We start from the raw sequence: 108,013 nt of genomic DNA on the forward strand, positions 1-108,013 counted from the left end.
GGAAATCAACGGCATCGAAGAAAAAGAGAGTACAGGAACGAATATTCGTTCCTGTACTCTCTCACTTGTGCCTGAGGGACTTTTTCAGTGCCCTCTACAAATAGTGAAGGCTTTTTCTTTTGTATTATAATAGAATCACCGTTTTTTAAGTTGCTATAAAACAGCTTAAACCCCTTGCTATTACTGACTTTATCTATCCTCTTACTAAAAAACGAACAAAATGAACAATAAAAACATTACGGTCATAAAAACCATTGTCGGAAAATTTCAGCTATGATTACTTCATTGAAAGCGTTCACACTAGTGATAGGAGGAAAAGAGATGCGAATAAATTTTAAAAACTTAACAGTACAAGTGATTATCGCTATTATACTCGGTATTATTGTTGGGGCTGTCTTCCCAGAGTTTGGCGCAAAATTAAAAATATTAGCAGATATTTTTATTAAGCTTATCAAAATGTTAATTGCACCAATCATCTTCTTAACAGTTGTTATCGGGATTGGCAGCATGGGTGATGTGAAAAAGGTTGGGAAAATTGGTGGAAAGGCATTAATTTATTTTGAAGTTGTTTCTACATTTGCGCTGGCAATTGGCTTAATCGTTGTCAACCTTGTTCAGCCAGGTAAAGGCTTTAATACAGATGCAGCTAGCAAAGCAGATATTTCTCAATATACAAATGCAGCGGCTGAGGATCATGGCTTTGGAGCATTTATTTTACAAATTATTCCTGAAAATGTAGTAGGAGCTCTAGCAAATGGTGAGTTATTGCCTGTTTTATTCTCTGCTGTTTTATTTGGACTAGCTGCTGCTGCTATTGGCGAACCAGCAAAGCCTGTTATTAAATTTTTCGAACAGGTAGCGGATATTTTCTTTAAAATTGTTAATATGGTAATGAAAATCTCGCCAATTGGGGCATTTGGGGCAATGAGTTATACAATTGGTAATTTTGGTCTAAAATCGCTGCAAAATTTAGGATTTTTAATGTTATCAGTCTATATGACAATGTTTATTTTTATCGTTGTTGTTATCGGTATTATTGCATACTACTTTAAATTTAATATTTTTAAATTTATTAAATATATTAAAGATGAAATATTTATTGTTGTTGGAACATCCTCATCAGAGTCAGCATTGCCTTCAATGATGCGTAAGCTAGAAAATTACGGCTGTTCAAAGCAAGTAGTTGGACTAGTATTACCAACAGGCTATTCCTTTAACCTTGATGGAACATCTATTTATCTATCGATGGCAGCGCTGTTTATTGCCCAAGCCTATGGTATCGATTTAGATATTTGGCAACAGCTTACATTGCTTGCAATTTTAATGCTTACATCTAAAGGGGCTGCGGGTGTAACAGGCTCTGGCTTTATTACACTTGCTGCCACACTTGCTGCATTCCCAATGATACCAGTAGAGGGAATTGCCCTATTAATCGGTGTAGACCGCTTTATGTCAGAGGCACGTGCTGTGACCAACCTGATTGGTAATGGTGTAGCAACAGTTGTTGTATCAAAAGTAGAAAAAGAATTCGATTTTGAGCAGGAGAAACGTGCGCTTGCAGGACAAGTGACAACGGCTCCATAAGTAATAAAAACTGCTGAAAGAGCATGGCTATCGCCTTCAGCAGTTTTTTTATGGCTAATTAATTTTTTCTCGTTGTGCATTTAAAATATGAATAACGTATGCAGCCTGCTGTGGTGCATTTGTTTGGACAATTTTATTAATGGTATCTTCCATTTTAGCAACTAGTGTCAGTGCTTCATGATTGGCATCTTTTATCGTTGTGTGAATCGTAATGGTCGTTTGATTTTCAAGCGTTAAATATTCATAGACATCGAAAGCTTGGAGACCTTCCAGTAAAGCCTCTATTAAAAAATTCGTGCTATCATCCATTTTTTGATAATCCAGCAATGATGTTAGCTCCCATCTTTCAAAAACAATTGTATAATCCTTCAACACAGAGTTTTGGATCGTATTTTTAGCAATGGACATTAGATCATCTTTTATGGCAAGAAAGTACTCCTCTCCTCCAACAACCTGTATAACCAATTCTTTGTCTGCCGTTCTTTTTACATCAATCCCTACATATGTTTCAAGCAGCTTTTCTTTTAATGTAGCCTGCGTGAATGCTTCCTGCGTGATGAGCCGCTGCTCCTCTTGCACAATTTTGGGCTCTCTACCCTCTGCAAACAATATGACGACAGCTATAGTCGCTAACAGTAACCCTATAATTATTCGTAGCCTTCTATGCATATCACCCCTCCTGATAGGAAGGTATGACTAGCAGAAATGCAATATTCACTACCTAAAAAGATGACCGCTTCCATGCGAGAAAACGGTCATCCTATTATTTTCTATTGATTGGTCGTTCTAATGCCATTAGCTCTTCTTCAATAGAAGCATATTGTCTTTCTACCACATACTTTGCATCGGATAATGCCGCATTGTAAATGTATGGCGCAATATGTTCTTTCATAAAGTCCAATAAACGCTCTGCCTCAAATTCGCTTAGCTCTTCATCTCGCTGATTATAGAAAAAACGTTGAATATCCTCAATCATCATTTCTTGTTGTGCCTTTGTAAAACGAATAAACATAGCCATCTCCCTTTCTGCAAGTATATTAATAAGCGTATTTTTTAGCCGAATACTAATTTACCTAGTATTCGGCTTGTTGATTACTTTTGACATTCAAAGCCATATTTCGTAGATAGAAAGCTTTTTTCCTTTGTTACAATGGCTTGTCCACCTTCACTTTCACATTGCTGTGTCATTGCATCGATTTTTTTATCATTCATCATATTGGTCATCATTGTCATACCAATGCCAAATACGGCGATAAATAGACCAATAATAATCCATAGCTTACCAGCAGATTGTTTAGTTGCCATATGTGCTCTCCTCACTTATACAAATAAAAATGGTTCTGTATGGATGGCTGATTGGACAAATTCAACATGATATTTTTTCTCTGCGCATAGTGTCGCCATTTTCTTGGCAACGCCTGCAATCATCACCTTTTCCACATGATGACCAGGGTCAACAATTTGTAAGCCAATCGCCTGTGCATCCTGCGCTGTATGGAAATACATATCTCCTGTTAAAAAGACATCTGCTCCTGCACGTTTTGCTGCATAAATATATTTATTGCCATCACCACCAACGAGTGCAACTTTCTGAACCTTTGACTGTAAATCGCCTACTACACGCACTGCTGGTACATCTAGCTGCTGCTTTACATAGCTTGCAAATTGCTGTAAGGTCATTTCCTCTGGTAGATAGCCTACACGCCCTAAGCCCATTTGATTTGTACGCTGTTCAAGACGGATAATATCATAGGCAGGCTCCTCATATGGATGGCTGTTTAGCATCGCTTTTATGACGCGATTTTTAATGGATTCTGGAAAGACAACCTCTACCTTTACCTCTTCCTCCATATGTAATTCGCCAACAGTCCCTACGAATGGATTTGCACCTGCTGCTGCACGAAAGCGCCCTTCACCAATAGATGTATAGCTACATGCCTCATAATCACCAAGTCGTCCTGCACCTGCCGTTGCTAGTGCCTCACGCAAATGTTCAGCATTCGCTGTTGGGATAAAGACAGCAAGCTTTAAAAGGCTTTCTGAATAAGTTTCTTCTAAAATGGTACGCTGCTCAAGCTGTAAAGCATCTGCCAATAAATCATTAACACCACCTGCAGCTACATCTAAGTTCGTATGAGCTGCATACACAGCAATATCATGCTTAATTAGCTTTTCATATAAGCGTCCTGCTGGATTGTCTGTGCGAATATTAGCAAGACGTCTAAAAATTGGAGGATGGTGTGCAATAATTAGCTCACAGCCTTTGTCAATCGCCTCACTCGCTACAGCTTCATTGACATCCAATGTAACTAACACTTTATGAACAGGTTTATTTAATGTACCAATGGCAAGTCCAATTGGATCATTATCCATACAAGCTAGCTTTTTCGGTGACCATGATTCAAACACTTGAATGATTTCTTGACCATTTACTGCTTTCATCTTACAAAACCCCTTCCACTAAATGAATCAGAGCCGTTAACTCTGCACGTTTTGCTTCAATTTCAGGTGTTTGTTCTGCATCTGCAATGGATCGCAATACTCGTTGCCAATTTTCCTTTTCACGCAGCCACTTTTTAATAAATGCCGGTGAGCGACGTTGGCTTAATCGAGGACCAACTAAAATTTCTGCCTCTGAAAGCTCCATTTGTCCTCGTTGTAATACGAGAATTTCATAGATTTTATCATCTTCTTCTAAAATTTCTTCATCAACAATTGCCCATTGATGTGCTAAAGCCCATTCGCGAATTACTTTGGCATGAATATTCGGCTGTAAAATAAGACGTGTTACACCTTGCAGCTTTTCTGGATGCTTCTCTAAAATAGAAACAATTAAAGGTCCGCCCATGCCAGCAATTGTTATTGTGTCTACATGGTCAGCCGCTTCAATCGCTGCCAGCCCATCAGCAAGACGTACTGTAATTTTTTCTGTTAGCCCTTCCTTTTGTACCTGCCCGACTGCTGATTCATAAGGTCCTTTAACAACCTCTCCTGCAATGGCATACGAGGCAATCCCCCTATGAACGGAATAGCATGGTAAATAAGCATGATCACTCCCAATATCAGCAACAATAGCTCCTGAAGGAATAAATTTTGCGACTGTTTCTAATCGCTTTGATAGTTTTTGTGCGTTCATTTTATACCGCCTACCTTAAAATAGAGTCCACTCTTAGTATGGATGATGTAAAGAAAAAAAACAAATGGCGTCGCCCAAAGTTTATCATCTAAAGAAACAACCCCATATGCATGATTTTTTGCATTAAAAAGTAGCTGCACCATTTCAGTACAGCTACTTGTCATTCATCCTATTCTAATGTAGAGATGTATTCAGCAATTGCTTTTGCTTCATCTTCTGTTTTCATGTTTGGTTGCATTGGTGTACCTTCAATACCGTTTACTAAAACGTCTACGATATGCTCTTCATCTAAACCATGTAGATTTGGACCCATACCGCCTGTTAAGTCACCGCCATGACAACCGATACAAGATTGTACTAATGCAGAGCCATCATCATTCGCCTCTGTTGTTTCTGTAGATTCGCCACCTTCATGTTCAGCAGCAATTTCTTTCTTGTTATCTGCACCTTGTAAAGACATGAAGAAAATAAGACCAATACCAAATGCGAGAATTAAGATGTAAGGAACGACTGGATTGTTTTTCATAAGTTTCCCCTCCTCATTTTAAGTCTACTTCTATCTATAATATAGAATCAGTCAACATCTAATATTGTACTTCATTCCTAGAGAAACGAAAAGCCCTATTCGCTAAGTTTTCCTTTGTTTGTAACAAATTCGACATTTCTGTATCTATTGGCTAAAATATGTCTTGCCATTCCAAAAATGGATACTAATCAGTTGCTATTTATATGCGCTACTAAAAATCAAAGTTTCCTTTTGCTACTAATGATAACTACTAAAGCTCACACTAAATTTATGATATAATACCCAATCAGCGCTAGTAATCCTAGTACACCTGAAACAGTGAAATAGAGTAGCTTCATTTTGATGCCTGACCAAAGCCAAATCACACAATTGGCAGCAATTAAGCAAAATAACACGAGATTATCACCACTAAAATAAGTAGTGCAAATGCGAATAGACATGCTAAATAGTAAAATGGCAGCAAGTAAATGAAAAATAGGGGCTAATAGATGTTTTTTTCGCGCCATATTCCATGCAATGATAAATAAGATACACGCACTAATCCCCACTACAATGGTTAAAATCAATGTCAAGGAAGTGATTGTAAAATAGATGGCTAGCATCGCAATAATCACGATACATAGCCCTACGATTAACAAAATCATTTTGCGTTTTTCTGTTGGCAAAACAGCTTGTTTTGGGTGTTGTACAGGCTCTAATTCTTCTGGGTCTGCTCCTTCTGTATAAAGAGCTGCTAAAAAATCACAATAGTGTTCTGGTAAAAGTTTATTTTGTTTCCAAAACAAAATCTCATTCAGAATTATCTTTTTTCGAGGATTTGTCATAGTGTTAGCTCCAAACATTGCTTAATAATGGTTGTTGTTACAATTTTATCTCACACTATAAAAAAACACATCTGTATAAAGTAGCAAATCTATTATTTTGTTCCTTCTAATTATCTATTATTACCCATCATGCTATAGGCGAATAGCTTTTGTTTTGCAGCTTTAAGCTATTAAAAAGGAGCTATCCTCATGAGCTTGTTGCTCATTATACGGACAGCTCCATCTATATTCAATTTATTCTAAGAAATCTTTTAGACGTTTACTGCGAGAAGGGTGGCGTAATTTTCTTAGCGCTTTCGCTTCAATTTGACGAATACGCTCACGTGTCACACCAAATACTTTCCCTACTTCTTCTAATGTACGTGTGCGACCATCATCCAAACCAAAACGTAAACGAAGCACGTTTTCTTCACGGTCTGTTAATGTATCTAGCACATCTTCTAATTGCTCTTTTAACAATTCATAAGCTGCATGGTCAGATGGAGATTGAGCTTCAGAGTCCTCGATAAAATCTCCTAAATGGGAGTCGTCTTCTTCCCCAATTGGTGTTTCAAGAGATACAGGTTCTTGGGCAATTTTTAAAATTTCGCGTACTTTCTCAGGTGTTAAATCCATTTCTTCGCCAATTTCTTCTGGAGAAGGCTCACGACCTAAATCCTGTAATAATTGACGTTGTACACGGATTAATTTATTAATCGTTTCGACCATATGAACAGGAATACGAATTGTACGTGCTTGGTCAGCAATTGCACGTGTAATTGCCTGACGAATCCACCATGTTGCATACGTAGAAAATTTAAAACCTTTACGGTAATCGAATTTTTCAACGGCCTTAATAAGCCCCATGTTCCCCTCTTGAATTAAATCAAGGAATAGCATACCACGACCAACGTAGCGCTTCGCAATCGATACAACAAGACGTAAATTCGCTTCTGCCAGACGTTTACGCGCTTCCTCATCACCTTGCTCAATACGCTCTGCTAATGCTATTTCTTGCTCTGCAGATAATAAGTCCACACGACCAATTTCCTTTAAATACATACGTACAGGATCGTTAATTTTAACACCTGGTGGTACACTTAAATCATTTAAGTCAAAAGTTTCCTCATTTGCTTCTTCTTTCATTAAGCTTTCTTCTTCAAATTCTTCTTTACCGATAATTTGAATATCTTTATGCTTTTCAAGGTCTTCAGCAAAATGGAAAATTTCTTCGTTTTCCAATTCATAAGGAGCAAGTTTCTCTGAAATTTCTTTCATTGAAATTTCACCTTCTGTTTTTGCCTTTTCTTGTAGGATTTTTTTTGCATCATCTAATGTAACTTCTACTTCTATCTCTTTTGAACGTTCTGACTTGTCCGCCATAAACCTTCCTCCTTCTAAACAACCGAATCGGGTTAAATCGCCGATAACGATTTTCTTAAATGAATAATCTGTTGGGCGATTTCAAGTGCACGTGCATACTCATGCATCTTCTCCGCTTCCTTTGACTCATGCATCTTTTGTTCAATTTCTTGCTCAATTCTATATTTTTGAAGCTGGCGTATAGAGTCTAGTACCTCTGCCTCTGCTTGATCAGGATCTCGCTCCACTAAAGCCGCTTCCATCACAATTTTTCGCAATTCAGCATCATCCAAAATTTCCATAAAGCGTTGATAATCAGGATGACCATATTCCTCATAAAACCCTACTAAGCGAACAAACACTGCCATATAAGCATCTCGTACAAATGGTTCTTTTTGCTCACTTCGTAATACCCTGTCTACTACATCTATATTATGAAGCATATGTGCAAGTAATAAACGTTCGGCACGTTCGGCTGCATCCATAGGCTTATGTTGTTGCGTGACTGGCATCGAAGGCTGATATATCGGTAATTCTGCTTTTGTAGAACGTACCTGATTTGCCTCTAGCTTTCGGAATTGAGCATAAATGGCTTCCTCTGAGATATTCGTTTCATTTGATAGCTGCCGTATATACAAATCTCGCTCGACTGGTGAGGACCTACCTATTAGCTGCTCTAGTACTTCTTGAATATATTGAAGCGTATCATTTTCAAATTGAAAATTCTTATTGCGTCTAGCATGCATCATCATAAAAGCAATATACGCGTGAGGATTTTCCAAAATTTTCTCTTTAAAGGCTTGTCCTCCAAAAGTACGAATATATTCATCTGGGTCTAATTTTTCTGGTAGCACCGCAATATTCACTTTCATGCGCTCCGTATGCAGTAGTTGCGCCGCTCTTTTCGCTGCATCAAAACCAGCATTATCACCATCATAGCAAATTGTAACTTGCTCTACTAAGCGCTTCAGCTTTGTGATATGCTGATTTGTTAGCGAAGTCCCCATTGTTGCAACGGCATTGCTAACGCCTGCTGAGCTAGCTGCCAACACATCCATAAAACCTTCCATCAATATTACTTGACGATTTTTCCTGATAGAAGTTCGTGCTTGATCTAGGTTATAAAGCACTTCACTTTTTTGAAATATTGGTGATTCTGGACTATTTAAATATTTTGCCTCTTCACCAGTAGCTGAAAGTATCCGTCCTGAGAAAGCAATGATTTTGCCGTTCTCATCACGAATCGGAAACATAATGCGCCCTCTAAAACGATCAAAATAACGCTCTTCCCCTTCTCGCTTAATGATTAAACCACTTTCTGCAATCTCTTGTAAGTTATAACCTTTTCTTTCAAGCAATATTGTTAATGCATCAAAGCTTGGGAGAGACCAACCGATGTTATTAGATTCGATAAGTTCCCTTGTAAATCCTCTTTCTAGCAAATAATTTAAAGGTTCCTCACCATCTTCGGTGTTCAACAGTAAATGATGAAAAAAATCTGCCGCAAAAGCATGTGCCTCTTTCATCCGCTCTTCTGCTTTTGAAACCTTTTTCGTAACGCCTGGGAAACTTGGCTCAATATCTAAATGTATGCCAGCACGCTCCCCAAGTTTCACAACTGCATCAGGAAAAGAAATGCCCTCTATATCCATTACAAAAGTAATGGCATTACCACCTGCACCACAGCCAAAGCAATGAAAAATTTGCTTGTCCGTTGATACAGAAAAAGACGGTGTTTGCTCTCCGTGAAATGGACAGAGCCCAAACCAATTTCGCCCACGTTTTGTAAGCTGCATATATTCACTAATCACATCAACAATATCTGACTGTGTGCGAATTTGCTCAATTACTTCTTCTGGAATCTTCCCTGCCAAATCCATCACCATCTTAAATATTTACGTTCTAAAAACACAATTCGCTATCCATTTTAAAATTCCTTTATTTCTCGACAAAAAATAGGATTTTTCTCTTTTCAATATTTTTACCACAATTTTATTATTATAAAACAAAAATTAGTATTTATCTATACCATTTTCAAAATCCACTCAAAAAAACCGCCTCTATGAACCGAGGTGGCTTATGGAAGTCCCATCTTTATTTACAAGTTAAAATATATTCAATAATCGTATTTGCTGTTTCTTCAACAGCCTTATTTGTGACATCAATGACTCGGCAGCCTATTTTATCGACAATTTTCTCAAAATGTTGAATTTCTTCTAATATACGATGATGTTGCGCATAGATGGCATCATCATTTAAGCCAAGCGATAGCAATCTTTCTTTTCTGATAGAATTTAACTTTTCAGGCGAGATAATTAACCCAAAGCATTTTTTCGGATCTATCTGTAAAAGCTCTTCGGGTGGCTCTACCTCTGGAACTAAAGGTACATTCGCCACCTTATATTTTTTATGGGCCAAATACTGTGATAGTGGTGTTTTCGATGTTCTTGACACACCGACAAGTACAATATCAGCTTGCAATAATCCACGTGGGTCTCTACCATCATCATATTTTACGGCAAATTCAATCGCTTCGATTTTTTTAAAATAGTCATCATCTAGCATATGAACAATACCTGGTGCTTCCAATGGTATTTCTTCCATAAAGGTTGCCATGGACTGTAAAGCTGGCCCTAAAATATCAACAGCCTGTACATTTTCTTGTGCACATAGCTCATGTAATAATGAGCGCATCTCTTGCCGCACAAGCGTATAAACAATAAATGCTCGTTGCTGTGCTGCAAGACGAACAATTTTACGGATAAGGTCCTCAGATTGAATATGAGGGAATCGACGAATCATCGTATTTTCTAAGCCTGGTCGGAACTGGCTAATAACAGCTTTCGCTACTTGATCACCAGTTTCACCGACAGAATCTGATACAACAAATACGCGTAATCTTTTCATACAGCTCTCCTTCAAATCTCGATGTTTTGTGCAAGTGATAAGAAAGCTCTTGTAATCGTTGTTTTTGTTAAACGACCTACAATGTTTAAGCCACCTTCTTTTGGCTCAACAACTGGTAGCGAATCGACTTCCCTTTCAATTAGCTTATTCGCTGCCACAACTAAAGAATCTGATCTTTCACAATACGAAATATTTGGCATACGCGTCATAATAATGTGTACAGGAATTTTGTTTAAATCCTGTGAACCGATACTTGTACGTAATAAATCCTTACGTGATAGGACGCCTGTCAAAAACTCATTCTTATCTACGACAAAGAGTGTACCAACATCTTCTGAAAACATAAAGCAAATTGCATCATAAACTGTCATCGTTTCTGGTACAACGACAGGACCAGAGTGAAAATCTTTCACTTTCAATGAATGAATACTATCTAGCAATGTAACAGATGCCTTTTTACCTGAATAAAAATAACCGACTCTCGGCCTTGCATCTAAAAATCCTGCCATTGTTAAAATTGCTAAATCTGGTCTTAACGTTGCCCTTGTCAGATTGAGACGCTCTGCAATATGCTCACCCGTAATAGGGCCATTTTCTTTCACAATCTGTAAAATGTCTTCCTGACGTTTATTGAGTTCGATTGGACTCACCGCCTCAAATCTAATAGTGTTATACTTATGCTCGATTATTATATACTATTTTAATAATTATTGCGAATTAAAGAACTACATGCTACAATATCAACACATACGCTTCTGTTCGATACATGTTCGAGCAAGATTGTGTTATACAGGCGATGAGGGGAAAAAAGTATCTGTTCCATATACAAGCGAGTAGAGATGGTGAAAGTCTACACAGTAACAGAGAAAAGGCACTCCCTGAGCTAACTTTTTGAAAAGAGGTTTTAAACATAACGTTTAAAACAATCAGGGTGGAACCGCGGGTATTAGCACTCGTCCCTGGGCATACATTGTGCCCGGCGACGGGTGCTATTTTCATGTAGTGTAATTTAAAGGAGGCTATTTTCATGACAAACAAATCAATGGAAACAATCGTATCATTAGCAAAGCATCGTGGCTTTGTCTTCCCAGGTTCTGAAATTTACGGAGGTCTTGCAAACACTTGGGATTACGGTCCACTTGGTGTGGAATTAAAAAATAATATTAAAAAAGCTTGGTGGCAAAAATTTGTCCAAGAATCTGAGTACAATGTAGGTCTTGATGCTGCTATTCTGATGAATCCTAAAGCTTGGGTGGCATCAGGTCATGTTGGTAACTTTAATGACCCAATGATTGACTGTAAAGCTTGTAAGGCTCGCCATCGTGCAGATAAAATTATTGAGGATGCTGCACTGGCACAGGGCGATGAAATTATTGTAGACGGTATGACGTTTGACCAAATGAAAGAAACAATGGTGAAATACAATGTTGTTTGCCCTGATTGTGGAAAGGCTGATTTCACAGATATTCGCCAATTTAACCTAATGTTTAAAACATTCCAGGGTGTAACAGAGTCTTCTACAAATGAAATTTACTTACGCCCAGAAACAGCTCAAGGTATTTTTGTCAACTTTAAAAATGTCCAACGCTCAATGCGCAAACGTACACCATTTGGTATAGCACAAATCGGTAAATCATTCCGTAATGAAATCACACCAGGTAACTTCACATTCCGTACACGTGAATTTGAACAAATGGAGCTTGAGTTCTTCTGTAAACCTGGCGAAGACCTTGAGTGGCATGCATATTGGAAAGAATTCTGTAAAAATTGGTTACTAAATTTAGGGATGAAAGAAGAATCTATGCGTCTTCGTGACCATGAGGATGATGAGCTATCTCACTACTCTAACGCTACAACAGATATCGAATTCAAATTCCCATTTGGCTGGGGAGAGCTGTGGGGTGTAGCGGATCGTACAGATTACGACTTAAAGCAACATATGGAGCATTCAGGTGAAGATTTCACATATATCGACCCTGTATCAAATGAGCGCTATGTTCCTTATTGTATCGAGCCATCATTAGGGGCTGACCGTGTAACATTAGCATTCCTATGTGATGCGTATGATGAGGAGGAGCTTGAAGGTGACGATAAACGTACTGTTTTACGTTTCCATCCTGCACTAGCACCATTTAAAGCGGCTGTACTACCGCTTTCTAAAAAATTATCTGATGAAGCGGCTGATGTTTGGGCTGAGCTTCGCAAAGCATTCCCTGTTGACTTTGATGAATCACAATCAATCGGTAAACGCTACCGCCGTCAAGATGAAATTGGTACTCCATTCTGTATCACATATGATTTCGACTCCAAAGAGGATGGTCAAGTAACAGTGCGTCATCGTGATTCTATGACACAGGTTCGTATGCCAATTGCCGAAGTAAAAGCATATATCGAAAAACACCTTCAATTCTAATGCACAAAAAGAGAGAGTTCGCCATCTGTTAGGCAACTCTCTCTTTATGCTTTATAGGTTGAAAATAAACGCTCCTGCATTTTTTCCTCAAATGAAAACTTTTTCATGCTCATACCGATTAAGCTTACAAGGATTTCCTCAATATCTGCTAGCGAGTAATAAAGAAATGCTCCTTCTCGCATAGGGCGAACTCGCTTTTCCACAGTCGGTTCATCCTCAATAAAATAGGCAACATTTACATTACAATGCTCCATTAACTGTGTAATCTGTTGGTCATCACCAGGGTTTATAAAGAACGGAACAATTTTATCAATATATAAAATGCTTTGCACAAGTTTAATAAAGAAGTTTTCACGAAGAGGCGTTTCCACCACTAAAATGGTTGTATGTTCATGCTGGTAATCCATATATAAAACAGCTAATTGCTCCTCCAGTAACTTCTTTAATATATAAATAGAATTTTGATATTTTGTTTGATCTGTTTGTATTTCTCTTGTTAATAGGCGCAAGATACGAAAGGCTGGTAAGAAAATTTTTAATACAATCTCTTTTGGATGTAGATGATCAATTAATTTACTATAGTGCATTCTTAAATTATTTTCATCACAGCGGATTAATTGCTCCACAAATAAATTAAAAATCTCCTCAAAACTATCTGCACGGTAATCAATCATTTTGACAATTTTCACACTATAATTCAACGGCAGATTCATGGATGTTTGCTCATCTAGCAATCTTACCTTTGGCAATGTTGGAAATAAATCATAGACAAGCTCCACTCGTGCACTACGGTTATCGGATAATAAAACAACCGAGTTCACAGGATAAATACCTAAACATTCCACAAATTTATGCATAAAGCCTTCATTATATAAATGTCGATCCCTATATAAGACAGCTAAAGCATCTGTAGCGCCATAGCCAGTATGATACACACGCTTCGATGTCATCGCTGAATAGCCATCAATAATTTGCAGCAATTGTACACCTTCACTCATTTCATCTGCACATAGCTGATTCGGATAGCCTTTGCCTGCAAATCGTTCATGATGATCGCGTGCTAAATAAGCAATATCTTCCTCACCATTTTCCACCAACAGCTCATAGCCCCTTGTTGTATGTGTTTTAACAATATCAAATTCATCCTCAGATAGCTTTCGTTTTAAATTTAATATTTCTTGTGGAATAAATACTTTTCCAATATCATGAAATAAATAGCCTCTTGCCAATGTTTCAATATCTGTTAAGCCAAGGTAACGAGCAAAAATAGTACCTAAGACAAACACATCAAATGAATGGACAAATGAATATTCGTCCCATTCCTTTAAGCGCATTAGTAAATCATAGCGATGCTTCTCTTCCAAAATCTTTTCAAAAACACCTCGTACATAGGCTGTATCCTGTATGCTTTTCAATATTTGCCCATAGCGTAATTCATGCACAACATTCTCGAGCGTTGTCATAAAAAGCTGGCTTACCTTTTCTTTATAGTCATCTACTGGTTCTTTTTCATCAAGGAATGGCTCAAATAAATCTTCATATTCTCTTGCTCGCTGCACACTTAAATCATGGACAACACGAACCGAATCAGCAGGTATATAAACAGACAATTCATCTACTTTTCGAAGCTTCAGTAATGCAATAATGCGTTCCGTTAAAACTAAATCTTTTTTAGCTAATAAACGATATTCCGAAAAAATATCTTCGGCTAATATATCATTTGCTTCAACTTCATTAATGCTTAAGGTTACTTTTCGCAGCATATTTTATGCCACATTATACATAAAGGATGCATAATGTGACTCCCTCCTTTTTCCATAGGAATGCATTATTCTGATAAACGTATCCATAACACCTCCGCTAACTCTCGTCTAAACCACAGAAAAATCTGTGACATTGGTTAGAGGCTTTATCATAGTTCAACGAATGGTTGTATAGCATTATTTTTTACTATAAAAACAGTTGTAAAACTAAGATAAAAGGACGTTTTGCTGATAGAGGCATGTTAAAGCTATATAAAGTTTATTTTAATCATTCACAATCATTAAATTTCAAAACAATTAGTTCCATTCTATCGCAGATAAAAGAGCTTTCTATAGGCTTGGCTTTCTCCTCTTTCATGTTCAACGCTTCGCACTGCCGCCACAAGCTCTAGCTTATTACATGGAAATATCCGTCATCATTTTCACTCATTTAGAGCTCATAATCAAAAAGAAATATCAACAGGATGATCTATATTTATTACAATATCATAGGTTAAAATGCCTTTTCAACTAGTATATGGTGTTCATATGATTAGTTTATACTATTAAAATGATGCAAACTATGTAAAAATAAGATTACTTTAGACTATTTTATATCTAAAAAATAATTAATTTCAAATATAACTATTTCTAAGGTACTATTAAATTCTTTTTATAAGCAAATGTATTATTATATATATTAATTTTATATAATACTCCCTCTTTTTAAAAATTTGAAATTTTATTTATTTACACTACTTATGATTTATATAAAGCAGCCTTTCAATGACCAAATAAATAGGTCTTTTCACTTAATTCATTTGATTGTTATAATAGGGGGGAAATTGCCTAGAGGCTATGAAAATATAAAATGCCAGAAGCATTTTAATCGTCTTCTGGCATTTCATCTTTTGTAGTAGTGGAGCGAATTTGTAATTCGGGCGTACGCTCTAGCTGGTCAATAAATTTCCTTGTTTTAAAGCGTATCCCTGTTTGCTCCTCATAGATGGTGGTAATAATCTTCTTAATAAAATATTTTGTTTCTTTTTTCAATTCTATTTTGCCAATTTGCTCAATTGGTACAGTATAAAACATGCGAATTAGCTTAAGCTGTGTTGGTGTTAGACGAATAATATAAGGATCATGCTGGTAGCAGCGGTGGCATAAAAATCCCCCTTGTGCAAAGGAAAAAGCAAATTCACCATCAACAGCCCCACATGAGGCACAAGCATGTAAAATAGGCTGCACACCTGTATAAGGGAGCATTTTCCATTCTACAAATAATGTAATCGCTTCAGGATCATACCCTTCCTCTATTGCTTGTAATGCTTGAAGTAGCACCTCAAATGCAAAAGGCTCAGGCTTTCCTTCCTCTACAACGCGCTCCACTAGCTCCATAATATAGCTAGCATAGGCTGTCGCTACAATATCCTCACGAATATGGCGCATTGAATGAAGGTGCTCCCCTTGTTGCAATGTTCCCATGCCTGTATGGTGCTGTACCATAAACATGCCATATGTAAAGGGCTGTGTCACAGATGCCAATCTACTAGAAGGCTTCTTGGCTCCTCTAGCCATCGTCGCCACCTTACCAGCCTCTCGCGTTAATAATGTAACGATTTTATTGGATTCTCCGTAGGCGCGTGCTTTTATGACAATCCCCTCCCATTTATGAAGCATCATACCGCCTCCTTTCTTCAAAAAATAGAGCTCTCCAAAATTTTTGGACAGCTCCACATACACCTATAACAGCACCTTAATATTCATCATCACGGAATCCAAAGTCACGTAAATGTGTTGATTTATTGCGCCAATCTTTTTGCACCTTCACCCATAGCTCTAAATATACTTTAGAGCCTAGCAGCATTTCAATATCTTTACGTGCACGTATCCCCACTTCTTTTAATAGTGCACCACGTTTCCCAATAACAATCCCCTTTTGAGAGTCACGTTCTACAATAATCGTTGCCGCCACATGAATTTTACCTTCATTTTCCTCGTCACGGCGAATTTTATCAATGACTACTGCTATGGAATGGGGAATCTCCTCACGTGTTAAATGCAATACCTTTTCACGAATAAGTTCAGAAATAATAAATCGCTCAGGATGATCAGTCACTTGATCTGCTGGATAATATTGTGGACCCTCTGGTAAATATTTTGATAGTGTTGCTAATAGGTTTTCAACATTATTACCTTGCAGGGCAGAAATCGGCACAATCTCCGCAAATTCATAGCGCTCTTTATAGCTCTCAATAATACCGATTAATTCATCTGGATGAATTTGATCAATTTTATTAATCACAAGGAACACAGGCGTTGAATTTCCTGCTAGCATATCGAGAATAAATTCATCACCTTTACCAAGCTTTTGCTCTGCATTGACCATAAACATAATAATATCGACTTCACGCAATGTATTTTTTGCAACTTTTAACATAAAGTCACCTAGTTTATGTTTAGGCTTATGAATACCTGGTGTATCAATAAAAACCATTTGGCTATCATTTGTTGTTAGTACGCCCTGTACTTTATTTCGTGTTGTTTGCGGCTTATCACTCATAATGGCAATTTTTTGACCAATCACACGATTTAAAAATGTTGATTTCCCTACGTTGGGACGGCCGATAATGGAGATAAAGCCTGATTTATAGCCCTCTTTAGTTTCCAGCATTCTCTAAATCCTCCGTTGTAAATGCAAACGGTAATAATTCGCCCACTGAGGTTACCGTCACATCACCTTTTAAATTCGTTAAATAAACAGGCATTGTTGGCGCACAAAACTCCATCATTACCTGACGACACGCTCCACAAGGGGCACATGGACCATCTGTATCCGCCACAATTGCAATCGCCTCAAAGTCATAAATCCCCTCTGATACAGCTTTAAAAAACGCTGTACGCTCGGCACAATTTGTCATACTATAGCCTGCATTTTCAATATTACAGCCGTGAATAACCTCTCCATCCTTCGTTAAAAGCGCTGCACCTACCTTAAATTTAGAATACGGTACATAGGCTTTTTCTCGTGCTTTTTTTGATTCCTCTAACAATGCTTGCATATCGATTGTCATCTATATAAATTCTCCCTTATGTCATTATTCAAGGCACTCTTTTTGCTTAAAACCATTTTGGTAGAAAGATGAGTAACCCGATGATAGCACTGAATAGCGCAAATACTAACACTGCACCTGCCGCAATATCTTTTGCCTGCTTTGCGAGCGGATGGATGTCTGGTGACGCTAAATCAACGACCCGCTCGATGGCTGTATTGATCATTTCGAGTGCCAGCATTAGTGCTATTAATAGTAGCACAATATACCATTCTATACGAGATAAACCTGTAAAATAACCAGCCAGTATAACAATGATTGCACTTAGTACATGCGATTTCATATTTTGCTCTTTACTTGCTGCAATAATGCCCTCAAATGCATAGCCAAAAGACCGCAAGTATTTACGCATATTCATTTAGTTTCTTCCTAAGCCAAATGTTTGTAAAATTTCATCCTGCTTGGTAAACATCACTTTCTCTTCTGCTGGCTCCATATGATCATACCCAAGTAAATGTAAAAAGCCATGTACGGCTAAAAAGCCTAGCTCTCTTTCAAAGGAATGATTATATTCCTCTGCCTGCTCCTTTGCACGATCCGTTGAAATAATAATATCGCCTAGCACACGCGGCATCCCTTCAAAAATGATTTCCATTTCACCTTCACCTAGCTCCTCTAGCGCAAAGGAAATAACATCAGTTGGTTGATCCTTGCCACGATATTCACGGTTAATCTCCTGAATCGCCTCATTTGTCACAAATGTAACAGAAACTTCTGCTTCAGGTTCAATATTTTCTACACTTGCAGCATGCTGTAACAGCTTTTCCACAAGCTCGATATGTTGTGCTGCGACTTCATGTGTGTCATCTGTAAAATCAATTGTTAAAACCATAGACCCTCCTACTTATCTGCCTTTGGATATTCAATACGTGAATGGAAAATGCCATTCATCGTTTCACAAAGTACCCGCTCTATACATTTTAACTCTTTTATCGAAATATCGCATTCATCAAACTGATTATCTTGTACACGGTCATCAATAATAGCTCGCACTAGCTTGCGAATTTTCTCAGCATTTGGCTCTTTCATGGAACGTACCGCTGCCTCGACACTATCCGCAACACTGATAACTGCCGCTTCCTTTGTTTGCGGCTTTGGTCCCGGATAGCGGAACTTTGCCTCATCCATACCTTCTCCTGCTTCTTTTGCTTTATACCAGAAGAATTTTAACAAGCTTGTCCCATGATGCTGTAACGCAATATCAATAATTTCCTGCGGCATTTTATAACGTTTAAGCATCTCGGCTCCGTCTGTTGTATGTGCAATAATAATTTCAGCACTTGTTTCAGGTGGTAATGAATCGTGCGGATTAATGCCCGACATCTGATTTTCAATGAAAAATGCTGGACGCTTTGTTTTACCAATATCATGATAATAACAGCCAACACGCGCGAGTAAACCATCCGCTCCTATTTCTTCACAGGCAGCCTCCGCTAAGTTCGCCACCATTACACTATGATGATAGGTTCCCGGCGCTTCCATTAATAATTTCTTTAATAATGGATGGTTTGGGTTTGATAGCTCAATTAAGCGTAAAGATGACAACAAGCTAAATGCTGATTCAAAGAATGGTAAAAGCCCCATCGTTAACGCGCCTGAAAGCAGCGCAGATAATATAGCTGCAATAAAGTAAAAGACTAACTCTTTTAGATCATAGGATGATTGTGTCATTAATAAATAAAAGGCAATAAAGGTCATGTTGACAAAAGAAATTACACCTACCGCCTGTAAAATATGCGAGCGCTTTTCCACATTACGTAAAAAGAATAGGCTTGCAAACCCACCAAAAATAATATAGAGCGTAATTTCCATTTGCATCACGGATGAATAGCCTTCTTGAAAAATAACACCCGCAGAAGCAGCAGTCATCACCGTGATTAGCACAGCAGTACGCTCATCTGCTAACAATCGCACAAGCATTGTTGCCAATGCTGTTGGGAATAAAAACGCAATCGTTACATCAAAGCCTCCTGCCACTAAGCTAATAAACTTCATCAGCAGGATGGAAAATGTATAAACAATGGCTGTTACTAACAAGGCATTACGTTTTTTACGTTCGTCAGCCTGCCAACGCTCAAATAAAATAAACATAAACATCATTTGCAACAATGTTAAAATAAGCAGTCCTGCAATCGGCTTTAAGGAAGGTTTATTACTAATCATCCCTAATAGCTCTAATTGTCGATAAGCCTCATTATCAATAATTTGTCCTTCCTGCACAATAATTTGCCCTTGCAAAATACGTGTAGGCTCAACACTTTCTTTTACCTGCTCTCGTCTAGCTTTTGTTTGTTCTTCGCTAATTGTTTCATTCTCAATAATACTTGTGCGCGCTATTAATACAACGGTATTAAAAATTCTATCTGGATAGCCACGCTGTCCTCGAATTTTTGCTTCAAAATCATTTTGCGCAACAAAGACATTTTCTGGTCGTATGGATTTTTGTAAGTATTCTTCTACAGATTTAGATAGTTGCGTACTTGTTCGATTCAAATCTGCCTCACTTTGTGTTAACAGACCTTCTAGCTGTGAATCTGTAAAGTTTAAAGGCATTTGACCTTCATCAATCGATTCAAACTTTTTACGGAGCTGTGTCACTTGATCCGCTATTGGAATAGGTTCTTTACTGTCTTCAACATCTTTTTTCACTTCAAGCACATAGCCAAATAATGATGTAATAATCGCTGCCCTTTGCTTGGCGACATCCTCCGAAAATTGATAGACAGGCTCTACTGCATTTGCGGCTTTTTCCCGCTCTTGCTGCGTCTTATAGGTGTCTTCAATTGTTTTAGTAGATCGTACAGTTTCAGGCGCAAGCTGTAGTGGTTTGAAATCGTATGTAACTCCTTTAACATTCCCGTACATAAATGCAAACTGTAGGGCTCCTGTTAAAATGAGAATAATGATAAGAAAATAGCGAAAACCAATAAGCTCTGTAAATTTTCGAAGTTGTTTCTCCATCTGGCACCTCCTCTATCTACCTACTATCATACCAATTCAACATACATTTTTCTCGAAAAATGTATAAGAAAGCAAAAAACAGCTATACAATTTCGCATAGCTGTCACATATTTTGATAAATTTCGATTCATCAATATCCGAACGGATGGCGAATTGAGCGCTTGTGCCTGATAATTGAGCGGTTTTATAGCCAAATTGATTACATGCTATTTTAGGGACAAATTATTGCCCCTGCCGCTAGCGCTTTCGGGGCAGACTTTAACCCTGTTGCCCCTGCCGCTTCGCTTTCGGGGCAGACTTTAGCCCTGTTGCCCCTGCCGCTTCGCTTTCGGGGCAGACTTTAGCCCTGTTGCCCCTGCCGCTTCGCTTTCGGGGCAGACTTTAACCCTGTTGCCCCTGCCGCTTCGCTTTCGGGGCAGACTTTAGAATTGCTACGCAATTCTAAAGTTGCTGCTCTTCATAGGCTTGGATAATTTTAGCTACGATTGGATGGCGCACGACATCGCCTTGTTCTAGCACTTGGAAATGGATGGATTTTACGTATTTTAATGTACGTTCAGCAACGATTAATCCTGACTCTGTATTTTTAGGCAAATCAATTTGTGTTTTATCGCCTGTAATGACCATTTTAGAGCCAAAGCCTAGACGTGTTAAAAACATTTTCATTTGCTGATGTGTTGTATTTTGTGCTTCATCTAAAATGACAAAGGCATCGTCTAATGTACGGCCACGCATATAGGCTAGTGGGGCGATTTCAATTGTTCCTCGCTCAATTAGGCGCTGTGTTTGTTCTGCCCCGTAAATGTCGTTTAAAGCGTCGTAGAGAGGTCTTAGATATGGGTCTACCTTTTCCTTTAAATCACCTGGAAGAAACCCTAGGGACTCTCCTGCTTCAACGGCTGGGCGCGTTAAAATAATGCGCTTTACATGTCCATTTTTCAGCGCTTGTGTTGCCATCACTACTGCCAAATACGTTTTCCCAGTACCTGCTGGTCCAATACCGAAAACAACGTCCTTGTGACGGATTGCTTGTATGTATTCTCGCTGACCAATTGTTTTTGCACGAATGGACTTGCCCTTTGTCGTGCGTGCTATTTCTTCGTCATATAGTTCTGCAAAATATTCAATCGTTCCTTTTTGTGTCATTTCAATTGCTGTTGTGACATCACGCTGATCAATATTGATGCCTTTGCGAATCACTTTTAATAATGCATGCAGAAGAAGTGTCGCTTGTTCCTTAGCATTCTCTTCACCTGCAAGTTGAATTTGTTCACCACGTGTAATAATGTGAACATTTAGTGCCTCTTCAATTAATTTCATATTGGCATCGGAAATACCGAGTAGCATAACCGCTTCATTTGGATTATCCACCTGTAATACAGTTAACTGTTCTGACATAATCATTCTCCTTGTAGGCCTTGTATTGGACTTGCAATGTTCTCATTGATTAAAAAGAGAACTTTCCCTTCAACTGTACCATTCCCCCACTTTGCCTGTAAAAGGTTTTCTTTTTTGATAATCGTTTTTGTTGGTAATGTACGTAATACTTTCTCATGAAGCAGCGGTATTAGCAATGACTCTATTTTTGATTCATCAAGCTCTACTTGCATTGTTTTTGTCTGTTGCTCCTCTACAATCGAAACATATGGGTCTAACCAATTTGGCAAATCCTTCTTTTGCACATAATCAATCTGCTCTTCATGAATTCCCTTTATCAATACGCGCCACTGCTTATGCTGTAATGTTTCCAGTGTTATTTTCGTAGGTATTTTGAACGAACATTCCAACCAATAATCCGCAAAAACCTCTCCCTTTGCTCCTACAAAAACTTGCTCTGTACCGCTTTCAATAACACCGCTAACAAGCACATCTCCATTATAAGCTGTATCATTAACGGAAATTTTACGTTCACCATTTTGAATATTAAAATGCGTAATGACACCGCTTTTTGTCGCTACTAAATGTGAGGCTAGCTTATCATTTGCTTGCTCTGTCTGCTTAGGCGATTCTTGCGGTCTAAGAATCATACGCCCGCCATGCTTATCAATATGCACCCATGACAGCTCACGATGCTGTTCCAATAGCTTTTGTCGTATCACTGTATTAGACGGTATATTCTTTTTCGATAATGGCGTTGCAATATGAAAGGTATCTTGAAAGGTCTTTCCAAGACGTTGCTCCATTTCAGGTGTTGCGGCTTCAATATCGACCTGCCAAATCACTTGCGCACATAGCACTGGAATAATAATCATTAAAGCCATACCAAGCAATGTCCAAAGCTGTGCTCGAACAACTTGTAGCTCATCTGCATAAAAAACCATCATTTTCAAGCGAAAGCGTCTACGCGCTCGGCGAATTTTTGGTAAATAACGCATTGTTGTTTCAAAAGAAACCTCTTGTTCACGAAAAACAACACGCTTTAAAGGCACATGTTGAGCATGCAATGTTTGAATAAAAGGATGAACATTTTCATGACGCTTTATACGTATAATAATTGGCCGATTATTCCACATGTTAGCTCACATCCATCTTCTTTGTTATTTTCATATGCAGCTCCTGAAGATTTTCAACCGAAAGATGGAGCATTTCTTCCTTTAACGCATGAATTGTCACTGCTTCAGCATGTACAGTAATATGATATTGTGCATAAATAAATGAGCATGTTGTAGCATCAGCATGGAGAAAACGATACGGTCCAATAATTTTTAATGATTCAAATTGTGACAATTCAAGTAGTGGCGTTAATTGAAATAATTTTTTCATAAAAAATGCCTCCTTCTTCGGCAATATATGCATCAAAAAAGGAGGACATACTTATTTATTTTCTTTTTGCTTTCGGAGGGCCTAATACTTCAGCCATGACAATTGCTTGCATTAACGCATTTTTAGAGCGTGGTATTTGCAAAGTTGATGGTGCGCCCACCACTACTTCTTTTTTTCCAGCAGCCAAACGTCCTACATTTTTTCGTTGTACGGAATCAGTTGGCATAGCTGGTGGTGCTACATAGCTTGGTACAGCCTTTTTTCCCTGTTCTTCAACAATTTGTTTAGATTCTTCTACCTGTTCATTTGCCGGAATCCAATCACCTATAAACTCACGGGCAAAGTCTTCAAAGCTCTGCGTTTTCTCTGCACGGCGTGACAGTTCCTCAGAGGCAGGAGGCTCTACATACGTGTTTTGCTTAGGAGTTGCCTCTTTTTCTGGCTTTTTACTTTTAGCCTTCCCGAAAATAGAGCTAACTATGGCAATTATTGCGAAAATAATTAATTGTTCCATATGCTAGTTCCACTCCTTTCCGTTTTTAGGCATTTGGTTCATTTGTTTCAGGCTTATCCGTACCCACTTTTGAAATCGAATCACGCATTGCTGTATCAGCTTGAATATTGCGATAGTTCATATAATCCATAATGCCTAGATTACCAGAGCGTAAAGCTTCCGCCATTGCTTGTGGTACTTCTGCTTCTGCCTCTACAACTTTTGCCTTCATCTCTTGAACACGGGCAATCATTTCCTGCTCATTCGCTACCGCCATTGCACGGCGTTCCTCAGCCTTCGCTTGGGCAATATTTTTATCTGCCTGCGCTTGTTCAATTTGTAACTCTGCCCCAATGTTTTTACCGATATCCACATCAGCAATATCAATGGATAAAATTTCAAAGGCAGTTCCTGAGTCTAATCCTTTGGCTAATACTGTTTGTGAAATCATATCAGGATTTTCCAATACTTCTGTATGATGTTCAGCCGAACCGATTGTCGAAACAATCCCCTCACCTACACGGGCAATAACTGTTTCTTCACCTGCACCACCGACTAAACGTTCAATATTGGCACGCACTGTAATACGTGCTTTTGCCTTTACTTCAATCCCATTCATTGCCACACCTGAAATAAACGGTGTTTCAATAACTTTCGGATTAACGGACATTTGTACAGCCTCTAATACATCACGACCTGCTAAATCAATCGCTGCACAGCGCTCAAACGATAGTTCAATATTGGCACGATGCGCTGCAATTAAAGCATTAACAACTCGGTCTACATTACCACCTGCTAAATAGTGACTCTCCAATTGATTAATCGTCACAGGTAAGCCCGCCTTATGCGCTTTAATTAACGGATTCACAATACGAGAAGGAATTACGCGACGTAAGCGCATCCCAATTAATGTAAAAATACTAACACGAACACCTGCAGCTAGTGCAGAAATCCAAAGCGCTACTGGTACAAAGGTAAAGAATACCGCAAGAACAATAAATAAAATTACCAGCCCAGCAATTGGACCTATTAAAGCTAAATCAAAACCCATTTTTTTATTCCTCCATCTCTTTTTCTGTTGGCCTCACAACAATGCGTGAGCCTTCAACTTTAATCACTTCCACATGTTTATTTGCATCAATATAGCCGCCTTCTGATACAACGTCAATGCGTTCACTACCAAAGACCATTGTGCCTGCAGGACGTAGTGGTGTCAGTGTTTTCCCTACCTTCCCTAACAGCTCGGTGCGATTAACGTTAGACACATAACCTTCTTCAGTTGTCGTTGCATCCATTAACACAAGCTTATTTAACACATGTAACTTTTTACCAAAAAATTTCATCAGAATCACCATTCCTATCATTGCGATTACAAGCGCAATGAGAATTGCTATTACCATTTGCATCATATTTGCACCTGCCAGTATAAGACTTAGTAATATAAATACACCACCTAAAATACCGACAATACCACCGGGGACAAAAAACTCCGCAATGATAAGCGCCAAACCAATAATAAATAATAATAAGGTTTCATAGCCAGCAAAGCCTGCAACCATATGTCCAAAGAAAAATAGCCCTAAGGCTGATAGCCCCATAATCCCCGGGACACCAAACCCTGGTGAATACAGCTCCATCACAAGCCCTAAACTTGCCACAGACAATAAAATAGGTACAATAATTGGGTTTGTAATAAAACGTGCCAGCTTTTCTGTAAACGTTGGTTCAATTGGCACAATATCACTACCATCTAGCTTTGTTACCTCTAAAAGCTCCTGAAAATTACGAACCGTTCCTTCAGAGTATCCCACCTTCAACGCTTCTGCTGCTGATAAGGTTAATAAATTCTCTCCACCAGCACGATATTCAGGAAGATTATAAGTAGAATCTGCCATTGCTAATGCATACTTTGGATCACGGTCTGACGTTTCTGCTGCTGCCTGCATTTGTGCAAGCCACGCACTATGCGCTTTTAAATCGGCTGCGTTCCCTGCTGAATCAATCACTGCTGCAGCGCCAATTGTTCCATTAGGGACCATATAGATTTCATCCGCATGTAAGGCTAGAAAAGCACCTGCTGAATGTGCATCCTTATTAATATACGCTATTGTGTGTAATTCCGTAGCATCCATAAGCTTGGCGATCTCACCTGCTGCATTGACAAAACCGCCAGGCGTATGTATATCCAAAATAATCGCCTTCGCATAGTTTTCTTCAGCCTCTTGAAAAGCTCGCTCTAAAAATGCATGAAGTCCTCGCTCCACTTCATTATGAATAGGAATGTGATAAACCTTGCTGCTGGCAAACGCTGAAGTTAATGGAAACGCTAACAAAAGAGCCATCCATATGACCAGTGAAAAACTGAGGATTCTCCTTTTTCGCACCTTCTTCCCTCCCTTCTAACATGCTTCTCTACTCTATATACGGCTGGTCATGTAAAAAGTTTCACAAATTTAAAAAAATTTTAATATGCTATCTACCTATAGTGTGACATAAAAAAGCCGAATGCATCAACAAAAGTGCATTCGGCTTTTTCCATATGTACGTAAAATAGAGCAATGTAAAATACCTGAAATTAATCACAAACATGATTAATTTCAGGTATAACGTTGTCTGCTCAATGAATCATACAATTGCGTGTTATGAACGTAGGGATTTTTAATGGGAAATTAAATTACCACTTACGTTTACGTGCAGCTTCTGATTTCTTTTTACGTTTTACGCTAGGTTTTTCGTAGAACTCGCGCTTTCTAACTTCTTGAATTGTACCACTTTTTGATACAGTACGTTTGAAGCGGCGAAGAGCATCTTCAAGCGATTCGTTTTTGCGAACGACAGTTTTTGACATCTCTCTTTCCCTCCCTCCGAACACACGTCAATACACAATTAGGCAAATTACCTTCTGTTGTGTACTAAAAAATTATATCGTATTGTCTAATAATGGTCAATAGAAAGTGTGCGAAAATATCAAGTGAATTTTTTGTAGTCGTTTTCTTCCTAAAAACATCTATTTTATTTTATGCCTATAGAATTGTAGCTGTTAAACATTTTAGCTATCGTCTTATGTATTGTTCGAAAACCTTCTTATTACTTAAAATTCAAAAATAAACCCTCCCTATTTATGGCAGGATGAATGGCAAATCGGTCTAGAGTAAACTTTGCAATCGTTCCAATTCTAGCTCTAAAGTGACAAGCAACTTCTTTCGGCGCGGTTAAAACATCCTTCAGCTTGGATGTATGCCAACTCTGTGGCATTAATATCACATTACGCCCCAATGTAATTGCGTTCAGACAGCCACTGAACAGAGGAAAAAATCTTCTGTATCTGCTGCTAATGCCTTGCTTTCGCGCAAAAAAGATTTGTTGCTTCACTTTCGATATAAAAAGAATTTGCTGAATCAAGATAAAACATTACGTGATTCGCTGAATTGCCAGAAGATTTTTGGATATTAAAGATATAAATTCAGTTTTCGGTTGTCTTATAAAAATTTAAATCTTTCTCATGCTTGGAGAGGAATAGCTTTATATCCTGCTTGAGCATAGTATGAAAGATTTGCTGCAAATATCACACCCCCTACGATAGAATATATCCATTCATTAAAGTATTGATTTTAAATTAAATATGTTATCATAAATCAGTGTTATCATAAAACATGTATCGAATAAAAATCAAAGGCTCTATAAAGCGTAAAGGTACAAAGTGTAATTGAAAGGATGATATATATTATGAGTAACGAGCGATCAAAAATCGTGAGTTTTCATACTCTAGGTTGTAAAGTAAATCATTATGAAACAGAAGCCATTTGGCAACTATTTAAAGAGGAAGGCTATGAACGTACGGAGTTTGATCAACAAGCAGATGTTTATGTGATTAATACATGTACGGTGACGAATACTGGAGATAAAAAGTCACGTCAGGTCATTCGCCGAGCAATTCGTCAAAATCCCGATGCTGTCATTTGTGTCACAGGATGCTATGCACAAACATCCCCAGCAGAAATTATGGCAATCCCCGGTGTTGATATTGTTGTTGGAACGCAGGATCGTACAAAACTACTGGGCTATATTGACCAATATCGCGCTGAACGTCAACCGATTAATGCCGTACGTAATATTATGAAAAATCGTGTCTATGAGGAATTAGATGTACCAGCATTTACTGACCGTACACGTGCCTCATTAAAAATTCAAGAAGGCTGTAATAACTTCTGTACATTTTGTATTATTCCATGGGCACGTGGCTTAATGCGCTCTCGTGATCCAAAGGAAGTATTACATCAGGCGCAGCAATTAGTCGATGCAGGCTATCTTGAAATCGTCTTAACAGGTATTCATACAGGTGGTTATGGACAAGACTTAAAAGATTATAATCTAGCTCAATTATTGCGCGATTTAGAAACTCATGTAAAGGGACTAAAACGCCTTCGTATTTCTTCGATTGAAGCGAGCCAATTAACAGATGAGGTCATCGATGTATTGCGCGAATCGAATATTGTTGTCAATCATTTACACATTCCAATTCAATCTGGCTCTGATACGGTGCTAAAACGTATGCGCCGTAAATATACAATGGAATTTTTCGGCGAACGTTTAACAAAGCTACATGAGGCACTGCCTGATTTAGCTGTTACCTCTGATGTGATTGTTGGATTCCCTGGCGAAACAGAGGAAGAGTTTATGGAAACTTATAATTTTATTCGTGACCATAAATTTTCTGAGCTCCATGTCTTCCCATTCTCTCCGCGTACAGGCACACCTGCTGCACGTATGGAAGATCAAATTGATGAAGAGATTAAAAATGAACGTGTTCATCGTTTAATTGCTTTAAATGATCAGCTTGCAAAAGAGTATGCTAGTCGTTTTGAGGATCAGGTGTTAGAAGTAATCCCTGAAGAATTTGTGCATGATGGTGAGGAAAAAGGTCTTTTAACAGGCTATACAGATAATTACTTAAAAGTAGTTTTTGAAGGCTCAGAAGACCTAATTGGGCAGCTTGTAAAAGTAAAAATTACACAAGCTGGCTATCCATATTCAAAAGGGCAATTTGTTCGTCTATTAGAAACGGTTCATTAAGTAATTTTTAAATGCCAAAGTGCTGTTTATTCAACGCTTTGGCATTTTATTTTGGATGCAACACTCTTTGTTACCCGCCATAGCGTGTTGTCTTCGCAAGAAATTAGACGCAGACAAAAAAAAATGATATGATGCGAAGAGGTACGTACATCTTCAGTTATAAAGGAGTGTTCAAAATGGAACAAAATTTTGCACGTATGATTGACCATACATTATTAAAAGCGGAAACAACAAAGGAACAAATTGAGAAACTATGTGCAGAAGCCAAACAATTTAATTTTGCTTCTGTCTGTGTGAATCCAACATGGGTAAAGCAGAGCAGTGAGCTTTTACAAGGTTCAGATGTTTTAGTGTGTACAGTAATTGGCTTCCCACTTGGAGCTAATACGCCAGCTGTCAAAGCATTTGAAGCAAAAGATGCCATTGCGAATGGGGCAAAAGAGGTCGATATGGTCATTAATATCGGCGCTTTAAAGGATAAAAACTATGACCTTGTACAAGCGGATATTGCAGCAGTAGTGGAAGCAGCTAAAGGGCAAGCACTTGTCAAAGTTATCATCGAAACATGCTTATTAACAGATGAAGAAAAAGTAAAAGCATGTGAACTAGCAGTAGCAGCAGGTGCTGATTATGTCAAAACATCTACTGGTTTTTCTACTGGTGGTGCAACAGCAGAGGATATCGCTCTCATGCGTAAAACAGTAGGCCCTGAGCTTGGCGTAAAAGCTTCAGGTGGTGTTCGCAGCTTAGAGGATATGAAAAAAATGGTGGAAGCTGGAGCAACTCGTATTGGCGCAAGCTCTGGTGTAGCCATTATGAATGGTTTAATTGCTGATTCTAATTATTAATCATGACTTTACTTTATAAGCCTCAAGCTTTTGCCAAACATGGCATGCGCTTGGGGCTTATGCTATTGAGCATAAAAAAATTTTTAAACACATATACTCTACGGATAAATCGACGAACAGAAAGGAGGAAGCCATGTTTACCCAATATAAGTCTTGGAGGCCCTATATTAGCCCTTTCGACCCCTGCAAGCCGATTAGAGTGAAATATTTTGCAACTCCCCCACAATTATATATGGGATTTCAGCCATATGGATTGCCGCAATTTGAAACACCTAAGGAAGCTCTAAGGGCTGGAACATTATGGCCACAACTATCTAGCCCTTATCCATTTCCAATAAAGGGAGGGACGAAGCATGACTAACAAGATGCCGCCCGAATTTTATACACTATTAGAGGAAATACAGGCTATTGACTTCGTGATTGTTGAATTAAATCTCTATTTAGATACCCATCCCCATGATTATGATGCTATTCAGCAATTTAATGAATACACCGAGAAAAGCATGAAGCTGAAAGTTAATTTTGAGCAAAAATATGGCCCGCTAATGAATTTCGGGAGAAGCTATTCCAATTATCCTTTTAATTGGATTGATACACCATGGCCATGGCAAGTTTAACGCTATAACTTAGGAGGAATAAGCGATGTGGTATTACGAAAAAAAGCTCCAATATCCTGTTAAAGTAAGCACCTGTAATCCTATGCTTGCTAAGTTTTTAATCGAGCAGTACGGAGGGGCGGATGGAGAGCTTGCGGCTGCTCTACGCTATATGAATCAACGTTATACAATTCCAGATAAAGTAGTTGGGCTATTAACAGATATTGCAACAGAGGAATTTTCGCATTTAGAAATGATTGCTACGATGATTTATAAGCTTACAAAGGACGCTACGCCAGAAATGCTAAAGGAGGCGGGATTAGGGGATCATTATGTAAATCATGATAGCGCATTATTTTATCAAAATGCCTCTGGTGTACCATTTACAGCCACTTATATTCAGGCAAAGGGCGATCCAATCGCCGATTTATATGAGGATATTGCTGCTGAAGAAAAAGCACGTGCTACTTATCAATGGATTATCGACTTATCCGATGATACTGACTTAAACGATAGCTTGAAATTTTTACGAGAACGAGAAATTGTCCATTCTCAGCGCTTTAGAGAGGCTGTAGAAATTTTAAAAGATGATCGCGATCAAAAGAAGGTTTTCTAGTAAATTAAGTGCTTGGCTGTATCAAGAAAAACTTGAAGCAGCCTTTTTATTTTAGGCAACATCAATTACGCTGAAGCTTTTATCTTGGTTCAGCAGGCGTTGGATATCCACTGAACCAAGATAAAATGATAGCAATTGCATTAGTAATAACATCACCTTGCCATTAACCTATCTATAAATTAATGGCAAGGTGATAGGTGCTTTATTCAAATTCATATGATATAGCAGATAGTGCATAGAGTGGGGCTGTTTCTGCTCGTAAAATTCTCGGCCCTAGCGACATCGTTTGTGCACCTGCCTGCAATAGTGCCTCAGCTTCTTTGCGCGAAATGCCCCCCTCTGGTCCAAAAATAACAAGCATAGACTGTGCCTTCTGCTCCTTAATAAGTTGCAGTTTGTCGGCAAAGCTTGTGCGTTGCTCAGCCCTTGCATCCTCTTCATCTGCCAAAAAAACAGCATCGAACTGGCTGGCTTGCTGGACGAGTTGTGAAAAAGAAATCGGCTCGTACACTTCTGGAATATATGTACGATGGGCTTGCTCTGCTGCCTCTTTTGCAATTTTTTGTAAGCGCTCTTGCTTTTTTGCCCCCTTTTTCTTGTCCCATTTCACAATTGAACGTTCAGCCTCAAATGGTAATAAAGCAAACATACCAAGCTCTGTTGCCTTTTGTGTAATAAGCTCAAGCTTATCCCCCTTTGGTAAGCCACACGCTACTGTAACTTGAATGGGTAGCTCTGGTGAAGGGATCGTTTGATCTGTTGCTTGAATAACTACTTCATTCTCCTCAAATGCTTCAATTGTACAAATATAAGCTGTATTTTGTGCCACAACAACAATTTTATCGCCCTGCTTCATGCGCATTACTCGCTCAATATGTCGTGCATCCTCTCCGTAAATACGTGCATTGTCTATAGGCGTTTCAATAAAATATCGCTGCATTGTCTAGTATGCTCCTTTCTAGCAAGAGAAAAAACGCCAACTTGCAAGCACACGGCTCACAACTTGGCACTTTCTTAGTCAAGTTATTGTGGACGGCGGGCAATAATAGCTACCCAGTCTTCCATTAATAATACTTCTTCAATGACAAAGCCTGATGCTTCTAGCGCTGCTTTGACATCATCACGCTTTGCACCAATAATGCCTGAAGTGACATATAATCCACCCGGTTTCACAATTGTAAATGCATCGTCAGTAAAGGACATAATAACTTCTGCCAAAATATTTGCCACAACTACATCTGCAGGTTCCTTTACAGTATCCAATAAATTTCCATGAAATACCTGTACTGTATCTTCTACGTTGTTTAAGGCAATATTTTCTTGTGCTGCACGCACAGCTACCTCGTCTAAATCAAGCGCATGTACGCTTTTAGCACCGAGCAATGCGGCTCCAATTGCCAATACACCTGAGCCTGTACCAATATCAATGACTGTATCGCCTTCTTGAATCACTTTCTCTAGTCCCTGTAAGCACATAACAGTTGTTGGATGTGTACCTGTACCAAATGCCATACCCGGGTCTAATTCAATAATTAATTCATCTGTTGAAACAGGCGTATAGTCCTCCCATGTTGGTACAATTGTAAAGCGTTCAGAAATCTTGACAGGATGATAATATTGCTTCCAGGCAGTCGCCCAATCTTCCTCATTAACCTCAACAATAGATACAACATTTTCACCAATATCAATATTAAAGTTCGTCAGATTTGTAATGGCTGCTTTAATTTCTTCGACTGTTTCATTTAAAAAACTAGACTCCGATAAATATGCCTTCACAATGACACCGTCTTTTGGAAAATCTTCTTCATTTAATGCATAAATTTCACCATATTGATCTTCCCTTGGCTTCGCAAATTCTGCAGAATCTTCAATGACAACACCGCTTGCACCTGCTTCATGCAAAATATTCGAAATTGCTTCTACCGCTTCATTTTTTGTATGAATGGATAATTCTGACCACTTCACGTAGCTCTTCAGCTCCTCTAATTATTCGCCTTGGAATTTTTTCTTAATTTTATCGAATAGTGAACTACCTTGCTCTTCAGGAATATCGCCACTAATTTCTGCAAATTCACGCAGTAATTGCTTTTGTCTTTCTGTTAGCTTCTCTGGTGTAATAACTCTTACTGTTACATACTGATTCCCCATGCCATAGCCGTGTACATTTTTAACACCCTTATCTTTTAAACGGAATTGAGCACCTGATTGTGTACCTGCTGGAATGCGTAATTTTACTTTTCCATGAACAGTTGGTACTTCAATTTCATCACCAAGAGCTGCTTGTGGGAATGTCAATTTCAGCTCGTAGTAAATATCATCTCCATCACGCTCAAAGTCTTTATGCCCTTGCACGCGGAACATAATATATAAATCGCCTGCTGGACCACCGTTTATACCTGGTTCACCTTGACCAGATACACGTATTTGTTGACCATCATCAACACCTGCTGGAATCGTTACTTTAATTTTTTTGCGCTTTTGTACTTTTCCTTCTCCACGACATGTTGAACATTTTTCTTTAATAATTTTACCTGTACCATGACATGTTGAACATGTGCGGCGGTTCATCATACGCCCAAATGGTGTATCAACTGCTTGGTTAATTTGACCAGCACCTTTACATGTTGAACATGTTTCAGGCTGTGTACCTGGCTTTGCACCTGAGCCATGACATGTATCACATGTTTCATCCTTTGGAATTTCAATTTCTGTTTCTTTTCCAAAAATAGCTTCCTCAAATTTGATGTTCATGCGATATTGTAAATCATCACCTTTACGTGGTGCATTTGGGTCTTGACGGCGACCACCACCGCCAAAGAATGAGCTGAAAATATCCTCGAAGCCGCCAAAGCCACCGCCTCCGAAGCCACCGCCAAAGCCTGCATTTGGGTCTTCATGACCAAATTGGTCGTAGCGTGCTTTTTTCTCATCATCACTTAATACTTCGTATGCTTCAGCGATTTCTTTGAATTTTTCATCTGCACCTGGCTCTTTGTTCAGGTCAGGGTGATATTGTTTTGATAATTTACGATATGCTTTTTTAATCTCATCTTTTGTAGCTGATTTTGTTAAACCTAGCACCTCGTAATAATCGCGTTTCTCCATTATTCACACTCCGCTCTATTTGCATAAAATCTATTGTACCATGCAGTCGCTAAAACTGCCTTATTTTTTCGCTGAATCATTGATAAGCGCAAAATTTTGTTAGCGTATGCAATGATTTTGCCAATCATATAATTTACTCGTATCATAACCTCGCAATAAGAAAAGCCAAAGCCGCAAGCGGTCTTTGGCTTTTTCACTTAACTGTGCTGTGTATTATTTATCGTCTTTTACTTCTTCAAAGTCAGCATCTACAACACCATCATCTTTTTTGCCAGCGTCTGCACCTGCTTCGCCGCCTTGTGCTGCTTGAGCCGCTGCTGCTGCCTGCTCATACACTTTCATCACAAGTGGTTGTAACACGCCTTCTAATTTTTCTTTAGCTGCTTTAATGCCCTCTAATTCACCAGCTTCAAGCGCTTTTTTCAATTCATCGCGAGCATCTTCAACAGATTTTTTCTCATCTTCTGTAATTTGCTCACCAAGGTCAGCAATTGTTTTGTCCACTTGGAATACTAATTGGTCTGCTTCGTTACGAAGATCTGCTTCTTCTTTACGTTTAGCATCTGCTTCAGCATTAGCTTCAGCGTCTTTTACCATACGTTCGATTTCTTCCTCAGATAAGCCAGAATCAGATTGGATTACAATTGTTTGTTCTTTATTTGTACCAAGGTCTTTTGCTTTTACAGATACGATACCGTTTTTATCAATATCGAATGTTACCTCGATTTGTGGTACACCACGTGGTGCTGGTGGAATATCTGCTAATTGGAAGCGACCTAATGTTTTGTTGTCAGCTGCCATTGAGCGTTCACCTTGTAACACATGAATATCTACCGCTGGTTGGTTATCAGCTGCTGTAGAGAATACTTGTGATTTAGATGTAGGGATTGTTGTGTTACGGTCAATTAACTTTGTAAATACGCCACCCATTGTTTCAATACCAAGTGAAAGTGGTGTTACATCAAGTAAAACAACATCTTTTACATCTCCTGTTAAAACGCCACCTTGTACAGCAGCACCCATTGCCACAACCTCGTCAGGGTTTACACCACGGTGAGGCTCTTTACCAGTTTCTTTACGTACCGCTTCTTGTACTGCTGGAATACGTGTAGAACCACCAACTAAAATAACTTGGTCAATTTCTGATGTAGAAAGACCAGCATCTGATAATGCTTGACGTACTGGACCTACTGTACGATTCACTAATGGTAAAGTAATTTCGTCAAATTTCGCACGTGTTAAAGAAATTTCTAAGTGTAACGGACCCGCTTCACCAGCTGTAATAAACGGTAAAGAAATTTGTGTAGATGTTACGCCAGATAAATCTTTTTTCGCTTTTTCTGCCGCATCTTTTAAACGCTGCATTGCCATTTTATCTTTTGATAAGTCAATGCCATTTTCTTTTTTGAATTCAGCAACAAGATATTCGATTACTGCATCATCGAAATCATCCCCACCAAGTTTGTTGTCTCCAGCAGTTGCTAACACTTCAAAGACACCATCACCTAGCTCAAGGATAGATACGTCAAATGTACCACCACCAAGGTCAAATACTAATACTTTTTGGTCTGTATCTTGTTTGTCTAAGCCATAAGCAAGTGCAGCAGCAGTTGGCTCGTTAATAATACGCTCTACTTCAAGACCAGCAATCTTACCAGCGTCTTTTGTTGCTTGACGTTGTGCATCATTAAAGTAAGCAGGTACTGTAATAACTGCTTTTGTTACTTTTTCACCTAAGTAGTCTTCTGCATAGCCTTTTAAGTATTGAAGAATCATTGCAGATACTTCTTGTGGTGTATATTCTTTATCTTCAATTTTTACTTTTTCAGCTGTACCCATTTTTGATTTGATCGACATAATTGTGTTAGGATTTGTTACTGATTGACGTTTCGCTACTTCACCAACTTGACGTTCCCCATTTTTAAACGCCACAACAGATGGTGTTGTACGGTTACCTTCTGGGTTTGGAATTACTTTCGGTTCCCCACCTTCAAGTACAGAAACGCAAGAGTTTGTTGTTCCTAAGTCAATACCGATAATTTTGCTCATTTAAAATTTCCTCCTATTATTTCAACGCAAAGGATGCGTTTTCTCACTAGCTATAATTGATAAAATAGTACAATGACTATTCGTTCACAGATACCATTGTTGGGCGTAATACACGATCTTTCAGCATATACCCTTTTTGCAGCTCGCGTAAAACAACGCCTGCTTCTTTTTCACTATCTTGCTCTTGCATAACAGCTTGATGAACATTTGGATCAAATGGCTCACCTTCTGCTTTAATCACTTGCAAGCCTTCTTTTTCTGTTGCTTCTATTAAAGAGCGATAGACCATTTCAATTCCTTTAATAATAGATGCAGCTTCTTCTGAAGTTGTTTCTACTTGTAAAGCACGCTCAAAATTATCAAGAACTGGCAATAAATCAGCGAGTAAGCTTTGTGCTCGATATTTTTCAGCAGCCTCACGATCTATTTGTTGGCGGCGGCGCATATTATCAAAGTCAGCACGTAGGCGTAGATGACGGTTTTCCTCATCTGCCAATTTCGCTTCAAGCTCGGCAATCTTCGCCTCATACTGCTCTTCTATTGATAATTCTACTTCTTCTTGTACCTCTACTGTTTCTTCTGCAGTGTCAGCCTGTACATTTTCTTGCTTCTGTACATCCTCTTGTACTAGGTCTTTGTTTTCAGTTGTTTCTGTCACTTGAATCCTCCTCATTATTGCTCATTAAAATTCTTTGTAAGGGCCTGCGTTAAATCCAAGCGCATTACATCTAATAACGCTACAACACGCTTATAATCCATACGTGTTGGACCAATGATAGCAATAGCTCCCTGTTGATCATCACCAATGGAGTAGGTAGTTGTAATCACACTACAGTTTTCCATTTCTAATTGTTTGTTTTCTGACCCTATCCGAATATGAATGCCTGATTCATTTGGATGGAAAAGTGACTGTACTTGGCTTGTCGTTTCCATCAAGTCTAAAATCATACGAACTTTATTCAGATCATGGAATTCTGGTTGGTTAAACATATTTGTTTTGCCACCATAGAAAATCTTACTTTCTGAATTATGCATCGTTGCCGTTACAAGCGCATGAATAAAATCATCCGCTGAGCGAACGTGCTGCTGTAAAACGGCTAGCACTTCGGCCTCAAGCGTTTTATGAATATCTTCTAACGATACACCAATTAAGCGTTCATTTAAAATATTTACCATTTTCTCTAAATCAGAAGCGGTAACACCCGGTGGTAAGGTAAACATGCGATTTTCAACATGTCCTTTGTTCGTCACAATAATTGCTACTGCGGTATCGCTAGAAAGCGGCACAATGGAAAATCGTTTAACACGATGTCTTTGAACATCAGGTCCTAAAAGGATGGACGTATATGATGTCAGCTCTGATAAAATATTCGCTGACTTTCGGATAATATGCTCTACTTCTACAAGACGATCATTAAAAATTGATTGAATTTGTTGAATGTCCCTTGAGTTAATACCTTGTGGGTGCAACAAATGATCTACATAAAATCTATAACCCTTTTCCGAAGGCACTCGACCAGAGGAAGTATGTGTTTTTTCTAAAAATCCCAGTTCCTCTAAATCCGCCATTTCATTTCGAATAGTAGCTGGACTAAATGTAATCCCTTGTTTTTTGGAGATTTGGCGAGAACCTACCGGCTGCGCAGACATAATAAAATCGTCTACAATTACTTGCAATATTTGTAACTGCCGATTTGTTAGCATGATTATCACCTCTGTTAGCACTCAACTAAGAGGAGTGCTAATACTATTATTAAGTTATCAAATCCCACTTTTTATGTCAATGAAATCGCTCAATCTTCTTATAAAAATTGTTGAAATACTTCATTGCCTACAAAACGTCCTTTTCTTGTAAGACGAATTCCTTTATGGTCGTGTTCTAAAAGACCGTTTGCTACTAAGTTTTCAATAACAGCAGAATAATGTGCCATCATTGGTGCTTGAAATTTTTCTTCATATATTTTGTGCAAAACGCCCTCTGTTTTACGCAATCCTAAAAACATCTGCTCTTCTCGCTTCTCAGCTTGTGTGACAGTATGCTGATGCACAATTGGTAGCTCTCCTGCTAAAACAGCATCCATATATTTTTTTAATGGGCCGTGATTGGAATAGCGTACACCCGCTAAATAGCCATGAGCACCAGCGCCCAAGCCTATATATTCGTCATTATCCCAGTAAATTTTATTATGAATGGAATCAAAGCCAGGCTTTGCAAAATTACTGATTTCATATTGTTGACGTCCATGCAATGCCATCTGTTGCATTAACACATCATACATATCCGCCTCTAAATCTTCTGTCGGTAAATGTAGCTTCCCCTTTGTATACTGATTATAAAAAATCGTTTTTGGCTCTACAATAAGGGAGTAAGCTGAAAAATGCGGCAAATCAAGCGCCAATGCTTTGTTCAATGATTCCTGCCATTGCGCCATCGTTTGCCCCGGCAGACCATACATTAAATCAATGCTAATATTGTGGAAGCCAATCTTTTTAGCCAAAGCGATTGTTTCATAGACATGCTCATTGCTATGAGTACGTCCAATCTTCTTTAATAGCCCTTGGTCAAAGGATTGTACACCCATGCTTAAGCGATTAACGCCACCATCCAGCAATACTTGTAGCTTCTCAGCTGATAATTCATCAGGATTTGCCTCTGATGTAAATTCTGTCACACTATCCATTGGAATATACATTTGAATCAGTGTAAGCAGCTTGTCCAATTGCTGCGGAGCTAAAGCGGTTGGTGTGCCTCCACCCAGAAAAATTGTTTCAATATGACGAAAATGTGCAGGGTATTTTTCTGTCACAAGTGCCATTTCTTTTCCCAATGCTTCTATATATTCATCGACAGGCTGATTTTTAAAATAAAATTTATTGAAATCACAATAATTACAGATTTGATGACAGAAAGGAATGTGAATATAAACACCTCGTGCCACAGCAATCCCTTCTTTCTTGTTAAGTCTTTTCCATTTCTACATTATAACCAATCCATGCAAGGAACGCTATGAATCCCATCTAGTCAGCTTTACACATCTATATCTCCTTTTTCATCCAAGCAAAAAAGTATGCTAAAATTCATCATTCTAGCATACTTTACCTTATAATATGAAAGATTTTACTAGTCATCTTTCTTTATTGTCAGAGCTGGACCAAGCTTATTACCCTCCATATCGACAGGAAAAAGCTTATAATTTTTCTCTGTTAAATAAAGTGCATCCACGCGACTGCCCCATTTAGTACCTTCATGATTTAATGAATAAGGCTGTTTAAAATGCCATGTTTTCCCTCCCTTTGATTGAATTTTAAACGGAATCGCATCATTAACCAGACGTTGCTCTGTATAAAAATAAATTGTTGTCGAAATCGGTGTTGACACAATCCTGTCAATCTTTACTTCCTGCTGATCGACATGCTTGACTTTTTTTTCTACAGTAAAAACATGACGATCCTCTTGTAATTGCTCTTGTGAAGCCTCTACTTGAAATTCCCATGGCTCTTCGATGGGTGTTTCTACGTTCCAATCTTTATAACGAATGTCCAATTGTAAGCTATCACCTTTTGGTAAATTGTCCATCTTTATACTATTATAGATGGTATACGCTTTAGTAGATTGTGCAATGGACTGACCTCCACTGCGCACCATATAATCTTTACCATTAATAAGTATTTGCGGAAAGAAAAATAACTGATGACCTGGCGCAAACGTCTTTCCAGGTTCGAAGGTTGCATTTAGTAAAATTTGATTGTCATCAATGATTACTTCATGTAATGTTAAACATCCTAAGCTATTTTTAGAGGTTTTCTCTACTTCAGTTTTGTAGGCTTCAAATGCTACTTCCTTATCCCACCACAAATACAGCACAGCACCACTAGCAACTATCAATAACAGGAATGCAGCCATAACCCATTTTTTGCGTCCTCGATTTTCCTTATCCAGATCGATAACTCGAAGCATATCATCAGCCAACATGTACACCTCTTTTTAAAAATAGTTATGATTTATTGTAGTTAATAATGAGGCATTATATAACCTATATTGAATGACAGGCTGGGAGAATTTCGCTATGTATAAAAGGAATCCTAAAATTCCTTTATTGTTGGTGACGAGCTTTACTCGCTTCCTGCATTAAATAATCCACAAATACATCATCTCTTACTAGCCATGCTTGAAAGTTTCTTTTTAAAAAACATTCCGCTTCATAAAAGCTTGTAAAGGTATGCGTTAAAGGTATTTTATCTTTTTCAATTACCCAGTCAATCTCGTTCTTTGAATACAGCATAAATAATTCATCGTGCTGATTTTTATAAAAAGTACCAAATGTAGAGCCCTTTAAGTTATAGCGATTTCGTTTGGCATCCTCAGGTATTGGCTCAATATGGAATGTCGCTAACACAAACTGCTTATAAGCCTCCTCTGTTAAAGAACAACCAGCCGCTTTTTGATGCCCTCCTCCCTCAAATGCTGCCGCAATAGATGAAACATCTATATGCTCATGAATTGTACGCAAGGACATTTTTTTATTGCCCATATTAATCATGGCTATATAGTCAAGATGTACATTGTCATTGCCCAATTCATTGCCCAGCTCAGAAAGATAGGACTCTGCATAGACAACACCTACATAGAAATCTCCTATATTCGTTTGTATAAGCTCTCGTTTTTTTCGTCGAATATAACGCTCTATTTTGTCTTCTTCCATACTTAAAATTTTCTTTTCGAATTCATCAAAATCAAAATGCTCACTTGTTTTTAAGCGCTCCAGCATTTTCTCCTCAAATTCATCAATGGATACTAAGAAAAAGAGGGCATTGAGCCGCTGTGCTTGAAAATTTTCATTCTTTTCCCATTCCCATGTATCGTACTGTCTTATTAACTCTACAAATTCTGTTATAGCAGCCGTTCTTTCCAATAAGCCCTGTGCCACAAGATAGTGATAAAATAAAGATGTGGCTGATGTTAATAAACCTTGCTCATCTTCAATTAATACCCTTCCCCATTCATAATGATTGAAATGAAGGGCTGTTTTATGATGGTCCAGCAATTGTACATTACCAGTCGCTTGATAATAATCATTTAACAGTTGCTCATTCGTTTCATTTGGCGAAAGGTCTGTAATAAACAAAAAAGTATTTTGGTGATCATTTTCCAAAAAGAATTCAATCTCTCGATCTAATGAAGCAATGGAATTGTAGCGTATTTTTACTTTATCCTGAAAGGCAAGCTTTGCTAAAATGCCACACCCTACACCATCTAAATCGTTATGTGATAATAATTTATACATGTCTTCACCTCAAAAAGTAGTATGGTTGTTTTTCCGAAATTCAAACAAAAAGACGTTCTATCAATTACGCCCCAGCGTAATTGTACCTGTCGCTAATGCTTTCGGTACATAAAGCATCTGCCGCTTTCGATCCAAAAAGAATTTGCTGAAATGACCACGCTTCGATCTATCATGAAAAGATTTATCATTGAATAGAAATAACCATGACTACAAGAAGAAAGGAAACTGTCAATGAAACGAAAAATAATTTATACCGGAATTGGCATTTTATTTATCTTTGCTTTAGCATTTTCAGCATATAAATTGATGAATGCCCGAAACTATCAACTATTTGGTAATATTACCTCTCATATTGAAACCCATGAAAAAGTCGTTGCCTTAACGTTCGATGATGGACCTACTCAAAATACAGATGCTATTTTAACGCTTTTAGATACCTACAATGTGAAAGCAACCTTTTTCTTAATAGGTAAGGACATTGAAGAAAATCCTGAAGAGGCGAAAAAAATTGCTGAGGCAGGACATCAAATTGGCAATCATACGTATTCACACAAACGTATGGTATTCAAAAGTCAAAGCTTTATCAAAAGCGAAATCGAAAAAACAGATGCGTTAATTGCCAGTATTGGCTATACAGAAACACCTGCTGTTAGACCACCACATGGTAAAAAACTAATAGGCTTTCCCTATTATTTAAACAAGCACCATCGTAAAACCATTACATGGAATTTGGAGCCTGATACTTACTATACATCGACTGAGGATAAGATCACGTATATCAAAGAAAATATTCAACCTGGCTCAATTATACTTATGCACCCGATGTATGATACAACAGGCAAGGAATTGCAAACAATTGAAAAGGTTTTACAAACCCTTATCGATGATGGCTATACATTTGTAACGATTGAAGAACTACAAAAATTTAAAAATTAATTACTTTTACCTGTGAGGAAAAAATCTGCAACTTCATCGTTGCAGATTTTTTTATAACGTTAGTAGTTATAAAGCATTACATTATCAATAGTTTAAAATATAATTTCCCTCTTCTATTCACCTTCCTAACAAGGGCATAACCTTACTCTACTCTGAATTTAAAATTTTCGGAAATATTAATAAATATTTTTCTACTAAAATATAAGCCCCATCTATGCTATTATAACTCTAGTATAATGTCCTATTCTTATCGGATTAAAAACAAAGGAAAAACGAACTATAAAAGGATGATGATGATGAAAAATATCCAACAATTATTCCAGAGCGAAGATGGAAATATCCAACAACGAGAGCATTTTTTATTGCTATTAGAGAAAATTATGTCTTCCTTAGATGCTTTAAAAAACCCAAATACAACAACTCTTGGCCCAATAAAGGAGCGTTCTGCTAATTTTTATCAGGAGCTTATGCAGGAGCATGATGTGCCAGCAGCAGGCATTGGGCTTGAGCAAGTTGTAGAACAATTAACACAATTAATGCAAGGCCACCCTTACCATACACGTAACTTTGTAACAAATGTGTTACCAATGGCAAGCATTCCTGGTGTATTAGGTCAATTTACCACTGCACTACTAAATGGGAATAATTTATGGGATGTTTATGGACCTGCTGCTGCGGAATGTGAAGTCAAGGTCATAGCAATGATGTCCAAATTAGTTGGCTATGACTATACAAAAAGCTTTGGCTATACAACTTGGGGCGGACAGGGTGCTGTATTTAGCGGGCTACGTCTTGCTATCGCAAAGCAATTCCCACAGGCAAAGGAAAATGGCATACCAAATAATTTATATTGCTTTGCTTCAGAAAATGCACATTACAGCTTATTAAAATCGGTAGAAGCGGTAGGTATCGGCAGCAAGCATTTAGTGCGTGTGAAAGCAGGCAAAGATCACTCAATGGATGTGGAAGATTTACGTATGCGTATGACTGAAGTAGTTGAAAATGGCGGTATCCCGATTTATGTTGTCGCAACAACGGGCGCAACGGACCAATTTGGTATTGATGATGTACAAGCTATTAAAGAGGTAACAACAAGTCTTGAGAAAAAATACAACCTGCAACCAGTACATATTCATGCAGATTCAGCTTTAGGCGGTTTTTATGCGTTCTTTAATGACTATGATTTCAATAATAACCCACTACAGCTTGAGGAGCATGTTTTACAAGGGCTATTACAAATACAGAGCCGCATGCAGCATCTAGCCATTGCGGACAGCCTATGCTTTGACTTCCAAAAACTTGGACAAACACCTTATTTAACGAGCTTATTTTTATTAAAAGAAGGTAAGCATTTAGAGCTATTAGATATCGAAGACTTTGATACACCTTATGTTGGTAACCGAGGCTATGGTTCTTATCATACAGGCTATACATTGGAATGCTCTCGTATGGGCAGTTCTATCGCTATTTTTGCTGCATTACAAGCATTTGGTAAAGAAGGCTATCAACAATTACTCGCTAATTATGTACGAGTGAATCTAGCATTCCGCGCACAATTAGCAGAGAAAATACCAATGCTACAAGTTGTCAATGCACCAAATATCGGACCTGTTACAGCCTTTCGTTTATACCCTGAAGGCTTGAACTGGCAAGCCGAGCAAGCTGGTCATTATACACAAGATCAAATCGAACATATTAATGCTATGAATGCCTCTTTCTTTGAAATTATTGGCGAAGGCCGAGAGGAAGTATTTTTCGGTGACACAACACGCGTCTGCACAGTGAAGGCAAGTGATACAGCACAATCTGTTCCTGTTGCTGCAGCAAAATTCTTCTCAATTTCTCCTTATACTGAAACAGTGCATATTCCGAATATGATTGATTTCTTACAGGAAAAGCTTAACGTTTTGGAGGCAGCTCACCATGCGTATCATTAATAAATTTAAAAGTTCATTACTCTATAAATATATAGCTAGCTTTACCATACCAATAGCGATTATTTCAGTGTTATTTAGCATCGTGTTGTTTGTTGTTTCCTACCGTATTATTGATAATTTTGTACTAACACAATTTGAAGCTTCCCTTGAAACAACATCAAATGCTATTTTTGAAAACATTGAAAAAAATGATGTTGTTGCAGCGGATAATAGCAATCCTGATAAATATAAAAAGTTATTAGAGCAATTAAATGCAGCCGTTAAAAAATATGATATTGAAAATGCCTATGTTCTTTCAAGGGCAAATGGTAAGGAGCATATTGTTGCTTTAAGTAATACTGACAACCATCATCAGGACTATGTATTTGATGAAAAAATGCATGTAGCTCTGGATAATGGCTCTCCGCAAGTAAGTGATATTTATACAGATGAATATGGCACTCATAAATCGATCTTTATTCCATTTAACAATACAGATATTATTTTTGGCTTGGATATGGATGCATCTTTTATCTCTAAGCTCCAAACAGAAACACTGTGGATTTGTATTGTGATGACGATTATCTTTATTATTTTTGGGGTTATTGTCGCTTACTTTATTAGTATCGGCATTACAAAGCCGATTAAAAAAATGACCCATTATGTGGAGAAGGTAGCACAGGGAGATTTAGTGGTAGAGCCGCTTCAAATTCATGGCAACAATGAAATTGCACAGCTAGCAACAGGCATTGAAGAGATGACTCAGGACTTACGTGCTCTTATTGAACAAATAGCCCAAAATGCTGAACAAGTAGCTGCCATGTCTGAAGAATTAACAGCAAGCTCTGAGCAAACAAGTGCATCCATTCAGCAAATTACCTCCTCCATGCAAGAGGTGGCAGCAGGATCAGAAAAGCAAACAGCTGCTATCGAAGATGTGGAAAGTCATATTACAGAGATTTCTAGCAAAATGACAGAGGTTGTGACAAGCGTTAATGATGTGACAGATAAAGCATTCCAAACATCTGCTATTTCAGAGAAGGGCAATGCAACCATTCAAGAAGCAACAGAAAAAATGTCCATCACCTCTCAAGCGATTCAGGAATCAAGCTCGGTTGTAGAACGCTTAAGCATTTATACAAATGAAATTGGTGATATTGTCACACTAATTACCCAAATTACAGATCAAACAAATTTACTTGCTTTAAATGCTTCCATTGAGGCAGCCCGTGCAGGCGAACATGGGAAAGGCTTTGCCGTTGTTGCCGAAGAAGTTCGGAAGCTAGCCGATCAATCGTTAGCAGCCACAAATAGTATTCGCACGCGCATTGAAACGATTAAAGATGAATCCGCACAAGCTGTTAAATCAATGGCTATTAGCAGTGACAACCTTGCTGAAAGCTCAGCAACCTTCCATGCATCAGGCGAAGCATTTAGTAATATTTATGCTCAAATTACAGCACTTACAGAGGAAATGGATCATGTCAATACGATTATGACCACTATGAATAAAGGTATTGGTGGCATCGCTACTTCCGTAGAGCAGGTTGGCATTGTCGCAGCACAAGCTTCTGGCAATATTCAAAATGTAGCAGCTGCCTCCGAGGAACAATCTGCAAGCATTGAAGAAATCACCGCCTCCTCTAACAATTTAGCGGAGATGGCACAGCAGCTTCGCCATATTATCCACAAATTTAAGTTATAAATGCAAATCCGCTATGCTACAAGAAAGCATAGCAGATTTCATTTTTCTATCCGTCAGTTTTGCTGTTTTATCCGTCACCTTGAGCTGGCTATCCGTCACTTTTGTTATGCTATCCACTACATTAAGAAAAAATGGCTTTATATAAGACTTTTCACCACTTTTGACATAACAGCCCCATCAGCTTGACCTGCTAGCAACGGTTTAGCAATTTTCATAGCCTCGCCCATATTCATGCCCTTACTAACACCAGCAGCAGCTAATTTCTCAGCAATTTCCTCTTCCGATAATTGCTTTGGTAAGAAGGACTTTAAGAGCGTTAATTTCGCTTCTTCTTTTTCAATTAAATCTGCCCGTCCAGCCGTTTGAGCACCCTCTAAAGCCTGATTGGTTTGCTTTACTTCACGGTTAATAACCGCCATTTCTTCCTCAGCAGTGAGTGCCTCGCCTTTGTCCTTTTCAGCCGCATCTAACGCCGATTTTAATAGCGATAATACGCCCTTCGCTAAAGCATCCTTCTCCTTCATAGCTGTTTTTAATTGTTCAAATACCTTTGTTTTTAACAATGCTTTCACTCCTTTTTGTCATCGATTATACCATATAAGCATCGGATAATTTTACTTGATACAATAGCATCCCTTTTAGTTCGCCCTGATAAGAAAAAACACCCTGCTGAATCAGTTGTTGAATACGATATTCAATCCATTCCGCTTCCCTATACTGCTCCATATGCCCTAGCACTTCTCCAACAATCCTAGCTGTGTGTTGATAATCATGCCTCTCCTGCTCATGATGCAGGCGCTTAGCATAGGCAATAATCAAGGCATCATCTTTTGCTTCATCATTGCTATGCCAAAGCTCATGATACTCCCATGTATGAATACAATGAAAATCATCTACTAGCATATGTAAACCTTCCTGACACAAAGTCTGTCGTAATGCTGTTTTGACAGGACGTTCTTGATAATGCTCATAAAAATATAATAAATCCTCTGCTCTAACCTCTCCTGATGACCTTGGATAATGCTCCTCTACTAGCTGTGGATATGTATACATTTCATGGAATAATTGAAAGGTATCAAATACGTAAATATCATTGATGTTATCTTCTAATATCGCCAATATAAGCCGAAGCCCTATTTGTTCATGGGCATTTTGACAAGTCCAAATAATAATATCGAGATGTGGTGGGCTATTTTTAATGTGCTCTATCGCTTCCATTGTTTGACGCTGCACGAGTTCTAAGTCATCAGTGTTCATACTATAGCGCTCTTGAAGCCATTGAAAACGAGCCTCAATCCCTGCAGCTGTATGTATAGCCTTTAAGGGACCGATAGAAAAATTACCCGGTATTACAATCACTTCATCTGTCTTATTATAGCTTGTGTTGCGAAATGCTGCTTTTAAACTGCCTCCTGGTGAATCACCAAAAACAATATGGACTGTTTGCTTAGCTGAAACAGAGGGTTCTTCTGTTTGCTGTAATAAAAACTGCTGTATGCTATCTCTGGATTGCTTATTTATAAGAGTTGGAAAAAGCATGGACTTTGCTTCATCTTCACTTAATTGTTTAATCGCCTTTTTTAATTGCTTTATCTCTGCCATTCACTATCCTCCTTAATCGCTTGTAAGAAATACTTTCCCTTTATTAGCATCAGAGGTTTCAACCGCTTGGATAGCCTTATGAATAGCTAGCAATGGATAGTGAGCGTTAACCTTCATCATTGTTAATAAACCGCTCTGTACGAGGCTAATAAGCTGTTGCATCGTTTGCTGCCACTTATCAACAGGCGTCTGGCGCTGCCAATGTCGTAAATGAAATAAATTAGCCTGTACATGTGCTTTATTCACAATACTTGTCCAATCCACCTGCACGCCTGATAAAAGACCAATCGCTAAAAAATGTCCACTAGACTTTACACAGAAAGCTAGCTCTGTGCCCGCCTCCCCTCCAATGGAATCAATCGCTGCATCTGCCCCTCTACCATTTGTAAGTGTCATCACTGTTTCCTTTAACGGCATTTGTGACGTATCAATCACATAGCTAGCACCAAGCTGCTGCAATGTTTTAGTATGTTGACCATTGCGCACCACTGCAATAAGCTGAAAACCGAGCAGCTTTGCCAATTGTGCAAAAATATGACCGATAGCAGAGCCACATGCATTTACAAGTAAAGTATGATTTGGCTGCAATTTCAAAACCTCTGTACATGTGACAAAAGCTGTTATGGGGTTAATATACATTTGTGCCGCTGTAAAATCATCCATGTTATCAGGAATAGCTACAGCGAATTCAACCTGTGTTTTCACCATTTCCTGCCATGTTCCCTCTCCACGCAATGGCAATACACGCTGACCAATAAGCTGTGGTGACACAAGTGGTCCCACTTGTTCAACAATGCCAACTCCCTCATAGCCAGGAATGGTTGGTAAAGGAATGCGATGTGCATATTTTCCTCGTATCGGTATTAAATCAGAAGGATTAATCGGTCTTACTAACATACGCACAACAATTTCTTGTTGCTGTGGAGGTGTAATCGTTTTATTTTCAAGACGCAGCACCTCTGTTGGGTTGCCAAATTCATAGATTTTCAAACATTTTGCTTTCAATAATTTTAGCTCCCTTCATAAAGTCCTTTCGCATTCCAGCCCGTTGTTTGGTGCAATGCTATATATTCCTCTTTTGTAGAATTAAAGGTACTGCTTGTATACATCGTGTATCCCCTGCAATTACATTCGTCAACTTTGTAGAAACTCTGCCAAGCTAATTTGCCTTTTTTCATAGTCCGCACCAATCGCTTTAAGCTCTTGTTCTATTTGCTGGGCAGTCGCTTCTATTCCCTTATAAATTAAGAAAGGAACATTCTCTAATGATTTTTTTGCTTGTACATAGTCACAAGATAATCGTTTCTTTAGTAATAATAATGTTCTCACTTTATCGTTCCCTGTGCCTGTTATATACAGCGCAAAATAATGGAGGGGAAAATCCTCAGCTATTTCTTCCTCAAAGTTAGGTGGAATAAGCACACTTTCAAGAAACATTACTAAATTGTCATAGGCTAATGAAAAATCCCAGCTACCCATTCCATGCTGGGCAGTAAAAATCGCCGTATCCCCTCTTGCTAAATCTAAACAATAAGGATCACCCTCATCCGAAGCAATAACCAAATAATGTTGCGGCCAATCTTCGATAACCTCATTTGTCACCGAGTTAAACTGATAGCCATCCTGCCCTCGCAGCAAGTCATCTGCACTATAAATCCAAAGATTGATATAGTCACCCGTACTCCATGTCACCCCTTCCACAGCGTAATGCTGTAAAAAGTATATATACTCATCAGGTAATTGCCATTGACGATGAATAAAATGACGACTATCATTTTCCATAGTGTGCTGAAAAACCATCGGAGGTTGAGAATTTTGCATTTCCACCATAAACATTCGCATATTTTCGATCACAAGGTCTAGTTCTTTTTTTAGCTGTTTCAATGAATCAACCCCCTTCAGTATAAATTACTTATTCTTTCTATTATAAACCGATAAAGGAGAATAGAAATATGGAAAATATCATCATCCGACGCCCTCTGCCAACGGATAAAGAAGTATTACATCAGTTCTTTTTTCTTGTGATTCAGGATACGTTTGCCAAAGAGGGCCTGGCAGCATTAGCTGGAGACCAACATAATGAATGGGAAATGAAAAAGCATTATTTAGCAATGGATTTCGCAAGCCAAGGTCAACAGCGATTTTTTTGGGTAGCTGTGGAGCCAAAAACAGGAGAAATAATTGGCACAATTGAATATGGCGAGGCAAATGCACTTATCCAGCAAACAATACAAGAGGATTTAACAAACTGTCCAGAAATCGGAACCGTTTATGTTCATCCAAGCTATCAGCAGCGCGGTATTGGCACGATGCTATTTCGACATATGCTTACTACACTCGAAACACAGCAAATACCGAGCTTTTGCTTGGATAGCGGCTATCGACAAGCTCAAATAGTTTGGCAGAAAAAACTGGGCAAGCCAGATTTTTGTCTGAAGCATTTTTGGGGAACAAATATTCCTCATATGATTTGGAAACGTTCAATACCATTTTGAGAAAGTGAATCTTCAATCAGTGTAGTTTTCGCATATCCTCCACTGTTTGAACGTTTCACCCACCTTTGTTTTTACAGGCTAAATGTACAAGTACATCATTACAATGTCAATCCTCCACTTTAGGAATAGAATATTGTCAAAAGGTTATTACAATGAATATTTTAATAAAGTTGACGTATTTAACCTTTAAGCCTTACCATTATTTTATAAATGACACAGAGGATAATAAAAGGAACACTGCCAATAAAAGATTATTATAGGCAAGTATCTTTCTTACTTGTATTTCTATATTTTTTATCACCTATCACTAGCCGAATTTTGGCAAATTAATTCCATCAGTCCGCTATATTGGAGCGGACGATTTCTCCTATTTCAGCCCTGCTATTTATCTAAATAGTCACTATAATATGTTCTACTTTTTTATTAATGTAGGAATGCTCTATATTACTTTAGCCATTAGTAAAAAACGTTTCTAAAAATCATTTGAAGTGTTGATTGAGATCTATTTTTTATGTTTGGAGGGAAGTAAAATGTTTAAATTCATGGATGATTTAGCAGGTGCGGTTTTCGATGTTTTTATGTTATTTTGTTATTTCTTGACAGGTGTTATCATCGTAGGAGTTCCCCTTTTTCTATTGGCTAAATTGTTCTTATTATTTTATTAAAACTGGAGATAACAGTCAAAAGGAACCACAATCTAGCCGTGATTCCTTTTGTTTTATTGAATATTCATAATGAGGAGCCGATAAACACTTATCTAGTAAAAGATTATTAACTAATCAGCTTGAATAAGATATATTTTTAAATAATATTATCTTATTAGTCTAAAATCTTGTTCGTGGATACCCGAAATCTAAAGAATCACTCAGCAGAAAATTCCATCCTTCTAGTCAAAAGATAGTGCACGAAATTTAATGCTTCATGTGTACATATCCTAAAAGTGATGCGTCTTTCATTATAGATAAAATTTTTAGTTAAGATGGGTTCTTCTGTTTATCCTCTATATGCTCGTGCTACATAATAAGCTATCGATCCACTTCCAGAGTTGCAACGAATGCTTAATTTGATACCATTTTTCTCAGCTTCCCAAAACTGTTTATTCTGTTTTGTAGTCATTTCGGCAACGGTACTCGCACTTTCATCTATAGCACAATAACAATTATTATCCGTATAGATACCCGTTAAAGGACATTCTACACCGAAAGAAAGCTTCGTGTCTGTACCTCCATACTGCATGGTAAATCCGTATTGTGTGCCTACTAAAGCGTTCTCTCTCTTTTCTGTGGCAATCAATCCTGATACTGGATATGTACCCACTTCAGGAATCACAACAGCTTCAGGAATTGGCGTTGTCATTAACATTGGTTTACCATGAACATTATGATCTGATACAAAAGTAAGTGGTTTGTCCAGTTCATTAATTAACAACACAATCGCATTTGCTGGCTTTGCCATAAAATAAATAATTGGGATGATAATAGCCACAATTACTAGAGCAGCAATGGCTACAACTGCACCAACTGAAGCAACTGTAACACCAGCAAAAGCTGCGACTGCTTCAGCTGCTCCAACTGCCAATTTTGCAATAACAGTAGAGGTTGATAATAGGCCAATCCCTAATGCACCCGAAACAAGAATTTGTGCAGTAACAAGACCAGCATCATCATCTTCCATTCCTTGCAATCGATTTAAACCATCAATCAGTACATGGAGTTGTTTTTTAATATCATCACCAGTAGCATTTATAAGAATTTTATACATATCTTGTTTCAGTGGAATGGGTGCAGTCTGATCGCTTGCCTCTAGCTCGGATATATCCTTGCCTAGCGCTTCCGCCAAAATTTGTTTTCTTTCCTCTATAAATTCAGCCTGAAATCTATTAATTTCTTCTTGTGAAGTTGCTTTCTCTAGTTTTGTTGCATAATCAGGGAATAAAGAACGAAATCCTTCTTTTAATTTAAAATCAATATCAAGTGTAGTATGCATATATTACTAGCCTCCCATTAATTATAATCTGTATTAGCTATAGCTAATAGTTCCCCTCGAGTTATTTATATCCTATCACTTCCAAAATAACCATACAACGGTTAATTCACGCCAATATTTTGCGTTTCCCCCGCCATTTTTTGGCGGATTAAAGGTCCATTCTCATACTATACGCCAATTCACATATAATTGTTTTTTCATGAAATAATACTTGTCACAAAATTGTCAAATTTGTTATGTGTGAAATAAAAAGTAACCAGCTCGGCTATATAAAAAAATTACCTAAAGAATATTTAGACGATACTCTTGTTCGATTGGCTCACCATTCATCGGCACTTGAAGGAAATACGATTACATTAGCCGAAACATTATTTTGCACAACCAAGTGTCAAGCAATCGTAGTATCGATTTACGTGAAGTATATGAAATCAAAAATCATGAACAAGCCTTTCAATACTTAATACAAGAACTTGAACAAGATGCACCGCTCCATTTGCAAACAATCAAGGAAATTCACACTTTATTAATGGATCGCCTGCAATATTTAAATCGATAGACAATGCCATACTAGGGACTGATTTCATGACAGCCAGTGTGCAAGAAACACCGCTTCCTATGCAGCAATGGGTCGATAATTTGAACTTCCGTTTAGATGTAGCTGCTACTGAAGACGAAAAAATCGTTAGCATTGTGGAAGCACATATTGCATTTGAACGTATTCATCCTTTTGCAGATGGCAATGGACGCACAGGGCGTATGGTCCTTAATTATTCTTTATTACAACATGGCTTTGCTCCACTTATTATTAACAGCAAAGAGAAAGCGACTTACTTACGCTATCTTGCTGAACAAGATGCAATAGGCTTTAGCAAGTTTATTGAATCCGCATTGACAGAAGAACAGCAACGCTTACAACGCTTCGTGAATAAAGAACAACACCAAATATCTCTTGCCCCATTGGATTGAGATATTAATTAATTTGCAAATTAATTAAAAATGAGCAAGATTGCCGTCTTGCTCTTCTTTTTCCAGAAAGGAGAATCATATAGGAAAACGCTTAAAAAAAGAGAAGTAGTAGAGGTTCAATAAGACTAAGAGGGCGCAAATGATACTGCTCCTTTGCGCTCCCAGCCCGAAAAGGAGAGAACCGAAAAAGAATAGAGCGTGTTGGTGGGAATACTCAAGCAGAAGCAGAAATTGCACTCACAACCGCATTTGCTGAATATGATGATACTGGACGTTTTTTTGAATCTTCAAAGTCATCACTCGAAGATTATATGTGGTATTGGTTTGAAGAATATTGCCTAATCAACTTGAAATACAATACACAGGAGAACTATCGTAGAGTTATAAAAAACACATTGCTCCCCCAATCGATCATTATGCTCTGCATGATCTTACACCAACAATATTGCAAAAATGGATTAATGGCAAACATCGTGAGGGATTTTCTAGGAAATCATTATCCATCTTTTATAGTGTCCTTAAAACACGCTGTACATCCGTGGGACTTTTAAAGGACAACCCTATGCAATATGTGTCAATGCCAAAACATCCACGTAGAAAGACGTCAAAAGAAGATTTAAAGATTATTAAACGAGAGGATTTAATAAGTATTATGGAATACTTAAAGCCAGACATGCCGCTATATATGCCATTCCATATCGGGCTACACATAGGCTTGCGTGTTAGCGAAGTATGCGGTTCGCGTTGGAGAGATATTAATTTTGATTAAAATACATTAACTGTTGAACGCGCAATGGTCAATATCAACAGAAAATGGGTGCTCGATACAACAAAAACGGCATCGAGCGAAAGAACGATACCGTTAGAACCTACTATTGTCAAACTATTAAAAGAGCATCATCTTTGGATTAAGAAAAACAAATTGTTCTATGGTGAATATTATCCCAAAACAGATCATGTATGCGTCAAGGAAAATGGCGAACCGCTAACACCTAGTAGCACAAAATATAATACAAGAAAATTAACAGAAACACTCAAAATTCCATTTAACTTCCATTCATTGCAACATACGCACGCTACAATGCTAATGGAAAACAACGCAAAAACAAAAGACATCCAGACTTGTCTTGGTCATAGCCGGTCAGCTATTACTATCGACACCTATTCACATCTTACGGAAAAGATGCAAAAGGAATCCGTCGATATTTTTGAACGAGCACTGGATGATATTAAATAAAAACTTGCCGATCAGTTGCCGCTGGTCGGCAAGTTTTTTTCGCAAGCAAAATTGTTTCGCAAGCAATTCGCAAGCAAAACGGGTATTGGTACTTTTATCCAACACCACCAACCCTTGATACGCCTACTATTTGCTATCGTCCATCTTCAATACCGCCATGAATGCCTCCTGAGGAACTTCAACGGAGCCTACTTGCTTCATACGTTTTTTACCTTCTTTTTGTTTATCAAGAAGTTTACGCTTACGTGAAATATCGCCTCCATAACATTTCGCTAAAACGTTTTTACGGATAGCCTTAATTGTAGAGCGGGCGACAATTTTTTGACCAATCGCTGCTTGGATTGGTACTTCAAATTGTTGACGTGGGATTAATTCTTTTAGCTTTTCTACAATTACCTTACCACGCTCGTAAGCAAAGTCACGGTGTACAATAAAGCTTAGTGCATCGACTTGCTCACCATTTAATAAAATATCCATTTTCACTAATTTCGATGGCTGGTAACCAATAAGTTCATAGTCGAATGATGCATAGCCCTTTGTATTGGATTTTAAATAGTCAAAGAAATCATAGACAATTTCTGATAATGGCATTTCATAAATAATACTTACACGCGATGTATCAATATAATCCATTGTCATAAAATTACCACGCTTCATTTGACAAAGTTCCATAACCGCTCCCACATAATCATTTGGCACCATAATAGTCGCTTTTACATATGGCTCCTCCACACGATCAATTTTTTGTGGATCTGGCATAAAGGATGGATTATCTACTTTGATGGCAGTGCCATCCGTCATATGGACATCATAGATTACGGAAGGCGCTGTTGTAATTAAATCAATATTAAATTCACGCTCAATACGCTCTTGGATAATCTCCATATGCAATAGACCTAAAAAGCCACAGCGGAAGCCAAATCCAAGGGCTTGTGATGTTTCTGGTTCATATTGTAAAGCAGAGTCATTTAACTCTAGCTTTTCTAATGCCTCACGCAAATCATTATATTTTGCTGTATCAATTGGATATAAGCCACAGTATACCATTGGGTTTAAGCGACGATACCCTGCTAATGGCTCGGCTGCTGGGCGATTCGCAAAGGTTACAGTGTCCCCTACACGTGTATCACTTACATTTTTAATCGACGCAGTTAAATAACCAACATCTCCTACTGTTAATTCAGCTTGCGGCACAGCCTTTGGTGTATGTACCCCAACTTCAATAACCTCAAATTCCGCGCCAGTTGCCATCATACGAATTTTATCGCCAGGCTTTACTGTACCGTTGATAATACGGATTGAAATAATCACGCCTTTATAGGCATCATAGACAGAATCAAAAATTAAAGCTTGTAGCGGTGCATCAGGATCACCTGTTGGCGCTGGAACCTTCTCCACAATTTGCTCTAAAATATCCTCAATCCCAATACCTGCTTTTGCAGAAGCTAGCACTGCTTCAGAGGCATCTAAGCCAATAACATCCTCTACTTCCTGACGTACTCGCTCAGGATCAGCCGCTGGTAAATCAATTTTATTAATAACAGGTAAAATTTCTAGGTCATTATCAAGCGCTAAATAAACATTTGCTAATGTTTGTGCTTCAATCCCTTGTGCAGCATCTACCACTAAAATAGCGCCCTCACAAGCAGCTAAACTACGTGATACTTCATATGTGAAATCGACATGTCCTGGTGTGTCGATTAAATGGAATGTATACACTTCGCCATCTTTTGCTTCATACTTTAATTGAACTGCATTTAATTTAATCGTAATGCCTCGCTCACGCTCTAAATCCATCGAGTCAAGGAGCTGTGCTTTCATTTCACGGGACGTTAATGACTTTGTTTGCTCTAAAATACGGTCAGCAAGCGTTGATTTCCCGTGGTCGATATGTGCAATAATAGAGAAATTTCGGATATTCTCTTGTCGTTTTAAACGTGCTTCTCGGTTCATCTTTTCCACTCCTAATTAAACTATACTGAATTATACTATGAACGTTATGTAAAGTACAACAGCAACTCCATGACAAAGCCTCTACTATCAATGCCTCACATCTATTAGAACATTTTCGATTTTTTGCTCTTATGGACAGCTCAACATGTATCTATCTGTAATATCGCATAACAAAACCGCATGACTTGCATTTCATGCGGTCCAGTTATTTGATTAGGTTACAGACAGCAATATTATGATAGGTAATCAATCGCTACTTTTTTGTATCATTAACAAATGCTTTGGCAATTGCTTTTCCTAAAACGGCAATTGTACGATTGACCTCTTCCTCTGTGTTACCAATGCCACCGATTTCTACAATCATCATTTGCTTTGCTAAATCTTGATTGTAGCGGCCATCAACGCCATCACCACTTTTGGAAATAACGCCTTTTGATATTTTTGGCACAATGGCATTTAATGTGGATGATAGGCTTTCAGCATAGGCAGTATTCCAGCGGAAATTTGCATGCTCTGCACCAACAACGATTGCAATTTTCGCGTAGTTTTCACCATTATACCCAACTGTTGTAAGATCATGTTTTAATGAATCACGATGTAAATCTAGTATTAAATCATAGCTATTTGTTTCTAAATGCTTACTTAAATGTGGTCGCATCACATTATAGGATTCATGATAGCCCTTGCCTGCTTGCTTTAACTCTTTCATCACATCTACATTTAATACGTCCGTTTTCAAGCCATTGACATTAAAATGATTCACAATCTTATCCTGCATGCTTAAAATATTAATTGTTTCATGAGAGGTCGCTATCTTACCACTTGCAGCTTTCACGATTGGCTCATATGCTTCATGTGAATGCGTAAACAACACTAACACTTTAAAGGGATCAGCATCTGCTTCAGGCTCTTTTGTTTGTTCAAGCGCATTTTGTTCAGCTAAATTGGTAGCGGCAAACACGACTTGTTTATCTTCTGGTTGTTTCGTCGGAGTCGATGCTTGCTTGTTGAACGGAAGTTGCCCAGCAATGACAGGTAATACGAAAAAGAACAATAATATACCAAATGACCATTGTAGTTTTTTTAGCAAAGTCACACCCTCCTCCCCTTATCGTATGGAGGGGGTGTGGCGTTTAGAACGAAAAAATTTTTCTTGTTTTTCGCATAAATTATAGTAGCTTTAGACGATTGTTGTTATAAATCGCTTGCCCAATTCATTAGCATAGAAGCGACTAATTTTGCATAGCGATCAACCCAATAATCTGCTTCTTTTGGCGTTACCATTAGCTGCATACGTGTGCCTGCAAAGGTTTCTTCAAACAGTTGCTGACGTTCTTCTCTTGACCATGTTGCCCATTCTCCAAAAATAGGCTGTACTAAGGACATGTCCACCTCCTGCTGAATATCTGGCTGCCAAGAGGATAAGGATAGCTTTGAAGAGGGTTTATTGCGCTCAGCTACACGAGCAGCTATTGAGCGCAGCATTGTTTCTACAGCATCCGCAATTAAAACAGGTGCATCTACCACTGTTGGGATACCAATGGCTGTCACAGGAATACCAAGCATCTCATAGGAAATTTCTTGTCGTTGATTACCTACCCCTGAGCCTGGATGGATGCCTGTATCGGTTAATTGAATTGTTTTACATAATCGATCACTTGCTCTTGTAGCAAGTGCATCCACTACAATAATTAGCTTTGGTTGTAAACGTTCGGCAATAGCCGCGACAAACTCCCCTGTTTCATAGCCTGTTTGCCCTGTTACTCCCGGCGCATACATAACAAATTTATCGTCAATGACATCTAAGCTATGCAGATGGTCAATCAAATAGGGACCTATTGCATCGGGTGTGATGGTACGATTTCCTAAACCAACGATTAAAATTTTATCGTCTTCTTGCCAAGCAAGTGCATCATGCATTTTTTTGAAATTCACAAGCAATTCCTGCTCAAGTTGTGCAAAGCCATCTTGATCTTCTAATGTCAGTGTCGGGACAGAAAGTGTAATATATTGACCTTCTTTTTTGCCAATTTGCTGTTCACCTTCCGCATCCACCAGCACATCTGTAACTTTAACACGACCAGCATTCCGATCTTCTATTTGAATGCCACTCGATTGTTTAAGCTTATCTTTTTGCTCTTTCGTCTGATGGACAACGACCTCTTCTGATTCATCAATTAAATCTGTTCGTTGCCAGTTTACATTTTTCATACAGCTCACCTCAAGCTGTAGTTTGTTCAAACTGTCAAGTAAATATTCTTTGCATTTATCTATTGCAATTTGGTCAGGCGTTTGTTAAAATGATTTTTGTTGTATTGACACAAGAAATCAATGAGAAGTTATCATCTCGTACCTAATTTAGGAGGTGAAATAGATGCCAAACATTAAATCTGCCATTAAACGCGTAAAAGTGAACGAAAAAGCTAACATTGCTAATTCTCAAGCTAAGTCTGCAATGCGTACTACAGTGAAAAAAGCTGAAAATGCTATTGCTACTGACGCTGAAAACAAACAAGAACTTTTACAAGCAGCTTACAAATCTTTAGATAAAGCAGCTTCAAAAGGACTTATCCACAAAAATGCGGCGGCTCGTAAAAAGTCTCGCCTTGCTAAAAAAGCATAATCATGTAAAAGACCAACTACTTGAAAAAAGTAGCTGGTCTTTTTTATCTTGGTTCAGTAAATTCATTTTGGATCGAAAGCGAAGCGTCAGCGTAATTAATTAAAGCTGACGCAATAAAAAAAGTTCTAAATAGCGCTCACGATTACCACCTGTCGATTTAAGCTGTAAATCAACCTCAGCCAATTGATACAATGCCCTTAGTAAGCTTTCTTCTGAGGGCCGATGACGCTGCTCAACCATTAGCTTAACACGGTATGGATGGATTTTTAAATTTTTCGCAATTTGCTGTGGATGGTAGCCCTTTTTTAATAAGTAAAATACATTCGACATCGTTCGAACATTGGAGGCTAGCAATCCTACAAGCATAATTGGCTCTTGCTTTTGGCGCAATAAATCATGATAAATCGTTAAAGCACCGACAGCATCATTTGCTAAATAAGCATTGAGCATTTTAAAGGCATCCTCTTCCAATGTTTTTGCTACTAACTCCTCCACTAGTGGGGTCGTAATTTCGCCACCCTCCCCTAAATAGAGTGTTAGCTTATCAATTTCCATTTGTAATTGCAGCATATTTGTCCCAACCATTGCCACAAGCTGTTCAATCGCATCCTGTCTAATCGTATTACCCGCTGCCTTGACAATACTCTGAATCCAAACAGCTAAATCCTGCTCCTTAGGCGTTTCTGCTTGAACATATAGAGCATGTGCCTTCATCATTTTTGTGACTTTTTTTCGTTCATCCAATTTTTCATAGGGGGCAATAAACACGGTAACGGAAAAATCTGATGGATTGGTTAGCCATGCTTCTAGTCGCTTCACATCATGATCTATTTTTTCCTTGCCCTTCTCTGCTGCCTTTAAAAACGAAGCATTTTTAGCAATAATAAGCTTGCGTTCGGAGAAAAAAGGAATGGTATCTGCTTCATCTATTACGACATCAACAGGCACCTCATCCAAATCGAATATTGTCATTTCCAGCTCTTCCTCTGGCCCCAGTGCTTCCTTTAAACGTTTGATTGTTTCATCTATAAAATAGCTTTCTTCACCGACAAGTAAATAGACTGGTGCAAGCTCTCTTTTTTTGATTGTATTCCAAACCGTTGAAATCATAATTTTCCCTCCATCTAGCAATATTATCAGTATACATGATTTTATCGTTTTTGTGACTTTGACCGAATTGTGTCGATTCATTGCTAGACATTGAAATCTCCTTTTCAATATAGCTTTTATGCACAGGTTGTCTTATAATAAATAACAGAATTGGAGGGATATCAATGAATCCATTTGAAGGAAAAAACATTCAATGTCGACGTAACGATGCAATTGATTCTGGTGTTGGCTTCGGCGTATCATTTGGCGTTTTTACAGTTATGTTTATTATTGCAATTATCGTAGAATTTGTATCACAATAAACAAACTTATCCGTGAAGAAAAAGGCCTTTGTCATTGGACAAGGTCTTTTTCTTTCGCTGTCACATGCCATTGATTATCACGAATGCGAATTTCAATCGTACCATCAATACCCGTTGTTAATGTTGCTAAATTTCGACTCACAAAGCGCTCGACTATGTCTGGATGAGGATGACCATAGCGATTATGAAGCCCTGCACTAAATATCGTTAATTGAGGCTGTAATAGCTCAATAAAAGACTCAGAACTCGATGTTTTACTACCATGATGGCCTGCCTTTAACAATGTTATCCGACGTATTCGCTGACCATAGTGTTGTATAAGCCGCTGCTCACCCTCTGCCTCTAAATCACCTGTCAGCAATGCTGTAAAACCTTTTTGTCGCATCAATAGCACAAGGGAATCATTATTTCCCTCATACATAGTATCTTCTGGCCATAAATAAGAAAAATTTGTTTCCCCTTGCTGCCAGCCCATACCCTGCATCCTCTCCTTTACAGCAACACGCTGCTTTTTAGCTTCCTTCAATAAATCTGCCATAATAGGCTCGGTAAGAGAGCTCGGTGTTACATGGATTTCATTCATAGCAATCTCTTGTAATATTTCCTCTGCCCCTTCCACATGGTCTGCATCAGCATGTGTCACAATAAAAATATCAATCGTTCGAATACCTTTGCCCTTTAAAAATGGTACAACAACCTGCTTCCCTATCTCATAAGGCTGATCTGCCTTTTTCCACTGCTCTTGCTCAAAGCGCAGTACACCACCAGCATCAATGACATAGACCGCTTTGCGAAAAGGTAGCTCAATCACAATGCTATCTCCTTGCCCAACATTTAAAAATGTAATTTTCGTATCTTTGTATAGCATAGGAAATAGCTGAATTCCTATAATTGGAATTGCCAATGTACTAATGAATTTTCTATACTGCTTTGTTTCTAAAAAATAAAAGCCCATAAGTACACTTAACATGGCTAAAGCAATAAGCCAGATAGGTGGTCTACCCGGCGACCATAACTGAAATGGTAGCTCCTGTATAGCAAAAATCATCTTGGTTAGCCATGTGCGTAATGGCTCATAGACAGCAAATAGTCTATTGGCTAGTGGCAACGATACATACGTTACACCTAATGCCACAATATTCAAAGGCAAGATCACAAAGGAAAACAGTGGGACAAAGATAATATTCACTAACAATGACGAAATGGAAAGCTCATAAAAATGATAGAGCAATAGGGGATAAACAAGAAGCTGACAAACAAATGTAATAAGGAAGGAGCGTATAAGCCAGTTCCTTATCTCCTTTAAAATAACACCTGAATAAATAAGACTAACTGTTGCTAAATAGGAAAGCTGAAAGCCAATTTGAAAAATAACACCCGGCTCAAGCAAAACAAAGCCTATAAAGCTGATGGCAAGTGCATCATCCATAGCAATTGCCCAGTTGATAGCGCGCAATATCATGATTAATTCAACAACAGAAACCGCACGCCATACAGAGGGTGCACCTCCTGCAAGAACTCCGTAAAGAGGCAAGAGCACCATTAATGCAATTGTTGCTAGTTCTTTGCGCACACCTAATCGCAACAAGCTTTCAAAAAACAACCAAGATAACAAGGCTACATGAAGCCCTGAAATTGCAAATAAATGAGTAATACCAAGCTTCTGATAGGCACGTTGCAAGTCCTCATCCACCTGATCTTGTAAGCCAATCAACAATGCCTGTGCCTCCGCTACAAGTGATGCAGGAAAAGTTCTTTCAATATGCATGTTAATGCTATGTCTAAGTGTGGCAAGAGATGTACGAATGGAACGCTGTTTCTCTATATACGTCCACTCGTGAATGTCAACAATACCCGTTGCTCCTTTACTCACTAAATAGTCCGTCATTGAAAATGCATAAGCATGTGCAGGAGGATTAGGCTCAGATAGCTCACCCTTTGCAAGAAAGGTCATACCTGCTAATGATAGCTGCTCATAAAAGGCTTTCTCCTGCGCTGACGTAAATGTATAAACAATATAAAGCTTGTCGCCATTAGCTGTTGTAGCAAAACCGCGCAGCTTTTGACCTTTTATTTTATAGTCGCTTGTCCATGTTAAAGGGAAGGTTGACGGAAGAGGGGAAGATTTTTGTAACTGATAGGTTACAAAAAATAGATAGGCTAGTAAACCACTTATAATGACCAATAGAGCAAGAAAACGGCTTTCTTCCTTCCATATAAGCCATAATGCTAAAAGAAGTAACAAGATAAGTAGCCCTGCTGCCTTGTGTGCCGCTATGGACGCTACAAGTACAGCAAGTGCTACAAATATCCATTTATGCTTTAATGCCTTTACCAAATAATGCACTCACCCTTTGCTCATAGGGCAACAATTTTTCTGCTGACACACCACTCTCACGTAGCTCTTGTAGCATATCTGTATACAAGGCTAGTTTTTCATCGCTTAAAAAATCAATTTTGCGCTCGTCAAATGGGACATGTACAACCTCTACCCCTGCTTTTGCCAATAGCTCTTGAGCATATGGATTATTTTTATAATCTGTTGCATAATACACACGCTCAATCCCAGCTTGAATAATTGATTTTGTACATGGCAAACAAGGAAAATGCGTCACATATAAATCTGCCCCTCTTGTTGGCGTACCATATTTAGCACATTGCAGTAATGCATTCATTTCAGCATGTACTGTACGCACACAGTGATTATCCACCACATAGCAGCCCTTTTCAATACAATGCTCATCGCCTGTAATAGAGCCATTATAGCCGCCTGCAATAATACGTTTATCACGCACTACTGTTGCGCCTACTGCTAGCCTTGTACATGTGCTACGTAATGCGAGTAAATGGCTTTGTGCCATAAAAAATTGATCCCAAGTAATTCGCTCCATATGACTACCTCCGAAAATATCCAAGTTAAGTGCTTGTTTTCTACTCTAGTGTAGCCCTTTTGGAAAAGACGCGTCAATATCACTCGTTACTTTACGGTAATCAAATCCTTGAGCTTTTCAAAGGTTTTATCACCAATGCCACTAATGTTCTTCATATCCTCAATCGTTTGGAAGCTACCATTTTCCTCTCGATAAGCGAGAATGCTTTGAGCTTTAGACGGACCGATGCCAGGCAATGTTGTTAATGCTACTGCATCTGCTTGATTGATATTGATTTTTTGCTCCTTACTATTACTCTCCGTCTGTGCTGTTCCATGTACAGGCATTGTTAAAATAGCAGAAGCAATGTCATCTAGCTTCTCACCCTTTATTGGTATATAAATAACCATTTCATCCTGTACTTTTTGCGCGTGATTAATAAGCTGGGTGTCAGCATCCTGTGTGTAGCCACCTGCAAGCTGTACAGCGTCGATAATGCGCTGATCTGGCTGTAGCTCGTAAACACCTGGATGCATGACAGCGCCCTTTATATCTACAAATACCTGCTGCTCAACCGCTTCCTCAGCAGGTTCAGTATCCTTGATTTCTTCAATAGGTTGGATTTGTTCGATAAGCTCTTCTTGGGGAGGTGAAGAGTTAACATTTGAAAAATAGAAGTAAAAAATGCCACTGACTACTAGTACGCTGGGGAATAGCATACTTTTTCTATACTTTTGCCATAAGGTTTGGAACATCGTACCATCCTTTCATTGCAAAAGGTAATCATATGGAGTTAACTCCATCATACACGATCATGTGTTTGTTGAAAAGATGTCATGATCGTCTTTATTGAGCGAATTTTTGTCATGCTATCCGTCACTTTGCTCTCTCTATCCGTCTACAAAATAAAAAGCCACACTGCACCATCACAGTGTGACCACTTCTCTTCTTATTTCACTGCACGAATAAAAATGCGCTCGCTGTCATCTTCGGGTGCATCAGCCGTAAAGTCTGCTGTTATTTCCACATCGCTAAAGCCAATTGCACGAAGCCAAGTCATATATTGTGTGACTGGGAAAGTTCGCTGAATATGCTCCTCATCAAAGCGTTCGTATAAATCACTGGCAGACTCTCGTACATAAAAGGTCATTTGATGAATCACAGAATGCTCAACATCACCAGGCTCTGTATGCCATACATAGCTAATATCACCATCATCATATGTAAACGGCCCATCTAAAAAGATTTCAGTCATTTTAAATAATGAGTGGACATCGAAAAATAGCTGACCCCCATCTCGTAAAGCATTATAAATACGCGCTAATGTTGTATAAACAGCCTGCTCCTCCACAATATAATTGAGGGAGTCAATCGCAATTGTCACAACATCCAGCGCCTCAAAGCCTTCTAACTCATCCATTGACATACAATACAGCGGCACACTATATCCTACATTTGCAAAGCGCGCTGCTGCAATGGATAGCATTTCCTCTGATAAATCAAGTCCGCTGACCTGATAGCCAGCCTGTGCAAATAACAAGCTTAGTACACCCGTACCACAACCAATATCTAATAATGTCGGATATTGATCGCTTGGTGCATGCTGTACAACCCAATCTACATAACGATTGTAAGGAATATCAGTTTGTAGCTTATCATAAACATATGCAAAGCGTTCGTAACTACTCACACTTAAGCCTCTGGCATGTCTAGTTGCGGTGCATCGCCCCATAGACGCTCTAAATTATAATAAACACGCTCATCCTTATGGAATATATGCGCTACTACATCGCCTAAGTCTACAAGCACCCAACGAGCTGCATCAAAGCCCTCTATACGGCGGATTTCATAGCCTTGCTGTTCAGCGATATCTTGTAATTCACGAGCAATTGCTTGCACTTGGCGATCTGAATTACCATGTGCAATGATAAAATAATCCGCTAAAAGAGAAATGCCCTGCATATTTAATACGACAATATCCTCACCATGTTTATCGTCGATTGCTTTGTACGTTGCTTGTAATAAAGTTGAAGTCATCCTTCACTATCCTCTCTGTTCATTATATCGTTATAACATTCTATTGATAACGGATAAATGGGCTGCTTTGTGTCAATTAAAAAAGCCAATGTATGGCGTACACATGCACTAACCGCCTTATCCAAATTTTTTTTCGCCTTTTTTCGCAAACGATCAACACCATCAAATCGACGGTTTGGTTCAATCATATCTGCGACAAAAATAATTTTTTCTAAACGGCTCATATGAGCGCGTCCTGTTGTATGGAAACGAATAGCATTCAACAGCTCTTCGTCTGTGATACCAAACTCACTTTGTGCGATATATGCACCCACTGGACCGTGTAGTAATTCACTACCCCAGCCAAGGAGTCTTGCATCTAAATGTTGATCACGAACGATATTCTCCATCCATTCAATGTCTGCATATTTCGCAATATCATGGAGGATTGCGGCTGTTTCGGCTTTTTTCACATCTTCGCCATACTTTTGTGCTAACTCGATTGCGGTTTCCATTACACCGATTGTATGAATATAACGTTTTTCAGGCATTCTTGGCTTAATCGCTGCTAAATACTGCTCGCGTCCCATAAAGACCTTCCTCTCGTATATAAGCTTCCACTGCTTCTGGTAGTAACAATGTGACGGTTCCACCAGTTGCAAGACGTTGACGAATCAGTGTGGACGATAAATCGATTTGAGGCACTTCCACCATACATATAGGATACGCCGTTTTAGCAGCTGTCCCTGGACGCTTTACACCAACAAATTGCACAAGCTTTACTAACTCATCGATACAATACCAGGTATGAAGTGAATCAATCATATCGCCACCAATAATAAAGTAAAACTGCACATGTGGCTCTCGCCTGCACAATGCTGACAGCGTTTTATAAGAATAGGATACGCCGCCCTTTTCCACCTCATACGCCTCTATTGAAAAATAAGGGAATGGCTGAATGGCACGCTTTAGCATTTCCAGCCGTTCGATATTGCCAGCATCATTGTGGATGTGCTTATGTGGTGGGATGGCATTGGGCATAAAGCGGATTTCGTCAAGCTCTAGCGCATGGTAAACCTCATTTGCCATCAATAAATGCCCCATATGCGGTGGATTAAATGTGCCCCCTAATAAACCGACCCGTTTCATTGCTTCACCTTACTTTGCTGCTTTTGGTAAGACAATCTTTTTATGATTGCGTGATTCTTTATATAAAACAACTGTAAGACCAATTAATTGGACAAGCTCTGCATGTGCGCCCTTTGCAAGCGCTTCTGCAACAGCATGTTTATCTTCTTCACAGTTATCTAAAATACGCACTTTAATTAGCTCACGTACTTCTAATGCCTCACGAATTTGCTTTGTCATTTCATCATTAACGCCGCCTTTTCCCACTTGGAAAATAGGTGTTAAATGGTGTGCTTCCGCACGTAAAAAACGTTTTTGTTTACCTGTTAACATAAAAATTAGTTTCCTCCTAATTGCGCCTTTAACTGCACAATCATTGAATTTGTATTTGGATAGCTTCCTAGCCAGTGCTCAAAGGCAATTGCTCCCTGATGCACAAACATGCCTAAGCCTGTGACAATTGTTGCTCCCTGTTCTTCTGCCGCTTGTAAAAAAGGCGTCATTAATGGATTATACACAATATCTGCAACAATTGCTTCTGTTGTAAGCCGATCTAACGAAAATGGCATTGAAAAATTGCCCGTAGCAAGACCAGCCGATGTCATTTGCACAATAATGCTGAAATCAGCTAATGTTTCCTCCGCTTCTTGTAATGACATTGCACGGCCCATTTCCATCTCATCCACAATCGCTTGTGCATTTGCCACTGTGCGATTAGCAATTGTTAAATCGCAATAGCCTTGCTGCTGCATTGCAAAGGCAATGCCACGCGCAGCACCGCCAGCACCAACAAGCAGCACAGGTCTATTTTTATGGTCTGTACCAACAGCCTCCTCTAATGAGCGTACAAAGCCTATTCCATCTGTATTATAGCCTTTCAGCTTGCCTTCTTGTGTACGCACCACCGTATTAACAGCACCCATTTTTTGTGCCAGCTCATCCAGCTCATCTAAATAGGGAATAATCGCTGTTTTATGCGGGATTGTAACATTCCAGCCGCTTGCCCCTAATGTTTTTAAACCTGCAACGGCTGATGCTAGCTGGTGAGGCGATACATGGATAGGAATATATGTTGCATCAATACCCATCTCCTCAAACCAGGCATTGTGCATAGCTGGTGATTTAGAATGTTCAATCGGATCACCAATAACTGCAAACCATTTTTTCATGCTCTAACTCCTTTGCTCTCTTTAAATAAGTGAAGGACGAATGGACACTTGCACACCTTTTGGCGCATACGCTGCAACAACAACATTGGCATGCTGAACAGTAATCCAGCCTAACCCAGAAATCACCACATCCGTTTTAGCTTCTTTAATGGAAAATTCATGGCGCACAAGTGGTGGTAGCTGGGCAATAAAATCGGCTGTTGGTGGTGCTAGCAGCTCTCCTTTATGCTCTGCATACAATGTATCTGCTTTCTCAAGCTTTGTCCGATGAATTGGCAAATCATTGGCTACATGTACAGTAAATGCAGAGCGATCTCCCTGAATAAAATCAAATCTCGCCAATGCCCCAATAAATAAGGTTTGTCCTGCATTTTGCTGGTAGACCTTTGGCTTAATTTCTTTTTTCGGCATAATATATTTTAATTCACTAGCATCAATATGATGAGCCATTTGATGGTGATTAATAATACCAGGTGTATCATATAATGCACTACCATCATCCAATGGAATCTCAATCATATCTAAAGTCGTGCCTGGGAAATGGGATGTTGTAATCACTTCACCCTCCCCTGTAGCCTGTTTAATAATACGATTAATAAATGTGGATTTCCCAACATTTGTACAGCCAACAACATAAACATTGCGTCCTTGACGGTACTCGTCGATAGCTTCCATTGCTTCCACCATGCCTTTGCCTTTATGGGCACTGACTAATAGGACATCTACAGGCTGAAGCCCTAGCGCCTTTGCTTCACGCTTTAGCCAGTTAATCACCTTTTTCGGCTTTACAGACTTTGGCAATAAATCAGCTTTATTGGCAATTAATAAGACAGGATTTTTACCGACAAATCGGTGTAACCCAGGTAGCCAGCTTCCATTAAAATCAAAAATATCAACAATTTTTACGATTAAGCCCTGCTGTGTACCAAGACCATTTAAAATACGTAAAAAGTCATCATCTGTTAATGACACTGGTTGAATTTCATTATAATTTTTCAAACGGAAGCAACGCTGGCAAATGACCACATCCTTTTCTAATGATGATGGGGGTGCATACCCAACTGCTGTTTGATCTTCTGTTTGAATCGTTGTACCACAGCCAATACAATTTGGCATTTCAATCATTCTTGTTCCTCCCAAGTTATTATTCCTTTACGTTTTAAATCATTAAACACGCGACGTTCGACAAAGCGATTAAACTTTGTCACAAGCCCGTCCGATTGTGCAACAGGCTTCACTAATACGGTATATAATCCTAAGCGATTGGCACCCATCACATCTGTAAGCAGCTGATCGCCCACCATCACAATTTCATTAGGACGTAAGCCTAATTGAATAATGGCACTATAAAAAGCATTGCGAAGCGGCTTTTTGGCTTTATGAATATACGGGATGCCTAATGGCTCAGCAAAATGTTTCACACGCGCCTCATTGTTATTCGATGCAATAATAACACGAATACCTGATTCTTTCATAATGCGCAGCCAGATCGTCAGCTCCTCTGTTGCATCTGCGCGATCCCATTCTACAAGCGTATTGTCTAAATCTGTAATGATGCCTTTAATCCCTAATTCTTGTAGTTTTTCTGGTGTAATAGCAAAAATATTTGTGACAAATTCATTTGGTAATAAAAAATTGTACAAAATAGCGACCCCTAATCTTAACGTATTATTCGACCATTATAGCATATTTGCGAAGGCTTCACCCATTCGAATTGGGCTTCCTTGCACAACATTATCTGTAAACTCAATCGCACCTTTTTCAAATAACATCACAACGGTTGAGCCAAATGAAAAATAACCAACTTCCTGCCCCTTACGCCATTTGGATGTGGTATTTGTTAGCACAATGGAATTCACAAACGTAGCACCCACTTTGATAAAGGCAACATGCTGATTGTTGGTAGCTTTCAACTCTGTTACTAAACGGTAATTATGCGAAATTGGTTTTTTACCGTATGTAAGACCTAATTGATTTACAGGATACGATTTTTGCCCTAGTGTATATTGACGAATAACCTCCCCATCAATTGGGCTATGGATGCGATGATAATCAGCAGGACTTAAATAAAAGACAATAAAATGACCATCCGCATATTGCGCAGCACGTTCTGTATTGCCAAGTAAATCCTGTAATGCATAGGGCTTACCTTTTACAAGAAATGTCATATCCCATTCAATACGTCCAAAGGATTCCACTTTGGCATCTACAGGACTAGCATAGATCATTGGATTTTCTTCAATTGGTCGAGCATCCTCCAGCAGCTCTCTTGTAAAAAAATCGTGTAAACATGAAAATTGTTGTGGTTTTTTTGAAACTTCTTCAAGGTTAATATCGTATAGTTTCATATAGCTTGGAATAATGCGTTTACTCCACCTTGCCTTTGCAATTGCTTGCAAAAGATGAGAGGATTGCTTACCATTCGTTAGTTCTATTAAGCTTTGGTATAGTTTTTCTTTCATATCTGTAAAACCCCTATCTATTAATTTAGACTGTCAATTTTTTTGCATTCGAAGTATAATGGTATAATATCTTAAGTCAAAGGAGTGATCCCCCTTGTTTTTTTATCACAAGTTGGTGGATACCACGGTTAAGAAAATGAAATCGCACGCAGCTAACTTCATCACAATTAGTAATATGTCCTTTGGAGGAGCGGCTATTATGGCCACTTTACATGAATATTATAGCTATAGTGTCTTGTTTATCTTTATTGCAGCGCTTCTTGATCGCTACGATGGTAAGGTAGCGAGAGCGCTTGGACAAGTGTCTGAGTTAGGTAAACAATTAGATTCTATGAGTGATATTATATCATTTGGTGTGGCGCCTGCATTATTAATGTATGAAGTTGTTTTAGTTGATTTTGGTTTTGTCGGTATGATGATGACCATCTTATTTATTGTCTGTGGTGCAATGCGGTTAGCTCGCTTTAATATTAGCGATACAAACGGCTATTTCACAGGCTTACCAATTACAGCTGCAGGTACGTTCTTAACATTAACGTATTTTGCAGTAGGTACGTTCCACCCGGCATTTTATCTTTTCCTTTTTCCCATTTTAGCTTTATTGATGATCAGTACATTTACACTAAAAAAAGTGTAACAGCACATTTGCTGTTGCACTTTTTTTCATTTCCCGCTGCTTTTAAACATATACTGTCGAAAAATGGGGAAAGGATGACATCATTCAATGAGCGGAATTTTTACATCTATGTTGCAGTTATGGTTTGAGCTTCCTGCATTACTTGGCTATTTAAAGGGGCAAACATTCCATAAACCCTTTTCAAAAGAAGAGGAAGCTGCTTGTATTGAACGATTTTTAGGTGGTGATGAGCAGGCACGTCTTGACCTAATAGAGCGTAATATGAGGCTTGTTGCGCATGTCGTAAAAAAATTCCATCCAAAGCATGAGCAGCTTGATGATTATATTTCAATTGGCACAATTGGTCTTATGAAGGCTGTAGAAAGCTATACGCCTGATAAAAAAACAAGGCTTGCCACATATGCCGCACGCTGTATTGAAAATGAAATATTAATGCATCTACGCACACAGAAAAAAGTACAAAAAGATGTTTCATTGTTTGAACCAATTGGTACGGATAAAGACGGCAATGCTTTGCAAATTCGAGATTTACTACAATGTGATGAGGAAAGTGCTACAGAAAAGCTTGAGCATAAGGAGCATGTTGCACAGCTCTATCGCTATTTAGATATGCTTGATGAACGTGAACTCGAAATTGTCACACTTCGCTATGGTTTAAATCAGCAGGACGCACTTACACAAAAGGAAATTGCTGCCCGCTTAAATATTTCTCGTAGCTATGTATCTCGTATTGAAAAGCGAGCGCTTATCAAACTCTATCAATTATATAAACGCGATCAAAAATCGATTGAATAGCCCGCATATAAAAAGCTCCCTTGCAACCATCACAAGGGAGCCTTTCTTATTCTACATCGTTCTAGTGCGTTGATTCTGTTAATTCCACTGAAATCAGTGAGCCGATTAAGGCTGTAATAATCACAACACCCGCTGTTAAAAATAACATACTAACTACCTCCCATAAAGAGATTCCTTGCTAATAGTGTAGCATGTATCATTTCGATAAACTGTGATTTTTCTCACAGAGAAAACAGCACATTTTGACTATTTTGTGTAGTTTATAAAGCGGTAATGGCCTTTAGCACGACCTGTGTTGAATGCTTTGCAGCAATTGGTAAAAATTCATCAAAGCTAATATTTGATTCCTTCCCTGCAATATCTGATAGCGCGCGAATAACAACAAAAGGTGTCGCGAATTGATAGCATACTTGTGCAACCGCAGCCGCTTCCATTTCTACAGCTTTCATTTGAGGAAAATGACGACGTACAGTTTCTACGTGCACAGGATCATGCATAAACGTATCCCCTGAGCAGATTAAACCAATGCCATACTGACGCTCGCCTACAGCCTTTACAGCCTCCTCAGCAACCTTTATTAAGCCCTCATCTGATGGATAGGCTGCTGGCATCCCTGCCATTTGTCCAATTTCATAGCCAAATATTGTAACATCTACATCATGATGACGTACTTCATCCGAAATAACGACTGCACCAACCTCAAGATTCTCATCATAGCCACCTGCAGAGCCTGTATTAATGACAACATCAGGCTTAAATTCATGTAAAAGTATTGTCGTGGACATAGCAGCATTTACTTTACCAATACCACTTTTCAATAAGACAACTTCCTTACCCTCATATGTACCTGTTGTATATTCACTGCCTGCAATCGTTGTACTTTGCGCATCGTTTAATGCTGCACGTAGTAGCTCTACTTCTTCTTCCATTGCGCCAATTACTGCTATTTTCATGTTTTTATTTCTTCCCTTCTTTATTATGCTTTTGTTATCAATTATGCCTCGACAACATTGCATGCGCCAGAGGCTTTAACCTATTCAGTAAACGGCAAAGCATTCACTGAATAAGTTAAAAGTAAGCAAAGACATGATTTTCGTTAATAGGCGCCTTCTAATGTATTGAGTTGCTCAAGCTTTACAGGCAACCAGCCTTCATTATCTACCCATTCCATGCTCACACGATATATTTGCGATTTATCATTTGTGGAAACAACAGCCAATGTTGAATTAGGACCACCATTATTTTGCATACGCCAAATAATCATATTGCTTTCATCAATGCCTGTTACCGTTGTTACGGTTGCCACCTTTTCAGCCCAGTCCACAGATTTATCATCATAAGAAGATACATGCTGTCCTGTTTGTGTTGTAGGCGTTGGTTGCCAATGTTTACTTGTAATCACCTTATCAACGATTGGGTCATCCGATGTAGATTCTTCTAGTGTATCTTGCTTATCCTGAGGTGCTTCAGGCTCTACCTCTGATTCCTCCTCTAGAGGTTCTTCATCTACCGCAATATCTTGATCGTCCTCTTTAATAGGCTCTTCATCAACATCCTTCTGGTCTTCTTTATCACCGCTCTTTGCCTCTTGTTGCGGTTCATCCTTTGTTGCTTGTTCTGCATCATCTTGCCATTTAAACACATAGGTTGCCGTTAGTATAATTAGTACGACTACAATACCAATTAAAACATTTAATAGTTTATCTAGCTTTTTATTACGAGATGGCTGCAAATGACGACTACTACGAGTTTGTCGTTCACTCATAATATTTCCCCCTCTCTAGCCAATATTCTATCAAGTTCGACAGCACTTGCAAAATAATTATACCCATAATTTCAATCCTGCCAATGAAAGCATATAAAAAGCAGCCAGCCTTTCTAACAAAAGAAAGACCAACCGCTTGTACATCTACATCATTATTTAATAGAAAGAATTTTTACTTTCATTTCGCCACCAGGTGTTTGGATTGCTACTTCTTCACCTTCACCACGCCCAAGCAGACCTTTAGCAATTGGAGATTCATTAGAAATACGGAATTCCATCGGGTCCGCTTCTGCTGAACCTACAATTGTGTATGATTCTTCCTCTGTTGATGGCTTACCATTAATAATTTCAACAAATGTAACCGTTTTCCCTAATGATACAACACTGTTATCTGTTTCATCCTCAGAAATAATTACAGCATTACGAATCATTGATTTTAATGTAGAGATACGTCCTTCTAAAAAGGCTTGCTCCTCTTTTGCTGAATCGTACTCAGCATTTTCAGAAAGGTCACCGAAATCACGTGCTATTTTAATACGTTCTACGATTTCCTTACGTGTTTCCGTTTCTAATTTCACTAATTCTTCTTCTAATTTACGCTTTCCCTCAGCTGTCATTGGGTATTGTTTTTCATTTGCCAAAGTCCTTCACTCCTTATTTCTTCAATATAAAAACATAAAACTCGACTAAATGCTATAGGAGAGCATTTAATCGAATTTTATTATTTTTAAACGTTTTTCAAATTACGCTTTGACCTAATAGTATGCATAGCCTTTTTAAATATGCATGAAAATATTGTCAACACCACTCTATCTTATTACAATACGTTATCAGTTTCAAGAATAGTTTTAATTTTCGTTACCATTAAATCAATCGCAACTTCATTATCCCCACCTTCAGGAATAATAATATCAGCATAACGTTTCGTTGGTTCAATAAATAAATTATGCATTGGACGAACAGCTGTTAAGTATTGTTCAATCACAGAATCCGTTGTACGTCCACGCTCTTTAATATCGCGCATTAAACGGCGAATAATGCGTAAATCCGCATCCGTATCTACAAATAATTTAATATCCATTAAATCTCGTAAACCTGCATCCTCTAACACAAGAATACCTTCTAAAATAATCACATCTACTGGGTCGACATGAATAACGTCCTGCGCTCTTGTATGTTGCACATAATCATAAACAGGCTTGTCGATTGGCTGACGTGCTAATAATTTTTTTATATGCTCAATCAATAAATCATTATCAAAAGCTAATGGATGGTCGTAGTTTGTGCCTAAACGTTCTTCAAATGTTAAATGACTTTGATCTTTATAATAAAAATCTTGTTCAATGACAACTACGGAATGGTTACGGAAAACATCATAAATGGCATGCGTTACACTCGTTTTACCTGAGCATGAGCCTCCCGCAATACCAATAACAACAGGACGCTTCACTACCATTTAGCGATTCTCCTTTCGCATCATGTTATGCGGCTTTAAAGGTGTGTCGCATTTGAATTTCACAATTTGTAATGGATGGCGAGCTGCATCTAAGCTATTCCCATCCTCATCCCATATTTCACCCATTGTAAAGCGGAAGTTGTCGATTTCAGGACCAAAGAACTCCACCTCATCACCAGGTTTAAAATAATTTCGTTGCTGCATTGTAACGATTTTTGTTTCTGGGTCATGATTTAAAATTAAACCAGCAAACTCATAGGTTGTTTTACGACCATGCACACCAAACATTTGCTCCTCAAAGCCAGGTGCATCATGGAAGAATGCTTCCGCTGTATCACGGTTAGCACATTTGTCTAGCTCCTCTAACCACTCACGTTTAATTGTAAAGTTGTCAGGGTCAGCACAATAAGCATCAATCACTTTACGATAAACAGAAACAACTGTTGCCACATAGTGAATCGATTTCATACGACCTTCGATTTTTAACGAATCAATACCAAGCTCAATCATATGAGGAATGGCTTCGATTAATTTTAAATCTTTCGGGCTCATTGCAAAAGGTGCATGATTATCATCGAAAAGCGCTTTCTCTTCGCCCTCTTCCAGCTCATATAAATCATAGTCCCAACGGCATGATTGACAGCAGCCACCACGATTCGAGTCACGAGCTGTCATATGATTGGATAGCACACAGCGACCTGAATAAGCGATACACATCGCACCATGAACAAAAGCCTCGATTTCAATATCGACGTTTTCCTTCATTAGCTTCATTTCTTCGCCACCTACTTCACGCGCTAGTACAACGCGGTGTAAGCCCTCTTCCTTCCAGTATTGCACAGCCTTCCAGTTCGATAATGATTGCTGTGTAGAAAGATGAATTTCAAGCTTAGGTGCTGCTGTACGGCATGTTTCGATAATTAATGGATCTGCTACAATAATACCTGTTACACCGGCAGATTCAATATCTTTTAAGTAATCTTCTAAGCCTGCCATATTTTCGTTGTGTGCAAAAATATTTGTTGTGACATAAATTTTTGCACCATATCGATTAGCAAACTCCACACCTTCACGCATCTCTTCAATCGTAAAGTTATCTGCATTGGAGCGTAAACCAAACTCTTGTCCACCGATAAAAACAGCATCTGCTCCATAATGAACCGCTACTTTTAATTTTTCTAAGCTACCTGCTGGGGCAAGTAGCTCTGGTTTTTTTGTAATGACACGTTTACCGTCGACAATCTCACGGATTTTGTCATTTTGTTCTAATGCTAATGCCATGTTATTGCCTCCTCCTAGTAAACTGTTTCTTTAAAGATAAAGCCTGTATCTAAAGGTCTGATAGCTGGCTGAATCGCTTCAATTTTTGCCAATAACTCATCCTTTATCTCTTCATACGCTTCTTCTGATTCATCAAAATAAGTATCAATAGCTTGACGATAAGCTGCTGTTACTGTGACCACATATTCTGGTGTTTGTAAAACGCCCTCAATTTTTAGCGCATCAATGCCACCTTCAAATAATTCACCAAGCTCATCAATGACGCACATATCATTTGGACTGAAAATGTGTGTGCCATTGACATCCTCATAGATTGGATATTTATTATTGCGCTCATCATCATGCAGGAACATATTGCGATTTTCATGGCGATTCTCAATTTCCATTACTTTATCTTGATATAAGAAATAATGTCCTAGTAATGGGCGTTTTGATTGGAACATACATGTCATCCCATGTACCTGCACTTCAATTTCGACTTCCGCATTTTCCTTAATTTCTAATATTTCATCCAGTGAAAGCTCACGGGCTAAAACGGCACGAGTCGCACCACGCTTGCCCCAATAATTAGCTGTAAACCAGTTCGTAGCAATTGTTTCTGGATTCCAATGTAGTGGAATTGTAACACCTTGCTCACGACGAAGTATTAGAACGGCTGGATCACCATAAATTAAACGATCCACACCGATACGTTGCATTTCTTTTAAATAATTCGCAAGAGCTTCTAGCTTGTCATTATGGAACAGTGCATTGACTGCCACATATACTTTTTTACCTGCTGCATGAATAAGCTTTGTCGCTTCTTCCACTTCATCAACAGAGAATTCTCCTGCTAGTCGTAGACCAAATTGTTGTTCACCAATAACAAAAGCATCTGCTCCAGCATTTAAAAGTGCTTTTATATGTTCTATTGATTGTGGTGTTACAAGCAATTCTGGTTTTTTCATAGTAGTCACCTCTTCAAACATAATAATAAACCATCACCGACTGGTAAAAAAGCACTTGTATAATCGGGGTGCTGCATAATCCATTCTGTGAAGTTTTTTAAATTGCGAATCATTGTACGCTTACGACGTGGTACATCCTTTAACTCTAAATCTGATAAGCCATGCATATACATATTGTCGATATATAGAACACCACCTGATGCTACGAGAGGCGCATATTTTTCAAAAAAGCGCTGATATTGTCCCTTTGCGGCATCAATAAAAACAGCATCAAATGTTGTGTGAATGGCTTGATCATCCACCTCTAAAGCATCTCCCTCAATGACCGTAATGCGATCTGCTACAGCTGAGCGTTCAATATACGCTTTTGCTGCTGTGACACGCTCTGTATCACGCTCAATTGTAACAATTTGCACATTTGGCAATGCCTCTGCCATTCTGATTGCAGAATACCCAATTGCTGTGCCTATTTCTAAAATCTTTGACGGATTTTGAATACGTAACAGCTGATTTAATGCATCAATAGCTGCTAGCTGCATAATTGGTACATGATGCTCCTCCGCATATGCTTCCATTTCTAAAAGCAATGTATTACGTGGCTGGATAAATGATTGTATATATGCATCTGATAATTCCATTGTTTCACCCTCATTTAAAAGGCAACGTGCATTTTGCCGTTGTCTGTACTTCATCATTTAACAAAAAGAAAAAGACCAAACATAAAGTCTTGGTACTTACCCATACAAAAATGAGCAATTGTTTGGATGATGCTCAAACAATTGCCACCACGCATATTTATTCCACATAGCAATGCAGATTGATCAAAAATCACACTTTATAATAGCACGAAAATAGAAGGAAAGCTATTTTTCTTTCCTTCTATCGCATGTTGTCGAAAAACAATTATGTCAATAGCACAACAATGCCTTTTTATAAGGCAAGAGGTTGACCTCCATTATGACCGTGTGGTGTCCGCTAAGCTGCTAGGAGTCACGCAGTCTTCTCTCCAATCAACCATTTTACATAAGCATCCGCTACTTTTTTATAAAAAACAATTGGTCACTGCTATTTCGGTAACAATGACATAGCTACCTCACTTTATTGTCAGTTCAACCATACTGTCATGGTTACTTTACTTTCGTATAGAGCATTTTTCTAGGCAAAAGCGAAGTAAAGCTTAAAACGAAACTTCAATCTACATCATCACACTATATGTTTGTGTTTACTCTGCTTGGCGTAAATATTTTTCAACCTTTTGTAAATGCTCATCATATGTTTTCGAGAAGTGGTTGACACCCTCTTTATCTGCCAAGAAGTAGTAATACTCTGTTTCACTTGGGTTTAATGTTGCCTCAATCGATGTTTTCCCAGCGCCTGCTATAGGGCCAGGTGGTAAGCCTTTATTTTTATAAGTGTTGTAGGCATTATCTACCTCTAAATCTTCATAAAGCACACGATCTTTATGATCGCCAAGTGCATATAAAACAGTCGGGTCTGTTTGCAGTGGCATATCTGTATTCATACGATTATAGAAGACACTTGCAATTGTTTCTCGGTCTGTTTGAGCAGTCGCCTCTTCTTCCAATAATGAAGCAAATGTTAATAACTGATGCACAGACATTTGTTTTTCCGCTAAAATATCATTGTAATTTTTCACCACATTATTCATAGCCGCTACCATTTCTTCTACAATCGCCTCTAAAGATGGCTTTTCTTCATAATAAGAGTAGGTTGCTGGGTATAAATAGCCCTCTAAGTCATAGCGAATATTTTCCGCTAACACAGCCTCTGTCACAAGTTCTGGGTAATTTGCCATCATTTGCTGAACAAATGTATCACTTGTCACTAAATCCATAAATTCCTGCTGTGTATATGGTGTTTTCTTTTCAATAATTTGTCCAATCTGTTCAAGCGTTAACCCTTCAGGAATTGTCATTGTAAAGACAGGCTTACGATATACTTTCCCTGTTTTTAAGCTTTCAATAAGCTCATCAAATGTCATGGCTTGTGTTAAATCATAATTTCCAGCTTGAAATTGAGATTCATTTTTAAATTTTGCATAATATTTAAAGACACGTGCATCTTTAATAACACCTTTTTTCTCTAATAGCGTTGAAATAGAGCTTAAACCAGAACCGATTGGTACCTCAACCGCAATTGTTTTTGTGGCATCAGGATCAAGTGGCTTCAATGCACTTTTAACATAATTGTAGCCAAGTAAGCCACCGATCCCTATAATCAGTACAAAAACAATAGCAGTAATTGCAACGATTTTTCTCACTATTTTTACCTCAGATTTTCTTTCTTGCATTTTTGCAAACATTTCTTGTTTTTTTGAACCGTTATCCACGGGTTTCCCCCCTATCACTATTCAATATCATACTAGAAATCAACTTTCACGACAAACGGAAATCGTCAATTCAGGAGAATTTGCATATGTAAAAAATCTGCCAACAACTTTCGTTAGCAGATTTTTGGGCTTTTATAGAATTTGTTTAAACTATAAAGTGTTTAATACTTCTTCAACAAAATCCCACTCTTCATCTGACTCAATCGGCAATAGCTCTTCAATATGCCCATTTGTTCCAGCAATATATTGTGCAGCAAATACATCTCGTTGATCAATCGGCTCATCCGTTGCTGGTGTATATAAAACATAAGACTTAGCAAATTGCTCAGATGAAAATGTATGCATTACCTCACAAACCTGCTCTGTGCCATCTTCATCTGTTATAGTAATAAACTGTGGCTCTTCCTCAAATTCATCAAGAAGCGTTAAGACAACCTCATTAATCATTTCCCATTCTAAGTCTGTTTCCACAGGTCGTAAATTTATCATTTCCCCAGTATTGTCATCATAATCAAATGTCATTGCGGAAAGGTCCCCTGGCATTTCCTGACCATTGTCATCCAAAATCGAAAATAAAACATAGGATTTTTCCTCAGCATCAAATGTTAATACAACACGACATTGCTGCTTCTTACCATCCTCACTGATAATTGTAAACTCTTGTGCTTCTTCATTCATTTCCGTTCCTCCTTTATTGAATTGAGTGGTTCCTCGCATTTTATGAGCGCTTCCTCTCACTTTTGAGGGGTTTCCCTAGAGCTTCTCCATAAAAAAGGAACAAGGACTGCAAGCTGCGATCCTTGTTCCAAGCCTTAAAATAAAGAAGATTAATCTTCGTATTCGTCCTCTAAAGCGTTTAAAACATCCTCTACCATATCCCACTCGGCTTCTGTTTCGATTGGTGTTAATTCACCATCTTCACCATTTTCAGATGGTACAAATGAAGATACAAAAATTTCAACTGAGCCATCTTCATCTTCCTCTGCGCCTACCATTGAGTAAAATACGTATGATTTGCCGAACTCTGGAGATTCATGAACGTGAATTACTTCACAAAGCTGCTCATTTCCGTTCTCGTCAATCACTGTAATGTGTTGAACATGTAGTTCTTCTTCATGGTTATGCTCGTGTGCCATGCATTGTCACCTCATCAATTAATTTTTGCTATCTAAGTAGCCTTGTAAAATCATCACAGCCGCCATTTTATCAATGACCTGCTTACGCTTTTTGCGACTCACGTCCGCTTCAATTAGCATACGTTCAGCTGCCATTGTTGTTAAACGTTCATCCCATAATGTAACCGGTAGAGAAAAATGTTCTTCTAATAGTTTTTTATAGTGCTCAGAAGCCTCTCCACGTGGTCCAACCGTATTATTCATGTTTTTAGGATATCCTACAACAAATTCTGTAATAGCATACTCCTTTACTAACTGGGCTATACGTTCAATGCCGAATTCTTCGTTAGCTTCATCAATTTTTACGGTTTCAATACCTTGGGCAGTCCACCCTAATGCATCGCTAACAGCAACGCCAACGGTTTTTGACCCAACGTCTAATCCCATAATTCTCATTTCTAGTCCTCGTTATTCTTTTTAATATAAAATTTAACAAGCTCTTCTAAAATTTCATCACGTTCAAGCTTGCGAATTAAATTACGAGCATCCTGATGGCGAGGAATATACGCCGGATCACCAGAAAGTAAGTAACCAACAATCTGATTGATAGGATTATATCCCTTTTCCTCTAATGAAGAATGTACTTTCAACATTACCTGCTTGACTTCCTGTTCCATTGATTCTTCTGGAAAATTAAATTTCATCGTTTGATCAAATGAACTCATGACCAGCACCTCGCTTTCAGAAATAAGGAGATGTGCAAACAAAGCTCATCTCCAATTTCTCTTTATTATAACATGTTTTGGTGAATTAATTAAATGGATTTAACATAATCATACACAGAAAGTAGTGCTTCATCAAGTTTTGATGCATCTTTTGCGCCTGCCATCGCCATATCTGGACGACCGCCGCCTTTACCACCACAAGCTTCAGCTACCATTTTCACAATATTTCCTGCATGATAATTGCCACCAACTAAATCTTTTGATATGCCTGCACATAGCATAACTTTGTCACCATCAACTGCTCCAAGGACAATTACGGCTTTTGGCATTTTCGCTTTTAAGTCATCCATCATTTGACGCAGTTGATTATTATCCTTTGCCTCTACCTTTGTAGCTAGCACTGTCACATCACCAAATGTTTGAGCTGCATCAACAATTGCACCAGCTTGCGCATTGGCAATTTTTTGAGATAATGCTTCATTTTCACGTTGCAATTCTTTATAGTCAGCTTGTAACGCTTGTACTTTTGTCACAATATCTTTCGGATTTGCCTTTAATAATGCTGCTGCATCATTTAATAATGCTTCTTCCTCTTTTATTGTTTCATAAGCCACTTTACCTGTTACTGCTTCAATACGGCGCGTACCTGCACCGATACCACCCTCTGACACAATTTTAAAGAAGCCAATTTCAGAAGAGCGTTTAACATGAATACCACCACATAGCTCAATTGAATACTCTCCAATGGATACAACACGTACAATATCGCCATATTTTTCACCGAATAATGCCATTGCGCCTTTTGCCTTTGCTTCGTCAATGCCCATTTCTTCAATTACGATCTCTATATCATCCCACACTTTTTCATTGACAATACGTTCAATTTGCTGTAATTCCTCTTTTGTTACTTGCCCGAAGTGTGAGAAGTCAAAGCGTAAACGATCAGGCCCTACATATGAACCAGCTTGATTGACATGGTCGCCTAATACATCTTTTAATGCGCGCTGCATAATATGTGTTGCTGTATGGTTTTTAATAATTAAATTGCGGTCATCACGATTGACAACGGCTATGACTGCATCTTCCACATGCATTTCGCCAGATTCAACAACTACAGTATGAAGCGGCTGTCCATTTGGTGCCTTTTGTACATCCTTCACAACAGCTGTAAAGCTATCGTTAGAAATAGTACCACTATCAGCAATTTGACCACCCATTTCAGCATAGAATGGTGTTTCTGCTAAAATAACAAGCGCTTCCTGACCCTCTGAGGCAACTTTTGCTACTTGACCATCAACAATCAACGCCGCGATTTCTGTATTTGCTGTTAATGTATCATAACCAACAAATTCACTTGCAACCGTTAAGTTTGCTAATACTTCATTTTGCACTTGCATCGAATCAACATCTTGGCGAGCTGCACGCGCACGTTCACGTTGTTCCTCCATTGCTGCCTCAAAGCCTTCATGGTCGACCTTCATGCCTACTTCTTCTGCATACTCCTCCGTTAATTCAATTGGGAAGCCATACGTATCATATAAACGGAAAGCATCTGCACCTGGAATATAATCATGTCCAGCTGCTTTTTGTGATTCTACAACCTCATTAAAAATGGCAAGACCACCGTCTAATGTTTCATGGAAGCGAATTTCTTCATTTTTAATAACACGTTGAATAAATTCACATTTTTCCGTTACCTCTGGATAGAAGTCTTCCATAATTTTACCCACAGTTGGCACTAGTTCAAACATAAATGGCTTTTCAATACCGATTTGTTTTGCATAACGAACAGCGCGGCGTAATAAGCGACGCAATACATAGCCACGGCCTTCATTGGATGGAAGCGCACCATCCCCAATCGCAAACGCCACTGTACGAATATGGTCTGCAATCACTTTAAATGGTGTATTAATATCCTCTTCTGAGCCAAAGATTTCATTTAAATCTACTTCATCTGGACGCTTATATTGACGGTTAGCAAATTCCTCAATTTTTTCAATAATCGGCATAAATAAATCCGTATCAAAGTTTGTTGGTACATTTTGCACAACGGATACAATACGCTCTAAGCCCATACCAGTATCAATATTTTGCTTTGGTAGTGGCGTGTAAGTGCCATCAGGATTGTGGTTAAATTGTGAGAACACTAGGTTCCAAATTTCAAGATAGCGCTCATTTTCTCCACCGGGATACATTTCTGGATCATTTTCATCTGAACCATATTCTTCGCCACGGTCATAAAAAATCTCCGAGTTTGGACCTGATGGACCTTCACCAATATCCCAAAAGTTTCCTTCTAAACGAATTAAACGCTCTTCTGGAATGCCAATTTCCTTATGCCAAACATCGTAAGCTTCCTGATCCTCAGGATGAAGTGTAATGGATAATAGCTCAGGGTCAAAGCCCATCCACTTTTTATCCGTTAAAAACTCCCAAGCATAGTGAATTGCTTCCTTTTTGAAATAATCGCCAATCGAAAAATTCCCTAGCATTTCAAAAAATGTATGGTGACGCGCTGTTTTCCCTACGTTTTCAATATCATTTGTACGAATGGATTTTTGCGCATTGGTAATACGTGGATTATCAGGAATCACACGTCCATCAAAATATGGCTTTAATGTAGCAACACCTGAGTTAATCCACAGCAATGATGGATCATTAATGGGCACAAGCGGTGCTGATGGCTCATGATGATGCCCTTTTTCTTTAAAGAATTCTAAATACATACGACGAATATCTACTGCTTTCATGAAAAAAATTCCTCCTAAAATGTTTTGTAAAAATACGATAGATATGCAAAAAAGCCCTCATCCCAATAAAGGGACGAGGACTTGTAACAATCTCGCGGTACCACCCTAGTTGTAAGCATGCAAAAATGCTTACCTCTCTAGCACTTGTAACGTCAGTGAACGGCAGGGATTAGCTGCACTCTGGAGTAGCTTTCGGTATTTGCTATTGTGAGGATTTTTTCAGCCAAGAAATCCCTTTCTTCTACACGCACAAATACGTACTTGTTCCATCATCGTTTTTACTATAGCTCTACCGAAAATTATAAAAAAAATAAGTTCCACTGTCAATCAGCACAATGATAATGAATGCTTCTATATCTTGAGCAATTAATCGCTGTTTAAAAAATCCTCTACTCTTTGCACTAAATGCATACGATTATAGGTTTGATAAAGCATAGATGATAAACGAACAGGATCGCCAAAGAAAAAGCGTTCATACAATGTTTGTCTTGTACCAAAGCTACTCATTGTTAAATCCCAAGCTAAACGGAATTTTTGAACCCGCTTCTCCCCATCATCCTGAAATGATTGTAAGTAGTGTGCAAGATTACCCTCATCCTTGGCAAATGCTTGTGCACTTGGTATAGACATTAAGCCACTTGCGCCAAGTAATTGAATGATTTCCGTAAAGGTCGGATATGCTTTCGGAAAAATTTGAATAGCAACTTGAAGTGTCGCTAGGTTTGGTCGAACAAACCCAAATTGATCTCGCTGTGCTTCGATTTCAGATTTTATTAGCAATGCTTTCATCGTTTCAAGCGTGACGATAATATCGACCACTTTTTGCTGTACATGCTGATAATCGCCAATATTAATGGTATCGACAATGGACTGCACAACGCCTAGCACAAATTCCGTTTTCGCAATTTGACGAGAAAGCACCTGATGTAATGTATAGGCTTTAAAGCCGCTAACATCCATAAAATGATTTGCAACATCCACATTTTCATAATAAAAAACACGTTCCCAAGGGACAACAACATTATCAAATACAACAATGGCATCCATTTCTTCAAAACGAGCACTCAATGGATGATCAAAGATCGAATCCCCACCAACAAAAGATTGTCGACATAAAAACTTTAGACCTTCCGTATTACTTGGTATAGAAAAGCCAAAAGCTTTCCATTCATCATAGCCATTTGTTGATAAGACAAGCAGTTCATCGGTAATTCCGCCTTGTGTTGCAAGCAACCTTGCCCCTTTTATCACTAATCCCTTGCTTGTTTTGCCAACAATTTTAGCAGCAATGGTTACTTCTTCATCTTCAAAATAAAGCCGTTTACGATTAACCTGAGGCTCTATAAAGGTATGTGTCATTGTTAAATCATGCTCACGAGCATCCTCATAAAACTGTTGTAAATGCTCTGGAAAACAATTTGGCTTATCTTTTAAAAAGTCGGATGCTGAGGCTAATGCCATTAATGTTGTATTCATATAATCAGGACTTCTGCCCATAAAACCATGTGAACATAAGGCCCATTCTTGTGCAGCATAACGCCTTTTTACAAGGTCTTCTGGCGTTATCACTTGAAGAAAGGACATCCCGACTCTCTCTTTACTAGTTGGCGATTCATAGGTCATTGTTTCAAGCAGCTCCTGCTGATGTTGTAAATCAAAGAGCTTCGCTTGACTTTGCATAACCCCTTTAAAGGCTGGATGCTCTGACACCTTCCCTGTTATAACGTCCCCATCAATTGAAATATACGACTTTAAAGCATCAATACGGTCAATATATTGCTGTCCTGTTCGAATTGGCATGCTGTCACCCCTAAATAGTTCTATGTTTTTGTACTCATGTAGTATATGAAATAACTAAATAGTAGGTGAATTGCAAAACCCGATCAGCTATATGCTAATCGGGTTTATCTTAAAACAATGTTAGTCATCTAAAAAATCATAGGGTGATACATGATCCATACCAATCATTGGATGAATAGAAGGGGCAGTTTCGACAGTAAGCCTATAGTCCGCGGATGCTGGCTCCTTTCGATCTATACCCTCTACAGCAATAGCCTCTACTGTCACTACCTCTTCCGTTATATCCATTGGATTGAGTCGTGCACGCAAGGATGTAAAGCGCTGAAGGTCATCTGTACGCTGTAAGCCATCTGCCAGCACATCAGGCTCCCCACATAAAATCAAGAAATTTTTCGCTCTTGTAATACCTGTATATAAAAGATTGCGGCGTAGCATTTTCGAATAGCCTCTGACAACAGGCATAATCACAGTCTGAAACTCAGAGCCCTGCGATTTATGGATAGAGCAGCAATAAGCGAGTGTTAGCTGATTCAAATCACTGCGCTGGTAAGTAACCTCGATGCCATCAAAGGATACAACAAGTAAATCCTGCTTCTCAATCGTTTCTTTGGCTTTAATAATACTAACAACTTCTCCCATATCTCCATTAAAAACATTGCTTTCTGGCTGATTGACAAGCTGTAGCACTTTGTCTTTGATGCGATAGGTTGTATCGCCAAAAATAAGCTCTTTGCGTGTACCTGTATCATTAGGATTAATCAGCTCTTGAATCATTTTATTTAAATTATCAATGCCAGCTGGTCCCTTATACATAGGCGCAAGCACTTGAATATTACGAATTTCTTGTCCTTTTGCAACAGCGCTTTTGACCACTTGCGTAACGACATTTGCCACTTGATCGGCTGATGCTTTAATAAATGAACGATCCGTTGTTTTCACCGTTAAATTATTAGGAATCGTACCTTTTTTTATTTGATGGGCTAGTTCAATAATCGTTGAGCCTTCTGCCTGCCTATAAACATCCGTTAATTCAACCGTTGGTAATTGTTGCGATGCTAATAAATCCTTTAGCACCTGCCCAGGACCTACTGGTGGGAGCTGATCTTGATCGCCAACAAAGACAACCTGTACATCCTCATGTAAGGCTTTTAATAGCTGATGGGCAAGCCATGTATCAACCATTGACATCTCATCCACAATAATGAGCTTCCCCGTCACTTCCCGCTCTGTTTCTTCTTCTTTTTCTTGCCCTGTAAAGCCTAGTAAACGATGGATGGTCATTGCAGGAAGCTCTGTTGATTCAGCTAAGCGTTTTGCAGCACGTCCTGTTGGTGCACAAAGAATAATGGGAAAAGGCTGTTCCTTTTGTGCATATTCTTTTGGATTTAATGATAACCCATGCAGCTTTGCATAGACTTCAACAATGCCTCGTACGACCGTTGTTTTCCCAGTGCCAGGTCCACCTGTTAAAATCATTACAGCTGAATTTAATGCCTGCTCAATAGCATTCGCTTGTGTTTCAGCGTAGGTGACATTGAGTAGCTCCTCTGTTTCACCAATTGCTTTGCGAATTTCATCCTTACTAAAATGTTCTGCCTTCCGATTCCGTTCAATAAGCGTTATTATTTTGGATGCAATACCTACCTCTGAAAAATAAAGAGAGGGTAAATACAATCTTGTTTCTTCGCCGCATATCTTGCCTTCCTCTCGTAGCTCAATACATGCCTGTGAAATAGCCTCAAATGGAATTTCCTGCTGTTGACTTTGCTCCAGCATTTCTTTCACAAGAGGTAAAACATGTTCTGCATCCAAATAAACATGTCCATCCGATAAAGCGGCTGTATTTAATATATGCAAAATAGCTGCCTTGACACGATCAGGATGATTTCCTGTAATCCCCAACTTCGCTCCTAGCTCATCTGCTCGAAAGAAGCCAATCCCTTCAATATCTTCAATAAGACGATATGGATTTTCCATCAGTAGCTCTATTGCCTCTGTACGATAGGTTTGATAAATTTTCATGCCAAGCTGTGGACCAAAGCCCCACTCATTGAGCTGAATCATAACACGCTCTAAACCAAGATTTTGCTCAATCGTGCTACGAATCACTTCTTTTTTCTCTGCTGATAAGCGTGGCACAGCATCTAATGCATTAGGGTCCTCCAAAATTAGCCTTAATGCATTGGCTCCAAGCTTATCAACAATTGTTTCGGCTGTCTTTTTACCAATGCCAACAAATAAATCACTCGATAAATAATGGACAATCCCTTGCTCAGTTGCTGGTACTTCCTTTGTAAATGTTTCAATTTGAAATTGCACACCATATTTGGGATGCTGTTTTAAGTTACCTGTAAAACGGTATTGCTCATCCATTTGTAGCGGTGGAAAATAACCAACAACAATTATTTCTTTATCTTCATATTGCAAATTTGTTTCTTGAATTTTCACACGCACAATCGAATACATATTTTGTGCATTATGAAAGATGGAAACAATTGGACGTCCGAGTATAAAAAACTTATTAATTTCAAATAAATCGAATTGGTCTGTCATGTTCGGTTCGTCCTTTCGTATCATTTTCAATCCTTTTATTTTACCATAGGCTTTACAAAATAGTGGTGTGAAAAATATTTTCGCTCTATTATCCTCAGATTATTTCGATAAATGACAATTCTCTGCTTTTATAATTCTTTCCATGCTATGATAAAATAAATAAGAATTTGCATGGAAGGATTGTGGAGCAATTGGAATTTAGACCTTGCATCGATTTACACGATGGCAAAGTAAAACAAATTGTTGGAAGTACGCTCGGTTATACAAACCAAGCAGTCGTGGAAAATTTTATTTCTAATTATGATGCTAGCTATTATGCTCAAATGTTTGCAAACGATCAGTTAACAGGTGGACATGTAATTATGCTTGGTTCAGGTAATGAGGAAGCTGCTCTATCTGCCTTAGCCGCCTATCCCCAAGGCCTCCAAATTGGTGGTGGTATTACAACTGAAAATGCACAGCGCTATATTGATGCAGGTGCTTCACATGTTATTGTCACTTCCTATATTTTTCATGATGGTCAGCTAGATATAGCGCGTTTACAGCAACTATGCCAGCTAATTGGCAAAGAACATCTGGTGATTGATTTAAGCTGTAAAATGCGGGACGGCAAGTGGTTTGTCATGACTGATAAATGGACAAAATTTAGTAATTTCGAAGTAAATGCTGACTCCATTGCCTATATTGAAAATTTTTGTGATGAATTGTTGATTCATGCGGTAGATGTGGAAGGAAAAAAGGGTGGCATGCAAGAAAGCTTAGTGCATGATTTAGCTGCTTGGACATCGATCCCCACAACCTATGCAGGCGGTGTGCGTTCACTGGAGGATTTAGAAAAATTTCATGAGTTAGCACAGGGTAAGCTTCATGTTACAATTGGTAGTGCTCTCTCCATTTTTGGTGGAGATTTACCTTATACAGATGTAGTGGAATATTGTAAAAAAGGCGGGATACTATGAATCTGATTTATAAAGACTATGTTTTTCCTTTTCAAGAAACAAATTTAGAGCGCATTATTGATGGCAAGTATTTTAAAGTAAATAAAAAAGATGACTCCCTTGCTATACAAATTCAGCTTGATAATGAGCAAATGCTGTTGGAGTTTTCTAAATCGTTAAAAGCAACATGTGGCTTGTTACGCGATCAAGAAACAGAACCTTATATTGAAACATCTATTGATTTACAAATATTTGTGGAGGAATTTAATAAACGCTATAACTTAAATGCTAAAATTATTGCTTAAAGCAAAGGGCTACCTTCTCCCTTTGCTTCCTCCTCTCCTTTTTAACCGAAACCTTTTCCTCATGAATATAGTTATATAAAGGACATCTCCTTATTAAATCATATAAAATTTTCCAATTTTCAGCTAATTTATTGCGATTTATAGCATCTCTACATACAATAAAATTAAGAAGAGATATGCTTAGAGGAAAGGATGAATCAATCAATGAAAACCGAACATGAGGTAGCATCTTTCGCATCCGTTCAAACAGAACTAACTCGCTTCTTTTTAGCTTATAAATTTGCTTTACAAGAAGTGGAAACAAAAATTAATATTTTACAAGAAGAATTTAAGCTTATTCATGAATACAATCCAATCGAGCATGTTTCAACACGTATGAAATCACCTAAAAGTATTCTAGCTAAAATTATGAAAAGAGGCATTCATCCATCACTAGAAGCTGTTCGCGAAAATATTCGTGATATAGCAGGCGCTCGTATTACATGTTCCTTTGTAGAAGATATTTATAAAGTTAGTGCTATGTTACAGGCACAAAATGATATTGAAATTGTAGAGATCAAAGACTATATTGCCAATCCAAAAGAAAATGGCTATCAAAGCTTACACCTGATTATAAAAGTCCCAATTTTTATGTCTGATCGCATGGAAAAGGTGTACACAGAAATTCAAATTCGCACCATTGCCATGGATTTTTGGGCAAGCCTTGAGCATAAAATTTATTATAAATACAACAAAGAAGTACCAGAGCATATTCGTAGAGAACTAAAGGAAGCCGCTCTACAAGCAGCGGAACTGGATCGTAAAATGGAACGACTAAATAAGGAAATTAATATTTTAAAGGAAAATGAAGCTGAATCAACTGTCCTAGACAGCACCCCCATATCCCATCTGGCTAAATATTTAACACAGCTACCGATTGATAGATAAAGCCATTACGCTGGGGCGTAATGGCTTTCAGATTTTTCGAGTTCACTCGAAAAGCTTCTCTCCAAAATTCGCCTTACTATATGCAAAAAAGCACAAACCATAAAACAAGGGTTTGTGCTTTTTTTGCAGAAGTTATGCAGATTCTACCTAAGCTCTTTCGATTTTGTGGCGATAAAGAAGGAGAAAATAAGAGCACAAATGGCAAATACAAAAGCTGTAATATAAACATAGCTAACACCATTCGCAATCGTTTCCTTTAAAAAGCTTACTTCGTCAATGCTAAAGCCGCCTTTCGCGAATTCACCATTTAATTGAATTTCGCCCTTCTCTAAAGAAGCTATTTTTTCACTTGTTGCTAGGTTAAAAATCATCCCAAATAATGCTGCACCTACCGCTTGGCTAAATGTATTTGTAAAAGAATTCAAACCAATGGATATACCAAGCTGCTTTGGATGAGCTACCTTTTGAATAGAAATCATCAGCATCGGCATAATAAAGCCCATACCAAGCCCAATTAATGAAGATCCAATATAAACGCTGTAATCACTAGAGCCTGCAGATAATCTTGCGAGCAAAATCGCTCCTACTATGAGTAAAATCGTCCCCATTTGAATAATGCGCTTATTCGTTAAACGTCCGATTAAATAACCTGCTGTAATGGAGTTGACCGTCCAAAAAACAGACATTGGTGTTAATAATAAACCTGCCTGCGTCGCATTTTTGCCAAGAACACTTTGGGCAAATATTGGAATATAAACAGTTACGCCAATTACAATCGACATAGCACTTAATGTTAATGCATTAATCACCATAAGACGACCATTTTTAAACAACGTTAATGGAATAATTGGCTCCTCTGCTCGAAGCTCCACCCATACAAAAATGCTTAAAAAAACAATGGCAATACCGAACATTAACAGTGATTGGCTTGATAACCAAGCTTGTGTTTTACTATTGTCAATAATCACATATAAAAGGGCCACCATACCAATTGTAAATAATGTCGCACCGAGATAATCAATTTTACGCTTCACGGCCTCTATCTGCTCTTGATAATGTTTAACAATCAAATAAATAGAAGCTAAACCGAATGGTACATTAATAAAAAAGATAAAATGCCATGATACTTGGTCAACAATAAAGCCGCCAAATAACGGTCCGACAACACCCGATACGCCCCATACCATGCTTAAATAGCTTTGTCCTTTTGCTCGTGCTTTTTCAGTCTGGAATAGCTCGCCAACCATTGTTAATGTAATAGGTAAAATCGAACCTGCACCAATTCCCTGAATTGCGCGAAAGACAATTAGTTGCTCCATTGATTGTGCTAAACCACATAACATGGAGCCGATTAAAAAAATAATAATACCTATAATAATCATCCGCTTACGCCCAAATAAATCGGCTAGCTTACCAAAAATAATCGCTGCAATGGCAGAGGCTAATAAGTAAGCAGAATAAATCCAGCTTATTAAGTCTACACCTAATAAATCAGCTGTAATACTTGGAATAGCGGTACTAACAATTGTTCCTTCAATTGCTGCAAGCGCTGTTACCAATAATAGTGCAATAAATACTTTATTCATGTTGTCACCTTGTTCCTTTCCTGCATGTCATACATTAACAAGTTTGAAGAGAAAATAAAAGAGGAAAGAATTGAACCTTCAATTAGTGGAGGTGTCTTACAGCCTATTAATGTGGGATAAAAAACAGCAAGTCCACCAAGTGATACTTGCTGCTTTTTCTATAGTTAGTTAAAACGCTGAGCAATCATATCGTAAATATAACGTGCTTGGTCATATTCAGGTTGTAGTGTAAATGCCTGCTTCAAATGATACATGGCATCCTCTGTTTGCTCCGTGGATACAGCATAAAGCACACCTAAATTATAGTGGGCATCTGCATTATTCCAATCCTGCTCGATTAATAAATCCAGCTCCTTTTTCCCTTCCTGAAACATTTCAAGCGCACATAATACAATGGCATAGGCTAAACGAATTTGTGTATCGTCAGGAGCAAGTTCTACCGCACGCTGTAAATATGGTAGTGCTAATTTTGGATTTTCCATGCGCTCAAAGCATTTTCCCAACATATAATAAACATCTGCACCTTCGATTTGATAGGTTAGTGCTTGTTCATACAGCTTCGCCGCCTCTGCATAACGCTCTGCATTATAATACAAATTAGCTAAGCCATAATAAGCAGTAGCTGCCGTTTCATCAACAGTAATCGCCTTTTGGAAAAAACGCTCTGCACGCTCTGTATCCTCTAACACAGCTAATAAATTCCCAAAATTAATATAGCCAATAGCATTATCAGGCGCTGCTTCGATTGCCTTTGTAAACAATTGGGCAGCATCCTCATAACGCTTTTCTTGAAATGCTTGAATACCTTGTTCATTATAATCCATTTATTTATTCACCTCTATGTAGCGAAAGACTGCTTTTATGCATAAAAGCAGTCTAAACGCAAACTATCCAACATATGTTAGCTTTTCGTTATGTTTAAAGACCTCATCAATTGTGCCGCCACCAAGACATTCTTCTCCATGATAGAGTACAACAGCTTGCCCTGGTGTAATCGCACGTACAGGCTCTGCAAATGTAATATGTGCACGTCCATCTGGTAAAATCTCCACTTCCACAGGTGTATCTGTTTGACGGTAGCGGAATTTTGCTGTACAAGAAAATTTCCCAGGCAATGCTTTTGTTGATGTATAGCTCATTTTAACAGCTGTTAATGAGGAAGAATATAAATACTCATTATGGAAGCCTTGTCCTACAAGAAGAACATTACGCTCTAAATCTTTTCCTAAAACAAACCATGGCTCACCATCTCCACCAATACCAAGACCATGACGTTGACCAAGTGTATAGTACATTAAGCCATCATGCTGCCCCATTACAACACCATCCATGGTTTCCATTTTACCAGGCTGTGCAGGTAAATACTGACTTAAAAATTCTTTAAAATTACGTTCACCAATAAAGCAAATACCTGTTGAATCCTTTTTCTTAGCTGTTGCAAGGCCTGCTTCTTCAGCAATTTTACGCACTTCTTTTTTCTCAATATCACCAATTGGGAACATAACATGTGCTAACTGCTCCTGTGATAGCTGATTTAAGAAATACGTTTGGTCTTTATTATCATCAACACCGCGCAACATTTTGACCTCGCCATCACTGCTACGATCAATACGTGCATAGTGACCTGTTGCTAAATAATCTGCCCCAAGGCTCATGGCATGCTCTAAAAAGGCTTTAAATTTAATCTCTTTATTGCACATCACATCAGGGTTTGGTGTACGTCCCGCCTTATATTCTTCTAAAAAATAGGAGAATACTTTATCCCAATATTGTTTTTCAAAGTTAACAGCATAATATGGAATGCCAATTTGATTACATACTTTGATCACATCATCATAATCTTCTGTTGCTGTACAAACACCATTTTCGTCTGTATCATCCCAGTTTTTCATAAAAATCCCGATTACTTCATACCCTTGTTGTTTTAAAAGATATGCAGCAACTGAGGAATCTACCCCACCCGACATGCCAACGACAACACGAATTTGTGAGGGGTCACGTGTTTCTTTCATTGTGGTCACCTTTTCTTTTATCTAATTGCTATAATACTTTATGATTATTTTTTCGCTAGTCTTTGTACGATTTTAGCCGTTTTTTCAGCTGCCTTTCGTACATCCTCCGTTGTTAAATCCTGCCCAAAGCTAAAGCGAATAGAATTGCGAAGTTCCTCCGCACCCTGACCAAACATCGCAACTAGCACATGGGATGGATCAATGGAGCCTGCTGTGCATGCTGAGCCACTGGATGCACAAATGCCAGCCATATCAAGATTCACTAAAAAGGATTCCACTTCCATGCCTTCAAAGCTAATATTTAAAATATGCGGCAGTGAAGCATCCTGATTTCCATTTATATGGAATGTTAAGTTTTCCTTTGAAAAAACATCAAGCATTATTTGCTTAAAGTGATTGTATAGTGAACGCTTTTCTTCACGCAACTTATTTGCAACTTGCATGGCTGCTGCAAAGCCAATAATAGCAGGAATATTCTCTGTCCCTGCACGGCGTTTCTTCTCTTGTGCGCCCCCTAATGCATAGCTTGCTAAAGGCGTTCCTGCTTTTTGATACAGGAAGCCAATACCTTTAGGACCATTTATTTTATGGGCAGTCACGCTTAATAAATCTACCTGTAATGCAGCTACATCTATGACCTCTAAGCCATAAGCCTGTACCGCATCTGTATGAAATGTAGCTGTATGATCACGTAAAAGCTCGCCAATTTCCGCAATCGGCTGAATAGTGCCAACTTCATTGTTCCCATACATAATCGTCACTAAAATTGTATCTTCACGCAGCGCCTTTTGAACATCGCTGGTAGCTACACGCCCCGTTTTATCCACTGGTAAATATGTTACCTCAAAGCCATCACGTTCAAGTTTTTCACAAGTATGCAACACCGCATGATGCTCAATTTGTGTTGTAATAATATGCTTGCCTTCTTTAGCACGAGCATAGGCAGTTCCTAAAATAGCTGTATTATCAGCCTCTGTACCACCACTTGTAAAGATAATTTCTCCCGCCTTGGCACCAATGGACTGAGCGAATACCTCACGCGCATCATCTAAATATTTACGTGCCTCTCGACCAGCCCCATGAATACTTGAGGCATTGCCAAACACTTGCTGCATTGCCGTCGTCATCGCTTCAATGACTTGCTCATTCATCGGGGATGTGGCTGCATGATCGAGATAAATATATGAATTCATATTGAAAACTCCTTTGAATTAAAAAGCGCTAAAGCTCATATTGCTAAAGACAACATAGCATATTATGAGCAACGCCTTCACTTAAACATTTTAAATATAGAACATGTAGCCTTCCACTACATTTTCCTCCGTATATTGTGCTAAATCTTCAATTGTTGTTGTATCTAACACATTTTTTACAGCATCACGAATGCGTAGCCATAGCTCTCGTTGCGGTGCTTCTTCATTTTCAATACCCTCTACTGGTTGAATTGGTCCCTCTAATACACTAATGACATGTGCTGCTGAGATTTCGCTAGGTGGATTTGCTAGCATATAGCCACCATAAGCACCACGTACGCTTTTTACTAAGCCTGAATTACGAAGCGGTGATACCAATTGCTCTAAATATGCCTCAGAAAGCTCCTTTTCAGCCGCAATTTTACGCAAAGGAATAGGACCTTCCCCGTAATGTTTTGCTAATTCAATCATAATTGTTAGCCCATAACGGCCCTTTGTTGAAATTTTCATTTTATCACCCTCAATTAGTCTAGTCAAAAATACTATCAACAGTATATCATAATCTCCTCTTGAATAACTCGGAAATACACCTCGAAGGATATGATATACTAATAAATGTTGCTTCAATAGCTATATGAGCCGTACAAGAGCTGAAAGGAGAAATGATTGTGCACAATGAACCACTCGCTTTTCGCATGCGTCCCTTAACCCTTGATGAGGTTGTAGGTCATCAGGATTTCATTGGACCCAATACAGCGCTTTATAAAATGATTCATAATGGACATGTACCCTCTATGTTGCTTTATGGTGAACCAGGCATCGGTAAAACATCGATTGCTAATGCCATCGCAGGCAGCTCAAAGCTTCCCTTCTTTGCCCTTAATGCCACACGAGCTGGTAAAAAGGATGTTGAGGATATTGTACAAGAAGCTAGAATCTCAGGAAAAGTCCTGCTGTTTTTAGATGAAATTCATCGCTTCAATAAATTACAGCAAGATACATTACTGCCACATGTTGAAAATGGCTCGATTGTATTAATTGGTGCTACAACAGAAAACCCTTATCATGATGTAAATCCAGCGATTCGTTCACGCTGCGGAGAAATTTATCAGCTAAAGCGACTGACAAAGGACAATATTATTGAGCTGATTCAAAAAGCACTTGCTGATGATAGGCGTGGATTAGGGAAATATCACTTTGGCTTAACAACAGCACAAATCGAGCTAATTGCTGGAGCAGCAAACGGAGATGCACGAAAAGCATTAACATTGCTAGAGTCCATTTACTATGCAAGTGATGAAGTGGACGGTCAAACGGTTGTAGCAGATCATATTATTGAGCATCTAAGTAGCCGAATTGGTGTTTATGGCGATAAAAAGGGCTCACATTTTTATAATCTGCTCTCTGCCTTGCAAAAATCTGTACGTGGTAGTGATACAAACGCTGCCCTATATTACTTAGCACATTTATTAGAAATAGGCGATTTAGTGGCTGTTAGTAGACGCTTACTTGTCATGGCATATGAGGATATTGGGCTTGCGAATCCTACGGTTGGACCTCATGTGTTAGCTGCTGTCCAAGCAGCCGAACGCCTCGGATTACCAGAAGCACGGATACCGCTTGCTAATGCTGTGATTGAAATGTGTCTAGCCTCAAAATCGAATTCAGCCATTGCAGCAATTGATGCAGCCATTGCTGCGATTCATGAAGGCAAAACAGGTGATATTCCTCATCATTTACGTGATGCTCATTACGAAGGGTCAAAAGATTTAGGACATGTCGGCTATCAATATCCACATAATACACCCATCGGCACATTTGGAGGCTGGGTAGACCAGCAATACTTACCAGATGAACTTGAGGGCATAGAATTTTATAAACCTGTTATTGCAGGTGAAGAAAAGCGCATGGCAGGCATCTACGAAAAGCTAAAATCCTTTCATAAAAAGTAACATCGCTTGCAGGAAGTGATGTTACTTTTTATACAAAAAAACAGGATAAGCTGTTTAAGCAATTATCCTGTAAAGCTAGGGTTATTTGTTGTGTAGCGCTCTTGATAAAATCGATTTAATGTTTCTGCTATATTGCGAAGTGAGGGCAAAATTGGTTTTTCCCCACCTTCTTCATTTACTTTATTATGCAAAAATGCAATCAATTTATACGATTGATACAAAAGACTTGTAAATTCTTGTGTATGTTCCCGCACTTCAAAGCGAATAGCTTTAACCGCAACAGCCTGTGCCACTTTTTGCTCTCTTGTTTCAAAACATTGCTCTTGACGTACTTCATCATCACTCACTCGATAGAGCAACCTTAGTGTACTATAGACCTCTTGATTATCACGAAAACGCTCCTTCAGCCACTGCAACACAAATTGTAAAAGAATGACCGCATACATAAAGGAAAGGCATTCGTCACCGCGTGATTTTTTTGCTAAACGTTGGAAATACTCTGCCTGTGTCACTAATTCAAATAAAATTAAACGAACCGGATACAACATGGCATGACCGCTATTGACATATAATTTTTCTCGATCTCTGTACATTGCTAGCCAAATATCCTTTACCAATGAAATGGATTTCCTTGTAGAGAGTGCTAATTGACATTGAATAAGCTGATGCTCAATCGTTGGCTGTAGTAGTCGTTGAAATAAAAGCTCATCTTCCTCACTCACAAGTAATAGTGGTTTTTCCAAATTTGCTACATCTATTTCGATACCATTTACAAGCATTGCCTAGCCCCCTTCATTCCAAGTTTACAGACTCACACTATACAAATTACCTGTTTTTAACTATAATTCGACAAAAAATTATAAATACCTTTTCCAAAACATAGCTTTTTACTTTCTGTACAATCAATTACGCTCCAGTGTAATTGTACCTGTCACCAATGCTTTCGATACATAAAGAATTTGCTAAACCAAGATAAAAAAAGAATCTATGAAACTTCATCCATCCTATTTTTCAACAGCAAATGTTGTAGAAAAACAAAATATCATTGTAGAAGTCATATAGATTCTAAACGTATAAGCTATTTTCAAAGCAAAAGTTGGTTGTATTGTTTACGCAGATATTTCATGATCGACAAATACTTTAAGCTGAAGAAGACATTGCTTTATGTCACCTTGCTGTGCAAGAACTTCATTGCGTATCACTGCCACTTTTTCTTTATCCTCTAGAACTTCCATCATAAGGTCAAAAATAGCCGTTAGTAATTGTTCATTCTCTTCCTGTACAATATTTGGCAGCGAATAGGCAGCTACTTTTAATAAATGCTCCACCTGTTCAGGCGTTTTTTGTAGGGCATTCGATGAATAATAGGTTGCTTCTGCTAAAAAATAGCATAGCTTTGCATAGCAGTCGACGAATAAATGCCAATACGTATTCGCATTCGGTAACTCCCCTGCTCGTTTATCAATATACTCTTTATAAAAAGTTGTTGCTTGTCTATATAAAGGATTTAACTCTCTCATCGCCTTTGGGTAATTATTAGAAGTATCCAAATAATCAAATACAATATCATTCATTTTCTCTTGAAGCTTTACAATATCTAGATGGTCACGAATTACTTGAATTTCCATTTTTCTCACTCTCCCATATCATTTGTTATTTTAACGTCATGGCTATTCACTGAGTAGCTTTGAACATCCCAAACAATTGATTATCCATTGGTATTACTCAAATTATAGCAATAAACCAAATAGATAAGGGAGTACATGAAAAAAATAAGACAATTTCGTGAATTATTAGCATTTTATATACATAACGCGAACTATTTTGATAAAATTATATTTTTTGTACATAGTCGTCAAAAAGACCTAAGTCCTTTGCCTGATCAATGATTTCGAGAATGCTTCCCTGTGCATATTTTATGATGCGCTGTTTTGGACGATAAAAATAGGCTTTGTTCTGTATTAACCATTCATTAAGCGTTATATCACTAGCGGTTTGCTGATTTGTTAATATTCGTTTATGTCGAAGTATATCTGCCATTTGATAAAAACCATCTGATGGCTCATAGGCAGATACATCAAAGTTAAAAATCGGGCTAACAACCTGTCCAATATCAAAAATATGGATCGTTTGCTGCTGTTCATCTATCGCCAACTCTACTGTACTAATTTCATCGAAAAGATTTAAGCCTTTATACTCCATTTGATAAATTTTCTCCATTTACAAACGCCCCCCTTTACAGTGCCCTTATTGTAACATACAAAAAATAGCTGCCTCACAATGAGAAAGGCAACTATTTTTCAATACGATTAACCTTGTACACGTGTAATTTTTACATCTTGTAAAATAGTGTTCACAACCCAGCTTGCCGCAATTAAGCCTGCCACTGAAGGTACAAAGGCATTGGAAGAAGGCGGCATTTTTGCTTTACGAATTGCTGCATCAGGCTTTCCTACATGCTCCACAACATCTGGACGCACAACAATTGGGCTTTCATCTGAAAAGACAACTGTTACACCTTTATGAATTCCTTCTTTGCGTAGCTTTGTACGTATGATTTTAGCTAGAGGGTCTGTATGTGTTTTTGATATATCAGCAATTTGGAAGCGAGTAGGGTCCATTTTATTTGCCGCACCCATACTAGAGATAATCGGGATATTACGCTTTAGACATTCTTTCATAATATGAATTTTATACATCACTGTATCACTAGCATCAATCACATAATCAATGCCTTGTGCAAAAAATTCTTCATATGTTTCTTCTGTGTAAAACATATGCATATCAATCACTTCACATGCTGGATTAATATCGGCAATACGTTCCTTCATAATCGCTGATTTAGACTTACCGATTGTAGAAAGATACGCCACTAATTGTCTATTAACATTGGTAATATCTACATTGTCCTTATCCACTAAAATAATGCGACCGATGCCACTTCTTGCACATGCTTCAGCGGCAAATGACCCAACACCACCTACACCAAGAATGGCTACTGTTGTATTTTTTAATTTCTCAAGCCCCTCTGTTCCTATAGCGAGCTCGTTACGTGAAAATTGATGTAACATCCTGACACTCTCCATCTATGAAATTTTATTAGTAAACCTAGTTAAATGCTAAGATAAAGCAAGCCTATCTTACATTTTCTCAAGGTATTTAGCAAGTAAAAATTTAAAAGGGATAAATAGATTTCTTAGCAAATCCATTTACCCCCATAAGTTCTATTATAATAAATTAAGTAGGTCGTGCCCTCATTTGAGCGCTTGTCCGCTGTTATTGAGCGAAATCTACTCTACATTGAGCAATTTTCTCCAGCAATTAGCATTCTTCTCCGATTGCCTTCGATACGATTAGCTCTGTTACTGTTTGCAATAATTTTTCAGCATCTGGTCCATTAGCTGTAATTTCTACTACACTACCTGGTGTTACTCCTAAGGACATCACACCCATAATAGATTTTAAATTAACAGACCTGTTATTATGCTTTAATTCAACATCACTTTCAAATGGTGTTACGGCAGCTACAAGTAATGCTGCTGGTCTTGCATGAACGCCTTCTGATGTCGTAATTTTATACGTTTTTTTCATTTATAATGCCTCCATTTTCATGTAAATTTAATGCGATGTTGATATTTGGCAATCATCCGTTCATTATAAGATCCATCTGCATCAACATTATTGCTAATAAAGACAGGTAATGCTGTTGATGATTGTGCCATTTGCTCAATAACTTCACTAAACAACGCATTTAATAAAAGCGAGCCAATAACGGTTGAGGCAGGTGCATATTGCATATGATGCCAATGCAATATACCATCACCAATTGGTATATGTGTATTTAGCACAAGGTCAACAACCTCCTCTAAGCGTTGGCCGCTCTGATGGTGTGCTGACTGTTCGCTATAGGCAAGTGATTGCAGGGAGAGGACAAATACGCCTGCATCCTTTGCTAATAATGCCGCATCAATAGGAGCTGCATTTCTTCCTGAGGTTGAAATCACAATACATGTGTCGTGTTCATGAAAGTCAAATTGCTCCTTATACCGTTCAATAATCGTTGGGTCTTTTTCATTTTCAGATGAGGCTAAGGCTCCTGCCTGTAATGTTAAAGGTTCAATAAAAATTGGTCGCACAGGCACTAAACCACCAGCACGATAAAAAGCCTCCTGTGCTAAAAGGTAAGAATGACCACAGCCAAATAATTGAATAATGCCACCCTTCTGAAGGCGTTGTATTATAATTTGTGCTGCTTCCTGAATACAAGCAGCCTCCTGTTTCTTGACAATCTCGATTAACTTTTCGATTTCAGAAAAATATGCATGCATATAATCACCTTTTAATTTCACTTGTAAATTTATAGCGATCCGCTCGGTACGTACTACGCACAAGCTCAAATGGCTTACCGTCTGATAAATAACTAGTCCGTTTAATAATTAACACAGGCGCTGTTGGATGAATTTGCAATAATTTACTATCCTCTTTAGAAACGATGGCTGCCTCCATTTGTTGAATCGCATTGCCAATTTTTTGGTGAGATGCTGTTTCAATTAATGCATAAAGAGAGCCCATTAATTGTTGTTCATCTAATTTTGGATAAATTTTAACAGGAATATACGTTCTTTCAATAGCCATTGGTTGTGCATCAGCATTTCGAATTCGCACAACAAAGAAGACTTCTTCTTTAGGCGATATCATTAAATCCTTTGCAATATCCACTGGCGGCATTATTTTTTCAAAACGCAACACCTTACTGCTCGGCTCCATCCCTCTTGCACGCATATCCTCGGTAAAGCTTGTTAACCCTTGCAATGGCTGCTCTAATTTCGGATTCGCTACATATGTTCCTCTTCCTTTTTCTCGATACAACAAACCGCTATTCACAAGATTTGTAATCGCTTGACGAACAGTCATTCTACTAACATTAAACTGTAATGATAGCTCTCGCTCGGAAGGAATTGTTTCACCAATTCTATATTCCTCTAAATCAATCCGTTGCTTAATAATTTCTTCTATTTGTATATAAATAGGTATAGGAGAATTCTTCTCTACCAACGCTTGCACCATCCTTATTGCCTCATATAATGTTGGTGATAACAATAACGATAAAACGCTATTATAATGAGGGTTTAAAGCGTATTTTAATCTATTCCAATTATAGGCTACTTTCACGAAAATAAAAAGGAATCGCTTGCTATTCTCTCAATTTTTCTGCTTGCAACAATAAAAAAAGAGCTTGCACCTAGCATCGCTCTCTTTTTGCTTATGTATAGGACGAATCCCGATTGTGCCGTAATGCCAAAAAACATTCGTTTTGAACCCGCAATTCGCAGGTGGGTGCCCGCTTTATAGCTTTAAACGTCCCCTTAAATAGGGGCATGTTTGCCGCTACAAAATAAAGGCTCCCGATTCAATAATGTTCGGTCAAAACTGTGAAGTAGCGTTAGCAGTTAGACAAACACATCAGGATTCGTATTACAGATATCATACCATCCCTTTTCTGATAATTCAAACGATTTTCTCTTATAAACTTTGTTTTTTATAAAAACGCAAAAAATACCTAGATTCCCAGCAATTTTTGCTAGAAAATCCAGGTATTTTGTAATATTGATTATTTTCTAAATGCTTTAATTGCCAAGCTTAGCTCACTTAATTGGTCAGGTGATACTTCACTTGGTGCTTCTGTTAGCAAGCAGCTTGCACTTGCTGTTTTCGGAAATGCAATGGTATCACGTAAATTTGTACGACCTGCTAATAGCATCACAAAACGGTCAAGACCAAAAGCAAGGCCCGCATGTGGTGGTACACCATATTCAAACGCCTCTAATAAGAAGCCAAATTGTGCTTGTGCCTCTTCTTCTGAGAAGCCAAGTAATTCAAACATTTTTTCTTGTAGATCACGTTCGTAAATACGTAATGAGCCACCACCAAGTTCGTAGCCGTTTAAGACGATATCATATGCTTGTGCTCGTACTGCTGAAGGATCTGTATCCATTAATGGGATATCTTCATCAAATGGTCGTGTAAATGGATGATGCGCTGCATAGTAGCGTCCATCTTCCTCCGAGTATTCAAATAATGGCCAGTCAGTAATCCATAGGAAAGCAAATTGTGATTCATCGATTAAGTTTAAGTCTTGCCCTAATTTTGTACGAAGTGCTCCCAATGCAGCGGCTACAACAGATGCTTTGTCCGCTACAAATACTAAAATATCGCCAACTTCTGCTCCCATACGTTCAATTAATGCTGTTGTTAATGCTTCATCAAAGAATTTTGCAATTGGGCCATTCAAGCCTTCTTCTGTTACCTTTAACCAAGCAAGACCTTTTGCACCATAGATGCCAACGAATTTTGTTAGCTCGTCCATATCCTTACGAGAATAGTTATCCGCTGCTCCTTTAATATTAATACCTTTTACTTGTTTGCCTTGTGCTACAGTATCCGCAAACACTTTAAAGCTACAGCCATCAAAAATATCATTTAATGCCACTAACTCTAAGCCAAAGCGTACATCTGGCTTATCTGAACCATAACGATCCATCGCCTCTTGATATTTCATGCGCTGGAATGGTGCAGGAATATCAATGCCTTTTACTTCTTTCATAACCGCCTGAATTAAGCGCTCGTTCATTTCTAATACTTCTTCCTGCGTCAAGAAGCTTGTTTCAATATCAACCTGTGTAAACTCTGGCTGACGGTCAGCACGTAAGTCTTCATCACGGAAGCAGCGCGCAATTTGGAAGTATTTTTCAAAGCCAGCAACCATTAATAATTGCTTAAATAATTGAGGTGATTGTGGCAATGCATAAAATTCACCTTCATGAACACGTGATGGCACTAGATAGTCACGAGCGCCCTCTGGTGTAGATTTAGTTAAAATTGGTGTTTCTACCTCTAAAAAGCCTTCGTTTTGTAGGAAGTTACGAATTGTACGCGTAACATCTGAACGCATTTTAAATGTATCGAACATCACTGGACGACGAAGGTCAAGATAACGATATTTTAAACGTAGGTCCTCTGATACATCTGTGCGATCTTCAATTTGGAATGGTGTTGTTTTTGCTGTATTAATGACAACTAATTTTGTCGCTTCTACTTCGATTTTACCATTTGGTACATTTGGATTAATTTGATCCTCAGCGCGAAGCAGCACTGTTCCTTCTACTTCAATCACATATTCATTGCGCACTTTATCCGCTAATGCATGTGCTTCTGCAACATCAGGACTAAACACAACTTGTGTAATACCAGTACGATCACGTAAATCAATAAAAATCAACCCACCAAGGTCACGACGACGCTGCACCCATCCTTTTAATACAACTTTTTCACCCTGTAACGCTTCCGATAGTTCGTTACTAGCATGTGTTCTTGTAGCCATAGTTAATTCCTCCAAAATCTCTTCAATTCGGTTTTATGATTGTTGTAATAGGTAATTTACTAATTCTGAAAATGCAACTTTTTGTTGTTCTCCAGATTCCATCTGTTTCACTGTTGCCGCCTGCTCCTCAAGCTCTGTTTCACCAAGAACAAGCGTATATTTTGCACCTAGGCGGTCTGCAGATTTCATTTGTGCTTTCATTTTACGGTCTAAATAGTCCATTTCTGTCGCAAGACCCTTCGCACGGAATGTACTTGTTAATTCTACAGCCTTTTGTTTCGCTTCATCGCCCATTGCAATAACATAAACATCTAGCCCTGATGCTGTATCTAATTCAACACCCTCTGCTTCAAGTGCTAATAATAAGCGTTCAATACTTAAAGCAAAACCAATCCCCGGTACATCTGGACCACCAATCTCTTGGACTAAGCCATTATAGCGTCCGCCACCACAAAGCGTTGTAATCGCACCAAAGCCTGACGCTGTAGACATAATTTCAAATGTTGTATGATTGTAATAATCAAGCCCTCTTACAAGGTTTGGATCAACCTCATATGTAATGCCAAGTGTATCTAAATATGTTTTTACTTGTGCAAAATAAGCGGCTGATTCTTCAGTCAGGAAGTCTGTTAATGCTGGAGCTGTTTGCATTAATGGATGCTCACGGTCCACCTTACAATCTAAAATACGTAATGGATTTTTCTGTAAACGATTTTGACAATCTGTGCAGAACTCATGGATATGCGGCTCAAAATGTTGTAATAGAGCTGTGCGGTGTGTATCACGTGTCACTTTATCACCAAGGGAGTTAATCACTAATTTTAAATCCTTTAAGCCTACTGATTCATAAATATCCATGGCAAGAGCAATAACTTCTGCATCTATTGCAGGGTCTGCTGAACCAATGGCTTCTACACCAAATTGGACAAACTGACGATAGCGCCCAGCTTGTTGTCGTTCATAGCGGAACATTGGTCCTAAATAAGAAAGTTTTACTGGTTGATCAGGCGCACCAAACATTTTATGCTCGACATAGGCACGTACAACACCTGCTGTATTTTCTGGACGTAATGTTAATGAACGTCCCCCACGATCCTCAAATGTATACATTTCTTTTTGCACAACATCCGTTGTTTCACCAACACCACGTGCAAATAACTCCGTTTGCTCAAAAATAGGTGTACGGATTTCGTTATAACGGTACACACGGCAAATATCACGAATAATTGCTTCAACCTTTTGCCATTTTTCAGACTGCCCCGGCAAAATATCTTGTGTCCCTCGTGGCACTTTAAAACTCATGTAATTCCCTCCTGTATAGATTGCTTATGATGTAGCAGGGGACCTTGGAATTAAGTGACTCTTCACTACTTTTGAGCGAGTTTCCTTTTAAATTTGAGTGGTTCCCCACTGCTTTAGAGCAAATTCTCCCTTGCATTGAGTGGTTCTTTATCACTTTTGAGCGAATGCTCATCCAAATTGAGTGAATCAAAAAAAGCTCCCGTCACCTTGCAATTGCAAGGGACGAGAGCTGTATTAGCTTCCGCGGTTCCACCCTAGTTGACACAAATAATAGCATGTGTCCTCCTCATAATCGGATAACGGCCGATTCCGTTTTTTCCTACTAAGTCATACCTTTCAGAAAAAAGCCTCTCAAGTGTTATTCGCGCTATACGTTTTTGTAGGAAAGATTGCAGCCTAAGTCTTTCCCTCTCTTTTCCAATAGAGGTATACGCTACTTGCTTGGTCATAAGCGATTAATCATTTTTCGATTACTCTTTATGTTAGTCACTAGGTAAGCTAATGTCAACTATTTTTGTATTTTTCATAAAACAGTTACGAAAATAGCAAATTCCATTACCTTTTTACCACGAATTCTCGTATAAAAGCATGATAAAATAACACAAGGAATAGGAGGAATCTGATGAGGAAAAAAATTTTACATAGTATCATTATCTTTATACTCATGGTAACAATTACGTTTCCAAATAAGGGCTATATTCAAAACGCATTTGCTGATACTAGTGACTTGAAAGTAGCTGGGACGATTCTTCATTTACGTGAGGGACCCGGATTATCCTATCCCATTATTACGACGTTAGAAGAAGGTGACCCACTAACCTCTATTGGTCGTGAAGGTGATTGGATTCAAGTAAAAGCTGGGAGCTATGAAGGTTGGGTTGCCTCTTGGCTCACAACATCGACAAATGCTACACAAAGCATTCATAAAACTGTTATCGCACAGGTGGATCGTTTAAATATTCGAACAGAGCCAGACATTTCTTCAGCTGTTCTTGGGCAGCTTTCTACAGGAAATCAAGCAAATCTGCTAAAAGAAAATGATGGCTGGGCTAAAATTGATTGGAATGGGCTAACAGGCTGGGTTTCTAAAGATTATGTAACGATTAACGACAGCTCCCCTGAACAAGAACAAGAGCAAAAACAAGAACCTGAATCCAAAGAGGACACTGTAGAAGTATCTACACCAACTATTAATAAAGATACGACCTTTACCATTTTAGTAGACACCCTCAATGTTCGTAAAAAGCCAGACTTAAATGCTAAAAAAGTTGGCACTGTTACAAAAGGTCAGGCCTTTAAGGTGCTTGCACATGAGCATAATTGGGTACAAATTCAATATGATAAGAAAAAAACAGGATGGGTCTATAGCTTTTATGGTACATTTTCAAATCAGGTAAAAAGCACATCGAAAGCCTCCTCTTCAAAAGAAGTAGAGTCCGTTACAATTATCTACAATGGGACAAACTTGCGTACAGATGCCTCAACAGCCTCTGATGTAGTGGAGCGTGTCGATGCGGGTAAAACCTATCCAATTGTAGGCGTTAAAAATGATTTTTATGAAATACAATTGGATGACGGAACAGCCTTTGTTGCGAATTCGGTTGTCACAACAAGTGCCGATAAAACAACTGTCTCTCAAAAAGAACAGACAACGCCTCGTAAAAAAGGAACATTAAACGGACTAACGATCGTGGTGGATGCTGGTCATGGAGGAAATGACCATGGCACAACGGGTCAACGTGGTACAGAGGAAAAGGATATTACGTTAAAAACAGCCACGCTTCTTGCTTCCAAGTTGAGTGCTGCTGGTGCAAATGTGGTCATGACAAGGGAATCTGATGAATATGTAGCATTAAGAAAGCGTGTATCCATTGCCCATCAATATGAGGCAGATGCATTTATTAGCATTCATTATGATGCAACTGACGATAGCTCAATTAATGGCTTTACTTCCTACTATATGAATAGCAATCAAAAAGGGCTTGCAGAAGCGATTCATGATGGACTTGCTAGTAAGGTTGATTTAAGAGATCGTGGCACACAACAAGGCAATTTTTTAGTGCTACGAGAAAATCGCCAAAAAGCTGTTCTTGTTGAGCTAGGCTTCCTGAGTAATTCAAGTGAGGAACGAGTAATTACAACGGCTAAATTCCGTGAGCAAGCAACACTTGGTCTTTATCAAGGCATTTTAAACTATTTTAATAATGAAGAATAATCAAAAGCTTTCGCACAGATAAACATTTTTGTTGCTGTCGCTTCGCTTTCGCACAGAAAACATTTTGTTGCTGTCGCTTCGCTTTCGCACAGATAAACATTTTTGTTGCTGTCGCTTCGCTTTCGCACAGAAAACATTTTGTTGCTGTCGCTTCGCTTTCGCACAGATAAACATTTT

Annotated in this window: 110 protein-coding genes, 1 other RNA gene and 2 other annotated features; of the genes, 25 read left to right on the forward strand and 86 right to left on the reverse strand. The window is 38.5% G+C overall.

All coding sequences use genetic code 11. The features are described 5' to 3' along the window. The first annotated feature begins 321 nt into the window (after nt 1-321). A complete protein-coding gene (locus ACIQVU_RS11040; RefSeq protein ID WP_340806513.1) occupies nt 322-1,584 on the forward strand; it encodes a dicarboxylate/amino acid:cation symporter in 1,263 nt (420 codons plus the stop codon). A gap of 54 nt (nt 1,585-1,638) precedes the next feature. On the opposite strand, the gene ACIQVU_RS11045 is transcribed toward ACIQVU_RS11040, so the two are convergent. The 11 genes from ACIQVU_RS11045 to ccpN form a co-directional block, all read right to left on the reverse strand. Further along, nucleotides 1,639-2,253 carry a hypothetical protein gene (locus ACIQVU_RS11045; RefSeq protein ID WP_340806515.1) on the reverse strand — a complete coding sequence of 205 codons (615 nt, stop codon included), beginning with the start codon at nt 2,251-2,253 and terminating at the stop codon, nt 1,639-1,641. Nucleotides 2,254-2,347: 94 nt separating this feature from the next. Then, nucleotides 2,348-2,596, reverse strand: coding sequence for a DUF2164 domain-containing protein (locus ACIQVU_RS11050; protein WP_340808592.1), 249 nt, complete (start codon nt 2,594-2,596; stop codon nt 2,348-2,350). Between the two features lie 80 nt (nt 2,597-2,676). Then, on the reverse strand, nt 2,677-2,889 hold the full coding sequence (locus ACIQVU_RS11055) for a hypothetical protein (RefSeq protein WP_340806516.1): 213 nt from the start codon (nt 2,887-2,889) through the stop codon (nt 2,677-2,679). Between the two features lie 15 nt (nt 2,890-2,904). Next, entirely contained in the window at nt 2,905-4,026 is a 1,122-nt protein-coding gene (locus ACIQVU_RS11060) for a Nif3-like dinuclear metal center hexameric protein (RefSeq protein ID WP_340806517.1), read from the reverse strand. Between the two features lies 1 nt (nt 4,027). Continuing rightward, entirely contained in the window at nt 4,028-4,720 is a 693-nt protein-coding gene (locus ACIQVU_RS11065; RefSeq protein ID WP_340806519.1) for a tRNA (adenine(22)-N(1))-methyltransferase, read from the reverse strand. A gap of 169 nt (nt 4,721-4,889) precedes the next feature. Beyond that, nucleotides 4,890-5,246, reverse strand: coding sequence for a cytochrome c550 (gene cccA, locus ACIQVU_RS11070; RefSeq protein WP_340806520.1), 357 nt, complete (start codon nt 5,244-5,246; stop codon nt 4,890-4,892). A gap of 257 nt (nt 5,247-5,503) precedes the next feature. Continuing rightward, the gene (locus tag ACIQVU_RS11075; protein ID WP_340806521.1) at nt 5,504-6,070 is read right to left on the reverse strand and encodes a hypothetical protein; all 567 of its coding nucleotides are present in this window, start codon (nt 6,068-6,070) and stop codon (nt 5,504-5,506) included. A 234-nt stretch (nt 6,071-6,304) separates the two neighbouring features. After that, the gene (rpoD, locus tag ACIQVU_RS11080) at nt 6,305-7,432 is read right to left on the reverse strand and encodes an RNA polymerase sigma factor RpoD (RefSeq protein WP_340806522.1); all 1,128 of its coding nucleotides are present in this window, start codon (nt 7,430-7,432) and stop codon (nt 6,305-6,307) included. Between the two features lie 32 nt (nt 7,433-7,464). Next, a complete protein-coding gene (dnaG, locus tag ACIQVU_RS11085; RefSeq protein ID WP_340806524.1) occupies nt 7,465-9,297 on the reverse strand; it encodes a DNA primase in 1,833 nt (610 codons plus the stop codon). 208 nt (nt 9,298-9,505) lie between these two features. Continuing rightward, a complete protein-coding gene (locus tag ACIQVU_RS11090) occupies nt 9,506-10,318 on the reverse strand; it encodes a pyruvate, water dikinase regulatory protein (protein WP_340806525.1) in 813 nt (270 codons plus the stop codon). A gap of 11 nt (nt 10,319-10,329) precedes the next feature. Further along, nucleotides 10,330-10,968: a transcriptional regulator CcpN gene (gene ccpN / locus ACIQVU_RS11095; RefSeq protein ID WP_340806526.1), complete on the reverse strand. Its 639-nt coding sequence runs from the start codon at nt 10,966-10,968 to the stop codon at nt 10,330-10,332. A gap of 377 nt (nt 10,969-11,345) precedes the next feature. Between ccpN and ACIQVU_RS11100 the strand changes: the two genes are divergently transcribed. Then, the gene (locus ACIQVU_RS11100; RefSeq protein WP_340806527.1) at nt 11,346-12,731 is read left to right on the forward strand and encodes a glycine--tRNA ligase; all 1,386 of its coding nucleotides are present in this window, start codon (nt 11,346-11,348) and stop codon (nt 12,729-12,731) included. A gap of 44 nt (nt 12,732-12,775) precedes the next feature. On the opposite strand, the gene ACIQVU_RS11105 is transcribed toward ACIQVU_RS11100, so the two are convergent. The 14 genes from ACIQVU_RS11105 to rpsU all read right to left on the reverse strand — a co-directional run bounded on the left by ACIQVU_RS11105 (nt 12,776) and on the right by rpsU (nt 26,651). Next, nucleotides 12,776-14,494 carry an HD-GYP domain-containing protein gene (locus ACIQVU_RS11105; protein ID WP_340806529.1) on the reverse strand — a complete coding sequence of 573 codons (1,719 nt, stop codon included), beginning with the start codon at nt 14,492-14,494 and terminating at the stop codon, nt 12,776-12,778. Nucleotides 14,495-15,358: 864 nt separating this feature from the next. Beyond that, the gene (gene recO, locus ACIQVU_RS11110) at nt 15,359-16,153 is read right to left on the reverse strand and encodes a DNA repair protein RecO (RefSeq protein WP_340808593.1); all 795 of its coding nucleotides are present in this window, start codon (nt 16,151-16,153) and stop codon (nt 15,359-15,361) included. 76 nt (nt 16,154-16,229) lie between these two features. After that, complete coding sequence (era, locus tag ACIQVU_RS11115; protein ID WP_340806530.1) at nt 16,230-17,147, reverse strand: GTPase Era; 918 nt, start codon at nt 17,145-17,147, stop codon at nt 16,230-16,232. Next, complete coding sequence (locus ACIQVU_RS11120) at nt 17,134-17,547, reverse strand: cytidine deaminase (protein WP_340806531.1); 414 nt, start codon at nt 17,545-17,547, stop codon at nt 17,134-17,136. Before ACIQVU_RS11120 ends, era begins: the two co-directional genes overlap by 14 nt. Nucleotides 17,548-17,593: 46 nt before the next feature. Beyond that, complete coding sequence (locus ACIQVU_RS11125) at nt 17,594-17,944, reverse strand: diacylglycerol kinase family protein (protein ID WP_340806532.1); 351 nt, start codon at nt 17,942-17,944, stop codon at nt 17,594-17,596. After that, the gene (gene ybeY / locus ACIQVU_RS11130; RefSeq protein WP_340806534.1) at nt 17,945-18,418 is read right to left on the reverse strand and encodes an rRNA maturation RNase YbeY; all 474 of its coding nucleotides are present in this window, start codon (nt 18,416-18,418) and stop codon (nt 17,945-17,947) included. It abuts the gene before it with no gap. A gap of 8 nt (nt 18,419-18,426) precedes the next feature. Continuing rightward, the gene (locus ACIQVU_RS11135; protein WP_402895531.1) at nt 18,427-20,547 is read right to left on the reverse strand and encodes an HD family phosphohydrolase; all 2,121 of its coding nucleotides are present in this window, start codon (nt 20,545-20,547) and stop codon (nt 18,427-18,429) included. Nucleotides 20,548-20,988: 441 nt separating this feature from the next. Continuing rightward, the gene (locus ACIQVU_RS11140; protein WP_340806536.1) at nt 20,989-21,945 is read right to left on the reverse strand and encodes a PhoH family protein; all 957 of its coding nucleotides are present in this window, start codon (nt 21,943-21,945) and stop codon (nt 20,989-20,991) included. A gap of 2 nt (nt 21,946-21,947) precedes the next feature. Beyond that, a complete protein-coding gene (locus ACIQVU_RS11145; protein ID WP_340806538.1) occupies nt 21,948-23,060 on the reverse strand; it encodes a sporulation protein YqfD in 1,113 nt (370 codons plus the stop codon). A 1-nt stretch (nt 23,061) separates the two neighbouring features. Then, the gene (locus ACIQVU_RS11150) at nt 23,062-23,310 is read right to left on the reverse strand and encodes a hypothetical protein (protein WP_340806540.1); all 249 of its coding nucleotides are present in this window, start codon (nt 23,308-23,310) and stop codon (nt 23,062-23,064) included. Nucleotides 23,311-23,365: 55 nt separating this feature from the next. Next, complete coding sequence (locus tag ACIQVU_RS11155) at nt 23,366-23,824, reverse strand: hypothetical protein (protein WP_340806542.1); 459 nt, start codon at nt 23,822-23,824, stop codon at nt 23,366-23,368. Between the two features lie 25 nt (nt 23,825-23,849). After that, nucleotides 23,850-24,854 carry a flotillin-like protein FloA gene (gene floA, locus ACIQVU_RS11160; protein WP_340806544.1) on the reverse strand — a complete coding sequence of 335 codons (1,005 nt, stop codon included), beginning with the start codon at nt 24,852-24,854 and terminating at the stop codon, nt 23,850-23,852. A 4-nt stretch (nt 24,855-24,858) separates the two neighbouring features. After that, a complete protein-coding gene (locus tag ACIQVU_RS11165; RefSeq protein ID WP_402895536.1) occupies nt 24,859-26,187 on the reverse strand; it encodes an NfeD family protein in 1,329 nt (442 codons plus the stop codon). A gap of 290 nt (nt 26,188-26,477) precedes the next feature. Next, nucleotides 26,478-26,651, reverse strand: a complete 174-nt coding sequence (gene rpsU / locus ACIQVU_RS11170; protein WP_004227078.1) for a 30S ribosomal protein S21 — start codon at nt 26,649-26,651, stop codon at nt 26,478-26,480. An 878-nt stretch (nt 26,652-27,529) separates the two neighbouring features. On the opposite strand from rpsU, the gene mtaB reads away from it, so the two are divergent. The 5 genes from mtaB to ACIQVU_RS11195 all read left to right on the forward strand — a co-directional run bounded on the left by mtaB (nt 27,530) and on the right by ACIQVU_RS11195 (nt 30,936). Next, nucleotides 27,530-28,876 carry a tRNA (N(6)-L-threonylcarbamoyladenosine(37)-C(2))-methylthiotransferase MtaB gene (mtaB, locus tag ACIQVU_RS11175; RefSeq protein ID WP_340806548.1) on the forward strand — a complete coding sequence of 449 codons (1,347 nt, stop codon included), beginning with the start codon at nt 27,530-27,532 and terminating at the stop codon, nt 28,874-28,876. A gap of 176 nt (nt 28,877-29,052) precedes the next feature. After that, entirely contained in the window at nt 29,053-29,724 is a 672-nt protein-coding gene (gene deoC / locus ACIQVU_RS11180) for a deoxyribose-phosphate aldolase (RefSeq protein WP_340806550.1), read from the forward strand. Nucleotides 29,725-29,857: 133 nt separating this feature from the next. Next, nucleotides 29,858-30,085 (forward strand): spore coat associated protein CotJA, encoded by a 228-nt coding sequence (locus ACIQVU_RS11185; protein ID WP_402895541.1) that lies wholly within the window; start codon nt 29,858-29,860, stop codon nt 30,083-30,085. Beyond that, nucleotides 30,078-30,341, forward strand: a complete 264-nt coding sequence (locus ACIQVU_RS11190; protein WP_340806553.1) for a spore coat protein CotJB — start codon at nt 30,078-30,080, stop codon at nt 30,339-30,341. The genes ACIQVU_RS11185 and ACIQVU_RS11190 overlap by 8 nt, the downstream gene beginning before the upstream one ends. Nucleotides 30,342-30,366: 25 nt before the next feature. Continuing rightward, nucleotides 30,367-30,936: a manganese catalase family protein gene (locus ACIQVU_RS11195; protein WP_340806554.1), complete on the forward strand. Its 570-nt coding sequence runs from the start codon at nt 30,367-30,369 to the stop codon at nt 30,934-30,936. A gap of 202 nt (nt 30,937-31,138) precedes the next feature. On the opposite strand, the gene ACIQVU_RS11200 is transcribed toward ACIQVU_RS11195, so the two are convergent. The 9 genes from ACIQVU_RS11200 to ACIQVU_RS11240 all read right to left on the reverse strand — a co-directional run bounded on the left by ACIQVU_RS11200 (nt 31,139) and on the right by ACIQVU_RS11240 (nt 41,375). Next, nucleotides 31,139-31,876, reverse strand: a complete 738-nt coding sequence (locus tag ACIQVU_RS11200; protein WP_340806556.1) for a 16S rRNA (uracil(1498)-N(3))-methyltransferase — start codon at nt 31,874-31,876, stop codon at nt 31,139-31,141. A gap of 83 nt (nt 31,877-31,959) precedes the next feature. Continuing rightward, nucleotides 31,960-32,901 carry a 50S ribosomal protein L11 methyltransferase gene (prmA, locus tag ACIQVU_RS11205; protein ID WP_340806557.1) on the reverse strand — a complete coding sequence of 314 codons (942 nt, stop codon included), beginning with the start codon at nt 32,899-32,901 and terminating at the stop codon, nt 31,960-31,962. 21 nt (nt 32,902-32,922) lie between these two features. Continuing rightward, nucleotides 32,923-34,041 carry a molecular chaperone DnaJ gene (dnaJ, locus tag ACIQVU_RS11210; RefSeq protein WP_340806559.1) on the reverse strand — a complete coding sequence of 373 codons (1,119 nt, stop codon included), beginning with the start codon at nt 34,039-34,041 and terminating at the stop codon, nt 32,923-32,925. 213 nt (nt 34,042-34,254) lie between these two features. Beyond that, nucleotides 34,255-36,090 (reverse strand): molecular chaperone DnaK, encoded by a 1,836-nt coding sequence (dnaK, locus tag ACIQVU_RS11215; RefSeq protein WP_340806560.1) that lies wholly within the window; start codon nt 36,088-36,090, stop codon nt 34,255-34,257. 76 nt (nt 36,091-36,166) lie between these two features. Next, the gene (gene grpE, locus ACIQVU_RS11220) at nt 36,167-36,748 is read right to left on the reverse strand and encodes a nucleotide exchange factor GrpE (RefSeq protein WP_340806561.1); all 582 of its coding nucleotides are present in this window, start codon (nt 36,746-36,748) and stop codon (nt 36,167-36,169) included. Nucleotides 36,749-36,762: 14 nt separating this feature from the next. Further along, on the reverse strand, nt 36,763-37,794 hold the full coding sequence (gene hrcA / locus ACIQVU_RS11225; protein ID WP_340806562.1) for a heat-inducible transcriptional repressor HrcA: 1,032 nt from the start codon (nt 37,792-37,794) through the stop codon (nt 36,763-36,765). Nucleotides 37,795-37,892: 98 nt separating this feature from the next. Next, nucleotides 37,893-39,029: a radical SAM family heme chaperone HemW gene (gene hemW, locus ACIQVU_RS11230; RefSeq protein ID WP_340806563.1), complete on the reverse strand. Its 1,137-nt coding sequence runs from the start codon at nt 39,027-39,029 to the stop codon at nt 37,893-37,895. Nucleotides 39,030-39,211: 182 nt separating this feature from the next. After that, the gene (locus tag ACIQVU_RS11235; RefSeq protein WP_340806564.1) at nt 39,212-40,063 is read right to left on the reverse strand and encodes a DUF4179 domain-containing protein; all 852 of its coding nucleotides are present in this window, start codon (nt 40,061-40,063) and stop codon (nt 39,212-39,214) included. 121 nt (nt 40,064-40,184) lie between these two features. Further along, nucleotides 40,185-41,375 (reverse strand): DHH family phosphoesterase, encoded by a 1,191-nt coding sequence (locus ACIQVU_RS11240; protein ID WP_340806566.1) that lies wholly within the window; start codon nt 41,373-41,375, stop codon nt 40,185-40,187. 231 nt (nt 41,376-41,606) lie between these two features. Here ACIQVU_RS11240 and ACIQVU_RS11245 point away from each other — a divergent pair, with 231 nt between their 5' ends. From ACIQVU_RS11245 to ACIQVU_RS11255, 3 genes are all read left to right on the forward strand, one after another. Then, nucleotides 41,607-42,311: a polysaccharide deacetylase family protein gene (locus tag ACIQVU_RS11245; protein ID WP_340806567.1), complete on the forward strand. Its 705-nt coding sequence runs from the start codon at nt 41,607-41,609 to the stop codon at nt 42,309-42,311. Between the two features lie 296 nt (nt 42,312-42,607). Then, nucleotides 42,608-44,248 (forward strand): pyridoxal phosphate-dependent decarboxylase family protein, encoded by a 1,641-nt coding sequence (locus ACIQVU_RS11250; protein WP_340808594.1) that lies wholly within the window; start codon nt 42,608-42,610, stop codon nt 44,246-44,248. Continuing rightward, a complete protein-coding gene (locus tag ACIQVU_RS11255; protein WP_340806569.1) occupies nt 44,235-45,932 on the forward strand; it encodes a methyl-accepting chemotaxis protein in 1,698 nt (565 codons plus the stop codon). Before ACIQVU_RS11250 ends, ACIQVU_RS11255 begins: the two co-directional genes overlap by 14 nt. A gap of 137 nt (nt 45,933-46,069) precedes the next feature. Here ACIQVU_RS11255 and ACIQVU_RS11260 read toward each other — a convergent pair whose 3' ends face one another. From ACIQVU_RS11260 to ACIQVU_RS11275, 4 genes are all read right to left on the reverse strand, one after another. Continuing rightward, nucleotides 46,070-46,495: a GatB/YqeY domain-containing protein gene (locus ACIQVU_RS11260; RefSeq protein ID WP_340808595.1), complete on the reverse strand. Its 426-nt coding sequence runs from the start codon at nt 46,493-46,495 to the stop codon at nt 46,070-46,072. Nucleotides 46,496-46,520: 25 nt separating this feature from the next. Beyond that, nucleotides 46,521-47,534, reverse strand: a complete 1,014-nt coding sequence (locus ACIQVU_RS11265; protein ID WP_402895554.1) for a DUF1835 domain-containing protein — start codon at nt 47,532-47,534, stop codon at nt 46,521-46,523. A gap of 12 nt (nt 47,535-47,546) precedes the next feature. Beyond that, on the reverse strand, nt 47,547-48,539 hold the full coding sequence (locus ACIQVU_RS11270; protein WP_340806572.1) for a zinc-dependent alcohol dehydrogenase family protein: 993 nt from the start codon (nt 48,537-48,539) through the stop codon (nt 47,547-47,549). Between the two features lie 129 nt (nt 48,540-48,668). Next, entirely contained in the window at nt 48,669-49,418 is a 750-nt protein-coding gene (locus tag ACIQVU_RS11275) for an SMI1/KNR4 family protein (protein WP_402895558.1), read from the reverse strand. A gap of 68 nt (nt 49,419-49,486) precedes the next feature. Between ACIQVU_RS11275 and ACIQVU_RS11280 the strand changes: the two genes are divergently transcribed. Further along, nucleotides 49,487-50,029 (forward strand): GNAT family N-acetyltransferase, encoded by a 543-nt coding sequence (locus ACIQVU_RS11280; protein ID WP_340806575.1) that lies wholly within the window; start codon nt 49,487-49,489, stop codon nt 50,027-50,029. Nucleotides 50,030-51,022: 993 nt separating this feature from the next. On the opposite strand, the gene ACIQVU_RS11285 is transcribed toward ACIQVU_RS11280, so the two are convergent. After that, nucleotides 51,023-52,015, reverse strand: a complete 993-nt coding sequence (locus ACIQVU_RS11285) for a hypothetical protein (RefSeq protein WP_340806576.1) — start codon at nt 52,013-52,015, stop codon at nt 51,023-51,025. Between the two features lie 373 nt (nt 52,016-52,388). On the opposite strand from ACIQVU_RS11285, the gene ACIQVU_RS11290 reads away from it, so the two are divergent. The 5 genes from ACIQVU_RS11290 (at nt 52,389) to ACIQVU_RS11310 (ending at nt 54,218) form a co-directional block, all read left to right on the forward strand. Next, nucleotides 52,389-52,571 carry a hypothetical protein gene (locus tag ACIQVU_RS11290; RefSeq protein WP_340806577.1) on the forward strand — a complete coding sequence of 61 codons (183 nt, stop codon included), beginning with the start codon at nt 52,389-52,391 and terminating at the stop codon, nt 52,569-52,571. 26 nt (nt 52,572-52,597) lie between these two features. Continuing rightward, nucleotides 52,598-52,981 (forward strand): Fic family protein, encoded by a 384-nt coding sequence (locus tag ACIQVU_RS11295; protein ID WP_402895562.1) that lies wholly within the window; start codon nt 52,598-52,600, stop codon nt 52,979-52,981. Nucleotides 52,982-53,292: 311 nt separating this feature from the next. Next, nucleotides 53,293-53,532, forward strand: coding sequence for a tyrosine-type recombinase/integrase (locus tag ACIQVU_RS11300; protein WP_402895565.1), 240 nt, complete (start codon nt 53,293-53,295; stop codon nt 53,530-53,532). Nucleotides 53,533-53,543: 11 nt separating this feature from the next. Next, entirely contained in the window at nt 53,544-53,750 is a 207-nt protein-coding gene (locus ACIQVU_RS11305) for a site-specific integrase (protein ID WP_402895568.1), read from the forward strand. A 24-nt stretch (nt 53,751-53,774) separates the two neighbouring features. Continuing rightward, a complete protein-coding gene (locus tag ACIQVU_RS11310; RefSeq protein ID WP_340806580.1) occupies nt 53,775-54,218 on the forward strand; it encodes a tyrosine-type recombinase/integrase in 444 nt (147 codons plus the stop codon). Nucleotides 54,219-54,344: 126 nt separating this feature from the next. On the opposite strand, the gene lepA is transcribed toward ACIQVU_RS11310, so the two are convergent. From lepA to gpr, 3 genes are all read right to left on the reverse strand, one after another. Next, nucleotides 54,345-56,171 (reverse strand): translation elongation factor 4, encoded by a 1,827-nt coding sequence (gene lepA, locus ACIQVU_RS11315; RefSeq protein WP_340806581.1) that lies wholly within the window; start codon nt 56,169-56,171, stop codon nt 54,345-54,347. 253 nt (nt 56,172-56,424) lie between these two features. Then, nucleotides 56,425-57,267, reverse strand: a complete 843-nt coding sequence (gene spoIIP / locus ACIQVU_RS11320) for a stage II sporulation protein P (RefSeq protein ID WP_340806590.1) — start codon at nt 57,265-57,267, stop codon at nt 56,425-56,427. Nucleotides 57,268-57,365: 98 nt separating this feature from the next. Beyond that, nucleotides 57,366-58,382 (reverse strand): GPR endopeptidase, encoded by a 1,017-nt coding sequence (gene gpr / locus ACIQVU_RS11325; RefSeq protein WP_340806591.1) that lies wholly within the window; start codon nt 58,380-58,382, stop codon nt 57,366-57,368. A gap of 163 nt (nt 58,383-58,545) precedes the next feature. Between gpr and rpsT the strand changes: the two genes are divergently transcribed. Continuing rightward, nucleotides 58,546-58,794, forward strand: a complete 249-nt coding sequence (rpsT, locus tag ACIQVU_RS11330; RefSeq protein WP_340806592.1) for a 30S ribosomal protein S20 — start codon at nt 58,546-58,548, stop codon at nt 58,792-58,794. Nucleotides 58,795-58,893: 99 nt separating this feature from the next. Here rpsT and holA read toward each other — a convergent pair whose 3' ends face one another. Next, a complete protein-coding gene (gene holA, locus ACIQVU_RS11335; protein ID WP_340806593.1) occupies nt 58,894-59,904 on the reverse strand; it encodes a DNA polymerase III subunit delta in 1,011 nt (336 codons plus the stop codon). 164 nt (nt 59,905-60,068) lie between these two features. Here holA and ACIQVU_RS11340 point away from each other — a divergent pair, with 164 nt between their 5' ends. Continuing rightward, nucleotides 60,069-60,206 carry a YqzM family protein gene (locus ACIQVU_RS11340; protein ID WP_340806594.1) on the forward strand — a complete coding sequence of 46 codons (138 nt, stop codon included), beginning with the start codon at nt 60,069-60,071 and terminating at the stop codon, nt 60,204-60,206. Between the two features lie 31 nt (nt 60,207-60,237). On the opposite strand, the gene ACIQVU_RS11345 is transcribed toward ACIQVU_RS11340, so the two are convergent. From ACIQVU_RS11345 to ACIQVU_RS11400, 12 genes are all read right to left on the reverse strand, one after another. Beyond that, nucleotides 60,238-62,544, reverse strand: a complete 2,307-nt coding sequence (locus ACIQVU_RS11345; protein ID WP_483869650.1) for a DNA internalization-related competence protein ComEC/Rec2 — start codon at nt 62,542-62,544, stop codon at nt 60,238-60,240. After that, nucleotides 62,522-63,097, reverse strand: a complete 576-nt coding sequence (locus ACIQVU_RS11350; protein ID WP_340806596.1) for a ComE operon protein 2 — start codon at nt 63,095-63,097, stop codon at nt 62,522-62,524. Before ACIQVU_RS11350 ends, ACIQVU_RS11345 begins: the two co-directional genes overlap by 23 nt. Before the next feature lie 86 nt (nt 63,098-63,183). Beyond that, the gene (locus ACIQVU_RS11355; RefSeq protein ID WP_402895577.1) at nt 63,184-63,831 is read right to left on the reverse strand and encodes a helix-hairpin-helix domain-containing protein; all 648 of its coding nucleotides are present in this window, start codon (nt 63,829-63,831) and stop codon (nt 63,184-63,186) included. Between the two features lie 194 nt (nt 63,832-64,025). Then, complete coding sequence (locus ACIQVU_RS11360; protein WP_340806600.1) at nt 64,026-64,766, reverse strand: class I SAM-dependent DNA methyltransferase; 741 nt, start codon at nt 64,764-64,766, stop codon at nt 64,026-64,028. A 2-nt stretch (nt 64,767-64,768) separates the two neighbouring features. Then, complete coding sequence (gene rsfS, locus ACIQVU_RS11365; RefSeq protein ID WP_402895581.1) at nt 64,769-65,113, reverse strand: ribosome silencing factor; 345 nt, start codon at nt 65,111-65,113, stop codon at nt 64,769-64,771. Then, nucleotides 65,110-65,682, reverse strand: a complete 573-nt coding sequence (gene yqeK, locus ACIQVU_RS11370; RefSeq protein WP_340806604.1) for a bis(5'-nucleosyl)-tetraphosphatase (symmetrical) YqeK — start codon at nt 65,680-65,682, stop codon at nt 65,110-65,112. Before yqeK ends, rsfS begins: the two co-directional genes overlap by 4 nt. Next, a complete protein-coding gene (locus tag ACIQVU_RS11375; RefSeq protein ID WP_340806605.1) occupies nt 65,651-66,241 on the reverse strand; it encodes a nicotinate-nucleotide adenylyltransferase in 591 nt (196 codons plus the stop codon). The genes yqeK and ACIQVU_RS11375 overlap by 32 nt, the downstream gene beginning before the upstream one ends. Before the next feature lie 9 nt (nt 66,242-66,250). Continuing rightward, a complete protein-coding gene (gene yhbY / locus ACIQVU_RS11380) occupies nt 66,251-66,553 on the reverse strand; it encodes a ribosome assembly RNA-binding protein YhbY (RefSeq protein ID WP_340806606.1) in 303 nt (100 codons plus the stop codon). A 5-nt stretch (nt 66,554-66,558) separates the two neighbouring features. Then, nucleotides 66,559-67,389: a shikimate dehydrogenase gene (gene aroE / locus ACIQVU_RS11385; protein WP_402895587.1), complete on the reverse strand. Its 831-nt coding sequence runs from the start codon at nt 67,387-67,389 to the stop codon at nt 66,559-66,561. Between the two features lie 21 nt (nt 67,390-67,410). Continuing rightward, on the reverse strand, nt 67,411-68,514 hold the full coding sequence (yqeH, locus tag ACIQVU_RS11390; protein ID WP_402895589.1) for a ribosome biogenesis GTPase YqeH: 1,104 nt from the start codon (nt 68,512-68,514) through the stop codon (nt 67,411-67,413). Further along, nucleotides 68,511-69,032: a YqeG family HAD IIIA-type phosphatase gene (locus ACIQVU_RS11395; protein WP_340806609.1), complete on the reverse strand. Its 522-nt coding sequence runs from the start codon at nt 69,030-69,032 to the stop codon at nt 68,511-68,513. The genes yqeH and ACIQVU_RS11395 overlap by 4 nt, the downstream gene beginning before the upstream one ends. A gap of 36 nt (nt 69,033-69,068) precedes the next feature. After that, a complete protein-coding gene (locus ACIQVU_RS11400) occupies nt 69,069-69,851 on the reverse strand; it encodes a phosphatidylserine decarboxylase (protein WP_340806610.1) in 783 nt (260 codons plus the stop codon). 136 nt (nt 69,852-69,987) lie between these two features. Between ACIQVU_RS11400 and pssA the strand changes: the two genes are divergently transcribed. Both pssA and sigK read left to right on the forward strand, forming a co-directional pair. Further along, complete coding sequence (gene pssA / locus ACIQVU_RS11405) at nt 69,988-70,488, forward strand: CDP-diacylglycerol--serine O-phosphatidyltransferase (protein ID WP_340806612.1); 501 nt, start codon at nt 69,988-69,990, stop codon at nt 70,486-70,488. A gap of 87 nt (nt 70,489-70,575) precedes the next feature. After that, entirely contained in the window at nt 70,576-71,283 is a 708-nt protein-coding gene (sigK, locus tag ACIQVU_RS11410) for an RNA polymerase sporulation sigma factor SigK (protein ID WP_340806614.1), read from the forward strand. Between the two features lie 260 nt (nt 71,284-71,543). On the opposite strand, the gene mtnN is transcribed toward sigK, so the two are convergent. The 15 genes from mtnN to recD2 all read right to left on the reverse strand — a co-directional run bounded on the left by mtnN (nt 71,544) and on the right by recD2 (nt 88,025). Further along, nucleotides 71,544-72,236: a 5'-methylthioadenosine/S-adenosylhomocysteine nucleosidase gene (mtnN, locus tag ACIQVU_RS11415; RefSeq protein WP_402895594.1), complete on the reverse strand. Its 693-nt coding sequence runs from the start codon at nt 72,234-72,236 to the stop codon at nt 71,544-71,546. 143 nt (nt 72,237-72,379) lie between these two features. Continuing rightward, nucleotides 72,380-73,048 carry a YrrS family protein gene (locus ACIQVU_RS11420; protein ID WP_340806616.1) on the reverse strand — a complete coding sequence of 223 codons (669 nt, stop codon included), beginning with the start codon at nt 73,046-73,048 and terminating at the stop codon, nt 72,380-72,382. A gap of 152 nt (nt 73,049-73,200) precedes the next feature. Continuing rightward, on the reverse strand, nt 73,201-73,689 hold the full coding sequence (greA, locus tag ACIQVU_RS11425) for a transcription elongation factor GreA (RefSeq protein WP_053996239.1): 489 nt from the start codon (nt 73,687-73,689) through the stop codon (nt 73,201-73,203). Nucleotides 73,690-73,865: 176 nt separating this feature from the next. Next, nucleotides 73,866-74,504 (reverse strand): uridine kinase, encoded by a 639-nt coding sequence (gene udk, locus ACIQVU_RS11430; RefSeq protein ID WP_340806619.1) that lies wholly within the window; start codon nt 74,502-74,504, stop codon nt 73,866-73,868. Continuing rightward, nucleotides 74,505-75,785, reverse strand: coding sequence for a peptidase U32 family protein (locus ACIQVU_RS11435; protein WP_340806620.1), 1,281 nt, complete (start codon nt 75,783-75,785; stop codon nt 74,505-74,507). 14 nt (nt 75,786-75,799) lie between these two features. Next, nucleotides 75,800-76,732 carry a peptidase U32 family protein gene (locus ACIQVU_RS11440; protein WP_340806622.1) on the reverse strand — a complete coding sequence of 311 codons (933 nt, stop codon included), beginning with the start codon at nt 76,730-76,732 and terminating at the stop codon, nt 75,800-75,802. A 5-nt stretch (nt 76,733-76,737) separates the two neighbouring features. Further along, nucleotides 76,738-77,370, reverse strand: coding sequence for an O-methyltransferase (locus tag ACIQVU_RS11445; protein ID WP_340806624.1), 633 nt, complete (start codon nt 77,368-77,370; stop codon nt 76,738-76,740). 584 nt (nt 77,371-77,954) lie between these two features. Then, the gene (mltG, locus tag ACIQVU_RS11450) at nt 77,955-79,082 is read right to left on the reverse strand and encodes an endolytic transglycosylase MltG (RefSeq protein ID WP_402895600.1); all 1,128 of its coding nucleotides are present in this window, start codon (nt 79,080-79,082) and stop codon (nt 77,955-77,957) included. Nucleotides 79,083-79,232: 150 nt separating this feature from the next. Further along, nucleotides 79,233-79,760: a DUF1292 domain-containing protein gene (locus ACIQVU_RS11455; RefSeq protein ID WP_340806626.1), complete on the reverse strand. Its 528-nt coding sequence runs from the start codon at nt 79,758-79,760 to the stop codon at nt 79,233-79,235. Between the two features lie 149 nt (nt 79,761-79,909). Then, nucleotides 79,910-80,218: a DUF1292 domain-containing protein gene (locus tag ACIQVU_RS11460; protein ID WP_016994165.1), complete on the reverse strand. Its 309-nt coding sequence runs from the start codon at nt 80,216-80,218 to the stop codon at nt 79,910-79,912. 18 nt (nt 80,219-80,236) lie between these two features. Beyond that, complete coding sequence (gene ruvX, locus ACIQVU_RS11465) at nt 80,237-80,653, reverse strand: Holliday junction resolvase RuvX (protein ID WP_340806627.1); 417 nt, start codon at nt 80,651-80,653, stop codon at nt 80,237-80,239. Nucleotides 80,654-80,655: 2 nt separating this feature from the next. Continuing rightward, complete coding sequence (locus tag ACIQVU_RS11470) at nt 80,656-80,922, reverse strand: IreB family regulatory phosphoprotein (RefSeq protein WP_004226839.1); 267 nt, start codon at nt 80,920-80,922, stop codon at nt 80,656-80,658. Between the two features lie 89 nt (nt 80,923-81,011). Then, nucleotides 81,012-83,672 (reverse strand): alanine--tRNA ligase, encoded by a 2,661-nt coding sequence (gene alaS / locus ACIQVU_RS11475; RefSeq protein ID WP_340806633.1) that lies wholly within the window; start codon nt 83,670-83,672, stop codon nt 81,012-81,014. 66 nt (nt 83,673-83,738) lie between these two features. Continuing rightward, nucleotides 83,739-83,954, reverse strand: a binding site (T-box leader). 84 nt (nt 83,955-84,038) lie between these two features. After that, a complete protein-coding gene (hpaB, locus tag ACIQVU_RS11480) occupies nt 84,039-85,472 on the reverse strand; it encodes a 4-hydroxyphenylacetate 3-monooxygenase, oxygenase component (protein WP_340806634.1) in 1,434 nt (477 codons plus the stop codon). 120 nt (nt 85,473-85,592) lie between these two features. Then, nucleotides 85,593-88,025, reverse strand: a complete 2,433-nt coding sequence (gene recD2, locus ACIQVU_RS11485) for an SF1B family DNA helicase RecD2 (protein ID WP_402895607.1) — start codon at nt 88,023-88,025, stop codon at nt 85,593-85,595. A 191-nt stretch (nt 88,026-88,216) separates the two neighbouring features. Here recD2 and hisA point away from each other — a divergent pair, with 191 nt between their 5' ends. From hisA to ACIQVU_RS11500, 3 genes are all read left to right on the forward strand, one after another. Further along, on the forward strand, nt 88,217-88,984 hold the full coding sequence (gene hisA, locus ACIQVU_RS11490; RefSeq protein WP_340808596.1) for a phosphoribosylformimino-5-aminoimidazole carboxamide ribotide isomerase: 768 nt from the start codon (nt 88,217-88,219) through the stop codon (nt 88,982-88,984). Further along, on the forward strand, nt 88,981-89,268 hold the full coding sequence (locus ACIQVU_RS11495; protein ID WP_340806636.1) for a hypothetical protein: 288 nt from the start codon (nt 88,981-88,983) through the stop codon (nt 89,266-89,268). The genes hisA and ACIQVU_RS11495 overlap by 4 nt, the downstream gene beginning before the upstream one ends. A 204-nt stretch (nt 89,269-89,472) precedes the next feature. Beyond that, a complete protein-coding gene (locus tag ACIQVU_RS11500) occupies nt 89,473-90,195 on the forward strand; it encodes a GTP pyrophosphokinase (RefSeq protein WP_340806637.1) in 723 nt (240 codons plus the stop codon). Between the two features lie 143 nt (nt 90,196-90,338). On the opposite strand, the gene ACIQVU_RS11505 is transcribed toward ACIQVU_RS11500, so the two are convergent. The 5 genes from ACIQVU_RS11505 to cymR form a co-directional block, all read right to left on the reverse strand. After that, entirely contained in the window at nt 90,339-91,781 is a 1,443-nt protein-coding gene (locus tag ACIQVU_RS11505) for a DHA2 family efflux MFS transporter permease subunit (RefSeq protein ID WP_340806639.1), read from the reverse strand. Nucleotides 91,782-91,945: 164 nt separating this feature from the next. After that, nucleotides 91,946-92,605 (reverse strand): tetratricopeptide repeat protein, encoded by a 660-nt coding sequence (locus tag ACIQVU_RS11510; RefSeq protein ID WP_340806640.1) that lies wholly within the window; start codon nt 92,603-92,605, stop codon nt 91,946-91,948. A gap of 63 nt (nt 92,606-92,668) precedes the next feature. Beyond that, nucleotides 92,669-93,793, reverse strand: coding sequence for a tRNA 2-thiouridine(34) synthase MnmA (mnmA, locus tag ACIQVU_RS11515; RefSeq protein ID WP_340806641.1), 1,125 nt, complete (start codon nt 93,791-93,793; stop codon nt 92,669-92,671). 44 nt (nt 93,794-93,837) lie between these two features. Continuing rightward, nucleotides 93,838-94,986 (reverse strand): cysteine desulfurase family protein, encoded by a 1,149-nt coding sequence (locus ACIQVU_RS11520; RefSeq protein ID WP_340806642.1) that lies wholly within the window; start codon nt 94,984-94,986, stop codon nt 93,838-93,840. A gap of 90 nt (nt 94,987-95,076) precedes the next feature. Then, entirely contained in the window at nt 95,077-95,496 is a 420-nt protein-coding gene (cymR, locus tag ACIQVU_RS11525; RefSeq protein WP_004226809.1) for a cysteine metabolism transcriptional regulator CymR, read from the reverse strand. 158 nt (nt 95,497-95,654) lie between these two features. Here cymR and ACIQVU_RS11530 point away from each other — a divergent pair, with 158 nt between their 5' ends. Continuing rightward, nucleotides 95,655-96,938 (forward strand): replication-associated recombination protein A, encoded by a 1,284-nt coding sequence (locus tag ACIQVU_RS11530; RefSeq protein ID WP_340806643.1) that lies wholly within the window; start codon nt 95,655-95,657, stop codon nt 96,936-96,938. Nucleotides 96,939-97,000: 62 nt separating this feature from the next. On the opposite strand, the gene ACIQVU_RS11535 is transcribed toward ACIQVU_RS11530, so the two are convergent. The 10 genes from ACIQVU_RS11535 to hisS form a co-directional block, all read right to left on the reverse strand. Further along, complete coding sequence (locus ACIQVU_RS11535) at nt 97,001-97,717, reverse strand: hypothetical protein (RefSeq protein ID WP_340806645.1); 717 nt, start codon at nt 97,715-97,717, stop codon at nt 97,001-97,003. Nucleotides 97,718-98,047: 330 nt separating this feature from the next. After that, entirely contained in the window at nt 98,048-98,566 is a 519-nt protein-coding gene (locus ACIQVU_RS11540; RefSeq protein ID WP_340806646.1) for a hypothetical protein, read from the reverse strand. Between the two features lie 205 nt (nt 98,567-98,771). Next, nucleotides 98,772-99,158 carry a hypothetical protein gene (locus ACIQVU_RS11545; protein WP_340806647.1) on the reverse strand — a complete coding sequence of 129 codons (387 nt, stop codon included), beginning with the start codon at nt 99,156-99,158 and terminating at the stop codon, nt 98,772-98,774. Between the two features lie 89 nt (nt 99,159-99,247). Further along, complete coding sequence (locus ACIQVU_RS11550; protein ID WP_340806648.1) at nt 99,248-100,009, reverse strand: tRNA threonylcarbamoyladenosine dehydratase; 762 nt, start codon at nt 100,007-100,009, stop codon at nt 99,248-99,250. A 250-nt stretch (nt 100,010-100,259) separates the two neighbouring features. Further along, the gene (locus tag ACIQVU_RS11555) at nt 100,260-100,529 is read right to left on the reverse strand and encodes an HPr family phosphocarrier protein (protein ID WP_340806650.1); all 270 of its coding nucleotides are present in this window, start codon (nt 100,527-100,529) and stop codon (nt 100,260-100,262) included. A 17-nt stretch (nt 100,530-100,546) separates the two neighbouring features. Next, complete coding sequence (locus ACIQVU_RS11560) at nt 100,547-101,266, reverse strand: sugar isomerase domain-containing protein (protein ID WP_340806652.1); 720 nt, start codon at nt 101,264-101,266, stop codon at nt 100,547-100,549. A 4-nt stretch (nt 101,267-101,270) separates the two neighbouring features. Continuing rightward, nucleotides 101,271-101,993: a GntR family transcriptional regulator gene (locus ACIQVU_RS11565; protein WP_402895622.1), complete on the reverse strand. Its 723-nt coding sequence runs from the start codon at nt 101,991-101,993 to the stop codon at nt 101,271-101,273. A gap of 219 nt (nt 101,994-102,212) precedes the next feature. After that, nucleotides 102,213-102,411: non-coding RNA, 6S RNA (ssrS, locus tag ACIQVU_RS11570), on the reverse strand. A gap of 138 nt (nt 102,412-102,549) precedes the next feature. Then, nucleotides 102,550-104,319 (reverse strand): aspartate--tRNA ligase, encoded by a 1,770-nt coding sequence (gene aspS, locus ACIQVU_RS11575; protein WP_340806655.1) that lies wholly within the window; start codon nt 104,317-104,319, stop codon nt 102,550-102,552. A 33-nt stretch (nt 104,320-104,352) separates the two neighbouring features. Continuing rightward, a complete protein-coding gene (gene hisS, locus ACIQVU_RS11580) occupies nt 104,353-105,621 on the reverse strand; it encodes a histidine--tRNA ligase (protein ID WP_340806657.1) in 1,269 nt (422 codons plus the stop codon). Between the two features lie 215 nt (nt 105,622-105,836). Further along, nucleotides 105,837-106,079: a binding site (T-box leader), on the reverse strand. A gap of 164 nt (nt 106,080-106,243) precedes the next feature. Between hisS and ACIQVU_RS11585 the strand changes: the two genes are divergently transcribed. Next, nucleotides 106,244-107,836, forward strand: coding sequence for an N-acetylmuramoyl-L-alanine amidase family protein (locus tag ACIQVU_RS11585; RefSeq protein ID WP_340806659.1), 1,593 nt, complete (start codon nt 106,244-106,246; stop codon nt 107,834-107,836). Here the strand turns inward: ACIQVU_RS11585 and ACIQVU_RS11590 are convergent. Then, nucleotides 107,815-108,013 (reverse strand): hypothetical protein (locus tag ACIQVU_RS11590; RefSeq protein ID WP_402895618.1); only part of this gene is annotated, 199 nt, incomplete at its 5' end. The two genes, ACIQVU_RS11585 and ACIQVU_RS11590, sit on opposite strands and share 22 nt — an antisense overlap.

Source organism: Lysinibacillus sp. NPDC098008, assembly GCF_044760715.1.
GTDB lineage: Bacteria > Bacillota > Bacilli > Bacillales_A > Planococcaceae > Lysinibacillus.

Coding starts and splice junctions, on each gene's coding strand:
- ACIQVU_RS11040 (WP_340806513.1), top strand. CDS start 322: ATGCGAATAAATTTTAAAAACTTAACAGTACAAGTGATTATCGCTATT.
- ACIQVU_RS11045 (WP_340806515.1), bottom strand. CDS start 2,253: ATGCATAGAAGGCTACGAATAATTATAGGGTTACTGTTAGCGACTATA.
- ACIQVU_RS11050 (WP_340808592.1), bottom strand. CDS start 2,596: ATGTTTATTCGTTTTACAAAGGCACAACAAGAAATGATGATTGAGGAT.
- ACIQVU_RS11055 (WP_340806516.1), bottom strand. CDS start 2,889: ATGGCAACTAAACAATCTGCTGGTAAGCTATGGATTATTATTGGTCTA.
- ACIQVU_RS11060 (WP_340806517.1), bottom strand. CDS start 4,026: ATGAAAGCAGTAAATGGTCAAGAAATCATTCAAGTGTTTGAATCATGG.
- ACIQVU_RS11065 (WP_340806519.1), bottom strand. CDS start 4,720: ATGAACGCACAAAAACTATCAAAGCGATTAGAAACAGTCGCAAAATTT.
- cccA (WP_340806520.1), bottom strand. CDS start 5,246: ATGAAAAACAATCCAGTCGTTCCTTACATCTTAATTCTCGCATTTGGT.
- ACIQVU_RS11075 (WP_340806521.1), bottom strand. CDS start 6,070: ATGACAAATCCTCGAAAAAAGATAATTCTGAATGAGATTTTGTTTTGG.
- rpoD (WP_340806522.1), bottom strand. CDS start 7,432: ATGGCGGACAAGTCAGAACGTTCAAAAGAGATAGAAGTAGAAGTTACA.
- dnaG (WP_340806524.1), bottom strand. CDS start 9,297: ATGGTGATGGATTTGGCAGGGAAGATTCCAGAAGAAGTAATTGAGCAA.
- ACIQVU_RS11090 (WP_340806525.1), bottom strand. CDS start 10,318: ATGAAAAGATTACGCGTATTTGTTGTATCAGATTCTGTCGGTGAAACT.
- ACIQVU_RS11100 (WP_340806527.1), top strand. CDS start 11,346: ATGACAAACAAATCAATGGAAACAATCGTATCATTAGCAAAGCATCGT.
- ACIQVU_RS11105 (WP_340806529.1), bottom strand. CDS start 14,494: ATGCTGCGAAAAGTAACCTTAAGCATTAATGAAGTTGAAGCAAATGAT.
- recO (WP_340808593.1), bottom strand. CDS start 16,153: ATGCTTCATAAATGGGAGGGGATTGTCATAAAAGCACGCGCCTACGGA.
- era (WP_340806530.1), bottom strand. CDS start 17,147: ATGCTGGAAACTAAAGAGGGCTATAAATCAGGCTTTATCTCCATTATC.
- ACIQVU_RS11120 (WP_340806531.1), bottom strand. CDS start 17,547: ATGACAATCGATATGCAAGCATTGTTAGAGGAATCAAAAAAAGCACGA.
- ACIQVU_RS11125 (WP_340806532.1), bottom strand. CDS start 17,944: ATGAATATGCGTAAATACTTGCGGTCTTTTGGCTATGCATTTGAGGGC.
- ybeY (WP_340806534.1), bottom strand. CDS start 18,418: ATGGTTTTAACAATTGATTTTACAGATGACACACATGAAGTCGCAGCA.
- ACIQVU_RS11135 (WP_402895531.1), bottom strand. CDS start 20,547: ATGGAGAAACAACTTCGAAAATTTACAGAGCTTATTGGTTTTCGCTAT.
- ACIQVU_RS11140 (WP_340806536.1), bottom strand. CDS start 21,945: ATGTCAGAACAGTTAACTGTATTACAGGTGGATAATCCAAATGAAGCG.
- ACIQVU_RS11145 (WP_340806538.1), bottom strand. CDS start 23,060: ATGTGGAATAATCGGCCAATTATTATACGTATAAAGCGTCATGAAAAT.
- ACIQVU_RS11150 (WP_340806540.1), bottom strand. CDS start 23,310: ATGAAAAAATTATTTCAATTAACGCCACTACTTGAATTGTCACAATTT.
- ACIQVU_RS11155 (WP_340806542.1), bottom strand. CDS start 23,824: ATGGAACAATTAATTATTTTCGCAATAATTGCCATAGTTAGCTCTATT.
- floA (WP_340806544.1), bottom strand. CDS start 24,854: ATGGGTTTTGATTTAGCTTTAATAGGTCCAATTGCTGGGCTGGTAATT.
- rpsU (WP_004227078.1), bottom strand. CDS start 26,651: ATGTCAAAAACTGTCGTTCGCAAAAACGAATCGCTTGAAGATGCTCTT.
- mtaB (WP_340806548.1), top strand. CDS start 27,530: ATGAGTAACGAGCGATCAAAAATCGTGAGTTTTCATACTCTAGGTTGT.
- deoC (WP_340806550.1), top strand. CDS start 29,053: ATGGAACAAAATTTTGCACGTATGATTGACCATACATTATTAAAAGCG.
- ACIQVU_RS11185 (WP_402895541.1), top strand. CDS start 29,858: ATGTTTACCCAATATAAGTCTTGGAGGCCCTATATTAGCCCTTTCGAC.
- ACIQVU_RS11190 (WP_340806553.1), top strand. CDS start 30,078: ATGACTAACAAGATGCCGCCCGAATTTTATACACTATTAGAGGAAATA.
- ACIQVU_RS11195 (WP_340806554.1), top strand. CDS start 30,367: ATGTGGTATTACGAAAAAAAGCTCCAATATCCTGTTAAAGTAAGCACC.
- ACIQVU_RS11200 (WP_340806556.1), bottom strand. CDS start 31,876: ATGCAGCGATATTTTATTGAAACGCCTATAGACAATGCACGTATTTAC.
- dnaJ (WP_340806559.1), bottom strand. CDS start 34,041: ATGGAGAAACGCGATTATTACGAGGTGCTAGGTTTAACAAAATCAGCT.
- dnaK (WP_340806560.1), bottom strand. CDS start 36,090: ATGAGCAAAATTATCGGTATTGACTTAGGAACAACAAACTCTTGCGTT.
- hrcA (WP_340806562.1), bottom strand. CDS start 37,794: ATGCTAACAAATCGGCAGTTACAAATATTGCAAGTAATTGTAGACGAT.
- ACIQVU_RS11235 (WP_340806564.1), bottom strand. CDS start 40,063: ATGTTGGCTGATGATATGCTTCGAGTTATCGATCTGGATAAGGAAAAT.
- ACIQVU_RS11240 (WP_340806566.1), bottom strand. CDS start 41,375: ATGTATAAATTATTATCACATAACGATTTAGATGGTGTAGGGTGTGGC.
- ACIQVU_RS11245 (WP_340806567.1), top strand. CDS start 41,607: ATGAAACGAAAAATAATTTATACCGGAATTGGCATTTTATTTATCTTT.
- ACIQVU_RS11250 (WP_340808594.1), top strand. CDS start 42,608: ATGAAAAATATCCAACAATTATTCCAGAGCGAAGATGGAAATATCCAA.
- ACIQVU_RS11255 (WP_340806569.1), top strand. CDS start 44,235: ATGCGTATCATTAATAAATTTAAAAGTTCATTACTCTATAAATATATA.
- ACIQVU_RS11265 (WP_402895554.1), bottom strand. CDS start 47,534: ATGGCAGAGATAAAGCAATTAAAAAAGGCGATTAAACAATTAAGTGAA.
- ACIQVU_RS11280 (WP_340806575.1), top strand. CDS start 49,487: ATGGAAAATATCATCATCCGACGCCCTCTGCCAACGGATAAAGAAGTA.
- ACIQVU_RS11285 (WP_340806576.1), bottom strand. CDS start 52,015: ATGCATACTACACTTGATATTGATTTTAAATTAAAAGAAGGATTTCGT.
- ACIQVU_RS11295 (WP_402895562.1), top strand. CDS start 52,598: ATGACAGCCAGTGTGCAAGAAACACCGCTTCCTATGCAGCAATGGGTC.
- ACIQVU_RS11300 (WP_402895565.1), top strand. CDS start 53,293: ATGTGGTATTGGTTTGAAGAATATTGCCTAATCAACTTGAAATACAAT.
- ACIQVU_RS11305 (WP_402895568.1), top strand. CDS start 53,544: ATGCAATATGTGTCAATGCCAAAACATCCACGTAGAAAGACGTCAAAA.
- ACIQVU_RS11310 (WP_340806580.1), top strand. CDS start 53,775: ATGGTCAATATCAACAGAAAATGGGTGCTCGATACAACAAAAACGGCA.
- lepA (WP_340806581.1), bottom strand. CDS start 56,171: ATGAACCGAGAAGCACGTTTAAAACGACAAGAGAATATCCGAAATTTC.
- gpr (WP_340806591.1), bottom strand. CDS start 58,382: ATGAAAAATGTAAACTGGCAACGAACAGATTTAATTGATGAATCAGAA.
- rpsT (WP_340806592.1), top strand. CDS start 58,546: ATGCCAAACATTAAATCTGCCATTAAACGCGTAAAAGTGAACGAAAAA.
- holA (WP_340806593.1), bottom strand. CDS start 59,904: ATGATTTCAACGGTTTGGAATACAATCAAAAAAAGAGAGCTTGCACCA.
- ACIQVU_RS11340 (WP_340806594.1), top strand. CDS start 60,069: ATGAATCCATTTGAAGGAAAAAACATTCAATGTCGACGTAACGATGCA.
- ACIQVU_RS11350 (WP_340806596.1), bottom strand. CDS start 63,097: ATGGAGCGAATTACTTGGGATCAATTTTTTATGGCACAAAGCCATTTA.
- ACIQVU_RS11355 (WP_402895577.1), bottom strand. CDS start 63,831: ATGTTCCAAACCTTATGGCAAAAGTATAGAAAAAGTATGCTATTCCCC.
- rsfS (WP_402895581.1), bottom strand. CDS start 65,113: ATGACTTCAACTTTATTACAAGCAACGTACAAAGCAATCGACGATAAA.
- yqeK (WP_340806604.1), bottom strand. CDS start 65,682: ATGGGACGCGAGCAGTATTTAGCAGCGATTAAGCCAAGAATGCCTGAA.
- ACIQVU_RS11375 (WP_340806605.1), bottom strand. CDS start 66,241: ATGAAACGGGTCGGTTTATTAGGGGGCACATTTAATCCACCGCATATG.
- yhbY (WP_340806606.1), bottom strand. CDS start 66,553: ATGTTAACAGGTAAACAAAAACGTTTTTTACGTGCGGAAGCACACCAT.
- aroE (WP_402895587.1), bottom strand. CDS start 67,389: ATGAAAAAATGGTTTGCAGTTATTGGTGATCCGATTGAACATTCTAAA.
- yqeH (WP_402895589.1), bottom strand. CDS start 68,514: ATGATTGAAATGCCAAATTGTATTGGCTGTGGTACAACGATTCAAACA.
- ACIQVU_RS11400 (WP_340806610.1), bottom strand. CDS start 69,851: ATGAAAGAAAAACTATACCAAAGCTTAATAGAACTAACGAATGGTAAG.
- pssA (WP_340806612.1), top strand. CDS start 69,988: ATGAAATCGCACGCAGCTAACTTCATCACAATTAGTAATATGTCCTTT.
- sigK (WP_340806614.1), top strand. CDS start 70,576: ATGAGCGGAATTTTTACATCTATGTTGCAGTTATGGTTTGAGCTTCCT.
- mtnN (WP_402895594.1), bottom strand. CDS start 72,236: ATGAAAATAGCAGTAATTGGCGCAATGGAAGAAGAAGTAGAGCTACTA.
- ACIQVU_RS11420 (WP_340806616.1), bottom strand. CDS start 73,048: ATGAGTGAACGACAAACTCGTAGTAGTCGTCATTTGCAGCCATCTCGT.
- udk (WP_340806619.1), bottom strand. CDS start 74,504: ATGGTAGTGAAGCGTCCTGTTGTTATTGGTATTGCGGGAGGCTCATGC.
- ACIQVU_RS11435 (WP_340806620.1), bottom strand. CDS start 75,785: ATGGCATTAGCATTAGAACAAAATGACAAAATCCGTGAGATTGTCGAC.
- ACIQVU_RS11440 (WP_340806622.1), bottom strand. CDS start 76,732: ATGAAAAAACCAGAATTGCTTGTAACACCACAATCAATAGAACATATA.
- ACIQVU_RS11445 (WP_340806624.1), bottom strand. CDS start 77,370: ATGGAATTATCAGATGCATATATACAATCATTTATCCAGCCACGTAAT.
- ACIQVU_RS11455 (WP_340806626.1), bottom strand. CDS start 79,760: ATGAATGAAGAAGCACAAGAGTTTACAATTATCAGTGAGGATGGTAAG.
- ACIQVU_RS11460 (WP_016994165.1), bottom strand. CDS start 80,218: ATGGCACACGAGCATAACCATGAAGAAGAACTACATGTTCAACACATT.
- ruvX (WP_340806627.1), bottom strand. CDS start 80,653: ATGAGAATTATGGGATTAGACGTTGGGTCAAAAACCGTTGGCGTTGCT.
- ACIQVU_RS11470 (WP_004226839.1), bottom strand. CDS start 80,922: ATGAGTTCATTTGATCAAACGATGAAATTTAATTTTCCAGAAGAATCA.
- alaS (WP_340806633.1), bottom strand. CDS start 83,672: ATGAAAGCAGTAGATATTCGTCGTATGTATTTAGAATTCTTTAAAGAA.
- hpaB (WP_340806634.1), bottom strand. CDS start 85,472: ATGCCAATTCGAACAGGACAGCAATATATTGACCGTATTGATGCTTTA.
- recD2 (WP_402895607.1), bottom strand. CDS start 88,025: ATGACAGACCAATTCGATTTATTTGAAATTAATAAGTTTTTTATACTC.
- ACIQVU_RS11495 (WP_340806636.1), top strand. CDS start 88,981: ATGAATCTGATTTATAAAGACTATGTTTTTCCTTTTCAAGAAACAAAT.
- ACIQVU_RS11500 (WP_340806637.1), top strand. CDS start 89,473: ATGAAAACCGAACATGAGGTAGCATCTTTCGCATCCGTTCAAACAGAA.
- ACIQVU_RS11505 (WP_340806639.1), bottom strand. CDS start 91,781: ATGAATAAAGTATTTATTGCACTATTATTGGTAACAGCGCTTGCAGCA.
- ACIQVU_RS11510 (WP_340806640.1), bottom strand. CDS start 92,605: ATGGATTATAATGAACAAGGTATTCAAGCATTTCAAGAAAAGCGTTAT.
- mnmA (WP_340806641.1), bottom strand. CDS start 93,793: ATGAAAGAAACACGTGACCCCTCACAAATTCGTGTTGTCGTTGGCATG.
- ACIQVU_RS11520 (WP_340806642.1), bottom strand. CDS start 94,986: ATGAATTCATATATTTATCTCGATCATGCAGCCACATCCCCGATGAAT.
- cymR (WP_004226809.1), bottom strand. CDS start 95,496: ATGAAAATTTCAACAAAGGGCCGTTATGGGCTAACAATTATGATTGAA.
- ACIQVU_RS11535 (WP_340806645.1), bottom strand. CDS start 97,717: ATGCTTGTAAATGGTATCGAAATAGATGTAGCAAATTTGGAAAAACCA.
- ACIQVU_RS11540 (WP_340806646.1), bottom strand. CDS start 98,566: ATGGAAATTCAAGTAATTCGTGACCATCTAGATATTGTAAAGCTTCAA.
- ACIQVU_RS11545 (WP_340806647.1), bottom strand. CDS start 99,158: ATGGAGAAAATTTATCAAATGGAGTATAAAGGCTTAAATCTTTTCGAT.
- ACIQVU_RS11550 (WP_340806648.1), bottom strand. CDS start 100,009: ATGTTACATCAATTTTCACGTAACGAGCTCGCTATAGGAACAGAGGGG.
- ACIQVU_RS11555 (WP_340806650.1), bottom strand. CDS start 100,529: ATGAAAAAAACGTATAAAATTACGACATCAGAAGGCGTTCATGCAAGA.
- ACIQVU_RS11560 (WP_340806652.1), bottom strand. CDS start 101,266: ATGCATGCATATTTTTCTGAAATCGAAAAGTTAATCGAGATTGTCAAG.
- aspS (WP_340806655.1), bottom strand. CDS start 104,319: ATGGCTACAAGAACACATGCTAGTAACGAACTATCGGAAGCGTTACAG.
- hisS (WP_340806657.1), bottom strand. CDS start 105,621: ATGAGTTTTAAAGTGCCACGAGGGACACAAGATATTTTGCCGGGGCAG.
- ACIQVU_RS11585 (WP_340806659.1), top strand. CDS start 106,244: ATGAGGAAAAAAATTTTACATAGTATCATTATCTTTATACTCATGGTA.